At 72.2% G+C, this 108,565-nt stretch carries 118 protein-coding genes (2 of these 118 cut by a window edge); 43 read left to right on the top strand and 75 right to left on the bottom strand.

From position 1 onward, the window contains the following. The 5 genes from P5G50_RS02030 to P5G50_RS02050 form a co-directional block, all read right to left on the bottom strand. Positions 1-185, bottom strand: the beginning of a protein-coding gene (locus tag P5G50_RS02030) for a DUF993 family protein (RefSeq protein ID WP_301212698.1). Its footprint begins 979 nt before the window's first position; the window shows 185 of its 1,164 coding nt (coding positions 1-185); it begins with the start codon at positions 183-185; the stop codon falls past the left edge of the window. Beyond that, positions 182-1,366: a Gfo/Idh/MocA family protein gene (locus tag P5G50_RS02035; RefSeq protein ID WP_301212699.1), complete on the bottom strand. Its 1,185-nt coding sequence runs from the start codon at positions 1,364-1,366 to the stop codon at positions 182-184. The genes P5G50_RS02030 and P5G50_RS02035 overlap by 4 nt, the downstream gene beginning before the upstream one ends. Before the next feature lie 231 nt (positions 1,367-1,597). Beyond that, positions 1,598-2,605 carry a LacI family DNA-binding transcriptional regulator gene (locus P5G50_RS02040; protein WP_301212700.1) on the bottom strand — a complete coding sequence of 336 codons (1,008 nt, stop codon included), beginning with the start codon at positions 2,603-2,605 and terminating at the stop codon, positions 1,598-1,600. 509 nt (positions 2,606-3,114) lie between these two features. Next, complete coding sequence (locus P5G50_RS02045) at positions 3,115-4,464, bottom strand: sensor domain-containing protein (protein ID WP_301212701.1); 1,350 nt, start codon at positions 4,462-4,464, stop codon at positions 3,115-3,117. 92 nt (positions 4,465-4,556) lie between these two features. Then, positions 4,557-6,488 carry a sensor domain-containing diguanylate cyclase gene (locus P5G50_RS02050; protein ID WP_301212702.1) on the bottom strand — a complete coding sequence of 644 codons (1,932 nt, stop codon included), beginning with the start codon at positions 6,486-6,488 and terminating at the stop codon, positions 4,557-4,559. A gap of 104 nt (positions 6,489-6,592) precedes the next feature. Here P5G50_RS02050 and P5G50_RS02055 point away from each other — a divergent pair, with 104 nt between their 5' ends. From P5G50_RS02055 to P5G50_RS02065, 3 genes are read left to right on the top strand one after another with little or no spacing between them, the layout of a single operon-like run. Continuing rightward, entirely contained in the window at positions 6,593-7,948 is a 1,356-nt protein-coding gene (locus P5G50_RS02055) for an MFS transporter (protein ID WP_301212703.1), read from the top strand. A gap of 10 nt (positions 7,949-7,958) precedes the next feature. Beyond that, a complete protein-coding gene (locus P5G50_RS02060) occupies positions 7,959-8,720 on the top strand; it encodes a class I SAM-dependent methyltransferase (RefSeq protein WP_301212704.1) in 762 nt (253 codons plus the stop codon). A gap of 54 nt (positions 8,721-8,774) precedes the next feature. Next, on the top strand, positions 8,775-9,470 hold the full coding sequence (locus tag P5G50_RS02065) for an aspartate/glutamate racemase family protein (protein WP_301212705.1): 696 nt from the start codon (positions 8,775-8,777) through the stop codon (positions 9,468-9,470). Between the two features lie 12 nt (positions 9,471-9,482). On the opposite strand, the gene P5G50_RS02070 is transcribed toward P5G50_RS02065, so the two are convergent. Both P5G50_RS02070 and P5G50_RS02075 read right to left on the bottom strand, forming a co-directional pair. Continuing rightward, the gene (locus P5G50_RS02070; RefSeq protein ID WP_301212706.1) at positions 9,483-9,794 is read right to left on the bottom strand and encodes a hypothetical protein; all 312 of its coding nucleotides are present in this window, start codon (positions 9,792-9,794) and stop codon (positions 9,483-9,485) included. A gap of 7 nt (positions 9,795-9,801) precedes the next feature. Beyond that, positions 9,802-10,152, bottom strand: a complete 351-nt coding sequence (locus tag P5G50_RS02075) for a hypothetical protein (RefSeq protein WP_301212707.1) — start codon at positions 10,150-10,152, stop codon at positions 9,802-9,804. 161 nt (positions 10,153-10,313) lie between these two features. Between P5G50_RS02075 and P5G50_RS02080 the strand changes: the two genes are divergently transcribed. Next, positions 10,314-10,730, top strand: a complete 417-nt coding sequence (locus P5G50_RS02080; protein ID WP_301212708.1) for a CBS domain-containing protein — start codon at positions 10,314-10,316, stop codon at positions 10,728-10,730. 69 nt (positions 10,731-10,799) lie between these two features. Further along, positions 10,800-10,970 (top strand): hypothetical protein, encoded by a 171-nt coding sequence (locus tag P5G50_RS02085; RefSeq protein WP_301212709.1) that lies wholly within the window; start codon positions 10,800-10,802, stop codon positions 10,968-10,970. Positions 10,971-10,976: 6 nt separating this feature from the next. On the opposite strand, the gene P5G50_RS02090 is transcribed toward P5G50_RS02085, so the two are convergent. Next, positions 10,977-11,567 (bottom strand): alpha/beta hydrolase, encoded by a 591-nt coding sequence (locus tag P5G50_RS02090; protein ID WP_301212710.1) that lies wholly within the window; start codon positions 11,565-11,567, stop codon positions 10,977-10,979. Positions 11,568-11,626: 59 nt separating this feature from the next. Here P5G50_RS02090 and P5G50_RS02095 point away from each other — a divergent pair, with 59 nt between their 5' ends. Beyond that, positions 11,627-13,147: an ATP-dependent DNA ligase gene (locus P5G50_RS02095; protein WP_301212712.1), complete on the top strand. Its 1,521-nt coding sequence runs from the start codon at positions 11,627-11,629 to the stop codon at positions 13,145-13,147. Positions 13,148-13,173: 26 nt separating this feature from the next. Here the strand turns inward: P5G50_RS02095 and P5G50_RS02100 are convergent, their stop codons facing one another. Next, entirely contained in the window at positions 13,174-14,838 is a 1,665-nt protein-coding gene (locus tag P5G50_RS02100) for a serine/threonine-protein kinase (protein WP_301212713.1), read from the bottom strand. Between the two features lie 21 nt (positions 14,839-14,859). Next, positions 14,860-15,954, bottom strand: a complete 1,095-nt coding sequence (locus tag P5G50_RS02105; RefSeq protein ID WP_301212714.1) for an L-dopachrome tautomerase-related protein — start codon at positions 15,952-15,954, stop codon at positions 14,860-14,862. Between the two features lie 100 nt (positions 15,955-16,054). Between P5G50_RS02105 and P5G50_RS02110 the strand changes: the two genes are divergently transcribed. Further along, the gene (locus tag P5G50_RS02110) at positions 16,055-16,936 is read left to right on the top strand and encodes a hypothetical protein (protein ID WP_301212715.1); all 882 of its coding nucleotides are present in this window, start codon (positions 16,055-16,057) and stop codon (positions 16,934-16,936) included. On the opposite strand, the gene P5G50_RS02115 is transcribed toward P5G50_RS02110, so the two are convergent. Beyond that, entirely contained in the window at positions 16,926-17,558 is a 633-nt protein-coding gene (locus P5G50_RS02115; protein WP_301212716.1) for a class I SAM-dependent methyltransferase, read from the bottom strand. The two genes, P5G50_RS02110 and P5G50_RS02115, sit on opposite strands and share 11 nt — an antisense overlap. Positions 17,559-17,630: 72 nt before the next feature. On the opposite strand from P5G50_RS02115, the gene P5G50_RS02120 reads away from it, so the two are divergent. Continuing rightward, positions 17,631-18,995, top strand: a complete 1,365-nt coding sequence (locus tag P5G50_RS02120; protein ID WP_301212717.1) for an MFS transporter — start codon at positions 17,631-17,633, stop codon at positions 18,993-18,995. A gap of 5 nt (positions 18,996-19,000) precedes the next feature. On the opposite strand, the gene P5G50_RS02125 is transcribed toward P5G50_RS02120, so the two are convergent. Beyond that, complete coding sequence (locus P5G50_RS02125) at positions 19,001-19,504, bottom strand: ATP-dependent zinc protease family protein (protein ID WP_301212718.1); 504 nt, start codon at positions 19,502-19,504, stop codon at positions 19,001-19,003. Between the two features lie 26 nt (positions 19,505-19,530). On the opposite strand from P5G50_RS02125, the gene P5G50_RS02130 reads away from it, so the two are divergent. Next, positions 19,531-20,739 carry a RimK family alpha-L-glutamate ligase gene (locus tag P5G50_RS02130; RefSeq protein WP_301212719.1) on the top strand — a complete coding sequence of 403 codons (1,209 nt, stop codon included), beginning with the start codon at positions 19,531-19,533 and terminating at the stop codon, positions 20,737-20,739. Positions 20,740-20,827: 88 nt separating this feature from the next. Here the strand turns inward: P5G50_RS02130 and P5G50_RS02135 are convergent, their stop codons facing one another. Next, entirely contained in the window at positions 20,828-21,775 is a 948-nt protein-coding gene (locus P5G50_RS02135; protein WP_301212720.1) for a LysR family transcriptional regulator, read from the bottom strand. A 104-nt stretch (positions 21,776-21,879) separates the two neighbouring features. Between P5G50_RS02135 and P5G50_RS02140 the strand changes: the two genes are divergently transcribed. The 6 genes from P5G50_RS02140 to P5G50_RS02165 all read left to right on the top strand — a co-directional run bounded on the left by P5G50_RS02140 (position 21,880) and on the right by P5G50_RS02165 (position 27,904). Next, on the top strand, positions 21,880-23,277 hold the full coding sequence (locus P5G50_RS02140) for an MFS transporter (RefSeq protein ID WP_301212721.1): 1,398 nt from the start codon (positions 21,880-21,882) through the stop codon (positions 23,275-23,277). After that, entirely contained in the window at positions 23,274-24,023 is a 750-nt protein-coding gene (locus tag P5G50_RS02145; protein ID WP_301212722.1) for a 3-hydroxybutyrate dehydrogenase, read from the top strand. Before P5G50_RS02140 ends, P5G50_RS02145 begins: the two co-directional genes overlap by 4 nt. 2 nt (positions 24,024-24,025) lie before the next feature. Beyond that, positions 24,026-24,859, top strand: coding sequence for a CoA transferase subunit A (locus tag P5G50_RS02150; protein ID WP_301212765.1), 834 nt, complete (start codon positions 24,026-24,028; stop codon positions 24,857-24,859). A 1-nt stretch (position 24,860) separates the two neighbouring features. After that, positions 24,861-25,508: a CoA transferase subunit B gene (locus tag P5G50_RS02155; RefSeq protein WP_301212723.1), complete on the top strand. Its 648-nt coding sequence runs from the start codon at positions 24,861-24,863 to the stop codon at positions 25,506-25,508. Positions 25,509-25,544: 36 nt separating this feature from the next. Beyond that, the gene (gene ligD / locus P5G50_RS02160) at positions 25,545-27,548 is read left to right on the top strand and encodes a non-homologous end-joining DNA ligase (RefSeq protein WP_301212724.1); all 2,004 of its coding nucleotides are present in this window, start codon (positions 25,545-25,547) and stop codon (positions 27,546-27,548) included. A gap of 101 nt (positions 27,549-27,649) precedes the next feature. Continuing rightward, entirely contained in the window at positions 27,650-27,904 is a 255-nt protein-coding gene (locus tag P5G50_RS02165) for a hypothetical protein (RefSeq protein ID WP_301212725.1), read from the top strand. A 94-nt stretch (positions 27,905-27,998) separates the two neighbouring features. On the opposite strand, the gene P5G50_RS02170 is transcribed toward P5G50_RS02165, so the two are convergent. Then, complete coding sequence (locus P5G50_RS02170; protein WP_301212726.1) at positions 27,999-28,811, bottom strand: EAL domain-containing protein; 813 nt, start codon at positions 28,809-28,811, stop codon at positions 27,999-28,001. 170 nt (positions 28,812-28,981) lie between these two features. Here P5G50_RS02170 and P5G50_RS02175 point away from each other — a divergent pair, with 170 nt between their 5' ends. Together P5G50_RS02175 and gap are read left to right on the top strand one after the other, a co-directional pair. Beyond that, positions 28,982-29,923 carry a GlxA family transcriptional regulator gene (locus tag P5G50_RS02175; protein WP_301212727.1) on the top strand — a complete coding sequence of 314 codons (942 nt, stop codon included), beginning with the start codon at positions 28,982-28,984 and terminating at the stop codon, positions 29,921-29,923. Positions 29,924-30,027: 104 nt separating this feature from the next. Further along, on the top strand, positions 30,028-31,026 hold the full coding sequence (gap, locus tag P5G50_RS02180) for a type I glyceraldehyde-3-phosphate dehydrogenase (RefSeq protein WP_301212728.1): 999 nt from the start codon (positions 30,028-30,030) through the stop codon (positions 31,024-31,026). 24 nt (positions 31,027-31,050) lie between these two features. Here the strand turns inward: gap and P5G50_RS02185 are convergent, their stop codons facing one another. The 6 genes from P5G50_RS02185 to P5G50_RS02210 form a co-directional block, all read right to left on the bottom strand. After that, complete coding sequence (locus P5G50_RS02185) at positions 31,051-31,269, bottom strand: hypothetical protein (protein ID WP_301212729.1); 219 nt, start codon at positions 31,267-31,269, stop codon at positions 31,051-31,053. 41 nt (positions 31,270-31,310) lie between these two features. Further along, positions 31,311-32,345, bottom strand: coding sequence for an alpha/beta hydrolase (locus P5G50_RS02190; RefSeq protein WP_301212730.1), 1,035 nt, complete (start codon positions 32,343-32,345; stop codon positions 31,311-31,313). Between the two features lie 6 nt (positions 32,346-32,351). Then, positions 32,352-33,353 (bottom strand): aldo/keto reductase, encoded by a 1,002-nt coding sequence (locus P5G50_RS02195; protein WP_301212731.1) that lies wholly within the window; start codon positions 33,351-33,353, stop codon positions 32,352-32,354. Positions 33,354-33,417: 64 nt separating this feature from the next. Further along, positions 33,418-34,164 carry an esterase/lipase family protein gene (locus tag P5G50_RS02200; protein WP_301212733.1) on the bottom strand — a complete coding sequence of 249 codons (747 nt, stop codon included), beginning with the start codon at positions 34,162-34,164 and terminating at the stop codon, positions 33,418-33,420. Beyond that, positions 34,161-34,943: an alpha/beta fold hydrolase gene (locus tag P5G50_RS02205; RefSeq protein ID WP_301212735.1), complete on the bottom strand. Its 783-nt coding sequence runs from the start codon at positions 34,941-34,943 to the stop codon at positions 34,161-34,163. The genes P5G50_RS02200 and P5G50_RS02205 overlap by 4 nt, the downstream gene beginning before the upstream one ends. Continuing rightward, entirely contained in the window at positions 34,940-36,154 is a 1,215-nt protein-coding gene (locus P5G50_RS02210) for an alcohol dehydrogenase catalytic domain-containing protein (RefSeq protein WP_301212736.1), read from the bottom strand. Before P5G50_RS02210 ends, P5G50_RS02205 begins: the two co-directional genes overlap by 4 nt. A gap of 130 nt (positions 36,155-36,284) precedes the next feature. Between P5G50_RS02210 and P5G50_RS02215 the strand changes: the two genes are divergently transcribed. The 7 genes from P5G50_RS02215 (at position 36,285) to P5G50_RS02245 (ending at position 40,520) form a co-directional block, all read left to right on the top strand. Continuing rightward, positions 36,285-36,725 carry a ChaB family protein gene (locus P5G50_RS02215; protein WP_301212737.1) on the top strand — a complete coding sequence of 147 codons (441 nt, stop codon included), beginning with the start codon at positions 36,285-36,287 and terminating at the stop codon, positions 36,723-36,725. A gap of 2 nt (positions 36,726-36,727) precedes the next feature. Then, entirely contained in the window at positions 36,728-36,901 is a 174-nt protein-coding gene (locus P5G50_RS02220) for a hypothetical protein (RefSeq protein ID WP_301212738.1), read from the top strand. A gap of 39 nt (positions 36,902-36,940) precedes the next feature. After that, complete coding sequence (locus P5G50_RS02225) at positions 36,941-37,885, top strand: AraC family transcriptional regulator (protein WP_301212739.1); 945 nt, start codon at positions 36,941-36,943, stop codon at positions 37,883-37,885. 73 nt (positions 37,886-37,958) lie between these two features. Next, positions 37,959-38,321 carry a DUF7882 family protein gene (locus P5G50_RS02230; RefSeq protein WP_301212740.1) on the top strand — a complete coding sequence of 121 codons (363 nt, stop codon included), beginning with the start codon at positions 37,959-37,961 and terminating at the stop codon, positions 38,319-38,321. A gap of 94 nt (positions 38,322-38,415) precedes the next feature. Next, positions 38,416-39,297 (top strand): manganese catalase, encoded by an 882-nt coding sequence (locus P5G50_RS02235; protein WP_301212741.1) that lies wholly within the window; start codon positions 38,416-38,418, stop codon positions 39,295-39,297. A gap of 231 nt (positions 39,298-39,528) precedes the next feature. Further along, a complete protein-coding gene (locus tag P5G50_RS02240) occupies positions 39,529-40,269 on the top strand; it encodes a hypothetical protein (protein ID WP_301212742.1) in 741 nt (246 codons plus the stop codon). Continuing rightward, positions 40,266-40,520 (top strand): hypothetical protein, encoded by a 255-nt coding sequence (locus tag P5G50_RS02245; RefSeq protein ID WP_301212744.1) that lies wholly within the window; start codon positions 40,266-40,268, stop codon positions 40,518-40,520. The genes P5G50_RS02240 and P5G50_RS02245 overlap by 4 nt, the downstream gene beginning before the upstream one ends. Positions 40,521-40,524: 4 nt before the next feature. Here the strand turns inward: P5G50_RS02245 and P5G50_RS02250 are convergent, their stop codons facing one another. Continuing rightward, the gene (locus tag P5G50_RS02250; RefSeq protein WP_301212745.1) at positions 40,525-40,935 is read right to left on the bottom strand and encodes a hypothetical protein; all 411 of its coding nucleotides are present in this window, start codon (positions 40,933-40,935) and stop codon (positions 40,525-40,527) included. 197 nt (positions 40,936-41,132) lie between these two features. Here P5G50_RS02250 and P5G50_RS02255 point away from each other — a divergent pair, with 197 nt between their 5' ends. Next, positions 41,133-42,029: a glucose 1-dehydrogenase gene (locus tag P5G50_RS02255; protein WP_301212746.1), complete on the top strand. Its 897-nt coding sequence runs from the start codon at positions 41,133-41,135 to the stop codon at positions 42,027-42,029. A 100-nt stretch (positions 42,030-42,129) separates the two neighbouring features. Here P5G50_RS02255 and P5G50_RS02260 read toward each other — a convergent pair whose 3' ends face one another. The 12 genes from P5G50_RS02260 to P5G50_RS02315 form a co-directional block, all read right to left on the bottom strand. After that, on the bottom strand, positions 42,130-43,281 hold the full coding sequence (locus P5G50_RS02260) for a molybdopterin molybdotransferase MoeA (RefSeq protein WP_301212747.1): 1,152 nt from the start codon (positions 43,279-43,281) through the stop codon (positions 42,130-42,132). A gap of 109 nt (positions 43,282-43,390) precedes the next feature. Next, complete coding sequence (locus P5G50_RS02265) at positions 43,391-43,669, bottom strand: DUF6457 domain-containing protein (protein WP_301212749.1); 279 nt, start codon at positions 43,667-43,669, stop codon at positions 43,391-43,393. Beyond that, the gene (gene mobA / locus P5G50_RS02270) at positions 43,656-44,351 is read right to left on the bottom strand and encodes an NTP transferase domain-containing protein (RefSeq protein WP_301212751.1); all 696 of its coding nucleotides are present in this window, start codon (positions 44,349-44,351) and stop codon (positions 43,656-43,658) included. Before mobA ends, P5G50_RS02265 begins: the two co-directional genes overlap by 14 nt. Then, positions 44,348-44,905: an HPP family protein gene (locus tag P5G50_RS02275; RefSeq protein ID WP_301212752.1), complete on the bottom strand. Its 558-nt coding sequence runs from the start codon at positions 44,903-44,905 to the stop codon at positions 44,348-44,350. Before P5G50_RS02275 ends, mobA begins: the two co-directional genes overlap by 4 nt. Beyond that, complete coding sequence (locus tag P5G50_RS02280) at positions 44,902-45,375, bottom strand: hypothetical protein (protein WP_301212753.1); 474 nt, start codon at positions 45,373-45,375, stop codon at positions 44,902-44,904. Before P5G50_RS02280 ends, P5G50_RS02275 begins: the two co-directional genes overlap by 4 nt. Further along, complete coding sequence (locus P5G50_RS02285; RefSeq protein ID WP_301212754.1) at positions 45,372-47,741, bottom strand: molybdopterin oxidoreductase family protein; 2,370 nt, start codon at positions 47,739-47,741, stop codon at positions 45,372-45,374. Before P5G50_RS02285 ends, P5G50_RS02280 begins: the two co-directional genes overlap by 4 nt. A gap of 86 nt (positions 47,742-47,827) precedes the next feature. After that, positions 47,828-48,403: a PIN domain-containing protein gene (locus tag P5G50_RS02290; protein ID WP_301212755.1), complete on the bottom strand. Its 576-nt coding sequence runs from the start codon at positions 48,401-48,403 to the stop codon at positions 47,828-47,830. A gap of 17 nt (positions 48,404-48,420) precedes the next feature. Then, complete coding sequence (locus P5G50_RS02295) at positions 48,421-48,864, bottom strand: helix-turn-helix domain-containing protein (protein WP_301212756.1); 444 nt, start codon at positions 48,862-48,864, stop codon at positions 48,421-48,423. A gap of 82 nt (positions 48,865-48,946) precedes the next feature. Beyond that, positions 48,947-49,513 carry a DUF6328 family protein gene (locus P5G50_RS02300; protein WP_301212758.1) on the bottom strand — a complete coding sequence of 189 codons (567 nt, stop codon included), beginning with the start codon at positions 49,511-49,513 and terminating at the stop codon, positions 48,947-48,949. Position 49,514: 1 nt separating this feature from the next. Beyond that, entirely contained in the window at positions 49,515-50,015 is a 501-nt protein-coding gene (locus P5G50_RS02305; protein WP_301212759.1) for a CinA family protein, read from the bottom strand. A 137-nt stretch (positions 50,016-50,152) separates the two neighbouring features. Further along, positions 50,153-50,395 (bottom strand): CDGSH iron-sulfur domain-containing protein, encoded by a 243-nt coding sequence (locus tag P5G50_RS02310; RefSeq protein WP_301212761.1) that lies wholly within the window; start codon positions 50,393-50,395, stop codon positions 50,153-50,155. Beyond that, positions 50,392-51,438, bottom strand: a complete 1,047-nt coding sequence (locus tag P5G50_RS02315) for an iron-containing redox enzyme family protein (RefSeq protein WP_301212762.1) — start codon at positions 51,436-51,438, stop codon at positions 50,392-50,394. The genes P5G50_RS02310 and P5G50_RS02315 overlap by 4 nt, the downstream gene beginning before the upstream one ends. 188 nt (positions 51,439-51,626) lie before the next feature. On the opposite strand from P5G50_RS02315, the gene P5G50_RS02320 reads away from it, so the two are divergent. Together P5G50_RS02320 and P5G50_RS02325 are read left to right on the top strand one after the other, a co-directional pair. Continuing rightward, entirely contained in the window at positions 51,627-52,607 is a 981-nt protein-coding gene (locus tag P5G50_RS02320) for a hypothetical protein (protein WP_301212763.1), read from the top strand. 23 nt (positions 52,608-52,630) lie between these two features. Continuing rightward, positions 52,631-52,927 carry a hypothetical protein gene (locus P5G50_RS02325; protein ID WP_301212764.1) on the top strand — a complete coding sequence of 99 codons (297 nt, stop codon included), beginning with the start codon at positions 52,631-52,633 and terminating at the stop codon, positions 52,925-52,927. Here the strand turns inward: P5G50_RS02325 and P5G50_RS02330 are convergent. From P5G50_RS02330 to P5G50_RS02365, 8 genes are all read right to left on the bottom strand, one after another. Further along, positions 52,916-53,881, bottom strand: a complete 966-nt coding sequence (locus tag P5G50_RS02330; RefSeq protein ID WP_301230559.1) for a glycosyltransferase family 2 protein — start codon at positions 53,879-53,881, stop codon at positions 52,916-52,918. The genes P5G50_RS02325 and P5G50_RS02330 overlap by 12 nt on opposite strands. Then, a complete protein-coding gene (locus tag P5G50_RS02335) occupies positions 53,878-55,089 on the bottom strand; it encodes a cytochrome P450 (RefSeq protein WP_301212818.1) in 1,212 nt (403 codons plus the stop codon). Before P5G50_RS02335 ends, P5G50_RS02330 begins: the two co-directional genes overlap by 4 nt. Positions 55,090-55,099: 10 nt before the next feature. Then, positions 55,100-55,444 (bottom strand): PRC-barrel domain-containing protein, encoded by a 345-nt coding sequence (locus tag P5G50_RS02340; protein ID WP_301212817.1) that lies wholly within the window; start codon positions 55,442-55,444, stop codon positions 55,100-55,102. Beyond that, a complete protein-coding gene (locus P5G50_RS02345) occupies positions 55,431-55,832 on the bottom strand; it encodes a PRC-barrel domain-containing protein (RefSeq protein ID WP_301212816.1) in 402 nt (133 codons plus the stop codon). Before P5G50_RS02345 ends, P5G50_RS02340 begins: the two co-directional genes overlap by 14 nt. After that, a complete protein-coding gene (locus tag P5G50_RS02350; RefSeq protein WP_301212815.1) occupies positions 55,829-57,061 on the bottom strand; it encodes an NRAMP family divalent metal transporter in 1,233 nt (410 codons plus the stop codon). The genes P5G50_RS02345 and P5G50_RS02350 overlap by 4 nt, the downstream gene beginning before the upstream one ends. Beyond that, complete coding sequence (locus tag P5G50_RS02355) at positions 57,058-57,531, bottom strand: hypothetical protein (protein ID WP_301212814.1); 474 nt, start codon at positions 57,529-57,531, stop codon at positions 57,058-57,060. The genes P5G50_RS02350 and P5G50_RS02355 overlap by 4 nt, the downstream gene beginning before the upstream one ends. Positions 57,532-57,580: 49 nt before the next feature. Continuing rightward, complete coding sequence (locus tag P5G50_RS02360; protein ID WP_301212812.1) at positions 57,581-57,880, bottom strand: hypothetical protein; 300 nt, start codon at positions 57,878-57,880, stop codon at positions 57,581-57,583. A gap of 273 nt (positions 57,881-58,153) precedes the next feature. Further along, a complete protein-coding gene (locus P5G50_RS02365) occupies positions 58,154-61,132 on the bottom strand; it encodes a PAS domain-containing hybrid sensor histidine kinase/response regulator (protein ID WP_301212811.1) in 2,979 nt (992 codons plus the stop codon). Between the two features lie 159 nt (positions 61,133-61,291). Here P5G50_RS02365 and P5G50_RS02370 point away from each other — a divergent pair, with 159 nt between their 5' ends. After that, positions 61,292-61,960 (top strand): response regulator, encoded by a 669-nt coding sequence (locus tag P5G50_RS02370; RefSeq protein WP_301212809.1) that lies wholly within the window; start codon positions 61,292-61,294, stop codon positions 61,958-61,960. A 19-nt stretch (positions 61,961-61,979) separates the two neighbouring features. Here P5G50_RS02370 and P5G50_RS02375 read toward each other — a convergent pair whose 3' ends face one another. The 9 genes from P5G50_RS02375 to P5G50_RS02415 all read right to left on the bottom strand — a co-directional run bounded on the left by P5G50_RS02375 (position 61,980) and on the right by P5G50_RS02415 (position 69,957). Continuing rightward, positions 61,980-62,285, bottom strand: coding sequence for a hypothetical protein (locus P5G50_RS02375; RefSeq protein ID WP_301212808.1), 306 nt, complete (start codon positions 62,283-62,285; stop codon positions 61,980-61,982). A 73-nt stretch (positions 62,286-62,358) separates the two neighbouring features. After that, positions 62,359-63,234, bottom strand: a complete 876-nt coding sequence (locus P5G50_RS02380) for an NAD(P)H-binding protein (protein WP_301212807.1) — start codon at positions 63,232-63,234, stop codon at positions 62,359-62,361. A gap of 139 nt (positions 63,235-63,373) precedes the next feature. Then, positions 63,374-63,739, bottom strand: a complete 366-nt coding sequence (locus P5G50_RS02385; RefSeq protein ID WP_301212806.1) for a VOC family protein — start codon at positions 63,737-63,739, stop codon at positions 63,374-63,376. Positions 63,740-63,900: 161 nt separating this feature from the next. After that, complete coding sequence (araA, locus tag P5G50_RS02390) at positions 63,901-65,412, bottom strand: L-arabinose isomerase (protein WP_301212805.1); 1,512 nt, start codon at positions 65,410-65,412, stop codon at positions 63,901-63,903. Next, positions 65,412-66,116: an L-ribulose-5-phosphate 4-epimerase gene (locus P5G50_RS02395; protein ID WP_301212804.1), complete on the bottom strand. Its 705-nt coding sequence runs from the start codon at positions 66,114-66,116 to the stop codon at positions 65,412-65,414. The genes araA and P5G50_RS02395 overlap by 1 nt, the downstream gene beginning before the upstream one ends. Continuing rightward, a complete protein-coding gene (locus P5G50_RS02400) occupies positions 66,113-67,801 on the bottom strand; it encodes a xylulokinase (protein ID WP_301212803.1) in 1,689 nt (562 codons plus the stop codon). The genes P5G50_RS02395 and P5G50_RS02400 overlap by 4 nt, the downstream gene beginning before the upstream one ends. 78 nt (positions 67,802-67,879) lie before the next feature. Further along, positions 67,880-68,932 carry a LacI family DNA-binding transcriptional regulator gene (locus P5G50_RS02405; RefSeq protein WP_435870816.1) on the bottom strand — a complete coding sequence of 351 codons (1,053 nt, stop codon included), beginning with the start codon at positions 68,930-68,932 and terminating at the stop codon, positions 67,880-67,882. 121 nt (positions 68,933-69,053) lie between these two features. Next, positions 69,054-69,458 carry an NUDIX domain-containing protein gene (locus tag P5G50_RS02410; RefSeq protein ID WP_301212801.1) on the bottom strand — a complete coding sequence of 135 codons (405 nt, stop codon included), beginning with the start codon at positions 69,456-69,458 and terminating at the stop codon, positions 69,054-69,056. Positions 69,459-69,501: 43 nt separating this feature from the next. After that, positions 69,502-69,957 (bottom strand): SRPBCC family protein, encoded by a 456-nt coding sequence (locus P5G50_RS02415; RefSeq protein WP_301212800.1) that lies wholly within the window; start codon positions 69,955-69,957, stop codon positions 69,502-69,504. A 117-nt stretch (positions 69,958-70,074) separates the two neighbouring features. Here P5G50_RS02415 and P5G50_RS02420 point away from each other — a divergent pair, with 117 nt between their 5' ends. Then, a complete protein-coding gene (locus tag P5G50_RS02420; RefSeq protein WP_301212799.1) occupies positions 70,075-70,995 on the top strand; it encodes a 5'-3' exonuclease in 921 nt (306 codons plus the stop codon). A 59-nt stretch (positions 70,996-71,054) separates the two neighbouring features. Here the strand turns inward: P5G50_RS02420 and P5G50_RS02425 are convergent, their stop codons facing one another. Next, positions 71,055-72,404: a GDSL-type esterase/lipase family protein gene (locus P5G50_RS02425; protein WP_301212798.1), complete on the bottom strand. Its 1,350-nt coding sequence runs from the start codon at positions 72,402-72,404 to the stop codon at positions 71,055-71,057. 80 nt (positions 72,405-72,484) lie between these two features. Further along, complete coding sequence (locus tag P5G50_RS02430; RefSeq protein ID WP_301212797.1) at positions 72,485-73,414, bottom strand: aldo/keto reductase; 930 nt, start codon at positions 73,412-73,414, stop codon at positions 72,485-72,487. 100 nt (positions 73,415-73,514) lie between these two features. Here P5G50_RS02430 and P5G50_RS02435 point away from each other — a divergent pair, with 100 nt between their 5' ends. After that, positions 73,515-73,952: a hypothetical protein gene (locus P5G50_RS02435; protein ID WP_301212796.1), complete on the top strand. Its 438-nt coding sequence runs from the start codon at positions 73,515-73,517 to the stop codon at positions 73,950-73,952. Between the two features lie 47 nt (positions 73,953-73,999). Then, positions 74,000-74,608, top strand: coding sequence for a hypothetical protein (locus P5G50_RS02440; protein ID WP_301212795.1), 609 nt, complete (start codon positions 74,000-74,002; stop codon positions 74,606-74,608). Between the two features lie 278 nt (positions 74,609-74,886). Here the strand turns inward: P5G50_RS02440 and P5G50_RS02445 are convergent, their stop codons facing one another. Beyond that, positions 74,887-75,225 (bottom strand): hypothetical protein, encoded by a 339-nt coding sequence (locus P5G50_RS02445; RefSeq protein ID WP_301212794.1) that lies wholly within the window; start codon positions 75,223-75,225, stop codon positions 74,887-74,889. A 140-nt stretch (positions 75,226-75,365) separates the two neighbouring features. On the opposite strand from P5G50_RS02445, the gene P5G50_RS02450 reads away from it, so the two are divergent. Continuing rightward, positions 75,366-75,971 carry a TOPRIM nucleotidyl transferase/hydrolase domain-containing protein gene (locus P5G50_RS02450; RefSeq protein WP_301212793.1) on the top strand — a complete coding sequence of 202 codons (606 nt, stop codon included), beginning with the start codon at positions 75,366-75,368 and terminating at the stop codon, positions 75,969-75,971. 422 nt (positions 75,972-76,393) lie between these two features. On the opposite strand, the gene P5G50_RS02455 is transcribed toward P5G50_RS02450, so the two are convergent. Genes P5G50_RS02455 through P5G50_RS02465 form a run of 3 tightly spaced genes read right to left on the bottom strand, consistent with a single transcriptional unit; the run spans position 76,394 to position 77,981 of the window. Next, positions 76,394-77,317: an AEC family transporter gene (locus P5G50_RS02455; protein ID WP_301212792.1), complete on the bottom strand. Its 924-nt coding sequence runs from the start codon at positions 77,315-77,317 to the stop codon at positions 76,394-76,396. A 59-nt stretch (positions 77,318-77,376) separates the two neighbouring features. Further along, positions 77,377-77,571 (bottom strand): helix-turn-helix transcriptional regulator, encoded by a 195-nt coding sequence (locus P5G50_RS02460; RefSeq protein WP_301212791.1) that lies wholly within the window; start codon positions 77,569-77,571, stop codon positions 77,377-77,379. Next, a complete protein-coding gene (locus tag P5G50_RS02465) occupies positions 77,568-77,981 on the bottom strand; it encodes a hypothetical protein (RefSeq protein WP_301212790.1) in 414 nt (137 codons plus the stop codon). The genes P5G50_RS02460 and P5G50_RS02465 overlap by 4 nt, the downstream gene beginning before the upstream one ends. Before the next feature lie 126 nt (positions 77,982-78,107). Here P5G50_RS02465 and P5G50_RS02470 point away from each other — a divergent pair, with 126 nt between their 5' ends. Continuing rightward, the gene (locus P5G50_RS02470) at positions 78,108-78,809 is read left to right on the top strand and encodes a GNAT family N-acetyltransferase (protein ID WP_301212789.1); all 702 of its coding nucleotides are present in this window, start codon (positions 78,108-78,110) and stop codon (positions 78,807-78,809) included. 30 nt (positions 78,810-78,839) lie between these two features. On the opposite strand, the gene P5G50_RS02475 is transcribed toward P5G50_RS02470, so the two are convergent. From P5G50_RS02475 to P5G50_RS02485, 3 genes are all read right to left on the bottom strand, one after another. Continuing rightward, positions 78,840-79,658 (bottom strand): TspO/MBR family protein, encoded by an 819-nt coding sequence (locus P5G50_RS02475; RefSeq protein WP_301212788.1) that lies wholly within the window; start codon positions 79,656-79,658, stop codon positions 78,840-78,842. A gap of 100 nt (positions 79,659-79,758) precedes the next feature. Further along, the gene (locus P5G50_RS02480; RefSeq protein WP_301212787.1) at positions 79,759-80,547 is read right to left on the bottom strand and encodes a putative protein N(5)-glutamine methyltransferase; all 789 of its coding nucleotides are present in this window, start codon (positions 80,545-80,547) and stop codon (positions 79,759-79,761) included. 57 nt (positions 80,548-80,604) lie between these two features. Next, a complete protein-coding gene (locus P5G50_RS02485; RefSeq protein WP_301212786.1) occupies positions 80,605-81,216 on the bottom strand; it encodes a flavodoxin family protein in 612 nt (203 codons plus the stop codon). Between the two features lie 89 nt (positions 81,217-81,305). On the opposite strand from P5G50_RS02485, the gene P5G50_RS02490 reads away from it, so the two are divergent. The 6 genes from P5G50_RS02490 to P5G50_RS02515 all read left to right on the top strand — a co-directional run bounded on the left by P5G50_RS02490 (position 81,306) and on the right by P5G50_RS02515 (position 85,768). After that, a complete protein-coding gene (locus tag P5G50_RS02490; protein WP_301212785.1) occupies positions 81,306-81,638 on the top strand; it encodes a hypothetical protein in 333 nt (110 codons plus the stop codon). A 127-nt stretch (positions 81,639-81,765) separates the two neighbouring features. Beyond that, a complete protein-coding gene (locus P5G50_RS02495) occupies positions 81,766-82,044 on the top strand; it encodes a hypothetical protein (protein WP_301212784.1) in 279 nt (92 codons plus the stop codon). 113 nt (positions 82,045-82,157) lie between these two features. Continuing rightward, on the top strand, positions 82,158-83,735 hold the full coding sequence (locus P5G50_RS02500; protein ID WP_301212781.1) for an FAD-dependent oxidoreductase: 1,578 nt from the start codon (positions 82,158-82,160) through the stop codon (positions 83,733-83,735). Positions 83,736-83,768: 33 nt separating this feature from the next. Continuing rightward, positions 83,769-84,422 carry a hypothetical protein gene (locus tag P5G50_RS02505; RefSeq protein WP_301212779.1) on the top strand — a complete coding sequence of 218 codons (654 nt, stop codon included), beginning with the start codon at positions 83,769-83,771 and terminating at the stop codon, positions 84,420-84,422. Between the two features lie 114 nt (positions 84,423-84,536). Continuing rightward, on the top strand, positions 84,537-84,800 hold the full coding sequence (locus P5G50_RS02510) for a DUF7218 family protein (protein ID WP_301212778.1): 264 nt from the start codon (positions 84,537-84,539) through the stop codon (positions 84,798-84,800). A 14-nt stretch (positions 84,801-84,814) separates the two neighbouring features. Then, positions 84,815-85,768 (top strand): hypothetical protein, encoded by a 954-nt coding sequence (locus P5G50_RS02515; protein WP_301212777.1) that lies wholly within the window; start codon positions 84,815-84,817, stop codon positions 85,766-85,768. Between the two features lie 43 nt (positions 85,769-85,811). On the opposite strand, the gene P5G50_RS02520 is transcribed toward P5G50_RS02515, so the two are convergent. From P5G50_RS02520 to P5G50_RS02545, 6 genes are all read right to left on the bottom strand, one after another. Beyond that, positions 85,812-86,774, bottom strand: coding sequence for a glycosyltransferase (locus P5G50_RS02520; RefSeq protein WP_301212776.1), 963 nt, complete (start codon positions 86,772-86,774; stop codon positions 85,812-85,814). Beyond that, a complete protein-coding gene (locus tag P5G50_RS02525) occupies positions 86,771-87,430 on the bottom strand; it encodes a hypothetical protein (protein ID WP_301212775.1) in 660 nt (219 codons plus the stop codon). Before P5G50_RS02525 ends, P5G50_RS02520 begins: the two co-directional genes overlap by 4 nt. Next, positions 87,423-87,845: a DUF6098 family protein gene (locus P5G50_RS02530; RefSeq protein ID WP_301212774.1), complete on the bottom strand. Its 423-nt coding sequence runs from the start codon at positions 87,843-87,845 to the stop codon at positions 87,423-87,425. Before P5G50_RS02530 ends, P5G50_RS02525 begins: the two co-directional genes overlap by 8 nt. Further along, a complete protein-coding gene (locus P5G50_RS02535) occupies positions 87,826-88,314 on the bottom strand; it encodes a hypothetical protein (RefSeq protein WP_301212773.1) in 489 nt (162 codons plus the stop codon). The genes P5G50_RS02530 and P5G50_RS02535 overlap by 20 nt, the downstream gene beginning before the upstream one ends. Before the next feature lie 77 nt (positions 88,315-88,391). Continuing rightward, a complete protein-coding gene (locus tag P5G50_RS02540) occupies positions 88,392-88,709 on the bottom strand; it encodes a DUF7882 family protein (RefSeq protein WP_301212772.1) in 318 nt (105 codons plus the stop codon). 557 nt (positions 88,710-89,266) lie between these two features. Further along, positions 89,267-90,298 (bottom strand): LacI family DNA-binding transcriptional regulator, encoded by a 1,032-nt coding sequence (locus P5G50_RS02545; RefSeq protein WP_301212771.1) that lies wholly within the window; start codon positions 90,296-90,298, stop codon positions 89,267-89,269. 703 nt (positions 90,299-91,001) lie between these two features. Between P5G50_RS02545 and P5G50_RS02550 the strand changes: the two genes are divergently transcribed. The 3 genes from P5G50_RS02550 (at position 91,002) to P5G50_RS02560 (ending at position 94,538) form a co-directional block, all read left to right on the top strand. Then, entirely contained in the window at positions 91,002-91,967 is a 966-nt protein-coding gene (locus tag P5G50_RS02550) for a carbohydrate ABC transporter permease (RefSeq protein WP_301212770.1), read from the top strand. Continuing rightward, the gene (locus P5G50_RS02555) at positions 91,967-92,923 is read left to right on the top strand and encodes a carbohydrate ABC transporter permease (RefSeq protein WP_301212768.1); all 957 of its coding nucleotides are present in this window, start codon (positions 91,967-91,969) and stop codon (positions 92,921-92,923) included. The genes P5G50_RS02550 and P5G50_RS02555 overlap by 1 nt, the downstream gene beginning before the upstream one ends. A gap of 154 nt (positions 92,924-93,077) precedes the next feature. After that, positions 93,078-94,538 (top strand): MFS transporter, encoded by a 1,461-nt coding sequence (locus tag P5G50_RS02560; protein WP_301212767.1) that lies wholly within the window; start codon positions 93,078-93,080, stop codon positions 94,536-94,538. A 181-nt stretch (positions 94,539-94,719) separates the two neighbouring features. Here P5G50_RS02560 and P5G50_RS02565 read toward each other — a convergent pair whose 3' ends face one another. Continuing rightward, the gene (locus P5G50_RS02565) at positions 94,720-96,090 is read right to left on the bottom strand and encodes an ABC transporter substrate-binding protein (RefSeq protein ID WP_301212766.1); all 1,371 of its coding nucleotides are present in this window, start codon (positions 96,088-96,090) and stop codon (positions 94,720-94,722) included. 670 nt (positions 96,091-96,760) lie between these two features. Further along, positions 96,761-97,597 carry an alpha/beta fold hydrolase gene (locus P5G50_RS02570; RefSeq protein WP_301211420.1) on the bottom strand — a complete coding sequence of 279 codons (837 nt, stop codon included), beginning with the start codon at positions 97,595-97,597 and terminating at the stop codon, positions 96,761-96,763. 97 nt (positions 97,598-97,694) lie between these two features. Between P5G50_RS02570 and P5G50_RS02575 the strand changes: the two genes are divergently transcribed. Next, positions 97,695-98,270 carry a TetR/AcrR family transcriptional regulator gene (locus P5G50_RS02575; protein ID WP_301211422.1) on the top strand — a complete coding sequence of 192 codons (576 nt, stop codon included), beginning with the start codon at positions 97,695-97,697 and terminating at the stop codon, positions 98,268-98,270. Positions 98,271-98,307: 37 nt separating this feature from the next. Here P5G50_RS02575 and P5G50_RS02580 read toward each other — a convergent pair whose 3' ends face one another. The 8 genes in view from P5G50_RS02580 to P5G50_RS02615 are tightly spaced (at most 31 nt apart) and all read right to left on the bottom strand, a layout consistent with a single transcriptional unit that may run on beyond the window. Beyond that, positions 98,308-100,263: an SDR family NAD(P)-dependent oxidoreductase gene (locus tag P5G50_RS02580; RefSeq protein ID WP_301211424.1), complete on the bottom strand. Its 1,956-nt coding sequence runs from the start codon at positions 100,261-100,263 to the stop codon at positions 98,308-98,310. Further along, positions 100,260-101,753: an FGGY-family carbohydrate kinase gene (locus P5G50_RS02585; protein WP_301211426.1), complete on the bottom strand. Its 1,494-nt coding sequence runs from the start codon at positions 101,751-101,753 to the stop codon at positions 100,260-100,262. The genes P5G50_RS02580 and P5G50_RS02585 overlap by 4 nt, the downstream gene beginning before the upstream one ends. Beyond that, a complete protein-coding gene (locus P5G50_RS02590) occupies positions 101,750-103,414 on the bottom strand; it encodes a glycerol-3-phosphate dehydrogenase/oxidase (RefSeq protein WP_301211429.1) in 1,665 nt (554 codons plus the stop codon). The genes P5G50_RS02585 and P5G50_RS02590 overlap by 4 nt, the downstream gene beginning before the upstream one ends. Position 103,415: 1 nt before the next feature. After that, on the bottom strand, positions 103,416-104,324 hold the full coding sequence (gene lsrF, locus P5G50_RS02595) for a 3-hydroxy-5-phosphonooxypentane-2,4-dione thiolase (RefSeq protein WP_301211432.1): 909 nt from the start codon (positions 104,322-104,324) through the stop codon (positions 103,416-103,418). Beyond that, on the bottom strand, positions 104,317-105,378 hold the full coding sequence (locus P5G50_RS02600) for an ABC transporter permease (RefSeq protein ID WP_301211435.1): 1,062 nt from the start codon (positions 105,376-105,378) through the stop codon (positions 104,317-104,319). Before P5G50_RS02600 ends, lsrF begins: the two co-directional genes overlap by 8 nt. Further along, positions 105,375-106,388: an ABC transporter permease gene (locus tag P5G50_RS02605; RefSeq protein WP_301211438.1), complete on the bottom strand. Its 1,014-nt coding sequence runs from the start codon at positions 106,386-106,388 to the stop codon at positions 105,375-105,377. Before P5G50_RS02605 ends, P5G50_RS02600 begins: the two co-directional genes overlap by 4 nt. Continuing rightward, positions 106,385-107,905: a sugar ABC transporter ATP-binding protein gene (locus P5G50_RS02610; protein ID WP_301211440.1), complete on the bottom strand. Its 1,521-nt coding sequence runs from the start codon at positions 107,903-107,905 to the stop codon at positions 106,385-106,387. The genes P5G50_RS02605 and P5G50_RS02610 overlap by 4 nt, the downstream gene beginning before the upstream one ends. A 31-nt stretch (positions 107,906-107,936) precedes the next feature. After that, a protein-coding gene (locus tag P5G50_RS02615) for a substrate-binding domain-containing protein (protein ID WP_301211442.1) crosses the window boundary here: on the bottom strand, positions 107,937-108,565 show its 3' portion. 451 nt of this gene lie beyond the right edge of the window; 629 of the gene's 1,080 nt are visible here — the last part of the coding sequence; the start codon falls outside the window, past its right edge; the stop codon is at positions 107,937-107,939.

Consider the following 108,565-nt stretch of genomic DNA (forward strand, 5'->3'; position numbering starts at 1 on the left):
GGAGCGCCGGGCACGTTGTCGGCCCAGGGCTTCGGGATGACGTGCGCGGCCGCGTACGCCACCCGCGAGCGCAACGGGGTGCTGGGGCGCTCGAAGGCGGGTGCCTCGCCGAGGTCGGCGACGGTGGTGGTGCCGTCGGGGTGCAGGAGGGTGACGGGATGGAGGGAGGTGGCGGTGAGCGTCATGCGCGGGCCCCGGTGAGCTGCGCCGTTCCGAGCTCCCCCAGCGACAGCGGCGCCAGCTCCACCCGGCGGCCCTCCCGCGAGGAGCGCAGCCCCTCCTCGGCGAGCTGCACGCCGCGGGCGCCGGCCAGGAAGTCGTACGGGTGCGGGGCGTCCTCGATGACGTGACGGAGGAACTGCTCCCACTGGGTCTTGAAGCCGTTCTCGAACACCTCGTTGGCCGGGGACTCGATCCAGTCGGCGGCGTAGTCGTGCTCGTCGGCGAGGTCGGGGTTCCAGACGGGCTTGGGCGTGGCGTTGCGCGGCTGGATCTTGCAGCCGAACAGGCCGACGACCGCGCTGCCGTGCGTGCCGTCGACCTGGAACTCGACCAGCTCGTCGCGGTTGACGCGGGTGGTCCAGCTGGAGTTGAGCTGGGCGGTGACCCCGCCCTCCAGCTCGAAGATGGCATAGGCGGCGTCGTCGGCGGTCGCCGCGTACGGGAGGCCCTGCTCGTCGACGCGCTGCGGGATCTCGGTGACGGCCTGCGCGTAGACCGAGCGGACGCCGCCGAACAGGTTCTCGAGCACGTAGCTCCAGTGCGGGAACATGTCGACGACGATGCCGCCGCCGTCCTCGGCGCGGTAGTTCCAGCTCGGCCGCTGCGCCGCCTGCCAGTCGCCCTCGAACACCCAGTACCCGAACTCGCCCCTGACCGAGAGGATGCGGCCGAAGAAGCCGGAGTCGATCAGCCGCTTGAGCTTGCGCAGGCCGGGCAGGTAGAGCTTGTCGTGCACGACGCCGTTCTTGATGCCGGCGTCGGCGGCGAGGCGGGCGAGCTCCAGCGCCTCCTCGACGCTCTCGGCCGTCGGCTTCTCGGTGTAGATCGCCTTGCCCGCGGCGATGGCCTTGCGGATCGCGGAGGCGCGCGCCTTCGTCACGAGGAAGTCGGCGTAGATCGGCCAGCGGTCGTCGGCGAGCGCGGCGTCGAGATCGGTCGTGAAGTGCTGGAGGTCGTGGCGGCGGGCGAGCTCGGCCAGCTTCTCCTCGTTGCGGCCGACGAGCAGCGGCTCGACCTGCACGCGGCGGCCGTCGGAGAGCTCGACGCCGCCCTGCTCGCGGATCGCGAGGATCGACCGCACGAGGTGCTGCCGGTAGCCCATGCGCCCGGAGACGCCGTTCATGATGATGCCGATGGACGACACGTGAACTCCTTCGTGCTCGTGTGCGCGCCGGTGGGAAAGCGCTTACCAGGAGGGTAGGCGAGGAGGAGGGGCGCGTCAAGCGCGGCCACCCCTCCGGGCCCTCCGTCGAGTTGTCACGACATGCCGTCTCCGGGCGTGCCGAGACGGCGTGTTGCGCCAAATCGTTGGTGGAGGGGGTGGTGTGCGCCGGAGGCGGCCGGTCGGCGGGGGCGGCTGTGGCTGCCGAGGGGGTCAGTGGCCCGGCGTCGACGCTCGGAGGCGGACCTCGGCGGTGATCGCGGGGGCGTCGGCGGCCGGGGTGTCGGCGAGCGCCAGCTCGAGCGCCCTGGCTCCGATCTCGGCGAGCGGGAGGGACACCGAGGTGAGCGCCGGAGCGAGGTCGGCGGCGAGGGGGATGTCGTCGAAGCCGGCCAGCGCGATGTCGGCGCCGGGGGTGAGCCCGGCCTCCCGCACCGCCGTCATCGCGCCGACGGCCATGACGTCGGTGACGGCGAAGACGCAGTCGGGGCGGGCTCCTGACGCGAGCAGCTCGGCCATCGCGCGGTGGCCTCCCTCGCGCGAGAACTCGGCGTGACGGACGTCGGCGCCCAGCACGACGGAGCGGAACCCGTCGACGCGCTCGCGCACGGTGACGAGCTCGGGTGGACCGGCGAGCACCGAGAAGTCCGCGTAGCCGAGGCCGCGCAGCTCCCGAGCGAGCGCGGCGGCGCCGCCCGCGTTGTCGACGGCGATCGACCGCAGCCCCGGCGCGCCGGAGCCGATGGCCGCGACGCGCTCGGAGGAGGCGGAGAAGGCGCCGGCCGCGGAGCCGCCCGCAGCCTCCACCCCCACGACCCGGCTGCCCGCCAGCACGACCGCGCGCGGGCGCTGGCCGCGCAGGGCGGCGAGCGCGGCCTCCTCGCGGGCCACCGACTCCGCGCCCGCGTAGGGGCCGGTCGCCGTGATGGTCACGATCAGGCCGCGCTCGTCGGCCACGTGCATCACGCCCGAGGCGATGGAGGAGAAGTACGGGTCGGCGATGTCGCCGACCACCAGCGCGACGACGTTGCTGGTGCCGCGGGCGACCGCCTGCGCCTGCACGTTGGCGCTGTAGCCGAGGGAGCGGGCGGAGGCGAGGACGCGCTCCTGCAGGTCGGGCTTCACCCGCCGCTCGCTGCCGTTGAGCACGCGCGACGCCGTCGCCAGGGAGACGCCGGCGTGCGCCGCGACCTCGACGAGGGTCGGTGCCTTGTCGCTCATGGGATCAACCTATCGGGCGTGATCCACGGCGGCGCGGGCGCGGCCTCAGCCGCGGCCTCTGTCGAGTTGTCACGACATGCCGTCTCAGCGGCGGGCCGGACGGCAAGTCGTGACAACTCGATGGGGGGGGAGGAGGGGAGGAGGGGCGCCGCCGGTCAGACGGCGGCGGCCTGCTCCAGGGCGGACGCGTCCGGGGTCTCGGCCTCGTCGGCCGGGGCGAGGGTGCGGTCGATGTGCACGCGGAGCGAGCTCATGGGGGTGTCCTTTCGGGTGGACGGGAGGGGGGATCGGGTGGTGCGGGGCGACGCTGTCCCGTCCGCACGGGCGGAAGCAGTCATCATAAACCGCAGAATCTGAGCCTCCGCCGGGCGTCGATCCGGCCACGCTATCCGACCGGCCGCCCGCTCCGCTCCACCCCATCCGGGCGACAAGTGCGCACAGCGCGAGCCCATAGCGCGGGCGCACAGCTACAGGCGCAGAGCGCTGACGTCAGGCGCAGAGCGCTGACGTCAGACGCCGACCGGCAGGGGCGCGTCCTCGCCGCCGAAGCCGCGCGCATCGACGATACGGTCGCCGCCGGCGTTCTTCGCGGTGTACATCGCCTGGTCGGCCAGCCGGATGAGCAGGTCCGGGTTCCAGGCCGAGGCGGCGGTGCGCGCGATCGAGAGGCCGATGCTGGCGCTGACCGGGAAGCCCTCCGGCAGGTCGTCGAACGGGCGGCGCACCTCGCGGCGGATGCGCTCCGCGACGTCGTGGGCGGCGATGCTGTCGGGCACCTCGCAGACGACCACGAACTCGTCGCCGCCGTAGCGGGCGACCAGGTCGTCGTGCCGCACGACGCCCTTGAGCCGCACCCCGACCTCCCGCAGCAGCAGGTCGCCCGCGTGGTGGCCGAGGCTGTCGTTGACCGCCTTGAAGCCGTCGAGGTCGATGAACATGACCGCCATGAGGGTCTCTGCCGCCTCCGCGTAGTCGGGCAGCAGCGTCTCGAGGAACCGGCGGTTGGCGAGGCCGGTGGTCTCGTCGTGCATCGCGGCGTGCTCCAGCTGCCGCTGCAGCCGCAGGCTCGTCGCGGTCTGGCCGGCCTGGCCGGAGAGCGCGTCCGCCAGCGGGGCGGCTTCGGCGTCGAAGGTGCGCGGGTGGAGGAAGAAGCAGACCCAGAGGCCGAACAGCTCGTCGTCGTGCCGGATCGGGGAGGCGAGCAACGCGTACACGCCGACCTCCCGGAACGCGCGGCCCAGCGCGGGCGACAGCTCCTCGGCCTGGTCGGCGCCGCTCAGCTTGACGACGCTGCGCAGCATCGACGCCTGCGGCGCCAGCGAGGTCAGATCGACCACGGCCTCCAGCGGGTTGCTGCCGGAGGTCTGCTCGAAGGCGCCGTGGTCGTCGAGCAGGAAGACGGCGGACTGCTCAGCGCCGTACGCCCGGGCGACGGTGGTGGCGAGGATGTCGGCCAGCTCGATCTCGGTCGTGGCGGTGGCGAAGGCGATGGAGGCCTCGATCACCAGCTCGAGCCGGTTGCGCGTGCGCTCCTCGAGCGAGCGGGAGCGGGTCAGGCGATCCTCGAAGGCCATGCGCTCCGTCGCATCCACCAGCACCACGAGCTGGCCGTCGGGCAGGGCGCTCCGTGTCGGCATCACCGCGCGACGACGGCCGTCGGCGCTCGCGAGACGCATCACCGAGCCGTCGGTGGTGGCGCTCTTGGAGGGGCGAAGGAGGCTGTCGAGCGGCGTGCCGACGAGCTCCGTGAGCAGGCGGCCGGTCCACGCGGCGAAGACGGCGTTCGCATCGACGATCGCGCCGGAGGCGTCGAGCTGGACGACCGCGCAAGGCAGGTCGTCCGCCGCCACTGACCGCACGCGTGCTCCCTCGACTCGTCACCGGCCGGTTGGCGGCGTCACGGTATCGATCCTAACCGCTGCCGGCGCGGCTTCATACCGAAAGGTACGGGCTAGCGCGAGGTGCGGTTGCGGCCGGCCTTCTTGGCCCGGTACATCGCCGCGTCGGCGGCGTCGAGCAGTTGCTTGGCGGTGTGGCCGTCCTCGACTGCGATCACACCGCACGAGGCGGTGATCGTCACGTCGCCGCGCTTGGTCTGCACGGGGTGCCCGATCGCCTCCACCAGGCGCGAGGCCACCCGGTCGCCTTCCGCCTCGGTGAGCCCGGCGCACAGCACCACGAACTCGTCGCCCGCGAGCCGCGAGATGACGTCGGAGGCCCGGCACGCCTGCGTCAACCGGTCGGCGACGGCACGCAGCACGGCGTCTCCGGTCTCGTGGCCCTGACGGTCGTTGACCGACTTGAAGTCGTCGAGGTCGAGGAAGAGCAGCACGCCGCTCCTGCCCTGCACCACGACGTCCTCGAGCGCGCGCTCGAACGAGCGGCGGTTGTGCAGGCCGGTGAGGTGGTCGATGAGGGCCAGCTGGGCGAGCCGCGCCTCGTCGCGCCGGTCGAGAGCGCGCGCCAGTTCGCGGCCGAGGTCGCGGGCCTCGCCGGCCGTGCGACCCCATGCGATGGCGCTGCCCTGCACGCTCTCGCGCCATTCGGAGAACGAACGCCGGGGCGACAGCGGAGTGTCGCGGTTGCTCGCCGTCTGGTCGCCGAGCCAGCGGATGACCTGGGCGGCCTCGCGGCGGAAGAACAGGAGGACGCCGTGGCCGGGGACCGGGATCACCAGCATCCCGGCGAAACCCGGGGTGAGGGTCGCGAGCGCCGGGTGCGTCCGGCCGATCTCGTCGGTGTGCAGCGGCTCGGTGCCTGCCGCCGCGAGCAGGATGCTCCGGTCGACCAGCGGTACGTCGCCGACGCTGCGGCTGACGCCGTCGAGGGCGAGGATCGCGCCGTCGGCCTCCACCAGCGCGCACAGCGCGTCGCCCTTCTCGCTCAGTTCGAGGAGGGGGTCGTCGGCCGAGGGGACGTCCGCGAGCACGGCCGCACGCCGCTCCCGCAGCGACAGGTCGTGCCGCAGCTCGGCGATCGACTCCAGCGCCCCGAGCTGCACCGTGAGCTGGGTGGCCAGCACCTCCAGCGCGCGCCGCAGCAGGATCGGCATACGCCGCTCGGTGCGGTGCGCGCAGGTGATCATGCCGACGAGGCGGTCGTCGGCGATCAGCGAGAACGACACCGTCGAGGCCTGGCCCATGTTGCGCATGAACGCGAGGTGGTGCGGCGAGACGGCACGCAGCTCGGCGCTGCTGAGGTCGAGGGGAGGCGCGCCCGGGTCGCTGCCGACGAGCGGTGTGCCCGGGTCCTCGGTGCTGACGATCGCGCGCGACAGCTTGGTCAGGTAGAGCGACCGCGCCTGCTGCGGGATGTCGGAGGCCGGGAAGCGCAGCCCGCTGTACACATCCATCCCGGGCTCGGACGCCTCGCCGGCGATCTCGCCGTGGCCGTCCTCGAAGAAGCGGTACACCATGACCCGGTCGAAGCCGCTGATGCGCTTGACCTCCTCGGCGGCGGCCTGGCGCAGCTCCTCCGCGCTGGTGAGCAGGCCCAGGGTGCGGATCGCGTTGACGACCGATGGCGTGCCGAGGTCGGGAGCGCCCTCCGCCGGCTCCAGCTCGATGATGGCGTTGTCGCCCACCCGGTGGATGATCGCGTCGAAGGGCCGGCCGCTCAGCTCGACCCGCACGGGGTCGCCATGCGAGTCGGCGGCGACGGCCCACTCCAGCGTCGGGCTGCCGAGCTCGGACACCGAGCGGCCGAGCCAGCGGGCGGCGTTCTCGCTCACCGTGACGATCTCGAAGGTGTTCACGTCGACTGCGAGCAGCACGCCGTGCGACTGGATGCGGCCCGGCGTCCGGATCGGCTCCTTGACGCACTCCTCCAGCCGCTGTCGCTCGGCGGAGTCCGCCACATCGGGTACGGCGGCGGAGTCATCCATCACTCAAACCTAGTGCGTGCGCCCTGCATAACGCCTGTTGGCCCTGAATTCGCCGGCGCGCAAGCCCCTCCCCCGATCCTCACAGCGGACGGAGGGTGTTTCTCATGACAACCGAACAACGACGGCGCTCGATCATCCGCCGCATCAACCTCAGTGCCGCGTGGGGCGAAGGGCTCGACGGATTCGACCTCGGCGTGCTCAGTGTGGTGCTGCCGGCGCTGACCACCGCGCTCGGCCTGTCGCCGGTGGAGGCGGGCCTCATCGGGGCCTCGTCGCTGATCGGCATCTTCGTCGGCGCCCCGCTCGCCGGCTGGCTGACCGACCGCTTCGGCCGGCAGCGGATGTTCACTATCGACATCCTCTGCTTCATCGTGCTCGGCGCGCTGCAGGCGATCGTGACGGAGCCGTGGCAGCTGTTCATCGTGCGCGTGCTGCTGGGCGTCGCGATCGGAGCGGAGTACGCGATCGGCGCGGCGATGCTCGCCGAGTTCGCGCCCAACCGCAACCGCGGCCGCCGGCTCTCGGCGCTGCTGGTGTGCTGGTACGGCGGGTTCCTCGTGGCCGTCGTGGTCGCCTACGCGATGACGGCGGGCGGTCTGTCGTGGCGGTGGATCCTCGCGACCAGCGTCATCCCGGCGGTCGGGGCGTGGATCGTGCGGCTGGGCGTCCCCGAGTCGCCGCGCTGGCTGCTCGGGCACGGCCGCCGCGCCGAGGCGGACCGCATCGTCGAGCGCGACCTCGGCCGCGACTACGTCGAGCGCGAGGGCATCATGGCCGAGCGGGAGGCGAGCGGAGGCTACCGCGAGCTGCTGCGCGGCGAGAACCTCCGCCGGCTGCTGTTCATCAGCGTCTTCTGGGCGTGCAACGTCGCGCCGTACTTCGCGATCTTCACCTTCGCGCCGGTCGTGCTGGAGTCGCTCCACCTCTCCGACCCGGCCTGGGGCACGATCGGGGTCAACGGCCTCGCCACCGTCGGCGCGCTCGTGGGCGCGCTGACGATCGAGCACGTCGGCCGGCGCAAGCAGCTGATCCCGCCGTTCTGGATCATGGCCGCCGCCCTCGCGGTGGTCGGCATCTGGTCGGGGGCGCCGGTATGGGTGACCATCGTGTGCTTCGCCGTGTTCGCCTTCTTCAACGCGCTGCAGGGCAACCTCTCCGCGGTGTACCCGATCGAGATCATGCCCACCGAGGTCCGCAGCTCGGCGGTCGGTGTCGCGGCGGCGGCCAGCCGGATCGGCGCGGCGGCGGGCACGTTCCTCCTCCCCATCGGCATCGACACGATCGGGACCGGCTGGTGCATGGTCATCGCGGCCGTGATCTGCGTCATCGGAGCACTGGTGTCGCAGGTGATGGCGCCGGAGACGACCGGCAAGACCCTGAACGAGACGAGCGACACGTCGTCGGGAGCGACGGCGAAGAGCCCGGCGAAGGCCGAGGCGGGCGCGGGAGCCGGAGCGTAGGGTCGCCTGCATGGGCGGTGCCGGGTTCGAGGACCACTTCGACCGCAACGCGGAGCGGTACGAGCGAGCGCGGCCTCCCTACCCTCCGGCCCTGTGGCGGGCGCTCCGAGAGCTCGGTGCGCTGACGCCCGGGGCACGGGCGCTCGATATCGGCGCCGGCACCGGTCAGGCCACGGCTCCTCTGGTGGAGGCCGGGCTCGCCGTCACGGCCGTGGAGCCCGGCCCCGCACTGGCCGCCCGCTTGGCCACGCGCGTGCCGGGCGCGACGGTGGTGAACGCCCGTGCGGAGGACATCGCGCTCGACGCCGGCGCCTTCGACCTCGTGACCGCGGCGACGGCCGTTCACTGGTTCGACCTTGAGGTGCTGCTCCCGCGGCTGCATGCCGCTCTCGTGCCCGGTGGGCTGCTCGTCGTGTGGAGGAACGTGTACGGCGACCCGGAGGCGGAGGTCACGCCGTTCCGCCGGGGAATCCAGGCCATCGTGGACCGTCGCCAGGCCCCGCCCCGCCCCGGCCCCGGCGAGCTGGAGGTGGACCGCTGGCGGGAGCGGCTCACGGCCGGCGGGCTCTTCCTGGCCGAGCGGACCGTGAACCTCCGGTGGAGCATCGACCTCGACAGCGCGCGGGTGCGCGACCTGTTCACGACCTTCAGCGACTGGACGCCCGAGGAGGCCGACGAGGCCGCGGCCGTCGCGGACCGGCTCGGCGGCACGGTCACCGAGCACTACGCGACCTGGCTGATCGCGCTGCGGCGGGCCGAGCTGGCAGACTGACCTCTCGACCGGCGGGTCTGGACCGGCGGGTCTCGACCGGCGGGAGGGGACGGGATGAAGCGGATCGGGTTGCTCGGGGGCATGAGCTGGGAGAGCTCTGCGCTCTACTACGAGCTCATCAACGAGGAGGTGGCGCACCGGCTGGGCGGCGTGCACTCCGCCGACTGCGTGCTGATCTCGGTCGACTTCGACGCGGTGCGGGTGATGCAGCTGGAGGACCGCTGGGACGACGCCGGCGCGCTCCTCGCCCGCGAGGCCTCGCGTCTGGAGGCATCCGGCGCCGACTGCGTGCTGGTGTGCACGAACACGATGCACAAGGTCGCGGACGCGATCACCGCCTCCATCGGCATCCCACTGTTGCACATCGCCGAGGTGACGGCGGGAGCGGTTACCGCCGCGGGGGTGACCGAGGTGGGGCTACTGGGCACCCGCTTCACCATGGAGGAGGACTTCTACCGCTCGGTGCTCGAACGTCACGGGCTGCGCGTGCACGTGCCGGACGCGGAGGCGCGTGAGCGGATCGACCGGATCATCTTCGACGAGCTGGTGCTCGGCGACATCCGCGAGGAGTCCCGCGCCGACCTCGTCGGGGTGATCGGCGAGCTGACCGCGGCCGGGGCCGAGGGCGCGATCCTCGGCTGCACCGAGCTGGAGCTGCTCGTGCGCCCGCAGGACACCGCGCTGCCGCTGTTCGCGACGACGCGGCTGCACGCGCACGCGGCCGTGGACTTCGCGCTCGGGAAGGGCTGAGGGGGAGGCCCGTCACGCCGGCGGGTGGCTGTCGCCTCCCACGCCCGGCTCGAGGTCGTGCACGTGGTCGTCGACGCGGCGCTCGGCGTCGTCGCCGACGTTCCTGCCGCGATTGCGGCGTACCAGGCCCAGCACCGTCAGCAGCACGCCCACGCCGATCAGCACGGCGGAGGCGAGCCACATCACCAGCGCGACACCGGCTCCCTCGCCTTCGGAGTTGGTGCCGGGCGTGGTCGCGAAGTAGGTGATCAGCGTCGCGAGTCCCAGCACGAAGAGGACGATGCCGACGATGGTCAGCGGTTTCGACCCGCGTGCCTCGATCATGCCCATCTCAGGCCCTCCCGTCCGAGTCGGTGAGATCGTCGCCCTCAGCGCCCTCGCTCGCCAGAGCCGGCGGCACCTCGAACGACTGGCGCAGGCCGTTGATCCTGCTCTGCAGGTACTGCTCGGCCAGATCGTTCTCGGGCTCGGTGGCGGTCGTCGAGGCGGACTCGACCATCAGGATCGTGGAGGGGTTCAGCAAGAAGCTCGCGCTCACCTCATTGCCGTCGGCCCCGATGGCGCGGAGGGTCACGGTGTCGGTCTGGCTCATCCTCCCCAGCTGGGTGGCGTACTCCATCAGCAGATCGGCGACCTCGTCGCCGACCAGGAGGGATTTGTCCGAATAGGTCACGTGCTTCACGATGCCGACGGTACGCATCAGAGGGTGGAGCGCAGCCCGTTGACAAATGCCGCGCGCCTCCAACCTCCCGCAGCCCGCTACCCCGCCGCGGTCGGGCGTCAAGGCCTCGCAAGCGAGGCGCGGGAGAGGTGCGATGGAGGCGCGACGGAAGGAGACGACTGATGACCGTGGTCCGCGATGTGATGACGCCCGGCGCCGAGTGCGTCCGGGAGGACGAGACGCTCTACGACGCCGCCGTGCGGATGCGCGACCTCGACGTGGGCGCGCTGCCGATCTGCGGTTCGGACGACCGCCTGAAGGGTGTGCTGACCGACCGCGACATCGTGGTCAAGTGCCTCGCGACCGGCGGAGACCCGCGCACGGCGACGGCCGGCGAGTACGCCCAGGGCAAGCCGGTCACCATCGGCGCCGACGACGACGTGGTGGAGGCGCACGACGTGATGCAGCGCCACCAGGTGCGCCGCCTGCCCGTGATCGACGGCCACCGGCTGGTCGGGATGGTGTCGCAGGCCGACCTGGCGCGCACCAGCTCCCCGGTGCAGACCGGGGAGACGGTGGCGGAGATCTCGGAGGACTGACCGGATGCCGCTAGCCGCGCGGCGGGCCGGCGCGGCAGGATGGTCGCACACACAGCGGGAGGAGCGACCATGAGCGACGACAGTGCCGACCGGCGACCCGACGAGTTTCCCGACCGCGCCGGTTACCCCGACGGCACGGGCAGCCTCGACGAGGGCACGGGCGCGTTCGGCGGCGCCGACCTCGGCGACCTGGAGGAGTTCGCGATGGAGGACGAAGAGGACGAGGACGGCAACGTCTGACCTGCGTCACGACGCCGCGGGCTGCTCCCCCGGGGAGCGGCTCAGGAACGCCGCCACCTCCGCCACCATCGACGCGGGGACCTCGTGCCCGACGCCGGGCAGCACACGCTCGGTCAGGGTGCTGTGCGCGGGGAGGAACGCGGCCAGGCGCTGCACGTCGGCCTCGGTGATCGCGTCGTCCTGATCGCCGCGGACCCAGAGCACCGGCGGGCGGAGGCGGCCCAGTTCGGCGTCTCCGGCTTCGGCGTCGATGCTCATGAATCCGGCGAGCACGACCACGAAGGCGATCCGCTCGGGTGCGCGTCGCAGTGCCTGGAGGCCGGTGGCCGCTCCCTGCGAGTAGCCGACGATCCCGACCCGCTCGCCCGGGGCCTCCCGCTCGATCCAGTCGAGCACGAGGTCGGCGGCCGGGGCGACATCGGCCGACAGCGGGCCGGGCTTCGACCAGTCCTCGACGTGGAACCACTCGAACCGGTCGCCGAGCGGCAGCGGCGCCTGGAGCGCTTCGACCCGCCAGCCGGGCGGGACCGCCTCCGCGACCTGCGGGAGGTCGCCCGCCACGCCGTACCTGCCGTGCAGGATGAGCAGCACCGCCATGACGCCCAGTATCCCCTCTCGGCATCCCGCGCGCAGCGCCGTGGTGGTTGAGTGGGGGCGTGCTGCTTCAGACGCTCGTCGACACGACCGATGCGGTCGCCGCGACGCGCTCCCGCCTGGCGAAGGTGGACGCGCTCGCCGCCCTGCTCTCCGAGCTCGCGCCCGAGGAGGTGGCGCCCGCGGTCGGCTTCCTCGTCGGCAAGCCGCGGCAGGGGCGCGTGGGCGTCGGCTGGCGCGGGGTCACCTCCGCGATCGGCGAGCCGGCGGCCGAACCGACGCTGACGGTCGGCGACCTGGACGAGCTGCTCGAGACGCTCGCGGCGCTCTCGGGCGGCGGCTCCACGGGCGAGCGCGCACGGCTGCTGCGCGCGTTCACCGAGCGGGCGACGGCGGGCGAGCAGGACTTCGTCGTGCGGGTGCTGCTCGGCGAGATGCGCACGGGAGCGCTGGAGGGCGTGCTCACGGACGCGATCGCCCGCGCCTCCGACCGCCCCGGCGAGACGGTCCGGCGTGCTGCGATGCTCTCCGGCGACCTCGGTTGGACCGCGCGGCTGGCGTTGACCGGCACCGCCGACGAGCTGGCGGCGGTCGGCCTGGAGGTGGGCCGGCCGGTGCTTCCGATGCTCGCGGCCTCCGCCTCCACCCCCACCGAGGCGCTCGCCACGACGGGGCGCGCGAGCGTGGAGCACAAGCTGGACGGCGCGCGCATCCAGGTGCACCGCCACGGCGACGACGTGCGCGTCTTCACCCGCAACCTCGCCGACATCACGCACCGGCTGCCGGAGGTGGTGGGGGTGGCGCGCCGGCTGCCCGTCGACGACGTGATCCTCGACGGCGAGACGCTGTCGCTCGACGAGGACGGCGGGCCGCGGCCGTTCCAGGAGACGATGTCGAGGTTCGGCGCGGACGCAGCCAGCGAGACGCTGCTGCATCCGTGGTTCTTCGACATCCTCCACGTCGACGGCCGCGATCTGCTTGACGAACCGCTGGAGACGCGGCTGGCCGAGCTCGAACGCGTCGCCGGGCCGTATCGCATCCGCGGCGAGGTCACCGACGACCCCGAGGTCGCCGAGCGGGTCTCGCGCGAGGCGCTGGCGGCGGGTCAGGAGGGCGTGGTCGTCAAGGCGGTCGACTCCCTCTATGCGGCGGGCCGCCGCGGCTCGAGCTGGGTGAAGGTGAAGCCGGTGCTCACCTACGACCTCGTCGTGCTCGCGTGCGAGTGGGGATCGGGGCGGCGCAGCGGCTGGCTGTCGAACCTCCACCTGGGCGCGCGCGACCCGGAGGGCGAGTTCGGCGAGCCGGGCGGGTTCGTGATGGTCGGCAAGACCTTCAAGGGGCTCACGGACGAGCTGCTGCGCTGGCAGACGGAGTACTTCCAGCAGATCGAGGTGCGCCGCACCGCGGGCACGGTGTGGGTGGCGCCGACGACCGTGGTCGAGATCGCGATCGACGGCGTGCAGCGCTCCACGCGCTACCCGGGCGGGATCGCCCTGCGGTTCGCGCGGGTGAAGCACTACCGCGACGACAAGGAGCCCGGCGAGGCGGACACGATCCAGACGCTGCGCGCTTTGCTGCGCTGAGCGCCCCCTCGGCCCATCGAGGGGCGTCAGGGGCCCGTGGTGGGGGTGGCGGGAGGCTGGTTCGTGGACTCGGGGGCGGTGGTGCCCGTGGGCTCGGGCGACGGCGGGGGCGTCGTGGTCTCCTCCGGGGTCGGGGTGCTCTCGCCGCCGTTGCCTCCGTCGCCTCCGCCGCCCTGGTCTCCCTGATCCCCCGGAGCGGGAGCGGGCGGAGGTGCGGGCGCGGGCGCCGGGGATCCCTCGTCGCCATCGGTGCCTCCGTTGCCGCCCTGGTCGTCGTTCGGCGACGGCGTCGTGGGGGTGACCGCCGGCGCGGTGGTGCCGGGGGTGGGCCGGGGGCTGGTGGGAGCGACGTCCGGCGCGTTCAGGCTCGGCAGGAACGCGGCGAGCGCGACCGCCGCCGCGACCAGCACGATGCCGCCCGCGACGAGGGCAGCGATCAGGCCGCGGCGCCGACGGCGAGGCCGGTCGCCATCGCCGCCGGTTCCTCCGCCTGCGTCATCTCCGAGGGAGCCGGTGGGAGGCGGGGGTGGGGCTGCGGCGGCGCCCGCTGCTGCTCCTGCGCCCGCGAGGCCGGCGGAGGTGATGGCGACCGTGGGGGCCGTGGGTGGATTCGAGGCTGCTGCCGCGGCGGTCTCGGTCGGTTCTCCCACGGTGGGCATGCGGCGCGTGACGTCGAGCGGTTCGGCGGCGCCGGCACCCGGCGCACCCGCTCCCGCAGCCGCTTCGGCGTCCTCCGCTCCGGCCGCTCCGGCCGCCAGCCCGGCGGCAGCGCCCAGCGCCGCCGCGCCCGCGACCCCGCCCAGACCGCCCGGCGTCGACTCCATCCGCTGGGTCGGCACGTCGACGGGCGCGGTCGGGCCGCCCCAGCCCTCGAGCTGCGGGCCGAGTTCGCGGGCGGCGACCGCCACCTCCAGCGCGGTCGGGCGCAGGTCGGGGTCGCGGGCGGTCATCGAGGCAAGGAGGCCGCGCCAGTCCTCGGGGAGGCCGGCCGGGATGCGCGGCTCGCGGGCCGCGCGGGCGGTCACCGCCTCCACCGGCGTGCCCGGGTACTCGGTCACACCGGTCAGGGTCTCCAGTGTCACGAGGCCGAGGGCGTAGACGTCGGCGGAGGGGCCGGGGTCCTTGCCCGTCGCCTGCTCCGGGCTGAGGTACGCGGCCGTGCCCATCACGAGGCCGGTCCCGGTCACGCGCTCGGCGCCGACCAGGTGAGCGATGCCGAAGTCGGCGAGCTTGACCGGAGGGGCCGCGCCCGGGATGCCCGGCTCGCCGATGAGGATGTTCGCGGGCTTCAGGTCGCGGTGCACCATGCCGTGGTCGTGCACCACCACGAGCGCCTCCGCGATGCCCGCCAGCACCGCGACCGCCTCGGCCGTCGGCAGCCGGCCGCGATCGAGGCGGGTGCGCAGGTCCTCGCCGTCGACCAGCTCCATCACCAGGAAGCTCGGGGTCTCGTCGCCCGGCTCGGCCAGGTGCGCGTCGTAGAGGGCGACCAGGTGCGGGTGGCTCAGCCGGGCGAGCGAGGACGCCTCGCTGCGGCGGCGGAGGTCGTCGACCGCGGTGCCCGGATTGAACAGCTTGATCGCCACATCACGCCCGAGCTGCCGGTCGTAGCCGCGGTAGACGGTCGCCATGCCGCCGTGTCCGAGGCCGTCGCCGAGCTCGTAGCGGTCGAGAAGCACACGTCCATCCACGGCCCCCAACATACGCGCGGGCTATCGGAGCAGAACCGGCCCGGCGTCGATCCGCACCCGGAACAGTGAGTACGGGTACTCGCGCAGGTCCGTCCCGCCCTGATACTTCGCCTGGCGGTGCAGCTGGTTCGCGGTCACGTACAGGTACCCGTCGGTCGCGACCGACATCGTGTCCGGCCAGAGCAGTCGCGGATCGTGCACGAGGGTCTCCATCGTGCCGTCCGGGAGGCGGCGCAGTACCGCGTCGTGCTCCCAGTTGGTCGAGTAGAAGCGGCCCTCATCGTCGGTCTCGAGGCCGTCGGCGGCGCCGCCCTTGTCGCCTTCGTCGCGCACCAGCTCGCCGACCCGCTCGTCGGGGAGGTCGCGGTCGCGCAGCGCCTCGGTCGGCACGCTGTACCAGCGCCGCGACAGCAGCGGGCAGTACCAGAGCCGCTCGCCGTCGGCCGAGATCGCGATGCCGTCGGAGCCCATGGTCACCGGCTTCGGCGGCCCGTCGGCCGGCCGTTCGGCGAACACCCGGCCCTCCACCACCGGCGTCAGCTCGGGCGGCGTCAGCGCCTTGGTGGAGGGATGGTCGTGCAGCCGGCGCCACGCCTCCCCGCTCTCCAGATCGACCACGATGATGCCGTTCGGGCCCTGGTCGGACGAGTCGGTGACGTAGGCGACGCCGTGCCGCAGGTCGAACCGGACGTCGTTGACGTACGAGGTCGGCAGCGCGACGTCGGGCTCGAACACGATGGTCTTCGCCACGGTGTCGGTCTGGAGGTCGACGCAGACCAGTTTCGGGCCTCCCGGCTTCACCGGCTGCATCAGCGGGCTGCCGGTGTCGAGGATCCAGAGCCGGTCGGCGGGGTCGACGACGATGCTCTGCACCGACACCAGCCGCTCGGGGTCGTCGTCGCCGCGCGGCTGGTTGAACTCGTCGCTTGGGAAGGGCACGGGCCGGCCCTCCTTCAGCTCCACGACGGTCGCCGGGACGTCGTCGCCCCATTTCGGGTAGTTCACGAAGATGCGACCAGTGTGCGAGACGCTCACGCCGGTCGGCATGGGGCCGTCGTCGAAGCTGTGGACGAGTTCGAGCCCACCGGTGGGCGTGTCTGCCGGGTGATCGGTCACGGGGTCCTCCTCGGTTCGCGGTGCCCCCACCCGACGCGGGCCGGGGCGCGGCGTCAAGGGGTTTCCATGATGGGGGTTCCGGGAGCGGGAGAATGGACACGTGCACAACCTCGGACTCCTCTTCGACGTCGACGGCCCCATCGCGAGCCCGGTCACCCGCTCCATCAGCATCCCGAGCATCGTCACCGACCTCGTTGCGATGGCGGCCGCCGGCGTGCCGATCGCCTTCATCACCGGGCGCTCGGCCGACTTCATCCGCCACCAGGTGGTGACGCCGCTGTGCGCGGCCGGCCTCGGCGAGGCGCTGGAGCAGGAGGGCGCGCGCGTCTTCGGCGTCTTCGAGAAGGGAGGCGCGTGGGCGCCGATCACCGGCGACGGGATGGGTGAGGTCACCGTCGACGAGAGCGTCGCCTTCCCGCCGGCAGCGGTCGACGGCGTGCGCGACCTCGTGCGCGACGGGTTCGCCGACACGATGTTCTTCGACGAGACCAAGCGCGCGATGATCTCGGTCGAGCAGCGCACCGACGTGGACTCCGAGACCTACAAGGAGGCGCAGGGCCGCTTCGAGGACGCCGCGTTCGAGCTCCTCACCGGGCTCGGCCTCGGGCTGCGCTACGGGTCGCGGGAGAAACCGGATGCGGAGGGCCGCATCCCGTTCCGCATCGACCCGACGATCATCTCCACCGACATCGAGTCGATCCTGCTCGACAAGGACCGCGGCGCGCAGCGGGCGTTCGACTACTTCGCGGCGCGCGGCCCGCTGCCCCGGCGCTGGCGGTCGGTGGGAGACTCCCGCAGCGACTACAAGATGGCGGACTACGTGCACGCGGCCGGGTACGACGTCGCCCACGTGGACGTCCGCCCCTCCGACGGCGTGCTCGACCGGCCGTACCAGGTGATCACGATCGGCGACGCGATCCACGACGAGGCCGGCGCGGAGTTCCTGGCGCACTGGCGGGAGGAGCTCGGGCTCACGGCCTGATGGCGCGGATCCGCTCCACCATCCCCGCCTTCAGCCGCTCCCGCTCGACCACGCGGAATCCTGTGGCCTCGACCCGGGAAAGGTGTCGGCGGGTCAGGTGCTCGCCGCGCACGGGCACGCTCCAGCGCTCCATCAGCCATTGCAGGGCGTAGACCGGCGGCCAGGTGCTCCCGATGTGATCGGCGAGCAGGAGGGTGCCGCCCGGCACCAGCACGCGGCGCATCTCCGCGACCGCGGCGTCGGGGTGCGGGATCGAGCACAGCGCGAGCGCGCAGACGACGGTGTCGAAGCGGGCGTCGGGGAACGGCAGCGCCTCCGCGTCGGCCTCGCTCAGCTCCACCTCGATGCCCGCGTGCTCGGCACGGCTGCGGGCGACCGCCAGCATCTCGGGGGTGAGGTCGATGGCGGTGAGGGAGGCGACATCGCGGTAGTACGGGAGGGTGCGGCCCGTGCCGACCGCGACCTCCAGCACCCGTCCGACCGCTCGCGCGCCCAGCCACTCGCGAGTCCCCGCGAGCATACCGCGCTCGGTCTTCGCCATCACGGTGTCGTACCGCGCGGCCTCGCGGCGCCAGGTGCGGAGCTGGCGGAGGGTCTCGCGCGAGGGTCCCGTCATCGCCATGTCCACCTCCCGATCCGGCGCCGATGGTACGCGAGCGGCGACGGCCGGCACGAGACCCGCTAGCGTGGCGCTGTGCCGGACCCGACGACGATCCCCTCCGACCCCGCGACCGCGGCGCAGTCCCTGCTCGGCGACGACGCCGCGCGGAGGGCGCTGCAGCGGCGCACCCTCATGGTCGTGGTGATCAGCCAGGTGCTGGGCGGGGCCGGGCTCGCGGCGGGCATCACCGTGGGGGCGCTGCTCGCGCAGCAGCTGCTCGGGTCGGACACGCTCGCGGGTGTGCCGACCGCGCTGTTCACGCTGGGCGCGGCCCTTACGGCGTTCCTCGTCGGGCGGGTGACGCAGCGGCTCGGGCGGCGGGGAGGTCTCGGGCTCGGTTTCGCCGCCGCCGGGCTCGGCGCGATCGGGACCGTCGTCGCCGCAGCGACCGACGCCGTCCCGCTGCTGTTCGTCGCCCTGTTCGTGTACGGCGCGGGGTCCGCGACGAACCTGCAGGCGCGGTACGCCGGTACCGACCTCGCGCTGCCGACGCAGCGCGGGCTCGCGGTCAGTGTCGCTCTGGTGTCGACGACGCTCGGCGCGGTCGCCGGGCCGAACCTCGTGGACCCGCTCGGCGGCCTCGCCGTCGGGCTGGGGCTGCCGGCGCTCGCCGGACCGTTCCTCCTCGCGGCGGCGGCCTACCTTGCGGCGGGCGCCGTGCTGCTGGCGCTGCTGCGGCCCGACCCGTTCCTGGTGGCGCGCGAGCTGGCGCGGCTGGAGGCGGAGGGGGGCGAGTCCGCGGGTCCCGACACGCCGCCTCCCGCGGCACCCGCGCGGCATGTCGGGACCCCCGGAGCGGTGCCGGACCCCACGCGGCCCGGCGCGCGGCCGCGCCCCGGCCCCGGCGCGTTCGTCGGCGCGACCGTGATGGTGCTCACGCAGATCGCGATGGTCGCGATCATGACGATGACGCCCGTGCACATGCGCGCCCACCACTTCGAGCTGTCGGCGGTCGGAGTGGTCATCGGCGTGCACATCGGCGCCATGTACCTGCCGAGCCTCGTGACCGGGTGGCTCGTGGACCGCGTCGGGCGGCTCCCGATGGCCGCGGCCTCCGGCGTCACGCTGCTGCTGGCCGGGATCGTCGCCGCCCTGGCGCCCGCCGACTCGTTCGGGATGATCGTGCTCGCCCTGGCACTGCTGGGACTGGGCTGGAACTTCGGCCTCATCGCCGGGACCGCGCTCGTGGTCGACGCGACGCCTACCGCGATCCGCGCCCGCACGCAGGGCTCGATCGACGTGCTGGTCGCGCTGGCCGGAGCGGGTGGAGGCGCGGCCTCCGGGATGGTGATGGCCGCCACCGACTACGCGACGCTCGCGCTCGCAGGCGGGGTGCTCGCGCTGCTGCTGGTGCCGGCGCTGCTCTGGGCACGGCGGAGCGGGCGCGCTGCGGCGTAGCGGCCCTACTGCCGCCCGCGGTTGCGGCGCCGGACCTCCCGCGGCGCGCGCCCTCCGACGAACGACGCCCCCGGGTCCACGACGAAGCCGCGGCGCAGCGCCTCCCGGCCGACCAGCATCTTGAAGCCCATCTGGTCGCGGTTGCTGAGCGTGGTCTCGGCGAGCACCGTGCGGCCGGCGAGCGTGAGCTCCAGGAGCACCACGATCCGCTCCTCCACGTGCCCCGACGAGCTGCGCACCTGCCGCCGGTCGTGCACGGCGCACTCGACCACGGTCGCGTCGGCGTCGGAGTCCTGCCACGGCTGCACGGTGAACCGCACCCGGTCGCCGGGGAGCTCCTCCACGTCGTACGCGTGCAGGGCCGAGCTGCGGGCGCCGGTGTCGACCTTCACCTTGATCCACGGCACGCCGATGGCGCCGAGCCCCGCCCATTCGCGCCAGCCCACCACGGTCGATCCGGCCGCCGCCGCCTCGCCCGCTGTGGTGTTTGAATGGGAGTCCTGAGCCATCCCCCCATCTTGTCAGGAGCCTGAAGTTGAAACTCGCCATCCTCTCGCGCGCTCCGCAGTCGTACTCGACCGGTCGGCTGCGCGCGGCAGCGCTGGAGCGCGGGCACGACGTGAAGGTGCTGAACACCCTGCGGTTCGCGATCGACCTCTCGGGGGAGGAGCCGGACCTCCAGTACCGCGGCCGGCTGCTTTCGGATTACGACGCCGTGCTGCCGCGCATCGGCAACTCGATCACCTACTACGGCACGGCGGTCGTACGGCAGTTCGAGCAGATGGACGTGTACACGCCGAACACCGCGAACGGCATCACCAACTCCCGCGACAAGCTCCGCGCCAACCAGATCCTGTCGCGCCACAACATCGGCATGCCCGCGACCGCCTTCGTCAACAGCCGCGCCGACGTGCGCATGGCGATCGAGCGGGTGGGAGGCGCCCCGGTCGTGATCAAGCTGCTGGAGGGCACGCAGGGCATCGGCGTCATCCTCGCGCCGGAGGCGAAGATCGCGGAGGCGATCGTCGAGACGCTGCACTCGACCAAGCAGAACGTGCTCATCCAGAGCTTCATCAAGGAGAGCCGCGGCCGTGACGTCCGCGCGCTCGTGGTCGGCGACCGCGTGGTCGCGGCGATGCGGCGGGTGGCGAGCGGCGACGAGTTCCGCTCCAACGTGCACCGCGGCGGCACCGTCGAGAAGGTCGACCTGTCGCCCGAGTACCAGGAGGCCGCGGTGCGGTCGGCGCAGATCATGGGCCTCCGCGTGGCCGGCGTCGACATGCTCGAGGGCAACGACGGCCCGCTCGTGATGGAGGTGAACTCCTCCCCCGGGCTGGAGGGCATCGAGCGCGCGACCGGGCTCGACGTCGCCGGCGCGATCATCGACTTCATCGACAACCAGGTCGCCTTCCCCGAGATCGACGTGCGGCAGCGGCTCAGCGTCTCGACCGGCTACGGGGTGGCCGAGCTGCTCGTGCACGTCAACGCCGACCTGGTCGGCCGCACGATCAAGGAGACCGGGCTCTGGGAGCGGGACATCACCGTCCTCACCCTGCACCGCGGCACGACGGTCATCCCGAACCCGCGCAGCGGCGTGAAGCTCGAGCCCGGCGACCGCCTGCTCTGCTTCGGCCGGCTGGAGGAGATGCGCTCGATGATCCCGGACCGCCGCAAGCGCCGCACCAAGGTGCGCAAGCTCCCGAAGGACCAGCTCCCCGCCCCCGCGCCGGCCCCCACCGAGTAACAGCCGAGTACGCGCGAATTCGCCCGGAAACGGACGAGTACGCGGAGAATCTGCGTACTCGGCTGGTGCCCAGCCGGCGAGGGGCGGGTCAGCGGGGGCGGCCGGCGAGGGCGGGCGCGAAGGCGGCGGCGCGGGCGCGCAGCGCGTCGGCGACCGCCGAGACGGCGGCGATGCGCAGCGAGTCGGGGCGCACCACCATCCAGTACGGCAGGTGCTCGTTGAACTCGCCGGGCAGCAGGCGCACCAGGTCGTCGTGCCGGTCGGCCATGAAGCAGGGCAGGAGGCCGATGCCGGCACCCGCGCGCGTCGCCTCCACGTGCACGAAGACGTTCGTCGAGGTGAGCGAGTCGCGCATCCGCGGCACCAGGCGGCGCGGGAGGTCGAGGTCGTCCACCTGCAGGATCGAGTCGATGAAGTACACGAGCGGGTGCGTCATCAGCTCGTCGGCGGTGCGCGGCGTCCCGTTGCGGGCCAGGTAGTCGCGCGTCGCGTACATCCCGAGCGCGTAGGAGCCCAGCTCGACGATGTGCGCGCGCTTGGTCTGCGGGTTGCCGACCACGACCTCGATGTCGAGGCCCGAGCGGTACTGCAGCGCACGCCGGGTGACCGTGACGATCTCCACCGAGAGCCCGGGATGCCGCTGCCGCAGCTCGGCGATGGCCGGCGCCGCGATGTAGGCGCTGAAGCCGTCGGTCGCGGACATCCGCACGACGCCCTGGATCGGGTCGGGCTCGGCGGAGGGGCTGGTGAGCTCGCCGACGGCGGCCTCGATCCTGGCCGCCGTGTCGGCCGCCTGGTGGCCGAGCGGGGTGAGCTCCCACCCCGACGCCGCCTGGGTGAGGAGGCGCCCGCCCAGCGCGTCCTCGAGCGCGGCGATGCGGCGGGAGACGGTGGTGTGGTCGACGCCCAGCTGCTCGGCAGCGCCTGAGAAGCGGCCGGCGCGCGCCACGGCGAGCAGCACGAGCAGGTCGTCGGAGCGCGGGCGCGCGGCGGGGCGCGCGGCGAGGCGCGCGGCGGGGTCGTGAGCGGCGGCCATGCGTGCAATTATGCACACCCGCTTCGCAGGACTGGGCATTGATTCGCATCGCACCGCCGCCCAGACTGGCCCTCGGATGTCACCGTCGACATCGAAGGAGAGACATGGACACCGTCAACCCCACCGCTTCGGGCGCCGCCGACGCCCCCGCGGGCAAGCGCCTCAAGACCATCGTCGCCGCCTCCATGGCCGGCACGGTCGTCGAATGGTACGAGTTCTTCCTCTACGCGACCGCCGCGAGCCTGGTCTTCGGCACCTTCTTCTTCCCCGCGGGCGGCACGCCGCTCGACGGGGTGATCGCCGCCTTCCTGACCTACGCCGTCGGCTTCCTCGCCCGGCCGCTCGGCGGCATCGTGTTCGGCCAGATCGGCGACCGGTTCGGCCGCAAGCCGACCCTCCAGGCCACCATCATCATCGTCGGCGCGGCGACCTTCCTCATGGGCTGCCTGCCCGGCTTCGCCACCGTCGGCTACTGGGCGCCCGCGCTGCTGGTCGCGCTGCGCTTCATCCAGGGCTTCGCCCTCGGCGGCGAGTGGGGAGGCGCGGTGCTGCTGGTGGCCGAGCAGAGCCCCGACCGCTCCCGCGGCTTCTGGTCGAGCTGGCCGCAGGCGGCGGTGCCGATCGGCAACCTCCTCGCCACCGTCGTGCTGCTGGTCACCTCGTGGGCGCTGTCGCCCGAGGCGTTCCTCAGCTGGGGCTGGCGCATCGCCTTCTGGCTGTCGGCCGTGATCGTGCTCGTCGGCTTCTACATCCGCACGCACGTGTCGGAGGCGCCGATCTTCGTGGAGGCGAAAGCGCAAGCCGAGGCGGAGCAGTCGCGCTCCTACGGGGTCGGCCAGGTGCTCAAGCGCTACCCGGGCGGCGTGCTGCAGGCGATGGGCCTGCGCTTCGCCGAGAACATCGTCTACTACATCGTGGTCAGCTTCACGATCGTCTACCTGAAGGCGGTGCACGACTACGACACCAGCCAGCTCCTCCTCGCGCTGCTGATCGCGCACATCGTGCACTTCCTGGTGATCCCGCAGGTCGGCCGCCTCAGCGACGTCATCGGCCGCAAGCCGGTCTACCTGATCGGCGCGGTGCTGGGCGCGACCTGGGCCTTCTTCGCCTTCCCGCTGTTCGACACCCTCAACCCGGTGCTGATCGTGCTCGCGGTGACGGTCGGCCTCGTCTTCCACGCCTTCATGTACGCGCCGCAGCCGGCGATCATGGCCGAGCTCTTCCCGACCAGGATGCGGTACTCGGGCGTCTCGCTCGGCTCGCAGGTGACCTCCATCCTCGCCGGCTCGCTCGCGCCGATCCTCGCGACGCAGTGGCTGAAGGACTACGACTCGTGGCTGCCGATCGCGCTCTACATCGTGGCGGCCAGCGTCGTGACCGCCATCGCCGTGCTGACGCTGCGTGAGACCCGCGGGTCGTCGCTGCGGGCGCTGGACGCCGCCGACGCCGCCAAGTACGAGCCGGCCACGGGCTCCGTGCGCAGCGGGGCGGTCGCGCAGTGACGACCGACCTGACCGGCCGCCGCGCGGTGATCACCGGCGGCGCGAGCGGGATCGGCGCGGCCTGCGCCTCCGCCTTCGCCGCCGCCGGAGCGAGCGTGGTCGTCGCCGACCTCGACGGTCCCGCCGCCGAGCGCGTCGCCGCCGACATCGGCGGCGAGGCCTGGCAGGTCGACCTGGCCGACACCGCGGCCCTCGCCGACCTGACGCTGGAGGCCGACATCCTCGTCAACAACGCCGGCATCCAGCGGGTGAGCCCGATCGTCGACTTCGACCCGGCCGACTTCGCGCTGATCCTGCGGCTGATGGTGGAGGCGCCGTTCCTGCTGCTGCGGGCGGCGCTGCCGGGGATGTATGAGCGCGGCTGGGGCCGGGTGATCAACCTGTCGAGCGTGCACGGCCTCCGCGCCTCCGCCTTCAAGTCGGCCTACGTCACCGCCAAGCACGGGCTGGAGGGGCTCTCGAAGGTCACCGCGCTGGAGGGCGCCGAGCACGGCGTCACCAGCAACTGCATCGACCCCGGGTACGTGCGGACGCCGCTGGTGGAGCGCCAGATCGCGGACCAGGCACGTGTCCACGGCATCCCGGAGGCGGAGGTGCTCGAGAAGGTGATGCTCACCGAGTCGGCGATCAAGCGGCTCGTGGAGCCCCGTGAGGTCGCGAGCCTGGCGCTCTGGCTGGCGGGCGACGACGCCGGGATGGTCACCGGCGCGAGCTACACGATGGACGGCGGATGGAGCGCGCGGTGAGCATGACGACGACGGGCAGGGCCACGACGGGCACGACGACGGGCATCGACAAGGTCGTCGCCTCGGCGTCGGAGGCCGTCGCCGACATCCCGAGCGGCGCCTCCCTCGCGGTCGGCGGCTTCGGCCTCTGCGGCACCCCGATGGCGCTGATCGAGGCGCTGCTCGCGACGGGCGTCGACGGGCTGTCGGTCGTCAGCAACAACTGCGGGGTGGAGGACTGGGGGCTCGGCGTACTGCTCGGCGCGCGGCGCATCGCGAAGATGACCTCCTCGTACGTCGGCGAGAACAAGGAGTTCGAGCGCCAGTACCTCAGCGGTGAGCTGGAGCTCGAGCTCACCCCGCAGGGCACGCTCGGCGAGAAGCTGCGCGCCGGCGGCTCCGGGATCGCGGCCTTCTACACGCAGACCGGCGTCGGCACGCAGGTGGCCGAGGGCGGCCTCCCGCGCCGGTACCACCCGGACGGGACGGTCGCCGTGGCGTCGCCGCCCAAGCCGGTCGCCACCTTCGACGTCGAGGGCGAGCCGCGGGAGTTCGTGCTCGAGGAGGCGATCACCACCGACTACGCGCTGATCCACGCGGAGGTGGGCGACCGCCACGGCAATCTGCGCTTCCACGCCTCCGCCCGCAACTTCTCGCCGCTCGCCGCGATGGCGGGACGCATCTGCATCGCGCAGGTGGAGCGGCTGGTGGAGCCGGGAGAGCTCGCGCCCGACGACATCCACCTCCCCGGGGTGTTCGTGCACCGTGTGGTGGAGGTGGGAGACGTGGAGAAGCGGATCGAGCGCCGCACGACCCGGCCGGACGCCACCGCTGCCGCAGCCGAGAGGACCTCCTGACATGCCCCTGACCCGCGACCAGCTCGCCGCCCGCGCCGCCCTGGAGCTGCCGGACGGCGCCTACGTGAACCTCGGCATCGGCCTCCCGACGCTCATCCCCAACCACCTCCCGCCGGGCCGGACCGTGGTGCTGCAGTCCGAGAACGGCATCCTCGGCGTCGGACCGTACCCGGAGGAGGAGGCGGTCGACCCCGACCTGGTGAACGCCGGCAAGGAGACGGTCACCGTGCTGCCCGGCGCCGCCTTCTTCGACTCCGCGCTGAGCTTCGGGATGATCCGCGGCGGCAAGATCGACGCCGCGGTGCTCGGCGCTATGCAGGTGTCCGCGACCGGAGACCTCGCCAACTGGATGATCCCCGGCAAGATGGTGAAGGGCCCCGGCGGCGCGATGGACCTCGTGCACGGCGCCCGCCGCGTCATCGTGCTCATGGAGCACACCGCGCGCGACGGCTCGCCGAAGATCGTGGAGCACTGCACCCTCCCGCTGACCGGCCGTGGCGTGGTCGACCGCATCATCACCGACCTCGCCGTGATCGACGTCACGCCCGCGGGCCTCGCGCTGATCGAGCTGGCGCCCGGCGTCACCGAGGAGGAGGTGGTCGCCGCGACGGCCGCGCCCCTCCGCCTCCCCGCCCACGCCTCGCCCTGACCGCCGCGACGGGAGGGCGGGAGTAGCGTTCGGGACATGGCACAGGCGGGCGCGCAGACGGTCGAGGTCGACGGGCGGAGGCTGCGGGTCAGCAACCTCGACAAGGTGCTGTATCCCGAGACCGGCACGACCAAGGCCGACGTCATCGCGTACTACGTCGCCATCGCGCCCGCGCTGATCCCGTACTCCGCCAACCGCGCCGTCACGCGCAAGCGCTGGCCGAACGGCGTCGGCACCGACGCGCATCCGCTCGACGCGTTCTTCGAGAAGGACCTCGGCAACGGCGTGCCCGACTGGGTGCAGCGCCGGGCGATCGAGCACTCCTCCGGCCCCAAGCAGTATCCGCTCGTCGAGGACCGCGCGACGCTCGCCTGGCTCGCCCAGTCCGCCGCGCTCGAGCTGCACGTGCCGCAGTGGCAGTTCGCCCGCACGGGGGGCGCGCGCAACCCCGACCGCATGGTGCTCGACTTCGATCCGGGGCCCGGGGTCGACCTCCCGACCACCGCGCAGATCGCGCTGCTGGCGAAGGACATCCTCGAGGGCATGGGCCTCGACCCGCACCCGCTCACCAGCGGCTCGAAGGGCATCCACCTCTACACCGCGCTCGACGGCTCGCTGACCAGCGACCAGGTTTCGGCGGTCGCGCACGAGCTCGCCCGCGCGCTGGAGGCCGACCACCCCGACGACATCGTCTCGGACATGAAGAAGTCGCTCCGCGGCGGCAAGGTGCTCATCGACTGGTCGCAGAACAACGGCAAGAAGACGACGATCGCGCCCTACTCGCTGCGCGGCCGGCCGCATCCCACCGTCGCCGCCCCGCGCACCTGGGACGAGCTGCGCGACCCGGGCCTCCGTCATCTCGACTACCGGGAGGTGCTGGAGCGCTTCGAGGCCGACGGCGACCTGCTGCGCCCGCTGCTGCGCTCGCGCGACGCCGGGCTGGAGCCGACGCCCGAGCACCTGGCGACCTTCACGGCCACGCCGGACTCCCAGGGCAAGCTCGACAAGTACCGCTCGATGCGCGACGCCGACAAGACGCCCGAGCCCGTGCCGGAGGACCTGGGGATGCCCGGCAGCGGACGCTCGTTCGTGATCCAGGAGCACCACGCGCGGAGGCTGCACTACGACTTCCGGCTGGAGCACGACGGCGTGCTGGTCTCGTGGGCCATCCCGAAGGGTCCTCCGACGGACCCCAAGAAGAACCACCTCGCGGTGCAGACCGAGGACCACCCGCTCGAGTACGGCACGTTCGAGGGCGAGATCCCCGCCGGGGAGTACGGCGGCGGCCAGGTGTACATCTGGGACGCCGGCGAGTTCGAGCTGGAGAAGTGGCGCGACGGCGCGGAGGTCATCGCGACCCTGCAGGGCCGGCCCGACGGCGGCCTGGGCGGCGGGCCGCGACGGTTCGCGCTCATCCACACCGGCCAGGGCGGCGACGAGAAGAACTGGATGATCCACCTGATGGCGCCCAAAGCGGCAGCGGGAGGTGGAGCGGGCGAGGGCGACGGGGCGGCCGCTTCCGGCTCCGAGGAGCGCGACCCCGACCGCGTCCCCGCAGCCTTCCGGAGCGCATTCGCGCCCGCACCGCTCGCAGCGGCCCAGCGGCTTCCGGGCGCCTCCGCGCTGCCCGGAGGGACGCTGTACAGCCGCGCGCCCGCGGGCGAGCGGCTCGTCGTCGCGGTCGACGGCGACGACGTGCTGCTGTGGGACGAGGAGGGCCGCGCGGCCGGCAGAGGCTTCGCCCGTCTCCGCACGGCCGCCCAGGCGCTGCCCACCGGCTGCGCGCTGGAAGGAGTGGCCGCCGACCAGGGGTTCGTCGCCACCGACCTGCTCGCGGTCGCCGGACGCGACATCCGCGACCAGCCGTTCCGGGTGCGGCGGCAGCTGCTGGAGCGACTGGCCGACGACTGGGAGCCTCCCCTCGCCCTCGCCGAGCTGACCGACGACCCCAAACGCGCACGGACCTGGCGCGAGGAGGGCGTCGTCGCGACCGGCGCGGACGCCGCGTACCCGGGCGAGGCCGTGCTCGTCCGGGCGTGACCCCGCCGCCGACCGCAGCGGCATTGCGCGCCGAGGCGCCGGGTGTACGGTGGCTGGGCGCCTCAGTTGAGAGCGCGACCCCCACGAAAGGAGCTCGCGGCGTGATCGTGCACCGCCTCACCGTCGACGGCAAGGACTACTTCCTCCCGGACCCGGTGGACGAGCTCAAGTCCCGCATCCTCTCCGCGGTCAAGGACGGCGGCGGCTACGTCACCATCCCGCCGCTGCGCGGAGGCCCGGGCGTCGACATCCTCTTCTCCCCCGGCATGCCGGTCACCTGGACCCAGATCGAGGTCGGCCAGGCGGAGCCCGAGGAGCGACCCGCGTTCAATATCGACTCGTTCGACGGGATCTGAGCCGACCAGACAGCAACTGCCGAGTACGCGAACAGTCCGCGTACTCGGCAGTTCTCGTTGGAGTTCGCGCGCACTCGCGAGCCGGAGGATCGGGTCAGAGGATGGACGCGTGCTGGCGCGCCCACCGGGTGAACTGCTCGCGCGGCGCCGGACGGGCGATCCAGAAACCCTGAGCCCGGTCGCAGCCCACGGCCGCGAGCCGGTCGTAGTCGCTGCGATGCTCGACGCCCTCGCCGACGACGCGCAGCCCGAGGTCGTGCGCCTCCTGCACCACCCGTGCCAGGGTGTCGGCGCGGGCGACGTCCTGCACGAGGGAGCGGTCGATCTTGAGCTCGGTCGCCCCCAGCTGCTCCACCCGGCGGAACGACGAGTGCCCGATGCCGAAGTCGTCCACCGAAACGGTGACGCCCGCGGCGATGATCCCGGCGAGCCAGGGCGCGACGGGCGGGGAGTCGGCGAGCCGCTCGCCCTCGGTGACCTCCAGGGTCAGGGTGTGCGGGTCGAGGTCGCCGGAGGTGAACGCGGCGTCGAGCATCCGGTACAACGAAGGGTCGCGCAGCTGCGATGCGGAGACGTTGATCGCGACGGCGATCGGACGGCCGTCGGCGGTGGTGGTGGGCCACGCGCTGCACTCGGAGAGGATGCGCTCGGTCAGCGCGCTCAGCATCCCGTGGGTCTCGGCGGCGGCGACGAACACGTCGGGAGCGATCACCCCGCGCTCGGGGTGCGCCCAGCGGGCGAGCGCCTCGGCGGCGACCAGGTTGCCGGTGGCCACATCGACAAGCGGCTGGAAGGCGGCGCTGATCTGCCGGGCCTCCAGAGCGTGCACGAAATCGCGGACGAGGCCGTCGAACTCTTGCTCGCGTGCCTCGGCCGCTGCGACGGCGTCCGGTTCGCTGTGGTGCACCTGGTCGATGGTTGTCGCTCCGAGCCTCCGTGTCAACCGGGCCGACACGACCCGATCCCGGTCAGGAGGCCGGTTCTGCCGCGGAATCACGGCGGATAATGGACTTCCGACCCTGGTCACGCCGCCATTCCGGTGCAAAGACGGGGTTGAATCTCGCGAGTTGGAGGAGTATGGAGCACCACCGCGTGGCCGTACTCGTGCTCGACGGGGCCAAGCCGCTGGACGTCGGCATCCCCGCGCAGGTCTTCTCGACGCGGCCCAGCATGCCCTACCGCGTGCGGGTGTGCGGCGCGGCCCCCGGCCTCGTCACGGGCGGCGACGGGCTCTCGTATCACGTGGCCGACGGCCTGGAGGCGCTGGAGTGGGCCGAGACGGTGTTCATCCCCGGCTACCGCGAGCCGGCCACCACGGAGCCCCCCGCCGCGGTCGTCGCTGCGCTGTCGGCGGCGCACGAACGCGGCGCCCGGCTGGCCGCGATCTCGACCGGCGCGTTCGCACTGGCGGCCACCGGCCTCCTCGACGGCAAGCGCGCGACCACCCACTGGCACTACACGCGGGCGCTGCGGGAGCGGCATCCCCTCGTCCGGGTCGACGAGAACGTGCTGTTCGTCGACGAGGGCGACGTGCTGACCTCGGCGGGCGCGGCCTCCGGGATCGACCTGTGCCTGCACCTCGTGCGCCGCGACCACGGCGTCGCGCTCTCGAACCACGTCGCCAGGCGGCTCGTCGCAGCGCCCTACCGCAGCGGCGGGCAGGCGCAGTACGTGCCGCGCAGCGTGCCGGAGCCGCTCGGCGACCTGTTCGCCGAGACGCGGGAGTGGGCGCTCGCGCACCTGGCCGAGCCGCTGACGCTGGAGGCGCTCGCCCGCAACGCGCGCGTCTCCGAGCGCACCTTCTCGCGCCGCTTCGTCGAGGACACCGGGTACACGCCGATGCAGTGGGTGCTGCGCGCCAGGGTCGACCTCGCCCGCGAGCTCCTGGAGCGCACCGACCTCACGACCGAGCAGATCGCGGCGAGCACCGGCCTGGGCACGGGCGCGAACCTGCGCCTGCACTTCCAGCGCATCCTCGGCACGACCCCCACGGACTACCGCCACACCTTCTCCGCCTGACGCCAGGAGGTTGGCGAGATGCTTGCGGTAGGTGGCAAGTCGGCCACTGGTGGGGTCCCGGCCGGCTGTCGCAGGGTGGAGGGGCACCCCCACGAAAGGACATCATGACCCGCATCGCCGTGAACGGATTCGGCCGCATCGGACGCAACACCCTCCGCGCCCTGCTGGAGCGCAACAGCGAGCTGGAGGTCGTGGCCGTCAACGACCTGACCGCCCCCGACACGCTCGCCCACCTCCTCTCCTACGACAGCTCCCTGGGCCGCCTCGGCCGCCCGGTCGAGGTCGACGGCACCGACCTGATCGTCGACGGCCACCGCATCGCCGTGCTCGCCGAGCGCGACCCGGCCGCCCTGCCGTGGGGCGACCTCGGCGTGGAGCTCGTGCTCGAGTCGACCGGACGCTTCACCTCCGCCGACGCAGCCCGCGCGCACCTGACCGCCGGCGCGAAGCGCGTGCTCGTCAGCGCGCCCGCCGACGGCGCCGACGTCACGCTCGCCTACGGCGTCAACACCGACGCGTACGACCCGGCGAAGCACACGATCGTCTCCAACGCCTCCTGCACCACCAACGCGCTCGCGCCGCTGGCCTCGGTGCTCGACGACCTCGCCGGCATCGAGCACGGCTTCATGACGACCGTGCACGCGTACACGCAGGAGCAGAACCTGCAGGACGGCCCGCACCGCGACCTCCGCCGCGCCCGTGCCGCCGCCGTCAACATCGTGCCGACAACCACCGGCGCCGCGAAGGCGATCGGCCTGGTGCTGCCGAACCTCGACGGCAAGCTGTCGGGCGACTCCATCCGCGTGCCCGTGCCGGTCGGCTCCATCGTGGAGCTGAACACCACGGTCTCGCGCGAGGTGACCCGCGACGAGGTGCTCGCGGCCTACCGCGAGGCGGCCGACGGGAGGCTGCGCGGCATCCTCGACTACTCCGACGCGCCGCTCGTGTCGAGCGACATCACCGGCCAGCCCGCCTCCTCGATCTTCGACGCGGCGCTCACCCGCGCCGAGGGCCGCCACGTGAAGGTCGTCGCCTGGTACGACAACGAGTGGGGCTTCTCCAACCGCGTCGTCGACACGCTGGAGCTGCTCGCGCGCTCCTGACGGCCGGCAGCCCCACCCAGCCGCTCAGTCGCCCGTGCCGGCCTCCGGCGCGGGCGACGGGCGTACCGGGGCGTCGTCGCGGATGTCGATGCGCTTCACGCCGTCGCCGCGGTCGGTGACCCGGATGCGGGGAGCGGCGTCCTCCTCCGTCGCGTCGGGTGCGGTCGTCAGCTGGTCGCGGCGCGCCTCCTCGGCGCTCATGTCCTCGGCGCTCACGTCCTCGGCGCTCATGTCATCGCTCATGCCCCACACAGTGGCCGCGTCCCCGGCCGCACGCAAGCCCGTCAGGAGGTGTGCGCGGCGAGGAAGTCGAGGGTGCGCTGCAGCGCCTCCTGGGCCTCCGGGCTGTCGAGCTTGAACTGGTACTCGTGCGGCAGCGCCGGCTCGTGGTCGGCCGGCCAGAACAGCTGGTCGACCTCCACGCCCTGGGCCTTCAGCGCACGGGCCATCGGGATGGACTCCATCCAGGTCAGCGCGTCGCCGTTCCCGCCCGTGATGAACGTGGGCGGGAAGGCGGGCGTCACGTGGTCGATGGTCGACATGGTGTTGCCGACGAACGTCTGCGACCACGCCTTCGTGCCCGTGTACGACCACAGCGCGGTCTGGAAGCCCCAGGCGCCGATCCCGGTGAGGTCGGCGAGCGCGTCCATGTCGTACACGCCGCAGTTCAGCACCGTCGCCACCAGCTGATCCGCCTCCAGCGCGGGCCGGATGCCCATGAGGTGCGCGTAGTCGGGGTCGGTGGTCAGCAGCGCGAGCTGGCTGGCGAGCTGCGACCCGGCCGAGTCGCCGGCGAGCACGATGCGCGTCGGATCGACGTGCAGCTCGCCGGCGTGCTCGCGCACGTAGCCCAGCGCGTCGTTGAGCTGGCGCACAGCCAGCGGGTACTCGCCCTCCGGGCCGTACGTGTAGTTGAGCGCGACACCCGCGTAGCCGTGGCTCGCGAGGATGCGCAGGTACGGGGTCACGTCGGCGCTCGCCCCCGAGATCCACGCGCCGCCGTGAACCCAGACCACCACGGGCAGCGGCTCGTCCGCCCCGGTGGGCCAGACGGCGTCGAGCGTGGTGTCCGGGGAACCGGGGGCATAGCGGATGCCGCTCCGGACCTCCACCCCCGAACTCGGCGTGTGCCGCTCGAGCTCGGCGACCGTCTCGGCCGCGCCCTTCTCGAACACCGAGCGGATCAGGAGCGCCGACGGCCACGGCGTCGCCCGCACGACGCCGGCGACGACCAGCACGCTCGCCACGGCGATCGCGCCGGCGTTGACGAGGCGCTGGGCACGGCGACTCAGCAGCGGGCGACGCGGCAGCTCGTCCATCGGCGGCTAGCTCCGCGATCCGTCCGCCAGGCAGCGGTCGATCTCGGCCAGCTCGTCGGCGGTGAGCTCGGGGCCGTGGACGGCGACGAGGTTCTGCTCCAGCTGCTCGACGCTGCTGGCTCCGATGATCGCCGAGACCACGACCGGGGTGCGCAGCACCCACTGGAGCGCCAGCTGGGCGAGCGTCTGGCCCCGGCCCTGAGCGATGTCGTTCAGCGCGCGGGCCTTCGCGACCTTCTCGTCGGTGATGTCGGAGGCGTGGAGGAACACGCTCGTCTTCGCCCGCGAGTCCTCGGGGATGCCGCCGAGGTAGCGGTCGGTCAGGAGGCCCTGGGCGAGCGGCGAGAACACGATCGCGGCCGCGCCGGCAGCCTCCACCGCCTCCAGCACGCCCTGCTCCGGGGTGCGGTCGAAGAGGGAGTAGCGCGGTTGGTGCAGCAGCAGCGGGTTGCCGGCGGCGGCCAGCAGCGCCGCCGCCTCGGTCGTGCGCTCCGGGCCGTAGTTCGAGATGGCCGGGTACAGGGTCTTGCCCTGCTGGATGGCCGTGACCAGCGCGCCCATCGACTCCTCCAGCGGCGTGTCGGGGTCGGGCCGGTGGTGGTAGAACACGTCGACGTAGTCGAGGCCGAGCCGCCGGAGGCTCTGGTCGAGCGACGAGAGCAGGTACTTGCGCGAGCCGAAGTCGCCGTACGGGCCGGGCCACATCGTGTAACCGGCCTTGGTGGAGACGACGATCTCGTCGCGGTACGCCTTGAGGTCGGTCGCGAGGATGCGGCCGAAGAACTCCTCGGCGGCCCCGGGAGGCGGCCCGTAGTTGTTCGCCAGGTCGAAGTGGGTCACGCCGCGGTCGAAGGCGCGCAGCACGATCGCGCGCTGCGTCTCGTAGGCGCGCGCGGTGCCGAAGTTCTGCCACAGCCCCAGCGACAGCGGCGGCAGCAGCAGCCCGCTCCTCCCCGCCCTCCGATACGGCATCGCGTCATAACGGGTGGGATCAGCGAGGTGGGGCATCGTCACTCCTGTCGTGGGCACGGCGTACGCTGCCACAACTTAGCAGTGGGCGGTGACTCCGCCGTCACGGAGGAGGCTGTCGCCGCTCGTCCGTCGTCAGCTCGTCGACGAGCGCCAGCAGCCGCGGGCTGCCCAGGATGCGGAAGTGGCCGCCCACCGGCAGCTCCTCGTTGCGCGCCGCACCGCGCAGGCGGCTGCCGCCGGGGATGTGCGGGTCGTACCAGCCCCAGAGCGACACGATGCGGGCGTTGGCGGCGGCCTCCGCGGCGAGCGCGACCATCGCGGGGTCGTCCGGCCGCAGGGCGCGCAGGGCGTGCACGGGCAGGTAGCGCGCCAGGCTCGACCCGGAGAACGGCGTGGCGATCGCGACCGTGCGGCGTACGCGCTCCCCGGCGCCCGGGAGGCCCATCAGCGTCTTGGCGACGAGCCCGCCCTTGCTGTGCGCGACGATCGTGACGTCGCGGAGGTCGTGCTCCTCCAGGTGACGCGCGACGAGCGCCGCACCCTCGGCGAGCGAGAGCCGGTTGCGGCCGAGTGCGGTGATCACGTGCACGGGGTGACCGGCGGCGTGGAGGCGACGGGCGAGCGGACCCATGAACCGCCAGGTCTCGTAGATGCCGGGGAGGAGCACCACCGGCGACCCCTGCGCGCCCCGCGCGGAGCCCGGCGAGACCAGCGCCTCCGGCACCTCGTGGTCGAGCGCCGCGCGGAGCTGGTGCCGGACGGCGTACTCGTAGTCGAGCACCAGCACGCCGAGCCGGCGCAGCGGACGCAGCAGGTCCGCCGGCGAGCGGCGGCCGGCTCCGCTCACGGTGTCGCCCCGACCGCCGAGCGCGCCAGCTCCGTCAGCAGCTCGGCCGTGCGGTACGGCGCCCCGTGCATGACCAGGTGCGGCGGTCCGGCGACGGCCTCCGCCCGGCCCTGCCGCGCCCGCTCCGCGAGCGCCAGCACCCAGGCGTCCCGCGCGATGGGGTCGCGGGCGCCGCGCACCACCAGAACCGGCACGGCCACGTCGGCCACCTCCTCCTCGGTGCGGTACTCCAGCATGGCGGGGAGGTTGGCGAGGTACCAGCGCGGGCCGGCCTTCAGGTAGTCGCCGATCACCACGACATTGCCGCGCGGGCTCTCGCGCAGGGTGTCGAGCCCGAGCAGCATCGCCGCGCGCAGCGGGTGCCGGTCGCGCGGCTGCATCACCGGGCCGAGCAGGGCCAGCGCGCCGGCGAGGTCCGGCCGGAGCTTGGCCAGGGCGATCACGATCTGCGTGCCCATGGAGTGGCCGACGAGCACCGCACGCCGGATGCCGAGGCCGTCGAGCGCCTCCGCCACCGAGCGGGCGAAGCCCTCGATTTCGGGCGCCTCGGCCGGCTTGGGCATGGCCTTGCCGAACCCGGGGAGGTCGACCGCGACCACGCGCCCCGCCCGGGCGAGCACGGGCACCAGGCGCTCGAAGTACCGCGAGGACACCCCGATGCCGTGGACGAGGACGAACACAGGCCCGGCGGGCGCGCCTCCGCCGCCGCCTCCGCCGCCTCCGGTGTCGACCGTGACGACCGCGCGGGTGCCGCCCGGCCTCCGCTTCCTCACCCTCACGCGGCCGGATCGAGAACGGTCTTGATCCACCCCTCCTCGCGCCGGTCGAAGCTGCGGTAGGCGTCGATCGCGCTCTCGGCGCCGACGTGCTGCGTGATGAACGCCGTCGGGTCGAACAGCCCGGCGGCGACCAGGTCGATCAGCGGCGGCGTCACCGCGCGGTGGTTGCAGTTGCCCATGCGCACGCTGAGATTCTTGTTCATCGCGGCGCCGATCGGGTAGCTCGTGAGCTGCGGCGAGTAGACGCCGATGATGCCGATGCGTCCGGCCTTCGCGACCGACTCCACCGCCCAGCGCGCCGCCTGCGTCGGGCTGTCGCCGGGCACCCAGGTGTCCCCGTCGGGGTTCGTCTCGGGCGCGACCTCGCCGACCTCCTGCGCGAAGGCGTCGGCGAGCTGCTCCGCATCCTCGGCGGCCGGGCCGCGCTGGGGGCGCTGGGCGTCCACGCCGACGGCGTCGATCACCGCGTCGACGCCGGCGCCGCGGGTGAGGTCGAGCAGCGACTCCACCGGCGACTCGGCGTTGAAGTCGATGATCTCGGCGTTCTGCGCGAGCGACTGCGCGAGCCGGGTCTCGATGCCGTCGATCGAGAACACGCGGCCGGCGCCCTGCCGGAACGCGGAGGCGATCGCGAGCTGGCCGACGATCCCCGCGCCGTACACGGCGACGGTGTCGCCCCTCCGGACGCCCGCGAGCTCGGCCCCGAACCACGCGGTCGGGAAGATGTCGGAGAGCAGGATCGCCTGGTCGTCGCTCACGGCCTCCGGCAGCGGGATGAGCGTGTGCTGCGCCCACGGGATGCGGGCGTACTCGGCCTGCAGGCCGTTCACCGGGCCCGTCGTCTCCGGACCGCCGAAGAAGGCGGTCCCCGCGGCCGGACCGTTGGGGTTCGCCACGTCGCACTGGGCCGTGTTGCCCGCGCGGCACTGCGCGCAGACGCCGCACGACATGGTCGAGCACACGATGACGCGGTCGCCGGGCGAGAAGCCGCGCACGGCCTCCCCGACCTCCTCGACAACGCCGACCGCCTCGTGCCCGAGGATCGTGCCCGGAACCATGCCGCTCATCGTGCCGCGCACCATGTGCAGGTCGGTCCCGCAGATGGCGCTGGTCGTGATGCGGACGATCGCGTCCGTCGGCTCCTGGATGCGCGGGTCGTCGACGGTGTCGAGCCGGATGTCGCCGACGCCGTGCCACACGACTGCCTTCATGGGGTCCTCCCTCTGGATGCTGTCCCGATCGCCACGGAGGGTACGCCCCGCGCCTCCACCAGGGCCCCGGGTTGAAAACGGCTGCCCACGGGGTACTCGTGAGTGATAGGACAAGCGAAGAGGAGGGGCCATGCCCGCATCCGAGGAGCTGCCGTCGACGCTCGCCCGGTCGCCGAAGCACGCGCAGGAGGTCTGGTCGGCCGCCCACGACGCCGCCGTCGGCGAGTACGGCGAGGGCGAGCGGGCGCACCGCACGGCGTTCGCCGCGCTCAAGCACCAGTACGAGAAGGTCGGCGACCACTGGGAGGAGAAGGAGCAGCGCGGCCCCTCCGACCGCAAGGCCGAGGGCGGGGTCGGCACCCGCGCGCAGACCCAGGAGGGCGTCGACGCGAACGCCTCGAAGGAGCACCTGATGGACATCGCACGCCGGCTCGACATCGCGGGCCGATCCACCATGAAGAAGGACGAGCTGGTCGAGGCGATCAAGCGCGAGAACCGGCGGGAGACGGCCGCGCGACGGCGGTCGGACGCCGCGTCGGACGGCGCTTCGGGCTCCGAAGGAGGGCGCTGACCGTGCGTGATGTGATCGCCTTCATCCTGTGCTTCGCGCTGTTCCTGTTCGGACTGTTCCTGCTCGGGATGGCCAATGTGCTCCCTCCGGTGCAGGGGCTCGTGTTCTTCTGCGGGATCCTGTGCGTCGCGCTGTCGTTCGGCATCCCCGTGCATCTGCTGTCCAAACTCGACTGAGCCCGGTGCGGACACACCCCGCCGGGGTACGGTGAGCGCATGACCGAGCTCACCACGTTGCGCAGCGCGACGACGGACCCGCACGAGGCCGACATGCTGCTGCGCGCGGCCAACGGGCGCTTCGCGTTCGCCCAGGAGCCCGGCCGTGAGTTCGCCTTCCGTGTGGAGCAGCAGGGGGACTCCGACCTGCAGGTGGGCCGCTACAGCATCGGCGGCGACTGGATCTCCGAGGGCGAGTTCGACCAGTTCTGCGTGGCGACGGTGCTCGGCGGCGACTACGAGTGGGACATCGACGGCGAGCGCGACTTCGCGTTCCGCGCCCCGTTCCTCCTGAAGCCGGGAGACACCCTGTACTGCCACGCGCAGAACGTGAGGATGGTGAACCTGTACCTCTCGGCCGACCGGCTGCTCGAGGTCGCGCGCACCACCTCCGGCGACGACTCGCTGGTTCTGGCCTTCGACTCGCCGCGGCCGATCAGCGCGGCGCACGCGGGCTACCTGCTGACGGCGGCGAAGGTCGCGGGCGAGTTCGTCACGTCGGGCACGATCGAGAACGACCTGGTGCGGGCCAGCCTGTTCCACCGGCTGGCGCTCGCGACGGTGAAGTGCTTCCGGATGACGGGCGAGCGGGAGGAGCGGCCGGTGACCCCCGCGGACGTCCACCGCCGCTTCCGCCGCGGCCTGCGCTTCATCGAGGACAACGCCTCGCTGCCGATCACGCTGGGCGACATCGCACAGGCGGCGGGCGGAAGCCTCGCACAGCTCGACATCGCCTTCCGGGAGCACATCGGGATGGGGGCGAGCGCCTGTCTGCGCCGCGTGCGGCTCGGCGCTGCGCGGGACGAGCTGCGAGCGGGCCGCGCCGATGGCGTCGAGACCGCGGCGGCCCGCTGGGGGTTCGCCGACGCCGAGCGGTTCGCGCGGGCGTACCGGGCGGAGTTCGGCGGCGACGACCTCCTCCGCTCGCCGGATGCAGAAGTGTAATCTTCGCGGTCGCTGTATCTTTTCCGCGCATTGCGGACGAGCATGGTGGCAACCCCGGCGGCGGGAGGCCAGCATGGGAACACTCACCTACGACTCGACGGCGATCGCGTTCGACGATCGCCTCCTGCTCCACCTGCAGATCGTGATCGTCAACAAGCTGCGGCGCCGGGAGTCGTTCGCGATGTCGTGGCGCGACGCCGCCGAGACAGGGGACGGCCGCAGCGCGATCTGGATCGACCCCAGCATCCCGCTCTTCTTCAAGTACGACGGCTCGCGCGTGCCGACGATCAACCGGGAGTGGCTGGCGCTGCTCGCGGAGTCGGCCGGAAGCTCCACCGGCCTCATCGTGTGCGCCGAGGACGGCTCCCCCGAGCGCGCCGCGCGGTTCTTCGACCACGAGCGCTCCCACCGCGGCCGCACACCCGCGCCCTATTAATCGCCCCGATCCCCGGGCTGTCAATGCCTGACGGGCGCCTCCCATCCCCGGTTCGGTGGGGCTACATCACCGGAGACGAGAAGGGGAATCACTCATGTTCTTCCACCGACAGGAGTTGCAGCACACCGTCAAGCCGAACCAGCCCGACGCGGTCTACGCGCGCAAGCTGCAGGAGGTGCTCGGCGGCCAGTACGGCGAGATCACGGTCGCGATGCAATACGGGTTCCAGGCCTGGAACATCCACATCCCTGGCAAGTACCGCGACCTGCTCTACGGCATCGGCGCCGAGGAGTTCGGCCATGTCGAGATGCTCGCGATCATGATCGCGCAGCTCCTCGAGAAGGCGCCGCTCGGCATCACGGAGGACGCCGTGCAGAACGACCCGACGGTGGCAGCGATCATCGGCGGCACCGACGTGCAGCACGCGATCGTCGCCGGCGCCGGCGCACGCCCGGTCGACAGCAACGGCAACCCCTGGTCCGGCGCGTACGTGACGGCCAGCGGGAACCTGCTCGCCGACTTCACCGCCAACGCGAACGCGGAGATGCAGGGCCGCCTCCAGGTCGCCCGGCTCTACAACATGACCGACGACGCGGGCGTGCGCGACCTGCTCGCCTTCCTCCTGGCCCGCGACACCATGCACCAGAACCAGTGGATGGCCGCGGCGGCCGAGCTGCGAGCGGAAGGCGCAGAGGACTTCCCGGTCCCGAGCAACTTCCCGCTCAAGCAGGAGGACCGCAGCGTGTCGTACCAGTACCTCAACTTCTCCGACGGCCCGGCGGCCGCCGACGGCAGCTGGGCGAGCGGCCCCACCCCCGACGGCAAGGGCGAGTTCACCTACCACGACGGCCCCACCACGACCGCGCCGATGCCGCCGGTGACGCACCCCGACTCCCGCTTCTACGGGACGACGGAGCTGCCGAACGTGGTGGAGAAGGCGGCGGGGGTGGTGCAGGACAAGCTGAACAAGGAGTAGGTGGGGGCGGGTCGCGGGAGGGGTCGGCCGGGAGGCCGGCCCCTTTCCACAGCCGTGGCTATGTAATATTTAACAGTTGCAATTTCAGACTTCAGTTGGCTAAGTTTGCCCCCAAGGGGATCGCTGACTGGAGATCGTTCCGGCGGCGCCGGGTGATGACCGCTGTCAGCACCATTCGATCGAGAACGATGGGGAGCGCCATCCGTGGCGCGCTCGGATTGGGTGCGAACAATGAAATTGCTCGGGAGGAGCATTGCCAACGCTGGCGGCGCGGCGATCGCCATCGCATCGCTGCTGTGCATGGGTGGGGTGGCGGCGAACGCTGGGGAACCGGAGCCGGATCCCTTGGCGGCGGTGGCCAGGGTCGCCCCCGAGTCGGTGAGCGACGCGGCTGACGTGCAGCCGGTCACCACTTCACCGGAGGCCGTCGACGCCACGGTCAACGGGACGAACGTGATCGTGCCGTCTGATCCGGAAGAGAGCGTCCGGCTCTCGTCCGGAAACGGTGACGCATCACTGGGACTTCCGTTTGCAGGAGTGGCTGACGGTGCCGTCGTGAGAGGCGACGGAGCCGTGTCGTATGACAACAACAACGGGTCATCGACCGTTCCGATCGTTCGACGGGATGGAAGCGTCCAGATCAACACGGTGATCCGCCACTCGGGCGCTCCGAAGCGCTACGACTACGCCGTCAGCGTGCCGAGCGGACAGTCGCTCCACCTCGCACCGGACGGGTCCGTGTATGTCGCCGCCGAGACAGGTGTTCCAAGCTTCTACATCGCGGCTCCGTGGGCGAAGGACGCCGCCGGCAATCCCGTTCCCACCCACTTCGAGCTAGCGGGCAAGACTCTGACTCAGGTGGTCGATTTCACCGCGGAGACAGCATTCCCCGTCGTGGCCGATCCCACGGTCTACAGCACCGGTCAGGCGTCGTACAACTGCGTCCTGACGAACGGGAGCAGCTATTCATGACACCAGGAGCACCGCTCACCAACTGCAAGGGCAGTTACCTGCAGAAGTACTACAACGGCGTGATGGCGAAGTCGGTAGGGCTGATATTCAACGGAAAGTACAACGTCAAGCCGACGGGCGCCGGTTGGTGCATTCTCGCGCTCGCCGGAGCCGCGACGCTGGCATGGAACCCGATCAGCGCCACCGGGCTGTGGGTCGCTTCTACAGCAATCACCCTCGGCGGCGCATACGGGAGCTGCTACCAGATCTAGCGGGTCATCGGCCCCCGCGTCCGCCCGTCGTCTGGCGGATCCGGGGGCCGCTGGGCACCCAGATGGCGACGAAGAAGACCATGGCAACGATCACAGCAAGCACCACCCCGAACCAGACCGAGCTACCGCGCGCCACGGTCAGGACCAAGGCCAGCGAAATGACCAGCACCAACGCGCCGACGGCCAGGTAGGCGACAGCCGCCAAACCCCGCGGACGCGTGTCGACCTTGTTCCGAACCGCGCGGTCGATTGCGATTGCGACAAGGGCAGCGGCGGCAGAAACCAATCCGCCCATCTGAACCGGCAGTATCGCGAACGCGAATACCGATCCCCCGGCTAGCAGCGCCAGAGCCGAGGAGTACCACACCCGCCCTGCGTTACGGGCGGGCCTCTCGCTATCGTTCTCGTTGGTCACGTGTCCCCCTTGCGAGCGTGTTCGACACTTCCAGCATAGAGAAGAGACATCTCATATTCTAGTTACGGGTCCGCCGGTCACTCCAGCGGTACACCGTTCCCGCGACGGCGGGGAGGGCTGCAGGCGGTGGCAATACCCCACCCGCCCCCGCCGCGCAGCCCCCTTGCCGCGCCCGCCCCCGGTGGTTGCATCGGGGCATGCCTGAGAACCAATACACCTTCGACAACCCTGTTGACCGTTACCCCAGCATCGAGCCGCCGGCGGAGCACGTGGACGAGCCGGGCACCGAGAAGGACCTCACGCCTCCCGCGGACCACGGCGAGACCAGCTACGTCGGGTCGGGCCGGCTGACCGGGCGCAAGGCGCTCGTCACCGGAGGCGACTCCGGGATCGGTGCGGCGGCCGCGATCGCGTTCGCGCGCGAGGGCGCCGACGTGGCGATCGTCTACCTGCCGGAGGAGGAGGAGGACGCCCAGCGCATCGCGGGCCTCATCCGCGAGGCGGGGCGCACGGCCGTCACCATCGCCGGCGACCTGGCCGAGCGCTCCTTCACCGACGAGGTGATCTCGCGCACGGTCTCGGAGCTGGGCGGCATCGACATCCTCGTCAACAACGCGGGCAAGCAGGTCGCGGTCGAGAGCCTCACCGACATCACGGACGAGCAGTTCGACAAGACCATGAAGACGAACGTCTACGCGATGTTCTGGCTGACCCGCGCGGCCCTCCCGCACCTCCCGGCCGGCTCGTCGATCATCAACACGACGTCGATCCAGGCGTACCAGCCGAGCGAGACGCTGGTGGACTACGCGACGACGAAGGCCGCGATCAACACCTTCACGAAGGGCCTGGCGCAGCAGCTGGCGCCGAAGGGCATCCGCGTGAACGCCGTCGCCCCCGGCCCGATCTGGACGCCGCTGCAGCCGAGCGGCGGTCAGCCGGCGGAGGCGCTGCCCGAGTTCGGCAAGCAGACTCCGCTCGGCCGCGCCGGGCAGCCGGCCGAGCTCGCCCCCGCGTACGTCTTCCTGGCGTCTTCGGAGTCGAGCTACGTCATCGGTGAGACCCTTTCGGTGACCGGAGGCATGCCGACGCCGTAGCGCGCGCCTCCGCTTGTCACGACACGCCGCCCCGGGGAGTCCCGGGGCGGCGTGTTGCGTCAACTCGACGGTCGGCCAGCGGGGGCGCCGGAGGAGGTGGCTACTCCCAGGGCAGCCGCAGCAGGTGCGCGTCGGCGTTCTCGGTGAGCACCAGGTGCGTCGCCGTGGCGATGCCGCGCAGCATCCCGGAGCGCTGGTGCGGCACCGCGACGAGGGCGCCCTCCTCGCGCACGCACGCGATCGCCTTCGCCCCGTGGCGCGGCAGCTCCCCGAGCGGCAGCGGGCAGGGCGGAAGCGGTGCGAGCGGCGTGCCGAGCGCTCCGCACAGCAGGGGCCAGCCCAGCAGCAGGAGGTCGACAACGGCGGCGAGCGGATTGCCCGGCAGGGCGAGCAGGACCCGGCCGTCCGGCAGCTCGGCGAGCAGCACGGACGATCCGGGGCGGAGCGCCACCCCGTCGATCACGAGCCGTGCGTCGAGCCGGGCCAGCGCCTCCCGCACCGGGTCGGCCGGGCCGTGCGCCGTGCCGCCCGACGAGATCAGCAGCCCGGTGCGGGCGCGGGCGATCGCCGCGGCGACGTCGTCGGCGTGGTCGAGCGCGCGGACCGCCGTCGCGCAGCGTCCGCCGAGGGAGGAGAGCAGGGAGGGCATGAGCGGGCTGAGCGCGTCCGTCACCTGCCCGGGCCCCGCCTCCGGTCCGGCCAGCTCGTCGCCGGTCGCGATTGCGGTGATCAGCGGCGGCGCCAGCACGTCGACGGACGCGATGCCCGCCGCGGCGAGCAGGCCGATCGCGGGCGGGGTGAGGCGCGCGCCGCGCTCCAGGAGCACGTCCCCCGACTCCGCCTCCTCCCCGCAGCGCCGGATGTCGCGCCCGGCATCGAGCGGGGCGATGGTGTCGACGAGCATGCCGTCCGGCCCGGACTCGAGGATGCCCTCCTCCGCCCTCAGCACGGTGCTGGTGCCGGGAGGCACGGGCGCGCCGGTCGCGATCGGACGCGCCTCCCCGGGGGTGAGCGGCACGATGCCCGGCGCCATCCCTGCGAGCACGGGCTCCCCCTCGCGCCACGGCCCGTCGCCGGCGACCGCCCAGCCGTCCATCGCCGAGTTGTCGAAGCGCGGCACCGAGCGTTCGGCGCGCAGGTCGGCGGCGAGCCTGAGGCCGGCGGCGCGCCCGAGGGGAACGTTCAGCGTGCGCGCGGGGTGGCGGCGGCCGACCTCGTAGGCGAGCTCGCGCGCGTCCTGCCAGCTCTTCATCGCGCGCCCTCTGCCGGTCCGCTTCCGGCGCGTCGCGCGGCGAACCGCCGGGGCGGCGTGGCGGGAGAATGCTGCGGCGTGGCGGGAGCATGCTGCGGTCGGCCGCGCATCACTCCGCCCCCCGGTCCGTCGCGGCGGCCCCCGAATCCGTGACACCGGTCCATGAGGCGATCGCGGCAGTCAGCGCCGCGGTCACCTCGGCGAGCGGCAGGCCCCGGCCGACGGCGATGCCGGCCAGATAGGCGGTGAGCGGCGCCGCCGGACGGGCGATGCCGTGGGCGGCGTCGCGGGAGAGGTCGAGGATCGCGGCGACGTCGCCGTGCTCGATCGTGACGCCGACGGTGCGGGAGGCCGTGGCCGCCCAGTCGTCCAGCTCAGACGGTTCCATGGCTCAGCTCCTTCAGGAGGTCGAGGTCGGCCGGCCGGTCGATGTCGGCCGTGATCAGGGGAGAGAGGGCGGGATCCGCCACCGGGAGCCCGCCGAGCAGCGCCCGCGCGGGGAGGTCGGCGAGCGTCGCCTCCGCGCGCAGCCCGTCCAGCCGGGCGCGGAGAGCGGCGACGGAAGCGCGGGCCAGGAGCCACTGCTCGCGGCCGTCGGCGTCGCGCAGGACGCAGGGCCCGGGCGACACGGCGAGCGCCGCGACGGCGGCCGCGGGGTCGGCGAGGTCGGCCGGGAGGATGAGCACGTCGTCGCGGGCCAGCGGGCCACCCGGGAGCACCCTCCCCGTCGGCGCAAGGTCGCGCGACGGCGTAGAGGTACCCAGCGCCTCCACCCCCGCCGCCACCGCCGCACATGGCCCGCCCCAGCGCGGCCACTCCGAGACGGTGACGACGCGACCGGCCGCCTCGGCGTCGTCCACGGCTTCGCTCGCGAACGGCGACGCGCCCCCGGCGGACGCCTCCCCCGCCACCACCTCCCGCGCCGTCACCACCACGACCGGGTCGCAGCCGGCCTCCACCGCCGCCTCCACCGCCCGCGTCAACAGCGAGCGGCCGTCGACGACCGCCTCCAGCTTGTCCGAGCCGAAGCGGCTCGACCGGCCGCCGGCCAGCACGATCGCGGCCGTCATGACGCCCCGCGCCAGCCGTGCGGCCGCTCGCCGAGCAGCGCGTTGAGCCCCCACGAGGCGACGATCGTGAACGCGATGGCCGCCGCCATCGAGAGGATGCCGATCGGGTTCGCGATGACGCCGAGGCTGATGATCAGGGTCGTCGCTCCCGCCGGCGGGTGCTGCAGCTTCAACGCGTGCAGCACGAACGCGGTGATCGCGACCGACAGCGCGCCGCCCAGGATGTAGCCGAGCGAGAGCCCGGCCTCCACCGCCGAGGGTTTGCCGTTCATCCCGAACAGGAAGAGGCAGCCGATGCCCGCGATGATGCCGACCGCGTGGCCGACGGCGGCGTCCAGCGGCCGGGCGGACTTCTCGCGCGGCGTGCCGAACAGGACCATGACGGTCGGCCCGAGGCTCGGGAACAGCCACGGGGTCATCAGCAGCATGCCGATCGTGCCCGACACCGCCAGCACGACGAGCGACAGGAGGCCGACGTAGACCCCGGCCCCGACCTCCCCCGCCCGCTGCTGCGAGCGCTCCAGCACCGACGGCCGGTCGGTCACCGCACTCATGGCACCGCCACCAGCGCCTGCGGCGCAGCCTGCTTCATGCGCGTCGACAGCCAGCTCAGCTGCACGGCGATCTCGTGCTCGCAGGCAGCGACGACGTCGAGGAGGTCGTGGTCCTCCAGCGCCTGCGCTGCCTGCTTGACCATCGTCCAGGTGATGTCGGCGAGGCTGGCGAGCAGATAGAGGTCCTGCAGGTCGCGCAGCAGCCCGAGCGGGCCGGAGCGTGCCTCCCCCACCCCGTCGGCGTGGAGCCGGTCGGGCTCGTCGTCGTCACCCTCGCTCTCGGCGCCGCTGCCGAACCGCTCGATGATGCCGTCGAGCTTCTTGCGGTGCTCATCGCACTGCTCCGCGAGGGTCAGGCAGAGGTGGTGGACGTCCGGCTCGTCGCCGTGCGCCTCCGCGATCGTGCGGTACGACTCCGCGAGGGTCGTCTCCGACGCGGCCAGCAGCCGGAGGTACACGGGCAGCTTCATCGCGACTCCCCCCATCGCGTCACCTGCACCGCTCCGGACTTGAAGAGCGGCTGCTTCGAGACCGGGTCCCACTCGGTCACCGTCAGCTCGTTCGCGGCGGTCGGCCGCTTGTCCACGGCGTCCGGAGGCGCGTCCCAGTACCCGTAGTGGAACGGCGCGAACACCGCCCCCGGCCGGATGCCCGTGACGCGGACCGGTGCGACGATCCGTCCGCGCCGGGAGCGTACTTCCACCAGATCACCGTCGGCAAGACCGCGCGCGTCCGCATCCTCCCGCGCCAGCTCCACCCACACGTCCGGGGCGGCGGCCGTCAGCTCGGGGCTGCGCCCGGTCTTCGTGCGGGTGTGGAAGTGGTAGACGCTCCGGCCGGTCTCGAGCCGCAGGGGGTACTCGTCGTCGGGCGTCTCGTGCGGGCCGGTGAAGGGCGCCGACTTGAGCAGCGCCTTGCCGTCCGGCCGCATCGCCCGGAACGCCTGCTCCCCCACCGTCGCGCCGGTGAGCAGATCGTGGCCGAAACTCTCGGCATAGTCCGCGTGCGACGGGAAGTCGAAGTCGGTGTAGAGCCGTTCCTGGCTCTCGGTCTCACCCTCGCGCCGCGGCCACTTGATGCCGCTCTGGCGGCGCAGATCGTCGTACGAGATGCCGCTGTAGTCGCACGGCCTCCCCTTCGAGCACTGCTGCCAGGCGCGGTACACGTCCTCGGGCGTCTCCCACGTGAGCAGCGGGCTGCCGTCGCTGCGGGTGAAGCCCATCCGCTTCGCGTAGTCGAGGAAGATGTCGAGGTCGGCGCGCGCCTCCCCCGGCGGCTCCACCGCCTTCTCGGAGAGGTGGACGGTGCGCTCGGCGTTCGTGAACGTCCCGGTCTTCTCGCCCCAGCCCGCGGCGGGGAGCACCACATCGGCGAGCTGCGCGGTCTCGGTCAGGTAGAGGTCCTGCACGACGAGGAACAGCTCCGGCTTGCCGAGCACCTCGCGGATGCGCGGCAGCTGCGGCAGCGACACCGCCGGGTTCGTCGCCGACACCCAGAGGAACGGGATGCTGCCCTGCTCCACGTACCGGATCATCTGCATGATGTGGGTCGGCGGCGCCCAGTGCGGGATCTTCAGCGCGTCGACGCCCCACAGGTCGGCGAGCTGCTGGACGTGCTCCTGGTTCTCCCCGTTGCGGAAGCCGGGCAGGTCGCCGTCGGCGCCCGTCTCGCGGTTGTTCTGGGCGGTGGGCTGGCCGTTCATCTGCAGGATGCCGGCGCCCGGCCTCCCGATCATGCCGCGGAGGAGGTGGAGGTTGTTGACCGCGCACGCGGACGCCGTCGCCTGCGCCGACTGGTAGAACCCCTGCAGCACGGTCGACAGCACCCGCTCGCCGGTGGCGAAGATCGCGGCCGCCTTCTGGATGTCGCGCGCCTCCACCCCGCACACCTCGGCCGCGTGCTCGGGCGTCCACTGCTCGACCTGGCCGTGGAGCTCCTCCAGCCCGAGCGTGTGGGCGTCGACGAACTCCTCGTCGATCCAGCCGTTGACCAGCAGCTCGCGCACGATCGCGTGCAGCAGGGCGAGGTTGGTGCCGGGCTTGATCGCGAGGTGCACCGTCGCCTTCTGGGCGACCGGGGTGTCGCGCGGGTCGACGCAGACCAGGAGGGGCGGGTTCGGCCCGGCGAGCCGATCGAGCACCCGCGACCACAGCACGGTCTGGGTGGCCGCCATGTTGTGGCCCCAGAGGAAGAGGGTGTCGCAGACGTCGATGTCCTCGTAGCAGCCCGGCTGCCCGTCGGCGCCGAAGGTCTCCTTGAGCGAGAAGGCCGCCGTCGCGGTGCAGAGCCGGGTGTTGCCGTCCATGTGCGGGGTGCCGAGGCCGGCCTTCCCGATCACCGCGAGCGTGTAGTACTCCTCGAGGAATAGCTGGCCGCTGGTGTAGAAGCCGTGACTGAGCGGGCCGCGCTCCTGAAGCAGCTGCTTGCTGCGGGCGACCACCGCCTCCATCGCCTCGTCCCACGACGCAGGCACCAGCTCGCCGTCCCTGCGGATCAGCGGTGTCGTCAGCCGGTCGGAGCCGCGGAGGCCCTGCCAGCTCGCGTACAGCCCCTTCGGCCCCAGCCGGCCGTGGTTCACCGGGTCGTCGGCGCGCCCGCGGATGCCGACCATGCGGCCGTCCTTCACCGCGATGTCGCAGCCGCAGCCGTTGCTGCACAGCACGCAGGCGGAGCGCACCCAGGAGTCGACGTCCGCCTCCGTGAGCCCCTCCTGCAGCATGGAGTCGACCCGGTCGGGCCAGCGCTCCCCGGGCGCGTACGGCGTGCGCGCCCCCCACACATCCTCGATCCGCGAGGCATCCCCCGCGCCACGGGTCATCATCGTCCGATCGGCCATGGGCCAACCATCGACCCGGGGTCAGGGCGCGGCAACCCCTGGCGCGAATGCCTGCGTGGGTGTTGCGAACATTCGAAGGATCGGGCCTAGATTCCCGCCAGAGCCTCCAGGTGCATGCCCACCCGTCCAGCAAACCGTGGACATCCTGAGTCGAGCAGAGCCAGCTCCAACCTCTTCGACTGTTGATCCGTGCTGGCTCTCTGGCGCCAGTATTCCCTCTGGCTCAGCACGACGCGTCGCACAGCCGATGGCCAAGAATCATCGGCGAGTAGAAAGAAGTCGTCGGGGCTCTGAACTTCGTACGGAAGCGAATCCGGGTTACCGACGTCGCGAGCATTGTCAGTGAGAAGAATGTCTGCGCGGGTCCAAACGGCAGCGGCGTGGATATGCAGATCGTGGATGTCGGCTCCACCGAAGGGCACGTCTCCCGCGAAGTCTTCGAGAACCTCGTCCAGATTGCGCCGCAGAAGGCTGTCGAGTTCAATCGTCAGCCGTCCATCGGCTGCCGGATTACGTCGCCGCCAGGCTCGGACCGCTTCGGCTATGGCGTCGGGGGTGGAGTGCAGCTGGAACGTCGAGGTCTCCAGACGGAGCTGGAACAGCCAGTCACGCTGAGTTCGGCTCACAAGTACATTGGAGTCGACAAAGATCCGATGTGTCACATGGTCAGATTAGCGAGTCAATCGTGCGCGTCGTTGTCTTCGGCCCAGGACCGCAGCTCATAGAACGCCATCCGGCCATGGGCCCGTACCTGCTCGCGAAATCTAAGGACCACGTCCGTTGCAAGTCGAGTATGTGTTCCGACCCTGCGCGCGGGCAGCGCTCTCTCCCCCACCCACTTCATGAGCGTCGGCCTCGAGACTCCGAGCAGTTCGGCCGCTTGCGTGGTCGTGAGCTCCTTCGGGAGAAGGCTCACGTTAACCGACCCGTTCGCCGATCCGTCAAGCACGCGCCCGACGAATTCTGCCAGCTCGGCGGAGAGCATCACTTCAGAATCGTCGTCAAGGACTACGCGTACACCGCGAACGGATCGATTTCCGGAGACAGCTACGAATTGCTCCGCCTGAAGTCGCAGCTCTTCGTCGACGAAAAGGGTTCCATCCTTCAGCAGCGTGGTGGTCATGAGGGTCATCTCCCCTACCTGTGGATCGAGTTGCAGTTGCAACTGTAACTTAAAGGGGGGTCTAACGCCTAATGGGTTCCAGTCACCGCAGCCTCGACGGCTTGTCCGCTCCGACGGCCTTGTCGTCCTCGACGGGCGCATCGCCCGGCGGGTCGTTGCGGCGGGCGCGCATGACCAGCGGCACCACGATCCACAGCACCAGCACCACCGCGAAGACGCACGCCGCCGCGATCGCCCCTCCGGGCGGCCTGGTCAGGAAGTCGACGATGAACAGCACGATGCCGGTGAACAGCACGGAGGCCAGGGCCAGGCAGATGATGAGCACGATGTTCGAGAAGCGCACCAGCCGCACCTTCGCACCCCGCCGGAAGAGGAGCCGGTGCAGCGCCACCGGCGAGAGCGCGAGCAGCGTCACCAGCACGGCGAGCAGCACCAGGATGATGTAGACCAGCACGTCGAAGGGGTGGAGCTCCTTGAAGCGCTGCTGGAACGGCAGCGTCAGGAGGAACGCGGCGAGGATCTGCGTGCCGGTCTGGAAGACGCGGAACTCCTGCAGCAGCTCGTTCCAGTTGCGGTCCGCGCGCTGGTTGACGGTCTCGCTGCGGCCGTCGCCGGGGCTGGCGTCCCTGTCGTCGGAGTCGGTGGTCATCTCACCCCTCCCGGGATGCGATCCGCGCCAGCTCCGCCTCGAGGGCGGCGAGCGCCGCCTGCACCGTGGCCTCGACCACCTCGGCGGGGTCGCCCTCCAGCCGGAGCTCGTCCACCCGAATGGCGTCGGCGGTCCCGTGCGCGAGGTAGACCGTGCCGGCCGGCTTGCCCTCCTCGGGGTCGGGTCCGCCCGCTCCCGTGACCGCAGCCACGACGTCGGCGCCCAGCAGGCGCGCGACACCGGCGGCCATCTGCTCGGCGCAGGCCGCTGTGATCACCGGGCCGGGCGTGACCCGGAGCACGTCGAACTTGACGTGCTCCGAGTACGCGACGACGCCCCCGGCGAACCAGTCGCTCGCGCTCGGCGCCCTGCCGAGCGCCGACGCGATCGCGCCGCTGGTGAGCGACTCGGCCACGGCGACGCTCGCGTCCGCGCGGCCGGCGAGCTCGGCGATGCTCTCGCCGAGCCCGGTCACGCGGTCGGTCGTCTCTTCATCTGCCACCGGCGGCCTCCTCAGCCCGCGTCGCTGTCGCCCTCGTCGCCCTCGGCCTGGGAGGGCTTGTCGATGATCTGCTGCTCCTGCTTCGTGTCGTCGTCGTGACGGTCCTTCTCGTCGGACATGACACTCCCTTCCTCGTGTTATTCGTCGGTCCGGTGCTGCGCCGTCTCCACGGGCTCGGTGCGGAAGTGCACCGCCTTGTGGGTGCCGTCGCAGAACGGCTTGATGCTGGAGACCCCGCACCGGCAGAGCGCGACCGTGCGGCGGCGCTGCTCGATCGGCTCCCCGTCGGGCGTGGTCAGGTCGATGTGGCCGCGCACCAGGAGCGGCCCGTCGGGGCAGGCCACGATGACCGGGGCCTCGTCGCGGGTGTGCGCGCTCATGCCGCCACCGCCCTCAGCGGCTCCCGCAGCGAGCTGCCGCCCGCCTGCCACGCGTCCAGCAGGTGCTGGCCGACCAGTCCGTCGACGTACAGGCACGCGGCCGCGCCGAAGACGATGTCGGGCAGGAGCTCTGGATGCTGCTCCGCGAGGCCGCCCGCCAGGTCGCGGCCGGCGATCTGCTCGTGGACGGCGTCGGCCTCCACGTGCTCGTCGTAGTACCAGGTCACGTCGTCGTCGTAGCCGAGCCTCCTGAACCCGTTGCCGTAGAACCGGTTCGGGATCGACGACGTCATCTCGAAGGCGGCCAGGTGACCGGTGATGGCGCCACGGAGGCTGCGGTTGAGCCCGAACATCGACATCATCGTGAACGACGCGAGGGTGATCGCCGGCACGTTGTCGACGTAGGCGCCGTACGTGTCGTCGAGCCCGACGCCCCGCATGGTCTTGGCGAAGATCTCGGCGTGGATGCGGTCGGGACGGCCGCCGCCGTACTCGTCTGCCTGCACCTCCACCAGCGCGGCCTTGGCCCGGCCGGTCAGGCGCGGGATCGCCCAGGAGTGCGGGTCGGCCTCCTTCCGCGTGTAGATCGAGCGGTGCACGACGAACTCGACGGCCTGATCGCCGGTCGCCTGCTTGGCGAGGAACCGCGACAGGCTCGGCCCGGCATCCTCGGACGTCAGCTCGAACAGGTGCGCGGCCACGGCGTCCGCGGTCGGCTCGGGGAGGTCGCCCACCGGCACCCGATCGCGCAACTGCCGCTCGAACTCGCGCTCGATGGTGCGCCGGGCGCGCAGCAACTCGGGGTTCCACTCCCACTCGGGGTCGGCTGAGACGGTGTCGCCGTAGAAGAGGCCGTACAGCAGGTAGAGGGTCAACTGGAGGTCCTCGTCGGTGAGGATGTCGGTCCCGGCCGCAACGGCCTCCGCGGCCCGCTCGGCGACGAGCAGCCCTGCTCCGGAGTCCTCCGGCCGGCCCCCGGCGAGCGCCGCGAGCAGCGCCTCGCTGACCGGCCCGCGCGCGGCAGGCGCGTGTTCTGGTGTCATGCCCCCAACCTCGGAGGGTTCGCCGGTCCGGTCAAGTGGTTGCGCGGGCGCAGGTTTCGTGGTTTCTCAGAGTTCCCGGGCGGCGAGGGGCGATTCCGTGGTGGCACGGATACGCCGGTGACGGCTCGCCTGACAAGCTGCCGGAACAAGCATTGATATTTCTTATGCTTGTTTCAGAAGGAGACGGGATGAAGGCCAAAGGGTCAAGGGTCGCGGCGATGACGGCCGGCGTATGCGTGCTGGGCGGTCTACTGACCGGATTCACGCCAAACGACTCGGACGCGGTGAACGCTGCAGACGCGCTGGCTGCGATCCAGGCTGTCGCTCCCGAAGGCGTCTCCGACGTCGTCCGCGGCGCAACGGCGGACGGGGTCGCCGCCGAGGCAACAGTCGAGGGCACGCCGCTGGCGGTGCCCTTCGAGGCGGTCGACGGAATCTCGGTGGGCGAGGTGAGCATCGGCCTGCCGTTCGCCGACAATGCCTCCGCCGCGACCGCATCGCCGGTAGAAGGCGTCGTGGCCTTCGACAACAACAACGGCACCACGACGGTCCCCGTGATCCACGACGACGGCACGGTGCAGATCCACACCGTGGTCGACAGCGCATCGGCACCCAACCGCTACGACTATCCGATCGAGCTCCCCGAGGGCGCATCGTTGGTGAAGACGCCGGAGGGAGTGGTCGCCGTCGTCGGTGAGGAGGGGACTCCGCTGGCCGTTTTCGGCGAGGCATGGGCCAAAGACGCGAAAGGAGAACCCGTACCCACGCACTACGAGGTGACCGGAAGCACCCTCACGCAGGTGGTGGAGACGGATGAACACACGGCGTATCCGGTGGTCGCGGACCCCTCGACCGGCGTCTACTCGTACAACTGCGTGCTTCAGAACGGCAGCAGCTACTTCCTCGCCCATGGTGCGCTTCTCAGCACATGCAAGGGGTCGCGGCTTCAGAAATACCTCGATGGCCGGAACGTGCAGACGATTCCCCTCACCGGGTACGGGCAGCCTGCCAATCCGAAGGCGTTCGGCACTCCCGAGTGCTACTTCTCGTTGGCCTGGGCCGGGATCTCTATCTACGGACCTGGCAGGCTGGTCAAGTTCCTGTCAGGCGCCTTCGGATACGTCATCCCTCAGTTCCTGCCCACCAACCTGACGGCGTGCCGCGGTTGAACGCGGTAGAGAGGAGCAGCCGAATGGAAGAGCACGACCACGCGAACGCGCGCAAGGACGACTACCCCGGTTGGTTCCGATGGGCCTTCGGCCGGCCCCGGGTCTGGCACGCGATCGTCTGGGCTCTTCTCGGGTTCGCGGGGGCCGCCTTCGGTCTCGCGTCGCTCGGGCACGTCGCCAACGCATGGCTCTATTTCGTGGTCACCGGCTTCGCCTGGGCGATCAGCGCCCTGCAACTGGTGATCGCCCTCCACGATCGTGAGCATCGTTCGGGGAGCTATGCGCCTCCCGGGCACGGAAGCGACGACTCAGGGCAGTAGGTGCGCGCGCAGCGCCCGCCCCGAGTGCGCCGCGCGGCGCAGGCGGCCGTCCGAGTAGCGCACGCCGCCGCGCAGCCGCGCGCCGACCGCGAGCCACACGCACACCGCGCGCTCGGCGAGCCAGAGCGGCGCCCAGAGGGCGGCCGTGCGCGGGAAGACGCGCGCGCCTCCCCCGCGCCGCCGCCCGACCTCGGCCAGCGTCACCACCGCCGCCACGCCCACAGTCAGCCAACGGGCCCGACGCCCGGCGAGCGCCGCGATCACCGCGGGCAGCACCGCCAGCTCCGCCGCGAGCCGGGCGGGCTGGGCGAAGTCGTCGTAGGCCTGGCGCACCCGCTGGCCGCGGAAGTGCCGGAACGTGGGAGGGCGCCGGGGCACGTACACGTCGTCGGCCGTGCGCGTGCGGCCGCCGGCGGCCTCCACCGTGCGGATGAGCTCCAGGTTCTCGAAGAGCACGTCGCCGTCGTAGCCGCCGGCGGCGAGCAGCACCGACCTCCGCAGCGCGAGCGTGCCCGGGTAGTCGTGGCCGAGGGCGCGGTTCAGGAGGCTGCGGCCGGTGTCCCAGCGGGCATGCCACGGTGCGGGGTCGAAGACGTTCTGCGGGCGGACGAGGTCGGCGTCGTCGAGCAGCCCGGCCACCGCCTGCAGCGCCGAGGTCGTGTACCGCACGTCGTCGTCCGCCAGCACGACCCGCTCGTGCCGAGCCTCCCGCACCCCGGTCATCACGCCCGCGACCTTGCCGTTGCGACCGGGCCACGGCTGCACCGGGAGGTGCCGCACTCCGGGCGGGAAGGCGCGGGCGTGGGCGGAGAACAGCTCCGGCTCCGACCCGTCGACGACGGTGATGTCGATTAGATCGACCAGGCGGGTCAGGTAGGCGACCAGCTCGTCCAGACCGGCGTCGTCGTGCCAGCGCAACGGGAGGACGTACTCCGCCGCCAGGCGACCGGTCACGCCACCAGCCCGCTCACGACCATGCCGTCCTGCGGCAGAGCGGGGAGGCGGCGGAGGCTGATCCGCAGGTCCTGCTCGGGCACGAGGTACCGCAGGCGCCGGGTCAGCAGCCGGATGCCCGCGTCGAGAAGGTCGACGGTCACCGGCTCGCCCGGGCAGCGGTGGTCCTCGCGGTACCGGCCGCCGCCCTGGGGCACGAGTGTGTTCGGCTCGACCGTCAGGCCCTCGAAGCGCTGCGGGCGGAACCGGCGCGGCGCGCTCCACAGCCGCGGGTCGTGGTTGGTCGCGTAGAGGTCGAGGAGCGCCCAGTCGCCCTCGCGCCAGTCCAGCCCCGCCCCCTGCATGCTGCGCGTCGCACGGCCGCCGACCACCGGGAAGAAGGGGTAGAAGCGGCGCACCTCGTTGGCGAACCAGCGCACGGCGTCGTCGTCGCCTCCCGCGATGCGGTCGCGCCAGCCGGGGTGCCGGTGCAGGGCGTGCACCGCGAAGGTCAAGAACCGGCTGACCGCCACGGTCGGGCGCAGGAGGTTGAGCAGCTCCACCGCGGCGACCTCCGGCGGCAGCGGGTCGGGCTCGCCATAGGCCGCCACGACCGCGAGGGGAGACCCCGGCGGCGCGGAGGGAGCGGCCCGCTCGGCGATGACCGCGTCGGCGAGCATCCGCTCGGCCCGGCGGCGCCGCACGCGCACGACCCGGTTGTAGACGCCGAACGAGCCGGCCGCCTCCACCATCTGCGCCAGGACGTCGGTGCGCTCGAGCTCCTGCCGCACCCGCACCGGCAGCCCGGCCCACGCGCACACCGCCCGCGTCAGCACCGCGTTGAACAGGTCGAGCGCCCGCACGTCGCCGCGCGACCGCCCGGACTCGGCCTCCGCGAGCAGCTCCCGCTCGAAGGCCACGACCAGCTCGGCGCCCGAGGGGCCGGTCGCGAGGTCGAGGAAGAGATCCTTGCGCCGCAGGTGCTCCTCCCCCTCCAGCGTCTGCACGCTGCCGAGATCCTGCAGCACCGCCAGCACCGACATCGGCATGGCGCCCGCCCGGTCGAAGCGGCCGCCCTCGTAGAAGAAGCGCACGCCCTCCACGCCGCGAAGCACCGTCACCGGCCGCCCGAGCAGGCGGGTGCACGCGGCGTCGGCGCCGCTCCGGTCGAGGAGCCTGGTGCCGAAGAGGTACCCGTCGCGGAGGAACGCAAGGGTCGAGTCGGTCATCATGCCTCCCTCACCCCTGCGAATCGGCCAGCCGCGGCGAGTACCGCACCGCGCCCTCCCGCAGCACGACCGCCTCCCCGGCCAGCGAGGCCAGGTCGCGCCACAGCACCAGGAACGTACCGCGCTGGCGCCAGCGGAGGAAGGCCGCGATCGGCGCCGGTGCGGTGATGTCCGTGCGCTCGTAGCCGAGGAACGACGAGTGCGAGTGCGGGCTGACGATGAGGCCGTGGAGGCGCGCGACCGCGAGCAGCTGCTGCGGCGGCCCGTCGACCGCGAACCGGGCGTCGATCACGACGCCGAGCCGTTCCCCGGTCGCCGAGCGCACCTCCCGCCCGAGCAGGTCACTCAGGATCATGGCGGCCTCCGGGGATGCGGCCGATGATGTGGTCGCGCACCCAGCGCTCCACCCAGCTCGCGTCGAGGTTGCCTGCGGCCGTGCCGACCTCCACGGTCACGCCCACGTCCGACACCAGCGACCAGGGGATGCGCACGAACCGCGAGTCCGGCGGACGGCCGCCGAAGATGCGCGTGCCGAGCACCGGGCCGGTGAGCAGGGAGGTCAGCGTCGGCGGGTCCTCCGGGTCGAGCCTGCCGAGGTCGTCCGGCTGCGAGAGCTCGAGGTCGTCGACGGTCGTGACCGGCACGCCGTCCGGGTCGAGGATCTGCCGGTCGAGGAGGTCGAGCTGCGCGTCGAGCACGCGCCCGGCCACCCGGGGCGGCTTCGCGAAGGCGGGTCCGGTCATGCTCCTGCTCCCGTGATGATCATGAGGGGGATGGCGGCGATGCTCGCGACCAGGATGATCGCCAGGTACATGAGCGCGAAGAAGTTGGTCACCCTCCCATTGACCCGCTTCCCCATGTACTTGGGATCGTTCGCCACGACGAGGATCGGCAAGTAGGTCAGGGGCAGCGCGATCGCCGAGAACACCACCGAGATCTCCGTCACCTGCACGGGGTCGACACCCGTGAACAGGATGCCCAGGCCGATCACCAGCGACAGGATCATCACCGCATGGAAGCGGGAGGCGCTCGCCGGCCGCCGGAACTTGCCCCACGGCCAGCCGAAGAACTGCGCGAGGGTGTAGCCGCTCGACAGCGTGACCTCCAGCGCCGCCCCGAAGGTCGCCGCGACGAAGCCGAGGATGACGATGATCAGGCCGATCTTGCCGAACGCCTGCGCGATCGGCAGCGCCGTCTCGAACAGGGAGTTCACCGCGATCCCCTTCGGCAGCAGCACGATCGCCGCGCAGGCCGCGATGGCGAGCGACAGGATCGCGCCGAGGGGGAAGCCGACGAGCACGTTGAGCCGCGACTGGGCCAGGTCCTTCGTCTTCCACTTCTCCTCGATCGCGCCCGAGGAGAAGAAGAACACCTCGTACGGCGTCATGGCGGCGCCGAACAACGCCACCGCGTAATACCAGTACGTCGCCGGCTGCTCGTCCGTGTGCGGAGACGGCTGCAACGCGACCTGGGAGGCGAGCGCCGACCAGTCGGGGTGCAGGAAGAAGACGGCCACCGCGAAGATCACCAGCGACAGGCCGAGGAGGCCGGTCACGTTCTCGAGGATCGAGAACTTCACCCGCCAGATCACGAGCCAGACGGCGATCGCGGCGACCGGGAACCAGAGCGCCGGCTCGATGCTGGAGGCGAGCTGCAGCGCGAGCGCGATGCCCCCGACCTCCGCGGTGAGCGTCAGCAGGTTGATGAGGAACGACGCCGAGAGGTTCGCGAGCGCCGCCCGCGCGCCGAGGCGCTCGCGGATGATCTCGAACGTCGCCCGCCCGCTGACCGCGGCGACGCGGCCCGACATCTGCGCGAAGACGCAGATGCCGATGACGCCGACGACGACGACCCAGGCGAGCGTCAGGCCGAACCGCGAGCCGACCACGCTGTTCGTGACCAGGTCTCCGATGTCGACGAACCCGCCGATGGCGGTGAGCACGCCGAGGGCGACGGCGAAGATGCCCTTCATCCGGCGCTCTCCAGCTTCTTGGCGGCGGCGTCGAGCTGCTCGGCGAGGCGGTCGAGCCGCGTGCGCAGTTCGTCGAGGCCCGCGTGGTCGTCCTGCCCCTCGGTGGCCACGCGCTGGGCGCGGGCGAGGGTGTCCTGTGCATCACGGACGTCGGAGAGGATCTGGTCGCGCTGCTCCCCGATGCCGCCGATGGCGCTCATGATGGCGACGCTGCCTGCCTCGGTCGCGAGCGTCTGGGCCGCGGACGACAGGCCGGTGTCCTCGACTCCCGGGATCAGGCGGTCGCCCTCCTGCAGCCCGAGCACGAGCGCGGCGGAGCGCGTGGCGGAGGCGGCGGAGCCGGCGGACTGCGAGAGTTGCCCGCGGGCGGCGGAGTCGCCGGAGCAGCCGGTCAGGGCCAGGGCGACCGTCAGCGCGAGGGCGGGCGCCAGCGCCGGCGCCACCCGCCGGGAGGACGAACGGACGTGCATGCCTCGGACTGTACGCCCGGGAGACGCACAGGCGACCCCCAGCCTCCCGCTACGATCCGGCGGCCTTCAGCACGCCCTCCTGCCGGAAGCCGGCCGTCGCCTCCTCGTAGGTGGTGTGCTTGCGCGCCGGATGGGACTCGGCGGGCGGTGGCACCTCGGCCTTGGTGAGCGCGTGCAGCACCAGCTGTTCGACGAGCGCGGAGGCCGTCGTGTCGCGATGCCGTGCGATGCGGACCAGTGCCGCGAACTCCCGCTCGCCCATGCGGATGGTCAGCGGGATCCCAGCGGGCGCGCGTCCGGGTCCGTGCGCGGAGGCCGGCTGGCCTTCAATACCGTGAGAATCCTTCATGAGCACATGGTCGCACAGGGGCGCGTGTTACAGATGTGCCGAATTCCGCCGGATGTCGCGACGGCGACGAGCGCGCGTGTTCGGGAAGCGCATACCGCGGGACATCCTGCCGTTGCCCCGCCTGCGCCGCGCAGGGGAGGATCGATGCCGTTGCGTGCGCCGGCCCCGACGCCCTCCCCCGGTCCCGACGGGGCCGCGCCGCCGTAACGGCGAGGTCCTGGTCTTCGGGTGACCAGGACCTCGCCGATTCTCCGGCCGGTCCGCTGATCCCCGTCAGTCCGCCGGGGCCGCCGCGAACGCCGCGAGGTCGGCCAGCCCCTCCCGCAGCCGGGCCGTGACGTCCTCCCTCGGAACGCCCGCCTCGGCCAGCGCCAGCGCCATGGCCGCCGAGGCCGCAGCCCCGACGATCCCGTGGATGCGCGGGTCGCGTGCGGCGGCGCCCAGCCGGCGCTGAGCCTCCTCGGCGGTCGCGGCGAGCTCTGCGGCGAGGGCGGCGATGGCGACGTCGTCGGCGACCGGCGCCTCCAGGGCCACGATCGCGCGGCGGAGCACGGGTGCGACCACGTCGATGAGGACCGCTGCGGCCGCGACGGGAGCGGCCTCCGCCTCCACGTCCTGCACGTCGAGGTCCTGGGCCACCACCGCCTGCGGGCCCGTCACCGACTGGGCCAGCGCGCGGTCCACCGCGGCCAGCAGCATCGACGGCGTGAACGGCTTCGGGAGGAAGAGCGCGGCGCCCGCCTCGACCGCGGCTCGTGCGCCGGGTCCGGGGTCCATCCCGCTCATGAGCACCACGGCCGCGCCCGGCCGGCCCGCGGCCACCAGCCGGGCGAGGCCGTCGCCGCTGACCTCCGGCATCATGACATCGGTGACGACCACGTCGACGTGCTGCGCCGGGTCGGCCAGCAGCCCGAGCGCCTCCGCGCCCTCTGCCGTCGCGACGCGATAGCCCGCCTGCCGGAGCGTGTGCGCCACCAGGTCGCGGATGGTCGCCTCGTCGTCCACCACGAGCACGCTGCGGCCCGCGCCGGGCTGCGGCTCCACCGGGTGGGGCTCCGGCGCCTCGACGACGGCGTCCGCCGGTGCGGCCGGCAGCACGAACGAGATCGCCGTGCCCTCGCCGGGCCGCGAGCGCACCTCCAGGTCGCCCCCGTGCGCCTTCACGATGGCCGCGGAGGTGGGGAGGCCGAGGCCCGTGCCCGACTCCTTGGTCGTGAAGAACGGCTCGAACATGGCCGCCCTGGTCGCGTCGTCGACACCGCAGCCCGTGTCGGAGACCTCGAAGCGGAGGCCGTCGGCGACGGGGTCGGCGCGGATGGTCAGCCTCCCGCCGTCCGGCATGGCGTCGCGCGCGTTCGTGGCCAGGTTGACGAGCACCTGGAACAGCTCGGTCTCGTCGGCGAGCACCGCCGGCGGGTCCTCCGGCACGACGACCTCCAGCTCGATGGTGCGCGGGAGGGTCTCGCGGCCGAGCGCCTGCAGCTCGCGCAGCAGCCGCCCCGCGTCGACGCGGCCGCGCTTGCCGCCGGAGCCGCGCGCGAACGAGAGCACCTTGCGGATCATCGCCGCGCCGCGGTGGGCGGCGGCGTCCATGGCGGCCAGCAGCTCCCTCCTGCGCTCGTCGGTCTCGTCGGCGGCGAGCAGCTGCACGGTCATCAGGATGGGGGTGAGCACGTTGTTGAGGTCGTGCGCGATGCCGCCGGCGAGCGTGCCGAGGCTCTCCAGCCGCTGCGCGCGGGCGCGCTCGTTGTCGAGGCGCTTCTGGTCGGTGACGTCGGAGTGGACGCCGAAGACCGCCGTCGGCTCTCCGTCGTCTCCGCGCACGACCTGCAGTCGGCTCTCGGCGAGCATCGGCGTGCCGTCGGCCCGGCGCTGCCGGATCTCGCCCGTCCAGTAGCCGTCGCGGAACAGGGCCGCGTCCATGCGGGCGTAGTCGTCCGGCGGGACCGAGAGCACCTCGCCGATCTGGCGGCCGAGCACCTCGTGGGCGGCACGGCCGTAGATGCGCTCGGCGCCGCGGTTCCAGTACGTGACGTGGCCGGCGAGGTCGCGCACGATGATGGCGTCGCGCGCCGCGTCGAGGAGCCGGGCCTGCGCCTCCACCCGCGCGGTGTACTCGGCGAGGATCTCGCGCGAGCGCTGGTCGTCGCTGACGTCGCGCACGATGACGGCGATGCCGTCGTCGATCGGGTTGGCGCTGACCTCGAACCAGCGCTCCCAGCCGGTCACGAAGCCGCGGGCGGTGCCGGGCACTCCGCGCTCCATCGCGTCGCGGTAGATGCGCTCGAAGTCGGTGCCGACGGCGGTGGGGAACGCCTCCCACAGTGACAACTGCTGCAGCTGCGCCTCCGAGACGCCCGCGTACTGCACGGCGAGCGTGTTCGCGAAGGTGAACCGCCACTCCCGGTCGACGAAGGCGATGGCCTCGTGCACCTGGTCGAGGCCGTTGCGGAGGAAGCGGGCCATCGCGCGCTGCTCCTCCCGGTGCCGCACGAGCGGCGTGACGTCGTGGAAGGCGCCGTGCAGCCGGACGATGCGGCCGGTCTCGTCGCGCTCGGGCTCGCCCACCAGGTGGACGTGCATCCTCCGTCCGTCCGCGTCGTGGAGGGTGCCGTGCGCGTCCAGCGGCTCGCCCAGGACCATGGCGGCGTGGAACGCGTTCATGATCGCCGGCCGGTCGGCCGGCTCGAACAGCGCGACCGCGTCGCCGTCGTGCGGCACTGCTCCGCGCTCGATGCCGAGCAGCTCGTGGAGGCCGTCGCTGAGCACGATGCGCCGCGTCGGCACGTCGACCACCCAGCCGGCGAAGCGGGCGATCCGCGCCGCCATCCGCATCAGGGCCTCGTTGCCCGCCGCCTCGGCCGCCGCGCGCTCGACATCGCCGATGTCGCGGACGATCGCGAGCACGGCGACGACCTCGCCCTCCCGGCCGCGCAGCGGGATGTTGGTCGCGTCGAGCACCCGCGTCGCGCCCTCCGGCGTGACGATCCGCGTGATGTAGCGGGCGTTCTCGCCGCCGGTCGCGCGACGGAAGCCGGCCCAGGTGCCCTCGACGGCGTCCGGGTGCAGGAGGCGTTCGAACGTCATCCGGCCGAGCTCCTCCACCGAGTAGCCGCTCAGGCGGGCGAGCGCCTCGTTCGACTCCACGAACGCGCCGTCGAGGTCGACGAGGCAGACGCCGTCCGGGTGGCCGTGGAAGAGCGCCTCCATGCCGCCGTCGCGAAGGGCCTCGGCCGGGGTGGTTGCGGACATGGGGGGAATGGTACCTGGAAGGGAGCGGCCTACACTGTGCCGCATGGAGCAGGCCGAGGGATGTTCGCAGAGCGAATCCGCGCGACGACGCCGCGACCGGCGCGCCGCGCGGGGCCACCTGATACTGGTCATGAGTCAGACAACCGGTGAGCGAGGTCGATGAGCGACAGCCCCGCCCAGGAGGGCGTGTCAGCACCGCGGCAGCGCACCCTCAGCGTCGTCGTGGCCGACGACGACGTCTTCACGGCCTCGATGGTCGCCTCGGCCCTGCGCGCCCTCGGCTTCGACGCGGCGCAGGCGACCACAGTCGAGCAGGCCTGGCAGACGATCGAGGCGTCCGACCCCAACGCGGTCGTCACCGACCTCGACTTCGGAGCGGGCGGCTCCGGGGCCGAGCTGCTCTGGCGGGTCCACCGCGAGCTCCCCTGGGTCGGCCTGGTCGTGCTGACCTCGCACCTCTCGCCCGAGCTCGCGGTCGGCGACGCCTCGCTGCCGCCGTCGGTCGTGTACCTGGTGAAGTCGCAGGTGCGCGACGCCTCCCTCCTCGCGGACGCCGTGCAGACCGCCATCGCGGGCGGCGCCCACGGCGCGTCCGAGCCCGAGGGCGACGTGCGCACCGTCACGCGCGCCCAGGCGGAGGTGCTGCGCCTGGTCGCGGCCGGAGCCTCCACCCGCCGCATCGCCGCCGAACGCGGCACGAGCGTCCGCGCCGCCGAGACGCTCCTCGCGCGGCTCTACACCGCGATCGGGGCGGACGCGGACGAGCAGGCGAACCCGCGCGTCGTCGCGACGCGGCTGTGGCAGCAGGGGCGCGTGCGGATCCGGTGAGGGGCGCGGGACCAGCCCCTCACGCGTGGCGGATCAGCGCAAGGACGCGCTGCACCGGTCCGACCGGGAGCGCCGGAGGAGTGCTCTCCACGACGCTCGGCTCGTTGTCCTGCAGGCCGGCGTAGCCGCACGCCGCGCAGAGCAGGACGGCCCGGTGCACGGCCAGCCCGGTCCCGAAGTACGGGTTGGGTGTGACCTGTGCGCGTGCTCCGCATCGGGGGCATGGCACCTTCTCAGCGGGGCCGGGCTCGCTCGTGCGGCGTTCCGGCTGACCGCCGCCAGCCTGCCCGGCTCCGTCGCTCGTCACCCCGTCGCCCCTGCGCATGTCGACATTGTCCGCCCGCTTCGCGAAAAGCCCAGTCCCGCGGATTCGCTTCGCGAACGCCTCCTGCGTCACGTCATCCCCTACGCGCCTCCTTCCCGCGCAGGTACTCGCCCAGCGAGAGCGGACGACGCCCGGTGACGCGCTCCACGTGGTCCGTCACGCCGGCGAGCTCTCCGGCGGCGACGGCGGTGTACGTGGAGACCCAGGCGTCGTACTGCCATGGGGGCGCCTCCCAGCGTCGGCGCGACGCGTAGGCCTCGTCGATCGTCTCGTCGTGGAACGAGATCGGCCGGCCGAAGTGCCTGCTCAGCGTCTCAGCCACCTCCGCGAAGGTCAGCTCCTCCGGGCCGGTGAGGTCGTACGTGACGTCGCGGTGCTCGTGTGGATGCTGGAGCACCACCGCGGCGACCCGCGCCACATCGGCCCTCGCCACCATCGCCGCGCGCCCGCTGTCCGCCGGGCCGCGGATCACGTCGTCGTCGCCGACCATGTTCTCCGTGAAGTCGAGGTACAGGTTGTCGCGGAGGAACGTGTGGGCGATCCCCGTCTCCCGGACGAACCCCTCCGTCGCGGCATGGTCGCGCGCCAGCGTGAACGTCGCCGTCGGAGACGCGCCGAAGAACGACGTGTACACGATGTGCCGCACCCCGGCGTCGGCGGCGGCGTCGACGAACGACCGGTGCTGGGCGAGCCGTTCGGCATCCTCCGCCGCGGACACCATGAACAGCGTCTCCACACCCTCCAGCGCCGCTCGAGCCGCTTCCGCATCGCCGTAGGATGCCGCGACGACGCTGCTCCCCGGATAGTGCGGCGCCCGCTCCGGCGACCGCGCGACCATCCGGAACGGCACTCCCGCATCCGCCAGCGCGTCCGCCGTGAGCCGTCCGACCGTCCCGGTCACACCCGTGACCGCCACCGCGGGCAACGCTCTCGCCTCCAGCCCGCTCATCGCCGTGCACCCCTCACCGGCGTACCCGTCGCCGGCACGCCCTCCGCCAGCGGACCCTCCGCCAGCAGGCCCGCCGCCAGCAGACCCGCCGCCGGGCCGCCCACCTCACCCGCAGCACTCCTCACCGCTCCGCGCCCCCTCACCAGCACAGGCAGAACGGGTGACCCGACGGGTCCTCGTACACCTGGAACCCCTCCGCCGCGTCCAGATCGGCGGCCGGCCGCAGCAGCTTCGCGCCCACCGACAGCGCGTGTTCGTGCGCCTCGCGGATGTCGTCGACGTAGAGGTCGAGGTGCAACTGCTGCTGAGCGCCGTCGGGCCACTGCGGACGCTCGTGGTTCGGCGCGAGTTGGAAGCCGAGCCGCGGCTCCCCGTCGACGGCGACCGTGCGCCAATCGCCCTCGTCGGCGTCGCGGACCTCTCCGCCCAGGAGGCGCGCCCAGAACCCCGCCTCGGCGTCGAGATCGGGCGTGTCGAACACGGTGATCTGCTTGGTGATCTTCATGCGGCCATCCAATCGCGGCCCTCCACGCCGGACAAGAGCGTCGACGCCCGAGAATGCCTGCAAAGGGGGAAGCGCAAGCGCCCGCCAACACGACGACCGAAAACAGCTCCGGCCGCCGACGCGATGACTCGCCGGCGGCCGGAAGCTCCTATGCGCAGGGTTCAGATCCCCCGCGCGAGCCGGTAGTACGCGGCGTTCCAGTCCAGCTCGCGCCGGAACTCCCGCAGCGTCGTCGTCTCGTCGATGACGAGCAGCTCGGTGCGGGCCATGCGCGCGAAGTCCTCGAACACCTCCACGCCGACCGCCGTGCTCATCACCGTGTGGTGCGCGGCTCCCGCCTCCAGCCATGCCGTGGCCGAGGTGGTGAAGTCGGGCGCCGGCTTCCACACGGCGCGGCCGACGGGCAGCTTGGGCAGCGGCGCGGTGGGCTCCACGACCTCGACCACGTTGGCGACCAGGCGGAACCGGTCGCGCATGTCCGACAGCGCCACGACGACCGCGGGGCCGGGGTCGGCCGTGAAGACGAGCCGCACCGGGTCGTCCTTGCCACCGATGCCGAGCGGGTGCACCTCCAGCGAGGCGCGCGACGAGCTCAGCGAGGGCGCGACCTCGAGCATGTGGGCGCCGAGGATGCGCTCGTCGCCCGGCGTGAGGTCGTACGTGTAGTCCTCCATGAGGGAGGCTCCGCCCGGAAGCCCGGCACCCATCACGTTGGCGGCGCGCACGAGCACGGCGGTCTTCCAGTCGCCCTCGGCGCCGAAGCCGTAGCCCTCGGCCATCAAGCGCTGCACGGCGAGGCCGGGAAGCTGCTTGAGGGCGCCGAGGTCCTCGAAGCTGGTGGTGAAGGCGCCGAAGCCGCCCTCCTCCAGGAACGAGCGCAGGCCCAGCTCGATCGCCGCGCCCTCGCGCAACGACTGGTGCCGCTCCCCGCCGCGCCGCAGCTCGGGCACGACGGCATAGAGCTCCTCGTACTCGGCGACGAGCGCGTCCACGTCGGCGTCCGCGGCAGCCGCGACGGCCGAGGCCAGCTCGTTGACGCCCCAGGTGTTGACCTGCACGCCGAAGACCAGCTCGGCCTCCGTCTTGTCGCCCTCGGTGACCGCGACGAAGCGCATGTTGTCGCCGAAGCGCGCGAGCTTCAGCGACCGCGTGGCGGCCCAGCCGGCGGCGGCGCGCATCCACGTGGAGACACGGTTCGACACCGCCGGGTTGCTCACGTGGCCGACGACGGTCGTGCGCGGCACGCCGAGCCGGGTCTGGATGTACCCGAACTCGCGGTCGCCGTGCGCGGCCTGGTTGAGGTTCATGAAGTCGAAGTCGATCTCGCCCCACGGCAGCTCGACGTTGGCCTGGGTGTGGAGGTGGAGGAGCGGCTTCTGCAGCGCGTCGAGCCCCGCGATCCACATCTTGGCCGGGCTGAACGTGTGCATCCACGCGATCAGGCCGATGACGCGGTCGTCGGCGTTGGCCTCCAGCATGATCCGGCGGATGGCGTCGGGGTCGGTCAGCACCGGCTTCCAGACCACGCGCACGGGCACGGCGGCGCCCAGCTCATCGGCGATGGCGCGCGACTGGTCGGCGACCTGGGCGAGCGTCTCCGGCCCGTAGAGGTGCTGGCTGCCGGTGAGGAACCAGACCTCGTAGGCGTCGAGGGAGGTGGTGAGCTTCGGCATCAGGCGAGCGATCCTTCCGGGTTCTGTCCGTAGACGTTCTGATAACGGTCGAAGAGGCGGTCGATCGCCTCCTGCGGGATGGGGACGAGCGGGCCGCCCTGGCGGGCGAGGTGGACGGTGCGGGCGACGTCCTCGGCCATGACCGCGGCCTTCACGGCGTCGCGCGCGTCGCGGCCGATGGTGAAGACGCCGTGGTTCTGCATCAGCACGGCACGGCTGCGGTGCCCGGTCAGTGTCTGCACGATGCCGCGGCCGATGGAGTCGTCGCCGATGATCGCGAACGGCCCCACCGGGATCTCGCCGCCGAACTCGTCGGCCATCGCCGTGATCACACACGGGATGGCCTCCGCGCGGGCCGCCCATGCCGTCGCGTAGGTGGAGTGGGTGTGCACGACGCCGCCGACCTCCGGCATGCTGCGGTACACGTAGGCGTGCGCGGCGGTGTCGGAGGAGGGGGACCGCTCGCTGCCGATGGAGCCCGGTACGACCTCCCCGTCGAGCGTGCACAGGATCATGTTCTCGGGGGCGAGGTCGTCGTAGTCCACGCCGCTCGGCTTGATGACGAAGAGGTCCTGCCCCGGCACGCGACCGGACACATTGCCGCCCGTCCAGACGACGAGGCCGTAGCGGACCAGTTCCGCGTGGAGGGACGCCACGCGCTCGCGCACGGCGCGGACGGCGGGGGTCTCGAGGTCGGTGGTCACGGGGTGGTTCCTTCCGTGGTGGGGGTGGGGGTGGGGGTGGAGGCGGTGGAGGCTGCGGCCGTCGCGGCCGCGGCGCGCTCGATCACGAGGCCCTCGCGGTAGCGGTCGAGGTAGGCGGCGAAGCCGGCGACGTCGTCGGGGTGCGGGACGACGGTCTCGAAGGAGAACCCGCCGAAGACGTGGTCGCGGAGGTAGCCGGCGAGGGTGAGCGGGCCTTCGCTCCCGGCCTTCTGCCGCTTCGCGAACGCGGCCAGGACCGCGATCCCCCACGCGCCGCCTTCGGACGCCGTCTCGGCCACCGACACCGGTGCGTCGAGCGCGCCCGCCAGGAACCGCTGGGCGACCCCCGCCGTGCGGAACATCCCGCCGTGAGCGAACATGCGGTCGAGCGCAACGCCCTCGCCGTCGAGCACGCGCATGCCGAGGGCCAGCGTGCCGAAAACGCCGTAGAGCTGCGCGCGCATCAGGTTGCCGAGCGTGAGCCGGCTGTCGGGCGTGCGGACGATGAGCGGGCGCCCTTCGTCGAGCCCCGCGATCGGTTCCCCGGCGAGGAAGTTGTAGGCGAGCAGTCCGCCGCCGTCCGCCTCCCCCGCGAGCGCCTCGCGGAACAGCGCGTCGTACACCGCGTCTCCGTGGAGCGGGGTTCCGGACGCCTCCGCGAACCGCTGGAACACGCCCGCCCAGGCGGCGAGCTCGCTGGCTCCGTTGTTGCAGTGGACCATCGCGACCGGGTCGCCGGCCGGGGTGGTGACGACGTCGAGCTCGTGATGGACGCGCTGCAGCGGACGCTCGAGCACCACCATCGCGAAGATGCTCGTGCCCGCGCTGACGTTCCCGGTGCGCGGCGCCACGGAGTCGGTGGCGACCATGCCGGTGCCGGCGTCGCCCTCCGGCGGGCACACGAGCGCACCGGGCTCGAGGCCGCCGCTGGGGTCCAGGAGCGCGGCGCCCTCGGTGGTGAGCTCGCCGGCGTCCTCACCCGCGGTGAGCACCTCAGGGAGGAGGTCGCGCAGCGCCGGGACGCGTCCGGCCGCGCGCTCGTCGTACCGCGCGACCAGGTCGGCGTCGTAGGTGCCGGTCGCCGGGTCGATCGGGAACATCCCGGAGGCGTCGCCGACACCGAGCACCGTGCGCCCGGTGAGCCGCCAGTGGACGTAGCCGGCCAGTGTCGTGAGGTGGTCGATGCTCGCGAGGTGCGCCTCGGCGTCCAGGACGGCCTGGTGGAGGTGCGCGATCGACCACCGGAGCGGGATGTTCACACCGAGCAGCTCGCTCAGCTCGGCCGCAGCGGCGCCCGTGGAGGTGTTGCGCCAGGTACGGAACGGCACGAGCAGCTTGCCCGCCGCGTCGAACGCGAGGTAGCCGTGCATCATCGCCGAGATCCCGATGGCGCCGACGCGGCTCGGCCGGACCCCGTGCTTGCGCTCGGCGTCGGCGACCAGCGCGGCGTACGCCTCCTGCACCCCGGCCCAGACGGCGTCGAGGGAGTAGGTCCAGGTGCGGTCGACGTATGCGTTCTCCCACTCGTGCGAGCCGACCGCCAGGACGATGGAGGGGTCGTTCGCGTCGACCAGGCACGCCTTGATCCGCGTGGAGCCGAACTCGATGCCGAGGGCGGTGCGGGCGGAGCGGATGGCGTCGGCGGGGGTGGTAGCGGCGCGCGCGGCGGATTCGCCTGGGGACATGGTGTTGCCTCACTCCGTTGTGACCGGTCACATGATGTGGTCAAGCGTATGTCGAGAGTGCAGGTCCGCGCAAGCACGTCAGGCCGAGGCGCGCACCACGAGCTGCGGCGGAACGGGCGCCGCCGCTGAGTCGGTCGCCGAGCCGGTCGCCGAGCCCGCGCCCCCGCCCCCGCCCACGGCACCGACTCCCTCGATCCGCTCCACCAGCCGCGCGACGCACCGGCGGCCGAGCTCGGCGAAGTCCTGCTTCACCGTGGTCAGCGGAGGTGCGAAGTAGGCCGCCTCCGGGATGTCGTCGAACCCGACCACCGCCAGGTCTTCCGGCACGCGCCGCCCGGCCTCCCGCGCGGCGTGGAGCACCCCGAGCGCCATCTGGTCGTTGGAGGAGAAGATCGCGGTGAGCTCCGGATCGGCAAGCAGCTCGGCTCCGATCGCCGCCCCCGACTCCGCCGTCCAGTCGCCCTCTCGCGAGACGATCCCCGTGACGTCCTCGCCTCCCGCGGCGATCTCCTCCAGGAACCCGTCCCGACGAGCCCGCGTCTCCGACCAGTCACCCGGCCCGCACAGGTGCGCGATCCGCCGATGCCCGGTCGCCAGGAGGTGCCGGGTCGCGAGCCGCGCCCCCTCCACCTGATCGACGAACACACCGTCATCCCCCGCGAGCCCCGCCCCGTGCAGCGTCACCGACGGAACCTGCAGCGAGACCGCCGCCATCGCATCCTGAACGCGCTGCTGCGGAGCGATCACCACGATCCCCTCGACGGCCTGCGCCATCAGGTGATCGAGCGCCGCCTCCACGGCCGCCACCTCCGGCCCGCTCACGTGCGCGACGGTGACGAAGTAGCCCGCCTCCCGAGCCGCGTTCTCGACGGCGTCGAGGCTGGACGCCGGCCCGAACAGCGAGGAGGCCGACGCCGCCAGCACCCCGATCGTCCGGGACCGCGCCGTGGTCAGCATCCGCGCCGCCCGGTTCGGACGGAAGTTCAGCTCCGCCATCGCCGCCAGCACCCGCTCCCGCGTATCCGGCCGGATGCTCGGATGGTCGTTGAGCACGCGGGACACGGTCTGGCGCGACACCCCCGCGGCCGCGGCGACCTCCCTCACACCTGGGACCCGCCCGCCTTCGCTCACCGTCTCACCATAGCGGCGAGCTTGCGCCCCCTTGCGGCCGCTTGCCGTGCGGCGCACCGCAGCCGCGCACGGACCGCGCAGCCACTATGCGCCGCGCCCGCGCCGCGCATCTCGCAACACGTCAGTCGATCAACCCCCGCTCCGCAAGCAGCCGCAGCACCTCGCGTCCGGCAGGCGGGCAGCGATCCGCATCCGCCGTCGTCACCCAATGCAGCGCGCCGACCTCCCCCGAAGGCATCGGCTCCGCATCCGTCTCGGCCAGGAACACCCGCATGTGCACCAAACGGCCCTCGTGCTCTCCATGGGCCGGCGTCAGCACATCGAACAGCTCGCGCAGCTCGTCCACTGCCAGCGGGAGCGCCGCCTCCTCGAACGCCTCCCTCGCAGCCGCCTGGGCCGCGCTCTCGCCCGGATCGATCTTCCCCCCTGGCATGTAATGCACCTCGCGCTCTCGCGCCGTCACCATGAGGACCGCCCGGTCACGGATCAGAGCGACGGCGGCGACCGCGAGCGGGGGAAGCGTCATGCCTTCACGCTAGCCATCCGGCGACGACCTCCTCACTCACCCATCAGCTCACCTCCGCCTCCACGACCTGACGCAGCTGCTTCAACCCGCGCTCGAAATCAGGTCCGATCAGCTTCTCCATGTTGAAGAACCGCGACCAGAGGGTGCGCGGCGTCTCCATGCGCCATCGCACTCGCGTCCCTCCGTCCTCCGGCGCGAGGATGAAGTGCAGCGCGTTCCGCGACCGGAACGGTCTGGTGAACTCGAGGTCGATATCGACAGCGTCCGGCCTGACGGCGTCGACACGCATCCGGCCCGCGCCGGCCTTCCGGTTTCCCTCCCACGCATACGTCGACCCCACGGCCCCCGGGTCACCCGTGTACTCACGGCGCATGTCGGAGTCGAGCCCCTCCCACGGCGACCACTCCACCCAGCGGGGCAGCTCCGCGAGGTAGGGCACGAGCGCGTCAGCGGATGCCAGGATGCGTGTGTCGCGCTCGACGACGATGCTTTCGGTCATGCGCTCACGCTAGCCACCGGCGCGGGCCGCGCCAAGAGCACGAACGCCCCGAATAGCAGGCATTTCCGGGCCCGAACGCCGTGGACCACCCGGCGTTCGACTGGCATGATCGACCGCATGACCGGACGAACGATGCTGCTGGACAGCGCCTCCCTCTACTTCCGCGCCTTCTACGGCGTGCCCGACACGGTGCGTTCACCGGACGGGCAGCCGGTGAACGCGGTCCGCGGGCTGCTCGACATCATCGCCAAGCTGGTCGCCGACTTCGGCCCCGAGACGGTCGTCGCCTGCTGGGACGACGACTGGCGACCGGGCTGGAGGGTCGACCTCATCCCGAGCTACAAGGCCCATCGCGTGGCCACGACCGTTCCGGGAGGGGTCGATGTCGAGGAGATGCCGGAGGCTCTGGTCGCTCAGGTCCCCATCATCCGAGAGGTGCTGACCGCCCTCGACATCCCGATCGTCGGCGCCGCCGAGCATGAGGCCGACGACGTCATCGGCACGCTGGCCACGCGTACCCGCGGACCGGTCGACGTCGTCACCGGCGACCGTGACCTCTTCCAACTGGTGGACGACGCGTCCGGTGTGCGCGTCGTCTACACCGCTCGCGGCATGAGCAACCTCGAGGTGCTCACCGACGAGAAGGTCGTGGCGAAGTACGGAGTGCTGCCCCGCCAGTACGCCGACTTCGCCGTCATGCGCGGCGACACCTCGGACGGCCTTCCGGGTGTCGCCGGCATCGGCGAGAAGACCGCGGCCTCCCTGCTGCTCGAGTACGGCGACCTTCAGGGGATCATCGCCGCCGCGGCAGACCCGTCCAGCAGCATGAAGCCGGCCATGCGCTCGAGGTTCACGTCCGCAGCCGACTACCTCGCCGTGGCCCCGCGCGTCGTGGAGGTCGTGCGCGATCTCGACCTGCCCGTCGTGGATGCGCGACTGCACGCCCCGGCGGCGGATCGCAGGGAGGAGGTGGAGGCTCTCGGCGAGCGCTACGGACTCGGCGGCTCGCTGCAGCGGCTGCTGTCGGTGCTGGAGTGAGGGTGCTGGAGTGAGGGTGCTGGTGCGACGGGGTGCTGGACGGATCTGCCGGCGCGGCCTCACGGCTCCTCCGAGGTGAACCGCCACAGCTCGCGCTGGGCCAGCAGCGCGAGCTCGCGGAGCACGTCGAGGTCGCTCTCGGACTCGACGGGGTCGCGGGGCGAGCGGCCGAAGACGCAGAGCGCTCCGATACGGGTACCGTCCGGGGCCTCCACCGGATAGCCCGCGTAGAAGCGCAGGTGCGCGGGGCCGGTCACGAGGTCGCTCTCCGCGAACCGGCCGTCGTCCTCGGCGTTCGGCACCACCACGCCGTCGCTCGAGCGGATGGTGTGGAGGCACACCGACTGCTCGATCGGGATCTCGCGGAGGGTGGCGCCGACGGAGGCGAGTGGCCACTCCTTCTCGGCGTCCAGCACGGTGAACATCGCGATCTCCGTGCCGAGCGTGCGGCGCGCCGTCCCCACCAGGCGGTCGAGCTGCGGGTCTCGTGAACGCTCGGCGAGGCGCAGCCGTTCGATCGCGTCGACGCGACGCTCGGCACCGTGGGCCGGGTCGCTCCGGAGGAGGCTCGGGCAGGACTCCAGGGCGACCGCCACACTGTCCGCGATGTGTCTGCCCCAGAAGAGGTACTGGGCGGGAGAGCGGTGCCGGCCGCGAGAGGAGGGAGGCCCCGGTTCCGGCAGCGCGACGAAGACGGCGCCTTCGTCCGCGCAGGCGAGCCGGGCCTCCACGTTGAGGCGATCGGCGTGCCGCTGCACCGGCTCGCTGAGCGGCGTGTCGTAGGGCCGGATCGACCCGATCGGCTGGGCGCCCAGCCAGACCACCGGCCGGCCCTCGTCACCGCGGGCGCGCCGGAGGAGCGTCCTCGTGCGCGCCGCCCATCGATCGGGCCGGGCGCCGCGGAGGGCGTCCGTGACCGCGGCACTGAGGATCACGGCGTCGTAGCGGTCGAGGTCGGTCTTGGCGAGCAGCCGGTTCAGGCGGGCGACGCCGGCGGAGGGATGGGGCAGCACGTCGACGACGCAGCCGCGCCCGGTGGTGGCGCCCAGGGCCCGCGCCAGCGCACCGGGCAGAGCGAGGTCGTGGCTGGCGACGCCCCAGCCCGCCGCCGGACCGGAGCCGACCAGCAGAATTCGGAGGCTCCGGCGTCCCGCCGCGAACGCCTGCGGGGTGTCATGCGGACGGGCGATCTCGGCACGCGCCCGCGCCGCCCGGAAACGCCACATGAGTCGCGAGAGGAGGGACCAACGGGGTGAGGGCTTCAGGCGCTGGCGGGGGTCGGCGGCCGCGGAGACGCCGTCGCGCGCCGCCTCGACCGCGACCGGCACCGGAGCCTCCACGCCCCCCGCCTCCTGCCCCTCCCGCGACGGCAGGCGTCGATGCAAGGGCGGGGCGTCGGCGTGGTCCACTCATCGACCGTATCCCGCCCCGCGGCGTCCGGCCGTTCGTCGGGGCGGGCGGCGCGCGGGGCGTGGCGGCAGATGTTCGCTTACGGCAGGATGTGGCCCGCTGCGCGGAAGAGGCGGTACCACTCCTCACGGGTGAGCGGCAGGTCGGAGCCGGCCGCCGAGTCCCGGACGCGCTGCTCGTTCGTCGTGCCGAGGACGACCTGCATGCCGGCCGGGTGGCGGGTGATCCAGGCGACGGCGATGGCGGTCGGAGTCACGTCGTAGGCCGCCGCGAGCTCGTCGATCACGTCGTTCAGCTCTGCGTACTGTTCGCGGTCGCCGAGGAACACGCCGTCGAAGAAGCCCTTCTGGAACGGCGACCACGCCTGCAGCGTGATGTCGTGCAGACGGCTGTAGTCGAGCAGTCCGACGTCGCGGACGATCGACTGGTCGAGGCCGGCCATGTTCGCCGCCACACCCTGCGCGATCAGCGGCGCGTGCGTGATGCTCAGCTGTACCTGGTTCGCCACCAGCGGCTGCCGCACCCAGCGCTTGAGCAGCTCGATCTGGCCCGGCGTGTGGTTCGAGACGCCGAACGCGCGGACCTTGCCGGCCCGCTCCAGCTCGTCGAACGCGGCCGCGACCTCCTCGGGCTCGACCAGGGTGTCCGGCCGGTGCAGGAGCAGGAGGTCGAGGTAGTCGGTGCGCAGAGCCTCCAGCGATTCATCGACGGTGCGGAGGATGTGCTCGCGCGAGAAGTCGAAGTACCCGTCGCGGATGCCGACCTTCGACTGGATGATCACCTGGTCGCGCTCCGCGGCGGGAAGCGCGCCCGCATCGCCGAACCGGCGCTCGCAGGCGTGGCGCTCGGCACCGTAGATGTCGGCGTGATCGAAGACGGTGACACCGGAGTCGCGGGCGGTACGGACGAGGCTCCGCAGCTGCTCGTCGTCGAGCGGCTCGATGCGCATCAGACCGAGCACGATGTTGGAGGCGGGGACGTCGATTCCCGGAAGCGTGACGTTTCTCATGACTACCATCATGCCTTTCGTCAAGCCCCTGTCTCATGCCGGATATGCGTCTACCGTCGATAGTCCCGGAGGACTCGCTGCCGGGATGAAGGAGGCTCTTATGACGATGACACCCGAGGCACGAGTGGCGGTCGAGAGCTTCCGAGCCGAGGCCATGATCGGCCAGAAGGCGCGCCCGGACACGAAGCGCGCCGCGGACAAGCACACGGTGGCCTCCCCGGCCGCCGACGCGACGACGGCTCACGTGACGACGGCTCACTCGACGACGCTTCCCGCAAAGATCACCGGCACTGACACGACGACCCCCGAGGCCACCTCCGGCGTCTCCGCTGCGATCAGGGCGCCTCGGTACATCGTGACCGCGCTGGGCCGGCAGTTCCGGGTGAGTGCCGAGATGGCCGCCATCTTCCTGCGCCAGGTCGAGCGCGTAGTAGAGGGCGACAGCTCGGCTCTGGTGGTGCTCCGGCACGAGGAGGGCGTCGAGCTGCTGCTCGTGACGGACGACAACTCGTTCAGCATCCACGCGCTCCCGCACTGACCGCCGAGGACTCTGCCCACGGCCGTCCGCGGTCGTAGTCTCGACGGGTGGACGAGCGGAACCAGGAACGGCCGCCGGCGCGTGAGAACGCCGAGGAGGCCGTCGCCGCCGTCCGCGAAACCCTCGCCGCGACGATCGCTCGGCTGAGCGAGGCCGGCGCGCGCACCGAGCTTCTCGCCGAGCTGATCACCGACCGGCGGACCCTGTTCATCCGTCGCGAGCCCGTGCTGCGGCCGATCGGCCGGGTCTGGCGCCTCGGTGTCGTCCTGCTCGGAGTCCCGGCGGAGGGCCGGACGCGGCAACCCGCTCCTGCGTCTCCGCCGGATGCGGTGCAGCTCTGGGCCACCGGCAACCTCATCCGCGCGACGACACCCGGCCGCACCCAGTACGTGTCACTGTCGGCGGAGACGCGCCGCGCCTACCGTGCCGCGGCCGAGCGGGGGCACATCCCGTCGGGCGCGACCGTCAATTTCGACGCGCCCGCGATCCGGCTGGACGCGGAGTCGCTGTCGACCTCGGCCGGACCTCTGCTGCTGCGCGACGGGCGCGTGCTCGTGCGCTGGAGCGCGGCCGTGGCGGACGCGGATGCGCGCGACTTCCGCGCGTACGTGGAGGAGCGCGCGGATTTGCTGGCTCACCCACCGGAGGGTGCGTGAGGATTCGCAGGAGCGCGGGCCGGAATGCCGAAGGTGGCTTTCGAGCGGTTCCGCGGGGCGTGGGGCAGCACCGGGGCTCAAACGTCGCAGGGTGAGCGACGCCGGGCGCGCAACGCGTGCCGCAGATGCGGCCCCGCGCCGGCGCCCGATATCCATCGGCTCCAACGCCCGGGCTTCCAGCGACATCCAGCGGCGAGGCGACGACTAACAGCTGCCAGAGCCGACACCCGCGCCTCCGATCACCGAAGGCGCGGGCATGCTCCTCGGTCGACGCCGCGTCAGTTCGCGGGCGCTGCGGCTCCTGTCGAACCAGTGCCGGTCGAGCCAGTGCCGGTCGAGCCGCTGCCGGTCGAGCCGTTCCCGCTCTTGCCGGTGAGGTCGTCGAGCTTCGAGGAGGCCTTGTCGGTCGCCTTGCCGACCGCCTCGCTCACCTTGTCGCCGACCTGCGACGCCGCCCTCCCGGCGAAGTCCTTGACGTCGCCCTTGACCTGCTGCACCTGGTCCGACTCCGAGAAGCCCTGCCACTTGTGCTTCATGTTTTCGTACGCGCCGCGTCCGGCGCGCGAACCGATCACGAATCCGACGGCCACACCCGCCGCAAAGATGAGAACCTTCATGCCCGGCACGGTACGCGCGCCCGCCGGGTCGCGACAGGGGGTTGCACCCGAGGCGGGCGACCGGCGACTTCGGCGCACGTGGCAGGGTCGAGCGAGAGGTCGCCGAGACGACGACGCCCCACCAGGAGCACAATGGCCGCGTGGCCCCCACCTCGCCTGCGACCGGCGCCCTCCGTCTCGAGGACGCTCTCGCTGCGTGGGCCGCCCGCTCGGCGCCACTCAGTCCCGCGGCGGCCTCCGATGTGGCGGCGCTCGTCCTCGTCGAGGGAGAGAGCGATCGCGTCGCGGTGCGCGAGGCGGCCCGCCTTCTCGGGCTCGACCTGCAGGAGTCGCGGATCGCGGTCGTGCCCATGGGCGGCGCGATGAGCGTGCGGCGCTACGTTGCGGCCGTTCAGGAGACGGGCCGATCGCTGCGCATCCGCGGGCTCTGCGACGCCGGCGAGATCCGGTTCTACGAGAGGGCCGGACTGACCGATGTACACGTATGCCGCCCGGACCTCGAAGGCGAGCTGATCGCCGCGCTCGGCATCGCTGCGACCGAGGATGCCTTGGAGGGCGAGCGCGACCTCCAGCTGTTCCGCCGGTTCCAGCGCCAGCCGGCCCAGCGCGGGCGGGCGGTGGAGGAGCAGCTGCACCGCTTCCTCGGCACGACGTCCGGACGCAAAGAGCAGTACGCGAGGGTGCTCACCTCCGCGCTCCCTCCGGAGCGGGTGCCCACCGCGCTCCGGGGTGCGTTGGGGATGTGAAGCGGAGGCCACCCGCGGCAGGGCTGTTCGGTGCTGCCCAGAGGTGTCGCGCCGCGGGCCGACCGCCGGGCGCCCGGGCTTCACGGGTGCTCCGAGGCCGACCCCCGGCAACGGCGAGCACACCGGGCCGGCACACAGACCCACCGCCGGACACCCGGCACCGGCAACCACACAGGGCCGGCACACAGACCCACCGCCGGACACCCGGCACCGGCAACCACACAGGGCCGGCACACAGACCCACCCCACGGGCCCACCGCCCGGGCACCGGGCACCGGGCACCGCGCCCCGCGCACCTCACGGGGTGCTCGGCTGGAGACGGAGGAAACGCGTGACGACGCGCCGCCGCCGGGCGGCAAAGGGAGGAGCCTCGGGCTCTGGCCGCCACACCATCCTCCGCTTCCAGCGGGCGGGTCACCGGGTCACGCCGGCGCCAGCACCGCTGCGATCAGGAGCAGGGCCGGGACGGCGAACATCGTCGTGAGGAGGACGGTGTCGCGGGCCACCGCGACGCCGCGGTCGTAGCGGGCGGCGAAGTTGAAGACGTTCTGGGCGGTGGGGAGGGCGGCGAGCGCGACCGCGGCGAACAGGGCGTGGCCGTCCAGGCCGAAGGCGCGCGCGAGGAGGAACGCGATCACGGGCATCACCGCTGTCTTCAGCACGACACCCGTGACGATCTCGGCGCGGCCGTGCCCGGCCTGGAGGGGACGCGAACCGTGGAGCGACATCCCGAACGCCATGAGCACGAGGGGGACGGCGGCGCCGCCGAGCAGCTCGAACGGCTGGAACACGGCCTCCGGGACGGGCAGTCCCGTCACGTCGACGAGGATGCCGAGCACGGACGCGATGATCATGGGGTTCCGCACCGGCTGGGTGAGGATCGAGCGCAGCGACACCGTGCCGCGACTCCCGATGTCCAGCACGGTCAGGGCGACCGGTGCGAACACGATCAGCTGCAGCAGGAGCACCGGCGCCACATAGGAGGCGCTTCCGAGCACGTAGACGGCGACCGGGAGGCCGATGTTGTTGGCGTTCACGTAGCCGGAGCCGAGGATGCCGATGGTCGTCTCGGGCACGGGCCGGCGGAAGAACAGCCGCGACAGCAGGAGGTACAGCCCTCCCGACAGGACGGCGGCGATCCCGCCGACGAGCAGCTGCGACGAGAACACGACCCGCAGATCCGCGTGCGCCAGGGTGACGAACAGGAGGGCCGGGTTCGTGACGAAGAACGCGATCCGGTTGAGCACGAAGCCGGCGGACGGCCCGCCGATCCCGGCACGCCCGGCGAGGTAACCGACGAGGATGACGAAGGCGATGATCCCGAACCCGGTCAGTACGCCGCCCACCCGGCCAGCCTAGCGACGAGCGGGAGGTGGGGCCCGGCGTCCGGCCAGCCTGCGACAGGTCACTCCTCCGGCTCGAACACCTCCTCGATCGAGCGGCCGAAGAGACGGGCGATGCGGAAGGCGAGAGGGAGGGACGGGTCGTAGCGGCCGGTCTCCAGGGCGTTCACCGTCTGCCGCGAGACCCCGAGCTGCTCGGCGAGAGCGCCCTGCGACCAGGAGCGCTCCTCGCGCAGCTCGCGGAGCGTGTTCTTCATCGTCGGGGCATCGCGATCGTGGCGGCGAGCCAGCCGAGCATGCCTCCGCTGTAGAGCCACCAGCCCAGGCCGGGGATGTCGAGGCCCGCGATGCCGAGGAAGCCCGCGACCACGGCCAGCAGCATCGCGACCACGAAGCCCACGCCGAGCGCCTTGAAGGTGCGGATCTGTTCGTACTCGTCCGATCGCACCACGTACCGGATGAGGAGGGCGGCCGCGGCGGCCACCGGCACGACCGGTGCGAGCGCCCACGCGAAGCGCCACGGGCTGGTGCCGTCCAGGTCGCCCCACACGATGGAGACGACGAGCACGACGCCGTACGCGACCATGGCGATCGTGAATGTGAGACCGAACCGCCGGTTGCGGGCTCGCTCGGAGGGCCCAGGGGTGGTGTCAAGTGTGCTTGTCATACGTCCAGGGTGCCGGGTGCTCGCTGAAAAGTCAAGCTTCCTTTACAGCGCGAAATGCGGAATGCTGGAGGGGTGCCCCAGTTGCTCCCGCTCCCCGCCCGCGATGCGTTCGTCGCGACGCATGTCGTGCGCGGCGACGGCGAACACGAGTCCGGGTGGGCATGGTTCCGAACCGGGGCGCCGCATGAGGAGCTCAACGGCGTGCTGCAGATACCTTCCGACCGGGTCGACGAGGCGCAGCGTGCGATAGGTGATATCCCCGCGCTCTGGCACTCCTGGCCAGGCGATCCCGTCTATGACATCGAGGCGGCGCTGGTGGAGCGGGGTTTCAGGTTCGTGGAGGAGGAGCCCCTCATGGCGATGCCGCTCTCGCACCCGGCGGAAGGGATGACTCCCATGGACTCCGCCACGGCCGAAGCGGCGCCGTACCGCATCCGAGAAGTCGACCACGCCGGTCCGGACGACCTCGCCGATTGGGTGCGCGTGTGGGTCGGCACCACCCTCCCGGACGAGACCGTGAACACGATCCGGGTCGGGCTTCTCCGCGCCGGCGATGCCGCCCGCTACCTGCTGGCCGAGGTCGACGGCATCCCCGTGGGGTGCGCCGCAGCGATCGCCGCCGGTGGCGCTGTATCCGTGGAGCATGTGGTCACGTCCGCCGACCATCGAGGACGCGGAATCGGCACGGCGCTGACCGCGGCGGCCACCGAGGCCGGGCGGCGACTCGGTGCGACAGTGGCCGTGCTCACCGCCTCCCCCGATGGCGTCGGGATCTACCGACGGCTGGGGTTCACCGAGCACGGACGGGTGCGGCGGTTCGCCGCGTGAGCGGAATGCGTCCCGTGCTGCTCCCGAGCCTCAGTCGCGCCGCATCGGTCCGCGCGCGACGCGGACGGCCACCGTGACCAGCAGCACGATCGCCGCGGCGGCGAAGGCCGTGACAGCGACCGGGGCCGAGAGCAGCTCCCCGGTGAGGCGGGAGACGCCGATCCAGCAGAGCCCCCAGGCCAGCGCCAGGGAGGGGGTGAGGCGGCCGCGGCTCCAGATCGCGAGCGACGAGCCGAGGACCGCGACGACGGCGAGCAGGGCCAGCGCCCAGGCGTGGGGGCTCCAGCCGAAGCCGTCGAAGCCGGCCGCGGTGAGCCATGCGGTGACGTTCGCGACCGTGGCGACCATCACCCAGCCGAGGTAGAGGCCCATCGTGCCGTCGAGGAGCACGGCGTCGGCGGTCGACTCCGACGGGTGCCGCCGCAGCAGCACGAACGCCGTCACGAGCACCGCCAGCAGCGCCACGATCACCGCGACGCTCAGGCCGAGCAGGCCAGCCTGCACCGAGAGGATCCAGGCGGCGTTGAGCAGCAGGGAGGCGAGGACCCACCAGCCCAGCACCCGTTGCCGCTCCCGCGCGGCCTGCGACGGCAACGCCTGCCAGATCGCGTACAGGGCGAGCCCCGCATAGACGACGGACCAGATCGCGAAGGCGGGACCCGCCGGCGCGACGAAGGTGGCGTCGGCCGAGAGCGCGCCTCCCGCCACCTTCTGGATGGGTGTGCCGACGACCGCGCCGGAGCCGACGAAGGCGCCGATGATCGCGACGACCGCGCCGATCAGGATGACGATCTGACGCACCCGGTCCACGGCCAGCGGTTGGGTCGCGCGTCGGGTCAGCGTGCTCATGCGCGCCACGGTAGACCGCAGCACCACCTCCCGGAAGGGACGGAGCGGCGGCCCCAGAACGCGACGGCCCGGAACGGCACGCCCACAGCACCCACCGACCTCACGCCCGCCGCGCCACCACCACCGTCGCCGCCAGCTCCTCCGACGACTCCACCACGGCCTCCATCCCCGCCGCCGAGAACAGCCCGGCCGACACCGGCGCCTGGCGCTCGCTCGCCTCGATCAGCAGCACGCCACCCGGGGCCAGCCACTGCACCGCCTCGGCGGCGATCCGGCGGTGCAGGTCGAGCCCGTCGGCGCCGCCGTCGAGGGCGATCCCGGGCTCGTGGAGGCGCGCCTCCACCGGCATGCGGACGATCTCGGCGGTGGGCACGTAGGGCGCGTTCACCGCGATCACGTCGATCCGGCCGCGGACGGAGGCGGGCAGCGGCGCGAAGAGATCGCCCACGAGGACGCGCTCGGGCGGGAGGTTGAGCCGGGCGCAGCGCACAGCCTCCTCATCGACGTCGGTCGCCCACACCTCCGCCGCCGGCACGCGCGACGCGACGACCGCTCCGATCGCACCGGCGCCGCAGCACAGATCGAGAGCGATCGTGGATCCGCGAGCAACGAGGGCCGCCTCCGCGAGCTCAGCCGCCCGCAACGCGAGGAACTCGGTGCGCCGCCGCGGCACGAAGACCCCCGGCAGCACGCGGACGCGGAGGCCGCCGAACTCCGCCCAGCCCAGCAGCGGTTCCAACGGCTCGCCGGCGACCCGGCGCGCGACCAGCGATTCGAGCACGCCCGCGTCGCCCGCGGCCGCCTCGCTGAGCAGCGACGCCTCCTCCTCCGCGAACACGCAGCCCGCTGCGCGTAGGCGCGCGACGAGAGAGGGTTCGGCCGGGATCACCCGGTCATGCTAGCGACCGCAGCGCGATGGCCACCTCGGGCCCCCAGCACGACCGCGTCAGTACGGCCGCTCCCCCAGCAGCCGCGCGAGGTGCGCGGCATTGTGCGCGACGCTCGCGTTCGTGCTGGCCACGGACTCCGGCGTCTCGTCGAGGTCCTTGTAGTCGACCGAGCCCATCGCCTCGCCGTTCCAGTAGGTGGCGCCCTGCGACGGGATGCTGAAGCCGACGTCGTTCAGCGCCTGGAACAGGTCGGCGATGATCTTGTGGGCGCCGTCCTCGTTGCCGACGACGCCCGCGATCGCGACCTTGCCCTCGACGAGCGGGCGGCCGTTGTCGTCCGTCTCCGACAGCTCGGCGTCGAGGCGCTCCAGCGCGCGCTGCGCGATGGACGACATATGGCCCATCCACGTCGGGGTCACGATGATCAGGATGTCGGAGGCCAGCACCTGCTCGCGGATGCGCGGCCACTCGTCGCCGTCTCCCTCGTCCACCTCCACGCCGGGCTTGATGTCGAAGTCGGCCAGCCGCACGGCGGTGCCGGTCACGTCGTGGGTGGCGAGCTCGTCGAGGAGCTGCTTGGCGAGCAGCTGACTGCTGGACTCCGCGGGCGACGCCTTGAGCGTGCACACGAGGGCGAGGGCGGTCAGAGGTCGGGCGGCATCCGTCATGCCCGCGAGTGAACGCGCCCCTTCCGCCGGAATCAACCCCTTCCGCCGGGCCTTGACCTCTCGGGAGGCCGCACGTACGAATGGGTGCCATGAAGCGCATCCACTATGCGAGCGGATCGCTGCTGACGGGGGACGCCATCGCCGAAGCGCTGGTCGCCTACGCGGCGGCCCTCGCCATCAACAACGCCGCAGCCGAAGTGCATGCCCCCGCCGTGATGGAGAACGGCCAGCAGGGCGAGGTCCTCATGCTGCTCGGGCCCGCGAGCCAGATCCTCGTCGACGACGGCGAGGGCGACGATCTCGTCGACACGGAGTTCGTCGCCGACATCGAGCAGAAGACGCAGGAGCTGGGGCCGCGCAAGGCGACCTTCGTCGAGTCAGGGACGGAGGACGCCGAGGGCATCGACCTCGACTTCCTATGACGTTCTCCGTGAGGCCGGTGTCGGCCGCTCCGCGCTGCGCACGGCTCAGCGCGGGCGCCCTCGGACTGGTGCATTCCCGATCCCCGCGTACTATCGCAGCAGACATCGATGATCGGGAGAGGGGCGCATGCAGGTGTTCCACGTCTACATCGACGACCTGAGGTTCACCTTCGTCGACCGGGCTCCGGTCGAAGAGCTGAAGAGCCGTGTGGTGCAGGCGAGCCGGAACAACGGCGATTTCGTCGCGGTCACGCAGTCGAGCCGGCCGCCGAGCGAGATCTTCGTCACGGCGCAGACCCGCGTGCGCATCGAGACCGCGACCATCCCTCGCGAGCCTGTCGGCCACAACGGAGAGTCGGAGGAGGACGACGACGCCTTCTGGTTCGACTTCGACTCGCTGGCCTGAGCGCGCGAGGCGCTGACCGACCCGCCGCCTCGCTGTTCGCTTCCTCCATCACTCCCGCCGTCATCTGACGTCAAGCGGTTCCCTCGCACGCGCCCAGGGAGGATGCTCGTCGCATGTCGACGATCCCCGCGAGCGCATCGCTCTGGCTCGAGACCGCGCCCGCCCTCCCCACCGACCGCTTCGAGTGGGACGGCGAGTACGACACGGTCGTCGTCGGCGCGGGGCTGACCGGCCTCGCCACCGCCGTCATGCTGGCCCGCGCCGGCATGCGGGTGACCGTGCTGGAGGCGCGGACGGTCGGTGCCGTCACGACCGGCAACACGACCGGCAAGGTGAGCCTGCTGCAGGGCACGACGCTCTCCGGCATCCGCAAGCACACCTCCGACCGCAACCTGTGCGCCTACGTCGACGGCAACATCGCCGGACGCGGCTGGCTGCTCGACTTCCTCGACGAGCAGGGGGTGCCGTACGAGCTGCGCGACGCGGTGACCTACGCGACCACCCTCGACGGCCTCGACAAGCTCGACGCCGAGCTGGCGGCGCTGCGGGCCGCGGGACTCGACGCGGCCACCGAGGAGCGCAGCTGCGAGCTGCCGTTCGCGGTGGAGGGCGCACTCACCCTGCGCGACCAGGCCCAGGTGCACCCGCTCGAGGTTCTGGCCGCCCTCGCGACGGAGCTGCGGAGGCTCGGCGGGCGCATCGTCGAGGGCGAACGGGTGACCGCGGTGTCGGCCGGCGACCCCGTGACCATCACCAGCACGTCCGGTCGCACGCGCGCCAAGCAGCTCATCCTCGCGACCGGCACGCCCATCCTCGACCGTGGCCTCTACTTCGCGAAGGTCGAGCCGCTGCGCTCCTACGTGGCGGCCTTCCGGGTGCCGGGCGGCATCCCGCGGTCCATGTACCTATCGGCCGACTCGCCGACGCGCTCGCTGCGGTCGGTGCCGGTCGACGACGGCGAGCTGCTGCTGGTCGGCGGCAACGGGCATCCGGGAGGCCGTGGCGGCGTGACCTCCGACCGCGTCGCCGATCTGACCTCGTGGACCGCCCAGCACTTCCCGGGGGCGGAGAGGATGCACTGGTGGTCGGCCCAGGACTACCGCTCGGCCAACCGGGTCCCGTTCGTCGGCTGGCTGCCGCGCGGCAGGGGCCGCGTGTACCTGGCGACGGGCTACGCGAAGTGGGGGCTGACGAACGCCGTCGCCGCCGCGCTCAGCCTGACAGCCGACCTGACCGGAGAGACGCTGGAGTGGGCGCGCACCCTCCATCACCGCGTCACCCGCCCCGCCGACCTCGCTGCGGGCGCCAAGATGAACGCCGCCGTCGGCGCGGCGGCGGTGACCGAGTGGACGAACGCGGAGACCGGTCCCGATCTCGCCGGCGCCGAACCGCCCGCCGAGGGGGAGGGCGTGGTCGGCCGCCACGGACGGGCGCCGACGGCCGTCTCCACCGTCGGCGGCGTCACGTGCGCGGTGAGCGCGGTGTGCACCCACCTGGGCGGAGTCGTGCGGTGGAACGACGCCGAGCGCTCGTGGGACTGCCCGCTGCACGGCTCGCGGTTCGCGCCCGACGGGACGGTGCTGGAAGGACCGGCGACGCAGCCGCTGGCGGCCGTCGTCGGCGAGTCGGTGGGCGCCGATCATGAGAACAACCGTGATTTCACCTCGGGCGAGGCTTCTTCACAGGCCTAGTACAGAATCTGATATGGCAGTAATCTGGCGTGCATGAGCACTCCTGACGAGAACACGCCGCAGCAGCCCGCCGCGGGCAACACTCCCGGCTCCGTGCCGCCGGTGCCCCCGGCCGCGCCGGTCCCGCCGGCAGAGCCCGCCCCGTCCGCCGCGTCCTACAACCCGCCGCCCGCGCCTCCCGCGCCCGGCGCCTACCCCGCCTCCTCGGCCACCGGCGCGCCGGTCGCCGCCCCGACCGCGCCGCCGACCCCGGTCAACGTCGCGTTCTGGCTGTTCATCGCCTCGGCGCTCCTCAGCGTCATCGGCGGGATCATCACGCTCGCGACCATCGGCGGCACCCGCGACTCGCTGCTCCAGAGCCTGCAGACGCAGGGCTCCGTCGACGCCTCGCAGGCGCAGCAGGTCGTCGACGCCGCCATCGGCCTCGGCATCACCTGGGCGATCGTGACCCTGATCTTCTGGGCCGTCGTCTTCGTGGTGTTCGCGTTCTTCATGCGCCGCGGCGCCAACTGGGCCCGCATCGTCCTCACGGTGCTCACCGCCCTGTCGCTGCTGAACATCATCGCCGGCTTCGGCCTGGGCGCCCTGCAGGTCGTGGCCTCCATCGTCGCCGTCGTGCTGATGTGGCTGCGCCCCTCCACCGAGTACTTCAACGCGGTGAAGGCGTCGAAGGCGCCGCGCGCGTAACACCCGCTCGCACACGAAGGGCCGCGGCACTGCGCCGCGGCCCTTCGTCGTGTCCGGGGTTCGACGTGCGCCGAGGGCGGCGTACCGTGCGTCATGTCGATGGAAGGAGACGACATGCCCGGACGACAGCCCCAGCTGAAGGACCGAGAACTGTACGAGAAGCTCCGCGACGAGGGCGACTCGAAGGAGAAGGCGGCCCGCATCTCCAATGCCGCCGCCGCCCGCGGCCGGAAGTCGGTCGGCACGAAGGGCGGCAAGGCCGGCTCGTACGACGACATGACGGTGCCCGAGCTGAAGAAGCGCGCCAAGGAGCTGGGCCTCAGCGGCTACTCCAAGAAGAACAAGGGCGAGCTGGTCAAGGAGCTGCGCGACCACTGAGTACACTCCCCCGCATGGACCTGCGCACGGTGGCCGACGAGCTGTACGCGGTCGCGCCGGGGGACTTCGTGGCGGAACGGGCCGCGGCGGCGAAGGAGGCCGACCGCGCGCTCGCGAAGCAGATCAAGGCGCTGCGCAAGCCATCGGCGGCCGCCGCCGCGATCAACGCGCTCGTGCGCGAGCGCGGCGAGGTCATCCAGGACGTGCTCGACGTCGGCGACCGGATGCGGGAGGCGTTCGCCGACCGCGACCGCGAGGCCATCCGCGAGCTGACGCAGCAGCGGCAGCGGGTCCTCCAGCGCGCGATCACGGGGCTCGACGTCAGCGCGAGCGTGCAGCGGGAGGTGGAGGAGACCCTCCAGGCCGCCGTCATCGACCCCGCGGCCGCGGCGGCGGTGCGCAGCGGTCTGCTCGTCCGGGCGCTCGAGTCGACCGGGGTCGACCAGGTCGACATCGAGGACGCGGTCGCGGTGCCGATCGAGGTGGAGGCGGCGGAGGAGGAGGCCGGCGACGAGCCGGAGGCGCCGAGTGAGAAGGGAGCGTCGTCGCGGACCCGGAAGGCCAGCACGGCGGCCGTGCCGAAGCGTGCGTCGAAGGCGACCTCGGCGCCCAAGGCCGAGCGCGAGCCGGAACCCGAGCCGGAACCTGAGCCCGAGCCCGAACCCGACTCCCGGGAGTCCGCGAGCGAGCGCCGGGAGCGACAGCGCCGCCTCCGCGCCGCAGAGAAGGCCGTCGAGCGCGCCCGCGAGGATGCCGAAGAGCTTGACGACGAGCTGGACGAGGAGGTCGACCGCCGCACCGACCTGGAGGCCGAGCGCGACTCCCTGGAGCGGCGCCTCCAGCGCGTCGCCGACGAGCTCGCCGACAGCAAGGCGGCCGAGCGCGACCTCCGCAAAAGGGTGGCCGCGGCGCAGAGCGCGCTCCGCGACGCCGAGCGCACCCTCCGCACCCTCCAGGACGAGGACTGACAAACCGTCGAGTACGCGGATTCTCCGCGTACTCGGCGGTTGGCTAGCCGACCCAGGTCGAGAGGAGGGCATCCCAGTCCGACTGGAAGCGCGCCAGGCCGAAGCGCTCCAGCGCCCACTCGCGCGCCATCTCGCCCGAGCTGCGGCCGCGCTCCGGGTCATCGATGAAGGCGCGCACGGCCGCGTGCAGCTCGCGCACGTCCGTCGAGATCGCGCCGACGCCGGGGACGACGGCGCGACGCGCGTCCGTCGTGTCGAGCGCGACCACGGGCATCCCCGCTGTCATCGCCTCGATCAGCGACAGCCCCAGCGACGTCCATCGGTTGGGGTGGATGTACACGCTGCGCCTGCCCAGCTCGGCGAAGAGCTGCGGAGCGGGGAGGTCGCCGGCGGCCGTCACCCGGTCGGGCCCGAGGCCGAGGGCCTGGGCGAGACCGTCGACCTGCATCCCGAAGACGTCGACCGGCGCGATGGCCGCGAAGCCGCCCAGCAGGTCGCTGCCGGTGACCCGCCAGCGCCGCACCGGCTCGTTGATCACGGCCGCCGACCGCGCCAGCTCGCCGGTGTAGAAGCTTCCGTAGTCCACGACGCCGTGCTCGATCACGACCGTGCGCGTCGAACCGGTGTCCCAGAACAGCGCGTTGAAGTGCGTCACGTGCGCGATGATCAGGTCGTCGCGGTCGGCGAGTGGATGCCGGGAGGTCGGCACATCATCCCGCGGAGTGTTGTGCTCCACGAAGATCACCGGCACATCGACACCGGGGCGCTTACCGGTGCGCTCCTCCAACCAGTCCAGCTCCTCCAGCCGCTGCACCACCGCGACGTCGAAGTCGGTCCCGGCGAGCTGGTCCTCCGGCACGTCCTGCGCGCGCGGCCAGTCGCGCGCTCCGACCGCGCCGTCCCCCTGGCTGTTCACCGGCAGGAGGTAGGTGTGGCGGCCGCGCACGAACGCGTCCATCCACCCGCCGTGCACCTGCCAGACGAGGATCCGCAGCGCCCGGCTCACAGGCGCGACCCCGTTCCAGGGTGTCCGCCGAGTTCGATCGGCCCGGTCAGCGGCGCCGGCTCGCGCACATCGCCCTCCTCGTGGCCCGCCGACACGCCGGCGTGGAGGTGCCCCGCGACCCCGTGCTGCGCGGTATGCGGCTCCTTCTTCTCGGTCAGCCGGCCGCAGTACGGGCACAGGTAGCCGTCACCGTTGCGCGCCTCCCCGTCGAGCTCGTAGAGCAGCGCGTCGTCGGAGCCGCGGCCGGCGAAGGCGAACTCGAGGTACGCAGGCCGCTCCAGCGACGGGATGGGCACCCGCATCCGCTCGAAGGGCCTCCCGTCATCGTCCAGCGGGATCCACAGCTTGAGGTCCGGGCTGGTCCCGAAGATCGTGCCGTGCTTGTCGACCCGGCCGAGCCGGTGGTCGTCGCGCACGTGCAGCACGTGGCCATGGCGGATCATGTCGCGCGGGAGGGCCTGGTACGTCTCCGGCATCCCGTAAGCGATCGCGCCGCGGCGCAGGCGGGCGAAGCCCTCCTCGGTGTCGTCGCCCATCACCACGAACGCGGGCGCCTCCGGGCGGCGCAGGACGATGGCGGTGCCCCCGGACGGGCCGTCGGAGATCAGGATCAGGACGGCCGTGGCCTCCATCACCCCGGGTGGGGCCTCACGCATGCGCCACCGACACCAGTTCGGCCTCGCTCGCGCCGACCGCCGCGTCGAAACGCTCGCGCCAGACGCGCGCGGCCTGATCGAGCAGGCCGTCCGCGAGCCGGCCGACGACCTCCACGTCGCCGATCAGCGGCTCGCCGTCGGCGGTGCGGGCGACGACCGTGCCGCGCAGCAGCCAGGCGAAGTGCGCCTCGTCGCGGTGGAACCGGGCGAGCTGCCGCGCGATCCACTCGGCGGCGGGGAGGCTCCACCACTCCTCCGGGTCGAGCGGACGGGCGGCGAGCCCCGGCAAGCTCAGCCCGGTCTCCGGGTCGGCGCTGCCCCCGACGATGTCGGCCGCGTAGCCCTGCGAGAACCGCACGAACAGCGGGCGATCGGCGTCGAACATGCGCTCGATCTCAGACAGCTGATAGAGCATCCACTCCTCCTCCCACGAACGCGGGCGTCGTCGCCACGCGGTAGCGGCACTCCGTGCGCGACTGCGTCGCCAGCTCGTACTCGTGCCACGACGCCCGGTCGAGCGACGGGATGGGGACGCGCACGCGATCGTACGCCTCCCCGCTCTCGGTCCACGGCACGAAGGCGACCGCGTCGACCGCGCCGAACAGCGAGGCGGAGTTCGCGAACCGCGCCTGCGCGAAGGTCTCGGGAGACACGGCGATCACCGCCGCCGACTCGGCCGGGAACTCGTCCCACGACACCTGCCGGTAGGGCTCGGGGAGGCCGTGGCCGCCCGGGCCCTTGCGCAGCCGGACGAACGTGTCCTTGGCGTCGAAGATGTCGAGCCGCAGCGACGACGGCACCTCGCCGCCGACCAGCACCGCGACGGGGGTGCGCGCGTGCCGGGGCAGCATCAGCAGGACCGCTGTCGCGGTCAGAGTACTCATGGAAGCAACGGTAAAGAGGTGGACGTTGCTCCCCCAGGGATTGACGAGGCGTTCGAACCGTGCGTTCGAGCAGCCACTCAGTTCGGGAGGTGCAGGTCGACCTGATCCTCGGACATCACGACCATGCCGCCGGTGCGCTGCGAGGTGTGCATGAGCGCCTCCAGCCACTGCGGGTTGATCGCGGGCGGCCGGCTGCCGCTGAACTGGAACGCGAGGGGCACCTCGCGGCTGATCCAGAGCGAGACGCGGCCGGAGCCCTGCTCGACGGGCACATCCCAGTTGAGGAGGAAGCTCTCGTGGCGGCGCAGCTTGGCGACGATGGCGAGCTTGACGTGGCTCAGCACGCGGTCGTCGAGGTCATACTCCTGACCAGCGCCGTAGACGAGTTTTCCCATGGAACACATAGTGCCCTAAGGAGCTGGGCCGCCGCTGCGCCGTTCCAGGGGATTGACACGGGGGTGTTTGCTCAGTACGCCCTCGGCGGCCTGGACGCCAGGCGTTGACAAGGCGGGAGGCGTGGCACTGCCCGGCGCGCGTGGCGGCGCAGCGGCGGCGCGGCTAAGCGCGCTTTCGATGTGGGAACGTTGCCACCTCCAACTACCCATCGATATGGCCCGACATGCCGCCATCGGACGTCGGCCCACGGCGTGTTGTGCCACATCGTTGAGCCCGCTTCGCGCTCCAACGGCCCAGGTTGCTGACCCGCCCGACGGACATGCCACGCCCGCGGCGCCGCCGTCGACGCTCGCCGGACCACCGCGCCGCCGCTATGCTGCGTCACCTCCCACGCCCGACCACCCGCGCCGCCGCTACGTCGGCACCTCGGTCGACCTTCGCCCGACCACCCGCGCCGTCACTGCGCTCGTGGCGCCTCCGTCGACCCCAGCGAGGGCAGCCGCGCCACTACGCCCCGGCGCCGCCATCGACCCCAGCGGGACCACCCGCGCCCCCACTACGCCCGCGGCGCCGCCGTCGACCCCCGAGGGAGCACCTGCGCCTCCAGCACGATCCGCTGGGGGTCGGCGGAGGGATTCGCGATGCGGACCAGCAGGCGGTCGAGGGCGGTCTCGCCGAGGGCGACCGCGTCCTGCGCGACCGCGGTGATGCCGGGGTTCACCATGCTCATCCACTCGGAGTCGTCGAAGGAGACCACGCTGACGTCGTCGGGGATGCGCAGGCCGAGATCGTTGGTGGCGCGCCAGACGCCCTCCGCGAGGAGGTTGTTGGCGGCGAAGATGGCCGTCGGGTGGTCGCGGCGGGCCAGGATGTCGATGGCCGAGCGGCGGGCGCCGTCGGCGTCCCACCCGGCGGCGATGACGAGGGCGGGGTCGGCTTCGATGCCCGACTCCTCGAGGGAGCGGCGGTAGCCGGCGGCGCGCTCGCCACCGGTGGTCCACGTGGTCTCGTCGATGAACAGGGCGATGCGGCGGTGCCCGAGGTCGATGAGGTGGTCGGTCATCCTGCGGGCGACGCCCGCGTTGTCGATGATGACGGCGTCCGCGTGGCCCTCGGAGAACTGCCGGTCGGCCTCGATGACGGGGATGTGCTGCCGCATCAGGTACGCGGAGACGTCGCCGGAGAGCGGTGTCACGATCACGCCCGCCACGCGGGTGGCGACGAAGGCCCGGGCGGCGTCCATCTCGGCCTCGGTGGAGCCCTGGTCGTCGACCAGCATCATCGTGTAACCCTCGCGGCGCGCGCGGGCGGCGATGCCGGCGGCGAGGTCGGCGTAGAAGGCGTTGCGGAGGTCGGAGACGAGCACGCCGATGGTGCGGCTGTCCTGCTTGCGGAGGCTGCGCGCCATGGCATGCGGCACATACCCCAGCGCCTCCGCGGCGTCGAGCACGCGCTGCCGGACGCCTGCGGCCACGTACCCCTCGCCGCTCAGCGCGCGCGAGGTCGTGGACTGCGACACGCCGGCCTCCCGCGCGACGTCCTTCAACGTCGCACGGCGGGGCACGCCCGCCTGCTCCAGCTCGCTCATCGACACCCTTCCTCTCGCGCCCCCATCCCCGGACGCTCAGCGCGAATCCACACTAATGGGCGGCGGGCCGCGGGGATGGCGGGTGAAGGAATATGTGGATGGAGACGCCTGAGACCATGGACTGCGGACGGAGACGCCGCGGCCCGTGGACTGTGGATGGGCGGCCAGAGCCGAGGGCTTGGATTGACGCGCCGGAGGCCATCCACTGTGCACGGGGCGACCAAAGCCGGAGCGGTGGTCGGGCAGAGCACCGGCGTCCATCGGCTGTGGACGAGGTCGCAGAGCCGGGGCCTGTGGACAGAGACGCGGGAGCCGATCGGCTGTAGACGCGGACGCCAAGCCGCGGGGGTGGATCACCAGAAACTGCGCGGCCGAACTGCGGACGCGCGCTTGCAAGTCTGCGGCCCCGGGCCGCCCTCCCCCGGGGCAGACACGCCTCCCCCCGCGGTGTACCGTCCGTGCCGGAAGCAAAGGGTGCCCTGTGCCCCGTCAGGCCCGGAGCGGGCACGGCCGGGGCGGGCGGTCCGGTTGCGTCTCGGCAGTCGAGGCCTTATGCTCGCCGTGATGTGGTAACGATGCCACATCCTGCTGGCGCAGGGCCGCGGGGGCGTGAGCCGACCGGGCGCCGCGCAGGCGGAAGGATCGAAAGGGCGGCGATGAGGATCACCGAGCTCGACGATGCTGCAGGCGAGGGAGGCCGCTGATGGCCGTCCTGACCGAAACGTCCCGCAAGGCGCGCACGGACGCGCGCAAGCCCGGGAAGAAGCGCGTCACCAAGTACAACAAGCGCGAGGCGATCGCGGGCTACCTGTTCATCAGCCCCTGGATCGTCGGCTTCCTGGTGTTCACGCTCGGCGCGATGCTGTACAGCCTCTACATCTCGTTCAGCAACTACAACCTGGCGACCAACAGCGCCACTCCGGCCGGCGTCGACAACTACGCCGAGCTGTTCAATGACCCGAAGGTCGGGCTCTCGCTCGGCAACACCCTCTTCTACGCGGTGATGGCGGTTCCGCTGGAGATCATCTTCGCGCTCGTCCTCGCACTGCTGCTCAACTGGGTCGGCCGCGGGGCGGGCGTCTTCCGCACCCTCTACTACCTGCCGAAGATGACGCCGGCGGTGGCGACGGCCTCCATCTTCCTGCTGCTGCTCAACGGCAACACGGGCGCGATCAACCGGTTCCTCGCGATCTTCGGCATCGACGGCCCGCAGTGGCTCATCGACCCGAACTGGGTGAAGCCGTCGATCGTCCTCATGACGCTGTGGGGCGTCAGCGGCACGATGGTGATCTTCCTCGCCGCGCTCAAGAACGTGCCGCGCGACCTCTACGAGGTGGCGTCGCTCGACGGAGCAGGGCCCATCCGGCAGTTCTTCACCATCACCATCCCGATGATCTCGCCGGCGATCTTCTTCAACGTCGTCGTCCTGACCATCGCGGCGCTGCAGGTGTTCGACCAGGCGTACCTGCTGTTCTGGCGCGACCAGACGAACGCGTCTCCCGAGTCGTCCCTGTTCTACGGGGTCTACCTGTTCCAGCAGGCGTTCCGGCAGTTCAACTTCGGCTTCGCCGCCGCGATGGCCTGGCTGCTGTTCGTGATCATCCTCCTGATCACGCTCGTGCAGGTGAAGGTCAGCAACCGCCTCGTCTACTACGAAGGAGACAAGTGATGTCGTCGGCAACACAGTCCGCCCCCGCCGCGGCACCGCTCGCCTCCGAGGCGCAGGTCGCGACCGGCGCGCCCCGCCCCTCCGGACGTAAGAAGGAGGACCGCTGGTACAAGCCGAAGACGGTGATCGGCAAGACGATCCTCTGGATCGTGCTGATCGCGTTCGGCCTGCTGTTCCTCTACCCGTTCGCCTGGCTGCTCGCGTCGAGCCTCAAGCCGCGGCAGGAGGTGTTCGACAACTCCCTGTGGCCCAAGACGTTCACGCCGCAGAACTACGTGGAGGTGTGGAACCAGCTCCCGCTGCTGTCGTGGATCGGCAACAGCATCATCATCGCGGTGCTCGCCGCCGGCCTGGTCGCGATCTCGAGCTCGATCGTCGCGTTCGGGTTCGCGTACTTCAAGTTCCCGGGCCGCACCCTCCTCTTCGGCCTCGTGCTCGCCACGATGATGCTGCCCGGTGCCGTCACGATGGTGCCGCAGTACCTCATCTGGAAGAACCTGGGACTGATCGGCACGTGGATACCGCTGTTCGGCATGAACCTGTTCGGCTCGGCCTTCTACATCTTCCTGCAGCGCCAGTTCTTCCTCGGGCTGCCGCGTGAACTGTTCGAGGCCGCCCGCCTCGACGGCGCGAGCTACTGGAAGCTGTTCACGAAGATCGCGCTGCCGCTCAGCATCCCGTCGTTCATCATCATCTTCCTGTTCGAGTTCCAGGCCAGCTGGAACAACCTCCAGGCGGCGCTGATCTACCTGAACGCGGGAGGGGTCGAGGGCTTCACGGTCCCGCTCGGCATCTCGTACGCGATGACGACCTTCAGCCCGACCAATGGAGGCCACGGCGACTACCAGTACGTGATGGTCGCGAGCCTCATCGTGACGCTGCCGATGCTCCTGCTGTTCGCCTTCGGGCAGCGGTACTTCATCGAGGGAGTCGCGACGCAGGGCCGCAAAGGCTGAGCGCTTCTCGCTCGCCTTGTGCCGGGCGCGACGGTTGGACATCAGCCGTCGCGCCCGGTAACGTTTAACCCCCCTAGCGACGATTCTCGGATCCAGCCGGCGGGTGGGAGGACCACCTGTACCGGGCCCGGAGCCCGAAATCGAAAGGATCGTCGTGAGGTCTCCCTCCACTTCTTCTTCATCGTCGTCTTCGTCGTCGCTTTTCGGGCAGCGCGACTTCCGGCTGCTGCTGGCCGGGCAGACGACCAGTCAGCTCGGCGCGCAGGTCAGCGGCGTCGCCATCCCGCTGCTCGCGGTCGCGACCCTCCACGCGTCGGCGTTCGAGGTGGGGCTGCTCGGCGCCGCCTCCACGATCGCGTTCGCCGTGCTCGGGCTGCCCGCCGGCGCGTGGATCGACCGCGTGCGGCGCCGGCCGGTGCTCGTCGCGAGCGATCTGGTGCGCGCGGTGCTGCTCGCGACCATCCCGCTCGCGTGGATGCTCGGGGTGCTGAGCGTGTGGCAGCTACTGGTCGTCTCCCTCCTGGTCGGCGTCGCGCGCGTGTTCTTCGACGTCGGCTACCGCTCATACCTGCCGGCGGTGATCGGCCGCGACCGCGTGCTCGCCGGCAACTCGTCGCTGGAATTCGTGCGCGCCTCCGGGCAGGTGGCAGGGCCGGCGCTGGGCGGGGTGCTGGTGGCGGCGCTCGGGGCCGCGCTGGTGGTGCTGGTGCAGGCGGTGACGTTCGCGGTGTCGGCGGCGTGCCTGCTGGGGATCCGGGCGCGGGAGGGGCGGGCGGGGGCCGCGGGGGCCTACGTGCTGCCTGCGCAGGCGGAAACGGAGGAGCGCGCCGCCTCCGTTTCCGACACCGATGGGCTTGTGCCGGAAACGGAGGAGATACGGCGGCCCGAGACGCGCGAGTCCTCCCTTCCCCGCGGACACGCCGAACCGGCGGAGGGCGCCGCCTCCGTTTCCGGCACGGCAGGAGGCGGTCGGCGGTCGCGCATGGGCGCCGACATCGCCGAGGGGCTTCGGGTCGTCTTCCACACTCGGGTGCTGCGGGCGACGGCGGTCGCCAGTGCGGTGAGCAACTTCGCGTTCGCGGTGGCGTCGGCGGTGAACATCGTGTTCCTGTCGCGGACGCTCGGGCTGCCTCCCGCGGTCATCGGCGTCGTCATCGCGGTCGGGTCGGTGACGGTCATGATCGGCGCGGCCTTCACCACGCGGCTCGCCGGCGCGGTGGGGTCCGCGCGGATCATCTGGCTGTCGCTGGCGGTCACGACTCCGCTGTCGCTGGCGACTGCGTTCGCGCAGCCGGGATGGTGGACGCTGCTGGTGGTCGTCGGGATCGCCGCCGGGGAACTCGGGCAGATCGTGTACGCGATCACGAACGTCAGCCTCCGCCAGCAGATCGTCCCCGACCGCCTGCTCGGACGCGTGAATGCCACCATGCAGGTCGTCGTGATGGGCTTGTTCCCGCTCGGCGCGATCATCGGCGGGGTGCTGGGCGAGGTCATCGGGGCGCGCTGGACCGTGCTGGCGGCGGGGGTGCTGCTGCTGTGCTGCCCGATCCTCCTGGGGAAGGCGCTGCGCGGCGCGCGGGATGTGGAGGATGTGGTGGAGGTCGCGGCGGGCTGAGGGGCGCCACTGAGCACCCTCCACCCATCCATTTGGCGAGACTCGCCGCGCGCGGGCGGACGCAGACGGCGTGTCGTGACAAGTCGGTGGGCGGACTGTGGGCGGGCGGCGGCCGCCCCTGCCCGCACACGCCGAAGGGTCGGCCTCCCCACGGAGACCGCCCCTTCGTCGGAGTGGGCGACTACTTCTTGCTCTTGGCCGCCTGGTCGTACGCCTTCTGGGCGGCGGTCTGCGCGTCCTGGAGGGCCTTGCTCGCCGACTTGTTGCCGAGGAGGTACGACTGGATCGCGTTCTGCAGCTCCGTCTGGATCTGCTGGCCGGCCGGCGAGGCGCCGAACGACTTGCCGCTGCCGACGACGTCGTAGTAGGTCGAGATCGCCTTGTCGAAGCCCGCGTTGCCGGACGGCTTCACGTACTGGTCGCGGATGGCCTTGTCGGCCTCCGGCGAGCCCGTGAACAGCCCGGTGTTGATGGCGCCCGGGGTGCTGGAGATCGTCTTCGCACGAGCGGCGCCGGCGGCCATCCACGCGTCCTTGCTGGTCAGGTCGAGGGCCCAGGCGCAGGCGGCGTCCTTGTTCTTGGCGCCGGTCGGGATCACGAACGAGGTGCCGGAGGCGACGGTGAACGGCTGGCCGCTGCTGTCCTTGAACGGGACGGCGCCGATGTCCACCTTGTCGACGAACGGGGTCAGCACGTTCACGTACCACTGGGCGTTGACCTCGGCGCCGACCTGGTCCTTCACGTACTGGTTGTTCTCGCCGAAGAAGTCGAAGGAGTCGGTGAAGCTCTTCATCTTCGCGTAGCCGCCCTGGGCGTCGGCGATCTGCTTCAGGACCTCCAGGCCCTTCTCGTTCTTCGAGTCGTCCAGGGTCGGCTTGCCGTCCTTGTCGATGATCTGGCCGCCGTAGGCGAGCAGCCACAGCCCCGCCTGGCCGCTGGCCTGCGGGTCGAAGCCGAGGGTGCTCGGGTTGTCGCCGGAGGCCTTGTACATCTTCTTGATGGCGGCGATGAGCGTCTCGGGCTTCGAGGTGTCGATGTCGGCGTCGGTGACACCGGCGGCCTTCATGACGCGCTCGTTGGTGATGATCGCCGGCGGCTGGTAGAACTGCGGCACAGCGTAGATCTTGCCGCCGAGCGTGATGTCGTCGACGACCGACTGGTAGTAGGCGGACTTCGGGTCGACATCGTGGACCGAGTAGCACTGGTCGAGCGGCATGATCAGGCCCTGGGCCGCGTAGGTCGCGACGAACTGGCGGTCCATCTGGACGACGTCCGGCACGTTGCCGCCCGCGACGCGGGTGGTGAACTTCTGAGCGTCGAACGGGGTCTGGTCGATCTTGATCTGGACGTCGCTGAGCTGCTTCTTCGCATAGTCGAGACGCGACGTGCCGACCTCGTCGGCGTTGTCGAAGCCCCACGCGTTGAGCTGGCCCTTGGCGTCTTTGGAGAAGTCAGCGTTGGACGAGCCGCCGCCGCTGGAGCTGCAGCCGGCGAGGAGCGCCACCGACGCTGTGATCGCCAGCGTGGCGAGGGCGGTGTGCCTCTTGTTCATTCGATTTCCCTTCGATGGAGTCGCCACGGGCGTCGTCGCCCGCGCGAAGAGGTCTGTGTCCCGGCGCCGTGGTGCGAAGCGGCAAACCTGGAAACCTTCCCACATCGCAAAGTAACGCAGTATCCGGGCTATTGACAAGAGTTTTGAGCAGCAAGCGCGCGCATTCGTTATCTAACCGTTTTGTACGCTTGAAGCCGTCGAGGGTCAAGGCCCGGGGTGGGTATGGCAACGATGCCACATTCCCTCGCGGGGTCGCTGACTCCGGGCCCGGCGGGTCTCGAGCCGCCGAGTACGCGGAGAATGCTGCCGCGTACGGCGTGTCGGGTGCATATTTCGCGTACTCGCCGGCTGTGGGGGTGGAGGTGTGTCCAGGGTGGGCGCGGGGGCGGGTGCGGAGACGCGTAAGACCCCGTCGGCCGTGAAGGGGATCACGGCCGGCGGGGTCTCGGCTCGAGCGGAGGGCGACCGGGCGGGCGGGGCCGGCGGGGCCGGCGGGGCCTCGGCGGGGGCTGCGCGCGGGGCGGGCGGGACCGGCTGAGCCTCGGCGAGGGCTGCGCGCGGGGCGGGCGGCTCGGTGGACGCGGGACCGCGGAGCCGCGGGGCCGCGGGACCGCGGAGCCACGGGGCCGCGGGGCCGCGACGCCGCGACCCCGCGGGACCGCGCCGCGGCCTACTTCGCCAGGAAGGCGAGCAGGGCTTCGGTGACCTCGGACGCGTGCGTCCAGAGGAGGCCGTGCGGCGCGCCCTCCACCTCGACGTACGTGGCCTGCGGCAGCGCCTTGGCGAAGAGGCGGCCGGTGGCGTCGATCGGGAGGATGCGGTCGGCGGTGCCGTGCAGGATCAGGGTCGGCACGTCGATCCTCTGGATGTCGGCGCGGAAGTCGGTGAACCAGGTCAGCGGCGCTGCGGCCGAGGCGTAGGCGCCGGAGCTCGCGGCGACGTTCCACGAGTTGCGCACGGCCTCCTCGCTGATGCGGCTGCCGAGGTTCTCGTCGAGGTTGTAGAAGTCGTTGTAGAACTGCGTGAAGTACGCGTAGCGGTCGGCCTTCACCGCCTCCACGATGCCCTGGAAGAACTCGATCGGCGCGGCGCCCTCGGGGTTGTCGTCGGTCTTGAGGAGGTACGGCTCGAGGGAGGCGAGGAACGCCGCCTTCGCCACACGCTCGGACCCGTGGCGGGCCAGGTAGCGGCCGACCTCGCCGGTGCCCATCGAGAAGCCGACCAGGACCGCGTCGCGCACATCGAGGGTGTCGAGCACCACCTTCAGGTCGTCGGCGAAGGTGTCGTAGTCGTAGCCGGTGGTGACCTGGCTGGAGCGGCCGAAGCCGCGGCGGTCGTAGGTGATGACGCGGTAGCCGGCGTCGAGCAGGGCTGCGGTCTGCTTCTCCCACGAGTGGCCGTCGAGCGGGAAGCCGTGGATGAGCACGACCGGCTGCCCCGAGCCGTGGTCCTCGTAGAAGAGCTCGATCGGGGTGGAGTTCTCGGTGCCGACGGTGATGTAGCCCATGACGTTTCCTCTCGTCCTCGTTATGCGAGAACGCTCGTTCTCGCCGCTGTCGACGACTATATGAGAACCAGCGTTCTCCGTCAAGTACAATCGGTGCATGGCAGACGAAGAGGTGCGCCGGCGCATCGTCGACGCGGCGGACGGGCTCTACTACGCGAAGGGCTTCCACGCGGTCGGGATGGACGAGATCCGCGACAGCGCGGGTGTCTCGCTGCGCAAGCTGTACGGCGAGTTCCCGTCGAAGGACGAGCTCATCCTCGCCGTGCTCGACAAGCGGCACCGGATGTGGACCGACGGCGTCGCGGCGCGCGTCGCCACGACCGAAGGGGCGGAGGCGCGGCTCCTCGCGATCTACGACTACCTGGCGGACTGGTTCGTGGACGATGCCTTCCGCGGCTGCGGCTTCATCAACGCGTTCGGCGAGTTGGGTGCGGCCGACCCGCAGGTGGCAGAGGCGGCGCGGACGCACAAGGAGTCGTTCCAGAGGTACGTGGCCGACCTGGCTCGGGAGGCGGGGGCGGGGCCGGCGCTGGCGCCGCAGCTCGCGATCCTGGCGGAGGGCGCGCAGACGACGGCGGCGATCGCCGGGACACCGGACGCGGCGGCCGACGCGCGCGCGGCGGCCGAGGTGCTGATCCGGGCGGCGCTGGCGGGGTCGGGGGCGCGCTCCTGAGCCCGCGTGCGCCGCTGACGCCCGGCGGCGGCCGGCGCTACACCACGCGGTCGTTCCCCCCGTCGACCGAGAGGTGGGCGCCCGTGGTGGCCGGGAGGCCCGCGGCGAAGGCGAGGACGGCCTCCGCCACCAGGGCGCTCGTGACCTCGACGCCGAGGAGGTTGCGGGTGCGGTACTCCTCGACCGTGAGGCCGTAGCGCGCCGCGCGTTCGGCGAGCAGCTCCGGGGTCCAGATGGCGGTGTCGAAGACCGCGTCCGGCTCGACCTGGTTGACGCGAATGCCGTCGGCCGCCCACTCGAGTGCGGCGACGCGGGCGAGCTGGGCCGCCCCGGTCTTGCTCGCCGAGTAGGCCGCCGCACCCGGGCCGGGGGCTGCGACGTTCTTGGTCGAGACGAGCACGACCCGGCCTCCGCGCGGCGCGAGGGCGAGCAGCGGGTGCGCGGCGCGCAGGGCGCGCGCGACCGCCGTCGTGTTCACCCGCAGCGAACGCTCCCACACCTCGTCGGCGAAGGAGGCCAGCGGCTCGCTCGCGGGGAAGATCCCGGCGGCGACCACGAGGATGTCGAGACCTCCGAAATCGCGCGCCGCGACCTCCAGCGCCCGGTCGAGCACGGCCGGGTCGGAGACGTCGCCGACGACGCCGCGCCACGGGGGCCCGGCGAACGCCGACTCGACCGCCGCGCTCAGGTCGACCCCGATGACGGACGCCCCCTGGGCCAGCAGTGAAGCGGCGGCGGACCGGCCGATGCCGGAGGCGGCGCCGGTGACCAGCGCCACCTCGCCGTCGAGCGGGCGGCCGGAGGCGCCGGCGCGCAGGCGGGCCTGCTCCAGCTCCCAGTACTCGATGTCGAAGGTGAGGGCCTCGTCGAGCGAGCGGTAGCCCGCCTGAGCGTCGGCGGCCTCCACGATGTCCATGGTGTGCAGGGCGATGTCGTGCACGGCGTCGGCGGCCGAGCGCGAGACGCCGGCGGTGAGGAGGCCCAGGTGCGGGTCGAGGACGACGCGCGGCGCCGGGTCGATCGGCTCGATGGCGCCGGGGATGCGATCGCGGTGGGCGTCCACGTAGGCGGCGTACGCGTCGGCGTACGCGTCGACGTCGCGCCCGATCAGTGGCGATCGCTTGGTGCGTATGACGTGCTCAGGCGTGGCTGTGCCGCGCGCGGTCACCGATGCGAGGTCGGGGCGCTGCGCGTACGCGAGCGCGCGCGACGACGAGGACTGGCGGAGGACCAGCGGGCGACCGGCGGCGCGCGAGATCTCACGGCGCAAGGTGGCCAGCTCGACGGGCGAACCGGCGCGGTCGATGGGGGTGCCGGGGGCGCCCCACTCCCGCGCCCCGAACGACGCCGACGCGCGCTCGACCAGTTCGAGGTGGCGCCGCAGCGCCTCGTCAGGGTCGTCGGCGAAGGTGAAGAGGCCGTGATTGGCGAGCACGAGGGCGTCGACGCCGTCGAGCGGAGCCTCCGCCACGGCCCGCGCGAGCGGGAACCCTGGCATCACGTACGGCAGCACGTGCACGCCGTCGCCGAGCACGTCCGCCGCGCGCTGCACGCCGTCTGGCTGGTCGGTGAGGGCCACGATGGCGTCGGCGTGGGAGTGCAGCACGACGCGGGCGGGGAGGTGCGCGTGCAGCAGGGCCTCGATGGAGGCGGTGGGCGCCGATGCGTCGAGCGACGCCTGGCGCACCTCGTTGACCATGCGGCTGTCGGACAGCTCCTCCAGGCGCAGCAGCCGCCGGAGGCGGTCGCGGCGCAGCGGAGCGAAGCCGGCGGGCTCGATCGAGCCGAGATCCCAGCCGCTGCCCTTGACGAGGACGAGCTCGACCTCCTCGCCGGTCACATCGCGGCCGACCGCCTTGATGGAGGTGTTGCCGCCGCCGTGCAGGACGAGCGCGGCGTCGCCGCCGAGCGCCCGCGAGACGCGCGTGATCTCGGCGAGGGCGGCCTCCACCTCCGGTCCAAGGCCCAGGCCCCCAGCACTCGACGCACTCATCGCGCCAGCTCCGTCCACACGTCCCGCATCGCGGCCAGGGTGCGGTCGAACCGCTCGGCCTGGGCGCAGTACACGGGCCGGTCGTCGCCCGGGCCGACGACGAGCGCCGGGTCGGGGTCGATGCGCCAGCACGCGGTGTCGACACCGACGCCGGTGGCCGCGAGGGAGGCGACGCCGCGCGCCCCGAGCTCGGTGCCGAGCTGCCGGCGCACCGGGTGGCCGATGATGTCGGCGAACATCTGCGCCCACACCGGGTTCTTGGCGCCGCCCCCTGCGAGCGTCCACGGCTCGGTGGAGACGGTGGCGCCGCTCACGCGCACCTTGTCGAGCTGCACGCGGTGGTACTGGGTGATCCCCTCGGCGACGGCGCGCGCGATCTCGCGGTAGCCGTGCTTGTCCTTGACGCCGAGGAGGGTTCCGGAGGCGCCGAGGTGCTCGGGCGCGCCGTGCACGAACGGCAGGAAGAGCAGCCCGTCCGCGCCGGCGGGCACGGTGGAGGCGGCGTGCAGGAGGTCTCGCGGGCTCACCGCGTCGACGGCGACCGTCGACATCAGGGTGGAGAACCACTCGACGCTCGCGGCCGAGGTGGGCGCGACCTCCTGAGCCAGCATGTAGCGCGGGTCGGGCAGGAGGGCGTTGAGCGTCACGCGCGGCGGCTCGCTGTCGGCGGGCACGACGACCGAGTTGATCGCCCAGGTGCCGACGATGACGGTCACGTCGCCGGGCGCGGTCGCTCCGGCGCCGATCGGGCTAGCGATGCAGTCCATGCAGCCGGCGACGACGGGCGTGCCCTCCGGCAGCCCGGTCAGCGCGGCGGCCGCCGCGGTCACGCTGCCGACGACCTCGTCGGAGCGGGAGAGGGGAGGCTGCAACCGCATCAGGTCGCGCGGCAGGCCGAGCAGGTCGAAGACCGCCGGCTCGTAGGTGCGCTCGGCGAGGTTCACCAGGCCACAGGCGGAGGCGTCCGAGAAGTCGGCGCTCGGGCGGCCGGTCAGGCACGCGGTGATCCAGTCCTTGCAGCTGAGCGCCCAGCGCGAGCGCTCCAGCGTCTCCGGCTCCTCGTCGAGCAGCCAGCGCAGCAGCACGCCCGGCTGGCCCGCCCACGGCACCGAGCCCGTCACCAGCCGCACGCGCTCGACCTCGTCGGGGTCGAGCGCGGCGACGATGCGCTCGCTGCGGCTGTCGGTGGAGGCGAAGGCCGTGCGCACCGGGCGCAGCTCGTCGTCCACCAGGTAGAGGCCGTTGCCGTGACCGGTGGCGCCGATGCCGCGCACGGTCCAGCCCTCGGCCGCGAGCCACGCGGTGAGATCGGCGAGCACGCCCGCCACGACCTCCCACAGCGCGGCCATGTCGATCTCCTGCCGGTCGGCGGCGACCGCGACGCGCGGGTTCGCCGCCGAGACCGTGCGCAGCTCGGCGCCGGTCTCGTCGAAGGCGGCGGCCTTGGCGGCGGTGAGGCCGACGTCGATCCCGATCAGGCAGTGCTTCATTCCGTGCTTCCTCGCATGGTCCCGGCCTCGCGCTCGCCGTCGAGAGCGCGCGGCTTGAAGCGTCGCATCGCCGCGCGGTAGCGGTCAAGTTCGCTGTCGGCGCGGTCTTCGCTCCACCCCGCGTGCTCCACCAGGACGGCGGCGATTGCGGGTGCGGCGGCCAGGCCGACGTTGCTGTTGAGGGCGACGGCCATGCGGCGCAGCACGACGTCCTCGAGGGTGAGGGCACCCTCCTCCTGCACCGCGTAGACGGCCTCGGCGGCGATGGCGCCGGTCTCGGGGTCGACCACCGCGGCGAGCGCGGGGATGGAGGCGGCGAGGCGCTCGATCGCGGCGGCGGCGACGCCGTAGGTGTCGACCAGGCGCGCGGCCGAGCGCGGCGGCAGGGTGCTCCGCTCGATGACGCGGGCGCGGTACTCCGCCCAGTCGCCATCGGGGGCTCCGGGGAGGCGCGCTGCTCGCGTCGGCGAGGGGCCGGGGCGGCGGCCGAGCTCGCGCTCCAGCCGCTTCACGACCAGCTCACCGAGGGCGCGGTGCGTCGTCCACTTGCCGCCGATGATCGTGACGAGACCGACCTCCTGCCCGTCGTGCACGACGATCTCGTGGTCGCGGCTGACCTTCGACGGGTCGTCGAGCTCGCCCACGTAGGGCAACGGGCGCACGCCCGAGTACGACCAGAGCACGTCGCCGGGGGTGAGGCCGGCCTGCGGGATCAGCTGGTTGACCGCGTTGAGGAGGTACGCCGTCTCGTCCTCGTCGATGACGATCTCGTCGATCGACCCGTCGTAGGGCAGGTCGGTCGTGCCGATCATGTACTTGCCCTCCCACGGCAGCACGAACATCGGCCGGGTGTCGTCGGGCGACTCGAAGAAGATGCAGGTGTCGGGTGCGCCGGGGAAGGCGTCGACCACCAGGTGGCTGCCCTTCGTCGGACCCATACGCCGGTCGTGCGCCCCGGCGAGGTCGAGCACGCGGTCGACCCACGGACCGGCGGCGTTGACGACGAGCCGCGCCGGCACGGTCTTCGTCTCGCCGGTGACCCGGTCGCGGTAGCGCAGACCGGTGATGCGGTCGCTCGCGCGGACCAGCGACTCCACCGGCGAGTGGGTGGAGACGATGGCGCCGTGCCGCTGAGCGTCCACCGCGAGTTCGACCGCGAGGCGCTCGGTGACCGGCACGTTGGCGTCGTGGAAGAGCCCGCCCCAGCGCAGGCCGGCGTCGGCGAGGGCCGGCCAGTCGCGCTTCAGCCGCTTGCGGAAGACGACCCGGTTGAAGGGGAGCGGCTTGCCGATCGAGAGCACGTCGTGCAGCATCAGGCCGCAGGCGAGCAGCCAGCCCGGCCGGCTCTGCGCCTTCGAGAACGGGATGAGCATCGGGTACGGGTGGACCAGGTGCGGGGCCTTGGCGAGCAGGATGTTCCGCTCGCGGATCGACTCGTAGACCAGGTTCAGCTCGAACCGCTCGAGGTACTTGAGCCCGCCGTGGACGAGCCGGGTCGAGATCGCGGAGGTGCGGGCGGCGAGGTCGTCCTGGTCGAAGAGGGCGACCGAGAGGCCGCGCGCGGCGGCCTCCCGTGCGACGGCCAGGCCGTTGATGCCCGCGCCGATGATCGCGACGTCGACCGCCGGGATCTCGGGCGTGTAGGTTGTGAGCGCCGGCATGTCAGTGCGCGAGCTCGGGGACGTCGTGCCCGGCCGACTCGAAGGAGAGCTGCCGGTAGAGGTCGAAGGCGTCCTCGGCGGTGAGCCCGTCGTGGACGACCCCGCGCACGGCGGCGAGCATGGCGGCCGGGTGCTCGGACTGGAACACGTTGCGGCCCATGTCGACGCCCGCCGCGCCCTCCTGCATGGCGCGGTAGGCGACGCGCAGAGCCTCCTGCTCCTCCACCTTCTTGCCGCCCGCGATGATGATCGGCACCGGGCATGCGCTGGTGACGGTCTCGAAGCCCTCCTCGACGTAGTACGTCTTGACGAAGGCGGCGCCCAGCTCGGCGGTGATGCGCGTGGCCAGCCGGAAGTAGCGGGCGTCGCGGACCATCTCGCGGCCGACGGCGGTCACCGCGAGCACCGGGATGCCGGCGCTCTGACCCTGGTCGACCAACGTGGTCAGGTTCTTGACAGAGCGGGACTCGTTCTCGGAGCCCACGAAGACCTGCACGGCCAGCGCGGCGGCGTCGAGCCGGACCGCGTCGTCGATCGAGACGGCCAGGTCCTCCTGGCTCAGGTCGCCGAGCACGCTCGGGCCGCCGCTCGCGCGGAGCACGACGCCCTTGCCCGAGGTGGCCGGGATCGTGGTGCGCAGGGCGCCGCGGGTGCACATCAGGGCGTCGGCCTGCGGGACCAGCGGCACGATCGAGCGGTCGAGCCGCTCCAGCCCCGAGGTCGGGCCCTGGAAGTAGCCGTGGTCGAAGGCGAGCATGACCGTCTTGCCGTCGGCCGGGTCGAAGACGCGCGAGAGGCGCGCGCGCATCCCCCAGTCCTGTCCGGCGAGGCCCTTCAGCGGGAAGTCGCCCGCCCGGGCGACGGCGCCCCCGAAGTCGGTGCCTTCGCGGAGGTCGTCGAGGTCAGCCATGGGTGTTCTCCTTCTTTGTGATGGGCAGGGAGTCGCGCAGCCGCGCGAGCACGGACCGGCCGGTGCCGGTCGCGGCGGTCGAGACGACCACGACCGCGACCACGAGGACGCCCTTGAGGATGTTCTGGGCGCCGACGCTCCAGCCGACGAGGTTGAGCAGGCCCGACAGCAGCACGAAGAACAGCGCGCCGGTCCAGGCGCCGACGGGCACCGCGCGGCCGCCCGAGATGAGCGTGCCGCCGATCACCACCACGGCGACGGAGTCGAGCATGTACGAGGTTCCGAGCACGGTGCTCGGCGAGATGAAGGCGGCGAGCAGGCCGCCCGCGAGCCCGGCGAGGCCGCCGCTCACGAGGTAGGTGATCGCGGTGACGCGCCACACGCGGATGCCGGCGCGCTCGGCGGCACGCGGGCTCTGGCCCACGGCGAGCACCGAGAGGCCGAACCGGGTGCGGGCGAGCACGAGCCCCACGACGACGGTGACCGCGACGACGACCAGCGCCATGACCGGGATGCCCAGCACCTTCGCGTTGACGAAGGCGCGCAGCCCCGCATCGGCGGAGGCGCGGTTGGCGTCGGCGAGCAGCAGGGTGGTCGACTGCACGATCAGGCTGGTGGCGAGCGTCGCGATGATGGGCGGCACGCGCAGCACCAGGATGGCGATCACGCTGATCAGGCCGGCGCCGAGACCGGCACCCACGGCCGCGGCGATCCCGACCACCGGGCCGGCGGCGGCGCCGACACCGACGGAGACGTACGACGCCATCGAGACGACCGTGCCGACCGAGACGTCGATGTTGCCAGGCCCCAGCGTGATGACGAGCATCTGGCCGAGTGCGACGAGCACGAGGAACGGCGCCAGCGACAGCGCTTGGGCCAGCGGGTCGAAGGGTGCTGCGGGCCGCACGGCGACGATGCAGAGCCAGACGGCCAGCACGCCGATCAGCGACCAGCCCCAGGCGGGCCAGTGGAACCGGCGCCGCGTCTCCACCACCGGGGTCGAGAGTGTGGGCGGGGTCTGCGCGGGAGCAGGTGTGGAGGTGGAGGTGGTCATCGGCTGAACCTCTCGGTGATGATGCGGCCGGCCAGCACCGCGAGCACGATCACGCCCTGTGCGCCGGCCTGCATGCTCGACGGGAGCGCGACCAGGCTGAGCAGCACGGAGATCAGGCCGAGGGTGACGGCGCCGAGCGTGGTCCCCAAGGGGAGCGCGCGTCCGCCGGAGAACGTGCCGCCGCCGAGGATGACCGCGGCGATGGTGGTGAGGGTGAAGTTGCTGGCCGAGTTGATGTCGCCCGACCGCGTCTGCGCGGCCAGCAGCAGGCCGGAGACGAGGATGAGCACGGCAGCGAGCACGTAGGCCGTGACGCGGGTGCGGGTCAGTGACCAGCCCGCCTTGTCGAGGGTGGCGGCGCTGGAGCCGAGGGCGCGCATCCGGGCGCCGACACGGCTGCGCCGGGTGAGCCACCAGCCGACGAGCGCGGCGAGGGCGATGAAGACCAGCGGCGGCGGCACGATGTCGCTGCGCCAGGAGCCGATGGCGGTCAGCCAGGCCGGGGTCGCGCCTCCGGGCGTGGGCAGCAGCTGCAGGCCGACGCCCAGCCAGACGAACGACATGCCGAGCGTCACGATGATGGAGGGGACGCCGCGCTTCTGCACGATCAGTCCGAGCAGCGCGTAGACCACGAGCACCGCGCCGAGCATCAGCACGCCGAGCACCGGGTTCGTGGCCAGGAGCGTGGCGGCGATGACCGTGACCAGACCGACGAGGTTGCCGATGCCGAGGTCGATATCGCCGACCGACATGATGATCATCTGCGCCTGCGCGGCGAAGACCAGTGGCACGGCCGACATCAGCATGAGGCTGAGCCCGGTGACCGAGAGGATGCCCGGCTGGATGGCCGCGGCCAATGCCACGATCACCACCAGGGCGACGAGGGAGAGCAGGGCGGGCGAGCCGTGGGCGAGACCGGCGCGCAGCCGGGTCGCCGCGGGCGGCCGGCCGGAGCCGCGGGCCGCGGTGCCGGGTGCGGGCGCCGTGGAGGCGGTGGTCGCGGTGGTCATCGGGCGGTCCCTTCCTCGAACGAGTCGGCGATGATCCGCTCCTCGGTGTTGCTGTCGCCCGCGAGCTCGGACACGATGCGCCCCGCGCGGAGCACGTAGACGCGGTCGCAGTGCGCCATCTCCGCGTTCTCGGTGGAGTACCAGACGATCGCGCGGCCGGCGGCGGCCTCCGCCTTCATCAGGGTGTAGAGCTCGTTCTTGGTGGCGACGTCGACGCCGCGGAACGGGTCGTCGAGCAGCACCAGGGAGGCGTCCGTGGCGAAGGCGCGGGCGACCAGCACCTTCTGCTGGTTGCCGCCGCTGAGCGCGGTGATCGGGGTGCCTGCGGCGCCGCGGATGCGCAGCGCGTCGATCCAGCGCGCCGCGAGCTCGCGCTTGGCGCGGCCGTTGACGACGCCCGCGGTGCTGATGCTGCGCAGGGCGGCGACGGTCAGGTTCTGGGCGACGCTCCAGAGCGGCAGGATGCCGGAGGTCTGGCGGTCGCCGGGAACGTACGCGCGGCGGCGCGGGGCGCTCACGCCGCGGGTCAGCGGGCCGGCCGACCAGAGCCGGGTGAGCATCCGCTCCTGGCCCTGGCCGGCGAGCCCCGCGAGACCGACGATCTCGCCCGAGCGGACGGTGAACGGCGCGCCGTCGCCGCGGATCGCGGCCACGACCTCCCCCGCCTCCCTGGCCTCCGCCGCGGCCTCGACCTCCGCCGCCGCGTGCACCTCGCCGCCCATCGCGTGCAGCAGCGTGCGCTCGTCGGCGCCGGTGAAGACGCCCGCGACGGCGCCGTCGCGCATGACGGCGACGCGGTCGCTGTGCGCGATCACCTCGGCCATGCGGTGCGAGATCAGCAGCACGCTCACGCCGTCGGCGGTCAGCCGGTGGAGGTGCGCGTAGAGCTGGCCTGCCGCGTCCACCCCGAGCGACTCGGTCGGCTCATCCAGGATGAGCAGGCCGAGCCGCTCGGTGCAGAGCGCGCGGGCGATCTCGACCATCTGGCGTTGCGCCAGGGTGAGCTCGCCGACGCGGCGGACCACCGCGATCCCGTGCCCGGGGAAGACGGTGTCCAGCACCTCCCCGATCCGCCGCTCCGCGCGGCCCATCCACCCGAAGGAGGCCGAGCGGCGGCGGTCGGAGAGGTACGCGTTCTCGGCGACCGTGAGGTCGGCGCAGAGCGCCAGCTCCTGGTAGACCATGCGGACGCCGGCCGCGGCGGCCGAACGAGCGTCCCAGGTCGTGCCTGCGGCATCCCGGGCCGTCACGGCGCCCGCGTCGGGCTGCTCGCGACCGGCCAGGATGCGCATGAGCGTGCTCTTGCCCGCGCCGTTGTGACCGACGAGCCCGAGGATCTCGCCGCGCTCGACGTGCAGGTCGACACCGGTCAGCGCGCGGGTGCTCCCGTAGCGCTTGGTCACGCCGCGGGCGGCGATCGTCGCCGCCTGGCCGGGCGCGGTCGCGGGGGCGGTGGCGGCGTCGGCCGCGCGCTCCTCCCCCACGCTCGTGGTGGTCGGTTTCATCGTCGTTGGCATGGCTCCTCCTCGAACTCGCCGGTCGGTCGCGCTACTTGAGCGCGGGCGCCTCGGCGTCCTTCCCGTCGGCGACGGCGGCGATGGCGGCCTTCACGCTGGCCTCGTCCCACGGGTACGCGGCGTACTCGTCGGCCGAGAGCGTGCCTGCCCAGTAGTCGAGGTCGTCCTGGCCGATCTCCAGCAGCGGGAGCACGACGGTCGACGGGACCTTCTCGCCGGCGAGGAGCTCCAGGCCGACGTAGAGGGCGGCCACGCCCTGGCCCGGGTCGGTCAGCGCGGCGAACGAGCCGTTGCTGATGCCCGAGTCCTTCCAGAACTTCAGCGACTTGCCGTCGGTGTCGAAGACGACCACCGGCGCCGGCCGGCCGGCCGACTCGAAGGCCTGCACGACGCCCATGCCGCCGATGCAGCCGGGCACCGCCGCGATGGGCGGCAGCGAGCCGAGCACCGAGACGATCTCCTTCTGCGCGGTGGAGCCGTCGCAGTAGCCGTTGACCTCGGCCGCGACCTTCACGCCCGGGTAGTCCTTGAGGATCTCGTGCTGGCGCTTGTTGAACTCCTCCTCGGGCTGCGAGCCGATGACGCCGCGGTTGATGATGATGTCGCCCTTGCCGTCGATCGCCTTCAGCGCGGGGACGAGCGAGACCTCGCCCCACTTGG

This window comes from Leifsonia williamsii, from assembly GCF_030433685.1.
Classification (GTDB): domain Bacteria; phylum Actinomycetota; class Actinomycetes; order Actinomycetales; family Microbacteriaceae; genus Leifsonia; species Leifsonia williamsii.

Excerpts from the sequence above, each read along its gene's own strand:
- P5G50_RS02040 (WP_301212700.1), bottom strand. The coding sequence starts at position 2,605 with ATGAGCGACAAGGCACCGACCCTCGTCGAGGTCGCGGCGCACGCCGGC.
- P5G50_RS02050 (WP_301212702.1), bottom strand. The coding sequence starts at position 6,488 with ATGGATGACTCCGCCGCCGTACCCGATGTGGCGGACTCCGCCGAGCGA.
- P5G50_RS02055 (WP_301212703.1), top strand. The coding sequence starts at position 6,593 with ATGACAACCGAACAACGACGGCGCTCGATCATCCGCCGCATCAACCTC.
- P5G50_RS02060 (WP_301212704.1), top strand. The coding sequence starts at position 7,959 with ATGGGCGGTGCCGGGTTCGAGGACCACTTCGACCGCAACGCGGAGCGG.
- P5G50_RS02065 (WP_301212705.1), top strand. The coding sequence starts at position 8,775 with ATGAAGCGGATCGGGTTGCTCGGGGGCATGAGCTGGGAGAGCTCTGCG.
- P5G50_RS02070 (WP_301212706.1), bottom strand. The coding sequence starts at position 9,794 with ATGATCGAGGCACGCGGGTCGAAACCGCTGACCATCGTCGGCATCGTC.
- P5G50_RS02080 (WP_301212708.1), top strand. The coding sequence starts at position 10,314 with ATGACCGTGGTCCGCGATGTGATGACGCCCGGCGCCGAGTGCGTCCGG.
- P5G50_RS02085 (WP_301212709.1), top strand. The coding sequence starts at position 10,800 with ATGAGCGACGACAGTGCCGACCGGCGACCCGACGAGTTTCCCGACCGC.
- P5G50_RS02090 (WP_301212710.1), bottom strand. The coding sequence starts at position 11,567 with ATGGCGGTGCTGCTCATCCTGCACGGCAGGTACGGCGTGGCGGGCGAC.
- P5G50_RS02115 (WP_301212716.1), bottom strand. The coding sequence starts at position 17,558 with ATGGCGATGACGGGACCCTCGCGCGAGACCCTCCGCCAGCTCCGCACC.
- P5G50_RS02125 (WP_301212718.1), bottom strand. The coding sequence starts at position 19,504 with ATGGCTCAGGACTCCCATTCAAACACCACAGCGGGCGAGGCGGCGGCG.
- P5G50_RS02135 (WP_301212720.1), bottom strand. The coding sequence starts at position 21,775 with ATGGCCGCCGCTCACGACCCCGCCGCGCGCCTCGCCGCGCGCCCCGCC.
- P5G50_RS02140 (WP_301212721.1), top strand. The coding sequence starts at position 21,880 with ATGGACACCGTCAACCCCACCGCTTCGGGCGCCGCCGACGCCCCCGCG.
- P5G50_RS02150 (WP_301212765.1), top strand. The coding sequence starts at position 24,026 with ATGACGACGACGGGCAGGGCCACGACGGGCACGACGACGGGCATCGAC.
- P5G50_RS02155 (WP_301212723.1), top strand. The coding sequence starts at position 24,861 with ATGCCCCTGACCCGCGACCAGCTCGCCGCCCGCGCCGCCCTGGAGCTG.
- ligD (WP_301212724.1), top strand. The coding sequence starts at position 25,545 with ATGGCACAGGCGGGCGCGCAGACGGTCGAGGTCGACGGGCGGAGGCTG.
- P5G50_RS02175 (WP_301212727.1), top strand. The coding sequence starts at position 28,982 with ATGGAGCACCACCGCGTGGCCGTACTCGTGCTCGACGGGGCCAAGCCG.
- gap (WP_301212728.1), top strand. The coding sequence starts at position 30,028 with ATGACCCGCATCGCCGTGAACGGATTCGGCCGCATCGGACGCAACACC.
- P5G50_RS02185 (WP_301212729.1), bottom strand. The coding sequence starts at position 31,269 with ATGAGCGATGACATGAGCGCCGAGGACGTGAGCGCCGAGGACATGAGC.
- P5G50_RS02190 (WP_301212730.1), bottom strand. The coding sequence starts at position 32,345 with ATGGACGAGCTGCCGCGTCGCCCGCTGCTGAGTCGCCGTGCCCAGCGC.
- P5G50_RS02195 (WP_301212731.1), bottom strand. The coding sequence starts at position 33,353 with ATGCCCCACCTCGCTGATCCCACCCGTTATGACGCGATGCCGTATCGG.
- P5G50_RS02210 (WP_301212736.1), bottom strand. The coding sequence starts at position 36,154 with ATGAAGGCAGTCGTGTGGCACGGCGTCGGCGACATCCGGCTCGACACC.
- P5G50_RS02215 (WP_301212737.1), top strand. The coding sequence starts at position 36,285 with ATGCCCGCATCCGAGGAGCTGCCGTCGACGCTCGCCCGGTCGCCGAAG.
- P5G50_RS02225 (WP_301212739.1), top strand. The coding sequence starts at position 36,941 with ATGACCGAGCTCACCACGTTGCGCAGCGCGACGACGGACCCGCACGAG.
- P5G50_RS02230 (WP_301212740.1), top strand. The coding sequence starts at position 37,959 with ATGGGAACACTCACCTACGACTCGACGGCGATCGCGTTCGACGATCGC.
- P5G50_RS02235 (WP_301212741.1), top strand. The coding sequence starts at position 38,416 with ATGTTCTTCCACCGACAGGAGTTGCAGCACACCGTCAAGCCGAACCAG.
- P5G50_RS02240 (WP_301212742.1), top strand. The coding sequence starts at position 39,529 with ATGAAATTGCTCGGGAGGAGCATTGCCAACGCTGGCGGCGCGGCGATC.
- P5G50_RS02245 (WP_301212744.1), top strand. The coding sequence starts at position 40,266 with ATGACACCAGGAGCACCGCTCACCAACTGCAAGGGCAGTTACCTGCAG.
- P5G50_RS02255 (WP_301212746.1), top strand. The coding sequence starts at position 41,133 with ATGCCTGAGAACCAATACACCTTCGACAACCCTGTTGACCGTTACCCC.
- P5G50_RS02260 (WP_301212747.1), bottom strand. The coding sequence starts at position 43,281 with ATGAAGAGCTGGCAGGACGCGCGCGAGCTCGCCTACGAGGTCGGCCGC.
- P5G50_RS02265 (WP_301212749.1), bottom strand. The coding sequence starts at position 43,669 with ATGGAACCGTCTGAGCTGGACGACTGGGCGGCCACGGCCTCCCGCACC.
- mobA (WP_301212751.1), bottom strand. The coding sequence starts at position 44,351 with ATGACGGCCGCGATCGTGCTGGCCGGCGGCCGGTCGAGCCGCTTCGGC.
- P5G50_RS02275 (WP_301212752.1), bottom strand. The coding sequence starts at position 44,905 with ATGAGTGCGGTGACCGACCGGCCGTCGGTGCTGGAGCGCTCGCAGCAG.
- P5G50_RS02280 (WP_301212753.1), bottom strand. The coding sequence starts at position 45,375 with ATGAAGCTGCCCGTGTACCTCCGGCTGCTGGCCGCGTCGGAGACGACC.
- P5G50_RS02285 (WP_301212754.1), bottom strand. The coding sequence starts at position 47,741 with ATGGCCGATCGGACGATGATGACCCGTGGCGCGGGGGATGCCTCGCGG.
- P5G50_RS02295 (WP_301212756.1), bottom strand. The coding sequence starts at position 48,864 with ATGACCACCACGCTGCTGAAGGATGGAACCCTTTTCGTCGACGAAGAG.
- P5G50_RS02300 (WP_301212758.1), bottom strand. The coding sequence starts at position 49,513 with ATGACCACCGACTCCGACGACAGGGACGCCAGCCCCGGCGACGGCCGC.
- P5G50_RS02310 (WP_301212761.1), bottom strand. The coding sequence starts at position 50,395 with ATGAGCGCGCACACCCGCGACGAGGCCCCGGTCATCGTGGCCTGCCCC.
- P5G50_RS02315 (WP_301212762.1), bottom strand. The coding sequence starts at position 51,438 with ATGACACCAGAACACGCGCCTGCCGCGCGCGGGCCGGTCAGCGAGGCG.
- P5G50_RS02320 (WP_301212763.1), top strand. The coding sequence starts at position 51,627 with ATGAAGGCCAAAGGGTCAAGGGTCGCGGCGATGACGGCCGGCGTATGC.
- P5G50_RS02325 (WP_301212764.1), top strand. The coding sequence starts at position 52,631 with ATGGAAGAGCACGACCACGCGAACGCGCGCAAGGACGACTACCCCGGT.
- P5G50_RS02335 (WP_301212818.1), bottom strand. The coding sequence starts at position 55,089 with ATGACCGACTCGACCCTTGCGTTCCTCCGCGACGGGTACCTCTTCGGC.
- P5G50_RS02340 (WP_301212817.1), bottom strand. The coding sequence starts at position 55,444 with ATGATCCTGAGTGACCTGCTCGGGCGGGAGGTGCGCTCGGCGACCGGG.
- P5G50_RS02345 (WP_301212816.1), bottom strand. The coding sequence starts at position 55,832 with ATGACCGGACCCGCCTTCGCGAAGCCGCCCCGGGTGGCCGGGCGCGTG.
- P5G50_RS02350 (WP_301212815.1), bottom strand. The coding sequence starts at position 57,061 with ATGAAGGGCATCTTCGCCGTCGCCCTCGGCGTGCTCACCGCCATCGGC.
- P5G50_RS02355 (WP_301212814.1), bottom strand. The coding sequence starts at position 57,531 with ATGCACGTCCGTTCGTCCTCCCGGCGGGTGGCGCCGGCGCTGGCGCCC.
- P5G50_RS02360 (WP_301212812.1), bottom strand. The coding sequence starts at position 57,880 with ATGAAGGATTCTCACGGTATTGAAGGCCAGCCGGCCTCCGCGCACGGA.
- P5G50_RS02365 (WP_301212811.1), bottom strand. The coding sequence starts at position 61,132 with ATGTCCGCAACCACCCCGGCCGAGGCCCTTCGCGACGGCGGCATGGAG.
- P5G50_RS02370 (WP_301212809.1), top strand. The coding sequence starts at position 61,292 with ATGAGCGACAGCCCCGCCCAGGAGGGCGTGTCAGCACCGCGGCAGCGC.
- P5G50_RS02375 (WP_301212808.1), bottom strand. The coding sequence starts at position 62,285 with ATGCGCAGGGGCGACGGGGTGACGAGCGACGGAGCCGGGCAGGCTGGC.
- P5G50_RS02380 (WP_301212807.1), bottom strand. The coding sequence starts at position 63,234 with ATGAGCGGGCTGGAGGCGAGAGCGTTGCCCGCGGTGGCGGTCACGGGT.
- P5G50_RS02385 (WP_301212806.1), bottom strand. The coding sequence starts at position 63,739 with ATGAAGATCACCAAGCAGATCACCGTGTTCGACACGCCCGATCTCGAC.
- araA (WP_301212805.1), bottom strand. The coding sequence starts at position 65,412 with ATGCCGAAGCTCACCACCTCCCTCGACGCCTACGAGGTCTGGTTCCTC.
- P5G50_RS02400 (WP_301212803.1), bottom strand. The coding sequence starts at position 67,801 with ATGTCCCCAGGCGAATCCGCCGCGCGCGCCGCTACCACCCCCGCCGAC.
- P5G50_RS02410 (WP_301212801.1), bottom strand. The coding sequence starts at position 69,458 with ATGACGCTTCCCCCGCTCGCGGTCGCCGCCGTCGCTCTGATCCGTGAC.
- P5G50_RS02415 (WP_301212800.1), bottom strand. The coding sequence starts at position 69,957 with ATGACCGAAAGCATCGTCGTCGAGCGCGACACACGCATCCTGGCATCC.
- P5G50_RS02420 (WP_301212799.1), top strand. The coding sequence starts at position 70,075 with ATGACCGGACGAACGATGCTGCTGGACAGCGCCTCCCTCTACTTCCGC.
- P5G50_RS02430 (WP_301212797.1), bottom strand. The coding sequence starts at position 73,414 with ATGAGAAACGTCACGCTTCCGGGAATCGACGTCCCCGCCTCCAACATC.
- P5G50_RS02435 (WP_301212796.1), top strand. The coding sequence starts at position 73,515 with ATGACGATGACACCCGAGGCACGAGTGGCGGTCGAGAGCTTCCGAGCC.
- P5G50_RS02445 (WP_301212794.1), bottom strand. The coding sequence starts at position 75,225 with ATGAAGGTTCTCATCTTTGCGGCGGGTGTGGCCGTCGGATTCGTGATC.
- P5G50_RS02460 (WP_301212791.1), bottom strand. The coding sequence starts at position 77,571 with ATGAAGAACACGCTCCGCGAGCTGCGCGAGGAGCGCTCCTGGTCGCAG.
- P5G50_RS02465 (WP_301212790.1), bottom strand. The coding sequence starts at position 77,981 with ATGACAAGCACACTTGACACCACCCCTGGGCCCTCCGAGCGAGCCCGC.
- P5G50_RS02475 (WP_301212788.1), bottom strand. The coding sequence starts at position 79,658 with ATGAGCACGCTGACCCGACGCGCGACCCAACCGCTGGCCGTGGACCGG.
- P5G50_RS02485 (WP_301212786.1), bottom strand. The coding sequence starts at position 81,216 with ATGACGGATGCCGCCCGACCTCTGACCGCCCTCGCCCTCGTGTGCACG.
- P5G50_RS02490 (WP_301212785.1), top strand. The coding sequence starts at position 81,306 with ATGAAGCGCATCCACTATGCGAGCGGATCGCTGCTGACGGGGGACGCC.
- P5G50_RS02495 (WP_301212784.1), top strand. The coding sequence starts at position 81,766 with ATGCAGGTGTTCCACGTCTACATCGACGACCTGAGGTTCACCTTCGTC.
- P5G50_RS02500 (WP_301212781.1), top strand. The coding sequence starts at position 82,158 with ATGTCGACGATCCCCGCGAGCGCATCGCTCTGGCTCGAGACCGCGCCC.
- P5G50_RS02505 (WP_301212779.1), top strand. The coding sequence starts at position 83,769 with ATGAGCACTCCTGACGAGAACACGCCGCAGCAGCCCGCCGCGGGCAAC.
- P5G50_RS02510 (WP_301212778.1), top strand. The coding sequence starts at position 84,537 with ATGCCCGGACGACAGCCCCAGCTGAAGGACCGAGAACTGTACGAGAAG.
- P5G50_RS02515 (WP_301212777.1), top strand. The coding sequence starts at position 84,815 with ATGGACCTGCGCACGGTGGCCGACGAGCTGTACGCGGTCGCGCCGGGG.
- P5G50_RS02525 (WP_301212775.1), bottom strand. The coding sequence starts at position 87,430 with ATGCGTGAGGCCCCACCCGGGGTGATGGAGGCCACGGCCGTCCTGATC.
- P5G50_RS02530 (WP_301212774.1), bottom strand. The coding sequence starts at position 87,845 with ATGCTCTATCAGCTGTCTGAGATCGAGCGCATGTTCGACGCCGATCGC.
- P5G50_RS02535 (WP_301212773.1), bottom strand. The coding sequence starts at position 88,314 with ATGAGTACTCTGACCGCGACAGCGGTCCTGCTGATGCTGCCCCGGCAC.
- P5G50_RS02540 (WP_301212772.1), bottom strand. The coding sequence starts at position 88,709 with ATGGGAAAACTCGTCTACGGCGCTGGTCAGGAGTATGACCTCGACGAC.
- P5G50_RS02545 (WP_301212771.1), bottom strand. The coding sequence starts at position 90,298 with ATGAGCGAGCTGGAGCAGGCGGGCGTGCCCCGCCGTGCGACGTTGAAG.
- P5G50_RS02550 (WP_301212770.1), top strand. The coding sequence starts at position 91,002 with ATGGCCGTCCTGACCGAAACGTCCCGCAAGGCGCGCACGGACGCGCGC.
- P5G50_RS02555 (WP_301212768.1), top strand. The coding sequence starts at position 91,967 with ATGTCGTCGGCAACACAGTCCGCCCCCGCCGCGGCACCGCTCGCCTCC.
- P5G50_RS02565 (WP_301212766.1), bottom strand. The coding sequence starts at position 96,090 with ATGAACAAGAGGCACACCGCCCTCGCCACGCTGGCGATCACAGCGTCG.
- P5G50_RS02570 (WP_301211420.1), bottom strand. The coding sequence starts at position 97,597 with ATGGGCTACATCACCGTCGGCACCGAGAACTCCACCCCGATCGAGCTC.
- P5G50_RS02575 (WP_301211422.1), top strand. The coding sequence starts at position 97,695 with ATGGCAGACGAAGAGGTGCGCCGGCGCATCGTCGACGCGGCGGACGGG.
- P5G50_RS02580 (WP_301211424.1), bottom strand. The coding sequence starts at position 100,263 with ATGAGTGCGTCGAGTGCTGGGGGCCTGGGCCTTGGACCGGAGGTGGAG.
- P5G50_RS02585 (WP_301211426.1), bottom strand. The coding sequence starts at position 101,753 with ATGAAGCACTGCCTGATCGGGATCGACGTCGGCCTCACCGCCGCCAAG.
- P5G50_RS02590 (WP_301211429.1), bottom strand. The coding sequence starts at position 103,414 with ATGCCGGCGCTCACAACCTACACGCCCGAGATCCCGGCGGTCGACGTC.
- lsrF (WP_301211432.1), bottom strand. The coding sequence starts at position 104,324 with ATGGCTGACCTCGACGACCTCCGCGAAGGCACCGACTTCGGGGGCGCC.
- P5G50_RS02600 (WP_301211435.1), bottom strand. The coding sequence starts at position 105,378 with ATGACCACCTCCACCTCCACACCTGCTCCCGCGCAGACCCCGCCCACA.
- P5G50_RS02605 (WP_301211438.1), bottom strand. The coding sequence starts at position 106,388 with ATGACCACCGCGACCACCGCCTCCACGGCGCCCGCACCCGGCACCGCG.
- P5G50_RS02610 (WP_301211440.1), bottom strand. The coding sequence starts at position 107,905 with ATGCCAACGACGATGAAACCGACCACCACGAGCGTGGGGGAGGAGCGC.